We start from the raw sequence: 115,343 nt of genomic DNA on the forward strand, positions 1-115,343 counted from the left end.
TACTAAGGGTATATGTACTACCTACTGCCACAAGATCTTGAAGGAAGGCGACAAGGTCACTATCAACGGACCATACGGCGACTTCTATTATCATGATGATGATAGCGAGATAATTCTAGGAGCGGCAGGAACTGGTTTTGCTCCGATACGTTCGATACTAAATCACATGAAGGACCACGACATCAAGAGAAAGGCGAGATTTTACTTCGGCGCGAGAACGCCTGATGACTTGTTCTTACTTGATGAGCTAAAGGACTTCGAAGAGACTTTGTATGACTTCAAATTTATACCAGTCCTATCAAGAACAACGCCTGAAATGAATTGGGAGGGCGACACGGGACACGCGGACGACGCAATCAGAAAGTATTGCCAAGAGACTGGCAAGAACAGCTCTGCCTACCTATGCGGCTCGCCAAGGATGATAGAGTCATTAACGGCAGCGCTTAAGGACGTGGGTGTGCCTGAAGACAAAATTTACTATGACAATTTTTAGATAAAAACAAAATAATGACAGAGCCCCGATGCACTTAGCATTGGGGCTTGTTTGTATCTCATCCACTTTGGGTATAGGTATTATCGAGAGAGGATGATTATATGAAGAAAACAATTTTAATACTTTCCTTAGTGCTTTCACTTGCACTTGTGGGCTGCCAAAGCGGTACCGACAAAGCAAAGGACGCAGCTGAGGCTTTAAATGCGGTTACATTGTCTGCAGAAGACGCAGTAAAGATATTCACTGATAAATATGCTGGCGTGAGCGTTGATGACATTAGCTTTGAAATGGAAAAAGGAAGCTATGTTTACGAGATCAATGGCTTTGACGATGCTAATGAATATGAGCTGGAGATAAATGCAGCAGACGGAAGCATAATCAAGGACGAGAGCGAAAAGGACAGAGATCTTGACGATAAGGCGATAGACCTTGCTTTACTTGGCAATGCCAACGAGCTAATCGAAAGCGCAAAAACTGATGCAGGCGAAGGCTTTTATTTAGACTCATACAGCATAGACGTGGAAGATAGTGGCAGCAACACAAATATCGAAATCGAAGTGAAAAATGCAAATGGCAAAGACATCGAGTACGAATACAATTTAGAGACAAAAGAATTGATTAAAAAGGATAAATAGTTTAAACGCGAAAATCCCCGGTACGAATTTGTATCGGGGATTATTTTATTTGTTAATATTATTTTGTTTTTTTACTTCTTTCCAAACCTCTCTAAATCTATTTCCATCAAATTTCGCATTTTTACTCATATCATCAAATGAATCATATTCTTTAATATTATTTAGGAACCCTGCATAGGTCTTTTCCTTTCCTAAAACAACTATTGCATCCTTACCCTTATAAATAAATTCACATCCTTTTTTAAATTGTATCCAATCTTCAACAGTAATCACTTCATCTTCGACCACATCAGATATATGCCTTAAAAATGAGGCATAAAATCTGTCGTCACATAGCAAAAATATATCCTCATCTTTATTGACTTTGGCTTGCATTGCAATTTCATGTTCAAAAGTAAAGTAGCTGTGTTTGTTAGCATATATATCTAAATCTTTATCACCCTCATAAAGCAATTCAAGAGCATCTTTCCATATATCACAATATTCACCAAATATAAAATAATGTTTATAGCCAGCACTATATAATTTCTGTGCGGCTGGATAAATCCACTGCATACTTCTGTTGAGTCCAGCAACAATGAAGCATATTTTTGACTCTATAGGCTCAAAAATCAAATCTAATGTAAAGCAAAGGCAAATATTGTCGTATACCCATTCATAATTACCAAGATTATTATCCATATAAAACTTTCCTTTTGCCTAGCTAGTCTTTTAAATATATATCTATCTCTATCCTAACCCAAGCTTCGACTATTTCCTTGGTTTTGACCTTGGCGTAGAGCTCCTTGCCAGCATCCATAAGCCTTGCGAAGACGATGTTGTCTTCTCTTGGTATGTAGCCAAGCTTTTCTTCTTTCTCCGTTTCCACGCGTATGGCTAAGTCGTCGTGCTTATTGTCTTCTCTAAAGAAAGATAGCCTGTCACCTATATTGATGTTCTTTTCAATCTCGAAAATATTATCAACATGCGTTGTGCCTGCGACATGCGTTGTAAATAGATATATCTCGCGCTCGAATGGCTTTGGAACGACAAGACCACCAGTGCCAAGTAAAACACCTAAAAGGCCGCCGCCATCTTTTTTAACTAAATCACTCATTTTATCACCTTATATTATATTTTTATCTTATTCTATTTCTGGCTCATCTCTTTTACCCATTAGTTTTTGTATTTCATCAATAATATTATCTATGGCTTCTTGAAAAAGCTTTATGTCTTTACGTAGCTGCGCCTGTCTCTCTCTTTTGAGTTTCTCATCATCTAGGTAGACTTTCAAATTGTATGGGAAGCTGTGTTTTATACCTTCCATATCAAGCTCGACCTTCATGATCAAAGCTTGAAGACGCGATTTTTCTTCTGCAAGCTCAAGAACTGTCTTTGGCATATCTCCCTCTCCTGCTTCACCAGTCACTTCAAAGATAAGCTTCATGGTCTCGATATCACCAAGTTTGTACGCATTAACAGCCTTCATGAAGAGATCCATCTCTTCTTTAGAAGCATGCGAGTTAAGATCGGGATGCAGCTTTTTGACAATAGTCCTATACATGTCCTTAAGGGCCTTGCTATCATCATCTGAAAGGAATTTACCCTCGCTTCTTGCTAAAGCATCGTCGACTTCCTTGAGCCTTTCTCTTAGCTTGCGTTTGTACTCCTGAAACTCTTTTTCAAGCAGCTCCTCGATGTCTATCAAAGATATTCTTTCTTTTTTATAAAGCCTTGCCTGTATAAGCTCTTTCTTCCTCTTAAGCCTTTGATATGTAATACTTAAATTGTATAGCTTTTATTCAAGGTAGCCAATCTCTACCATGTACTTCATCTTGATATTTTCACATGTCGTATAAACAAGCTCGTCACGCTCACTTAGCCTGTGCGCAAGCTTTTTGCGTAGCTCCTTTATATCTTCACGCATGCTGCCGCTGTCTTTGAATTCAAATATATCCGCCATAGTCCACCTCTTTAACTAATTATATCACTATAATCTACAATTTTCAAGGCAAAGAAAAGCTCTCTACTTAATAAGTAAAGAGCGAATTTATTTATTCAATACTATTTAATCCATCATAAAGCTCATTGAAGGACTTAATCCTCTTCATCCTTCCGTATGAAAGCTCTTTGTTCTCGCCAAACTCGTACAAAAAGCACTTTGCGAGCTCTTCGACTGTCACTTCAAGTGTCGTGAAAACTCTTGATAAGCAAAGTTTTGCGCCTTGCTCCCTTCGTCGAACATATTTATAATCATCGATTCACAAACTTGATCGAGTGGATACATTTTTATATGCATTAGCTCATGAACTATGGTTTCTTCGATGTTCTCGTCTTTTGGATTTACTGCGTTTAGCATTAGCACCGCCTTTTTGTCTGTAGGGTCTATCTTGAAATCGCCCGTCTTCTTCCATTCGGGATCTTCGACAAATTCAAGCCTTATGTCCCACTCAGGCACTATGCGTAGCTTTTTTGTGTATTTATCAAATAATTCTTTTACTTTTTCTCTGTCCATATTTTACCTCTTTTCTATTTAATAACTATGCTAATGGTATAGCCGCCACTCTTAATCGATTCTGCTTTGATTACTTTGCCATCATCAATCACTATGCCATCATCAATTTTTTTTACGCTAATGGTCCTCGCATCTTTATAAAAGCCTTTGCCGATGTATTTTAGATAGGCTTCAAGGGCTGTGAAGCGCATAAGAAATTCTTCCTTATTATTATAAGCGCCATCATCGAAGTTCAAAAATTTTGTTCTTTTAAACTTTTCTAGATCAATATTGCGGCTATTGTCTTCTATATCAATGCCTATCGCTTCACTTGCGACTGCCACGAGTGAAATGTCTCTAGTATGTGAGATGCTAAAGTCTTTTTCCCAGCCTTCTATATATGGCTTGCCATATTCATTTAGCTTCCATATAGGCTCTGCGCCGCCATTCTCTAGTAAAAAAAGTATATTGACTAGGCCTCTCGTCTTTATAAAGCGAAGTTTATCTTCTGCGCTGCTGATCTCATCTAGCCTTGCCTTGTTTAATAAATCTAGATGCTTTAGAAAATCACTTTCCTTTCGCAAAGCCATTGGCAATTTGAAAATTACCCTCTCAGCTAAATTTACATCGCTTAAATCTTTTGGTGAAGTGACTTCCATTAGCCTAAAATTTTTACTAGTATTCACTGATATCGGTCTTTTCATCTATATTGATTCTCTTAAGCTTTTTAAGCGTCTCAGGAAGTCCCTTTACGATGTAATTTTTGCCTGGCTTAACACCTAAAGTCACTTTGTAGCCCTCTTCTTCAGCGATTAACTCGCTTAGGCCGTCTATGTCGCCCTCTGGATAAGCAAATACAAGTGGTTCGCCGTCTGCAAACTCTTTGTAAAGCGCCTTGAACTTGGCTGAGTCTTCTTTAAAGGCTTTGACGTAAGTCTCTTCGCTCTCGCCCGGAAGCCTCTTCGCAGTCCTTCTGAACGTGTATTTATCGCTCGGATAAGCTTGATGCATCCAGTATGTGTGTGAGCCAAACTCAATCACATCTGACATCTCTTTTGCCTCGGCCGCACTAAAGTGCTCGTAGATATCTTTATCTGTATCTGGATACTTATTTAGGCCCATGGTCTTGCCAACTGGGAATATTGTCGCCTTTGCGCCATATTTCTTAAGTAGTGGATAGGCTATTGTATAATTTGATCTATAACCATCGTCAAAGGTTAAGACGCAGAACTTTTCTGGGAGATATGCATCGCCATTAACATAGTCATATATATCCTTAAAGGAAACTGTCTTAATATTATTTTCTTGTAAATATTTTAAAACGCTCTCGAACTTTTCTTTCGTGATGATGTAAGCGTTTTTCGGGTCCTCGTCTATGTGATGCAGCTCGAAGATGTAAAACTCTCTCGCATCGGGCTTTGCCTCTGTATATAGCGGCGCTTCGGCCTTGTCGACGTAGCGGCCAAAGTCCTTACGACCTGCGTAAATGGTCTCGAGCATCATCTTGCCAAGGGCGTTTCTGAAATGAGCCGGGTCGTAGAAAAATCTCGGATCGTTCTCGTACTCAGTTCCTGTGAAGTCCCAGAAAGGGCTGATCTCAGCAAGTCCCTTGTAGTAGCTCTCCACCTCGGCCTTGTCGTAGCGAGCCGTCTCGTCCTTATACATTGGGCATAAAAGCATTGTAAGCTCGACTCCAGCATCGTCACAGGCTTTTTTCATGCGGCGAATTGCTTCAAGCGCATCATTTGCATGTGCCATCTCAAGCTTAGTGTAGTCCTTATTAAAGCCTTTTTCTGCCTTGTAATCGTCCTCGCTGCCGATGTACTCGATGTCCCTTTGGCTCTTGTCGTAAGAACCGTCAAGGCTGAAGACGTCGAAGCTCTCTTGAACAAGCGATCTCTTCCCCATTGCCCTAAATTTTTCAATCGCATTTCTTGGATTAGCAAAGAGGTATCTCGCATAAAACAAAATTTTGCTCTCACCAGAAACATCTGGATTCATGTAGTAGTTTAGTGAAGTCCTCTCGCCGTTGTACCTAAGCGCCGATGGTATTGAAAGTGGCAGTATCACTGACTCGACCTCATAATTTTTCAAAATATAATCTAAATTCTTCTCAACAACATAAAGGTCCGCGCCATAAGAGAAGAGGTTAAAATACTTTTTGCCAGTGTATTTCTCAAGCTCCTCTGTGGGAATGGATGAAGCGCCACTTGCTCCCAAAATGAAGTTCTTGTAATCTTTTCCCTTGATGTACTCAATCTTAGCTGTCCTTGGGTTTTGTGTAAAATCATAAGTATACCACTTAGTAAATCTATCGCCAAAGACGTTGAATGGGTCAGCCACTACATTTAAAATGGCTATGATAATGGCAATAATTAAGATGCACGCAAAAAATATTCTGATGAATTTTTTCTCTTTCATATAATCACCTAATAATTTCTATAGATAAAGTCTACTTTTGTAAAGCCACTCGCAAATACGCCGAAGTATGCGACGAAAGCCATAAATATAATTAGTCCTGTGAATAAATAGATTGGTTTTAGCTTAAGAACTTTTTCTTTCACGTCGATTTCTTTCTCTTCAGCGAGTGAAACGATGAAGACTAAGATAAGCGAGATAAGTATAACAGCGTAGTCAAGCTTACTTAAGCCAGTCGCTGCGTATCTGAAGCTCCTATCGACAAGGGTCTTCTTCATCATGTGAAGGGCTGTTCTAAGGCCAGCTGATCTCGTAAAATACCTACCTATAAAGACTATGAGTAGCGTTGAGCATATTTTTAAGACTCTATAAGTAAGTGAAGTATCTTTTAAGCCGATTTTTTCTCTGAAGGCTTTATTTCTATCTTCAAAGATAAGTCCCAAACTGATTATCGTACCGTTATATAGACCGAAGGCCAAAAAGTTTAGACCAGCGCCATGCCATATACCTATGATGAAGTAAACAACAAAGCTTGCTATACTTAGTGTTAGGTACTTACCAAACTTGCGGCCAAGGTGCTTTCTTGACTTTTTGTTGATAAAGACAAAGGCCTTTGACAAGGATAGACTGTAGAAAACGTAGTCCTTCATCCACGAGCCAAGACTTGTGTGCCAGCGTCTCCAAAAGTCTGCAAGACTTGTCGCGAAGAATGGCCTTTTGAAGTTTCGATCAAGCTTCACGCCAAATAAATAGGCTGCGCCTCTTGCGACGTCGATGCCGCCTGAAAAGTCACAGTAAATTTGAATTGAATAAAATATAATTGCAATAAAAACAAAGATGCCCGAATATAAATCTGGCTCAGTAAAAACTTTGTTCACAAAAACCGCTGCCCTATCGGCAATGACAAGCTTCTTGAAGAAGCCGTAAAGAATTAGCATAAGTCCATATGAAATGTCTGTGACACTGCTATCGTCATGATAAAGGCCATTAGAAATATCGTCGTAGCGAGAAATAGGTCCTTGCATCATTTGCGGGAAGAATGAAACGAAGAGCGAGTACTTGAAAATGTTCTTTTGCGCCTCGTACTTGCCCCTATAAACATCAATCACGTAACCAGTCGCCATGAATGTGTAGAATGAAATGCCAAGCGGAATGAAGTTCTCGAAAATATTGACCCTCGTAAACTTAACTAGACTTAGCATGCCAAAATTTAAAATGAGTGTGAGCGCCAAGACGAGTTTATTCTTATGCTTTTCTAAATAAATGGCAGAAAAATAAGTGCTTAAAATTACAAAGATTAAGTAGACAAAGGCCTTTACACTGAAGCTTGCATAATAAGCTAAAGAGATGAGTAAAAGCGCCTGCCACTTGTACTTAGCAATCTTAAACACAATAAAGGAACATAGTAAAAATACTATGAAAGTGAAGCTTGTAAAACTCATTGCAATGATTTAATTAGTTTCTCTATCGCTAAAACGTTTGCGAAATTTTCTGGCAATAGCTCGGAAACTTGTATTTTAACGCCAAAAGCGTCGTTTAATTCTATGACTAAAGTCACTATGTCGAAGGAGTCAAGTATGCCTTCTTCTATGATCTCAGTTGTGTCCTCAACCTCTTCTCCAGTGACGTCTTCGATGATTTCTTTTATTTTTTCTTTCATTGGTCTTCCCTCCAAATATATACGTAGGACTTAAGTCCGTCCTCTTTAAATCCATGTTTATGGTATAGTTTTATCGCTCTCGAGCCTTCATCTGTCCACACATTGACGCGTTTTTTCTTAGAAACGCATCCAAGATAATGGCGTAAGATCTCGCTGCCGAGTCCCTCACCCCTCTTAGCTGGGTCTATGTAGAAGTGCTCGATACTGTCCTTAAAGATATCCGTGCTAAACTCGATAAAGCCAGCGCCATCAATCCCGATGAAGAGTTTTTTCGCTATGCGCTCCTTGACCTCATCTAAGTCAAGCCTTTCGCCTGAGTACTCATCAAAGCTTTGAAGCGCTTCGTAAATGAATTCTGCGTCGTCAATATACTTAACTCGCTTTGATTCATAAGGCTCCTTATGTATTAAGCGCAGTCTTACTCTTGTCTTGTATAGCTCAAAGCCTATATTTTCAAGCGTCTCATCCATTTCCTTAGAAACGATTTCGCTCACAAAAGTGCCTTTCGCATCAAATTTTTCATTGATATCATTTATATAATAATAAAGTTTGTAATAGCCTTCTCTTTTAATTAGGACATAGAAATTCCTATCACCCTTTATGTAGTAGAGCCTAGCTATATTGGCTTCATATAGCGAAGTATTCATGTAATCGTTTGTGATTGAGCCTTCATAAGATTTTAAAATATCAAGCTCCTCTAGTGATTTAAACTTCTCCACGTTCATAAATTTCTAAAAGCCTCTTCTTATCTATCTTAGTGTTTTGCGTCTTAGGAAGGGCGTCCATATGCACAAACTTCGACGGAAGCATATACTTTGGCAGCCTTTCAAGGATAAAGTCCTTAAACTCCTTCCTCGAAAATTCCTTTCCAGAGTAAAACAAAATTATAATTTCATTTTCTTTATCAAAAACAGCACTCGCCTCGTGTATGCCCATGGCGTAGACCTGTCTTTCTATCTCGTCTAGCTCGATTCTGTGGCCAAAGACCTTGACCTGATTGTCCTTCCTCGCCAAAAATTCTATCTCGCCAAACTTATTTTTTCTAACAAAGTCGCCGCTCCTGTAGACAATCTCTCTATATGCCTTATTTAGCGGGTTTTGCACGAAAGCCTTCTCAGTTTGATCAAGTTTGTTGTAATAGCCGTAAGAAACGCCTCTACCCCTGATAACAAGCTCGCCCTCGTCAGCTTCTTTGTCGCCATCAAGTATCATGACCTCCATATTCTCACAAGCCTTGCCTATAGGGATGATCTCATCATCTTGAAAGTCCCTGTCAACTTTGTAATAGCAGCAATCGCAAGTCGCCTCAGTTGGTCCATATAGGTTAAAGTACTCAGCCTCTACAGCTTGGCGCCAGATGTTCAGCTTTTGTGCGCTCATTTGCTCGCCGGCAAAAGTAACTAGCCTTAAGTATTTTGGTTTATCTATATCAAAAACATTTGAATTTGCAAGAATATTAAGCGCCGACACCGACCATAGTATAGCCGTAATTTTATTTTCGTTTAAGTATTCGACCACCTTAACTGGAAATAAAAAGTCCTTTGGATCCATTAGGTATAAAGTTGCTCCAGTCTTGGTAAATAAGCAAAGCTCCTTAAGCGACGCATCAAAGAAGAGCGGCGTTTGATTTGCAAGCCTATCGTTTTCGTTTATCTTAAGCGTCTTATGAAGCCAATCTTGTAAGTCCACGAGCATGAAATTGCTGATAACAACGCCCTTTGGCTCACCAGTTGTGCCAGATGTGAATAAAACATAAACAGGATCTGCGTCTATCATCTTAGACCTGATCGCTTCAAGAGCCGCCTCGTCACAGCCATAATCATGGTTATAGTCATATTGAAGAGCATAATCTTCGAAAATATTCTTCGTATGATAAATGCCTAAAGTGCTCTCGAGACGCTTTTTGATAGTCTCAATCCTTTCGTGAGGCATAGCCGCATCGATGGGCACGTAAAAGTTGCCGCTGTAAAGAACCGCGAAAAATGAGATTATAGTCTCCAAAAACCTGTCAGTCTCAACCATAATGGGACGCTTAGTCTGTGGATGAATTTTATGTATCTCACTTGCAAGACTAATAGCCCTCGAGCGAAGCTCACTAAAAGTGATGGACTTCTCCTTGTCAACGATGGCTACTTTGTTTGGATATTCACTTGTTATACGGTCTAGTTGATCGATGAATAGCATATTACACCTCATAATAATATTATCACAAGATGTGTTGATTGTCAATAATTTCGCATTCAAACGGCAGCCGCGTATATAAAACAGATTCTTCAATATCTCACAAAAAGATCTTAATATTTTATAAGAATTATTATAAAAGTTTTTTATAGTGTAAGATATGTTACAGAAAGAAGACTTCCTTAAGTATAAAATATAGACAAGATAGAAGATAGAAAATGAAAAATTAAAGGAGGAAAATTATGTTTTGTTACCAATGTCAAGAAACTTTAAACAACAAAGGCTGCACTAAAGCTGGTGTCTGCGGTAAAAAGGCGGATGTTGCCAGCGTGCAAGACCTACTTGTTTATACTACTAAATTACTGTGTGATGTTTTAAATAATCTTAGAGGTGAAAACTACACTATAGATAAAAAGTACAATCACATGGTTACTTACAACATGTTCATCACCATTACCAATGCTAATTTTGACTTAGACATGATACTAGATCAAGTCGTAAAAACTATTGAAGCTAAGGATGAGCTACTAGCTAAATTAAATGATAAATCTAAGCTACGCAAGCTAAGTCTTTACTCTGATAAGGACAAAGATAAGCTTATGGCTTTGGCTGAAATAGTCGGTGTTTTAGTAACTAAAGATGAAGATCAAAGATCACTTAAGGAGCTAGCAACATACGGTATCAAGGGTATGAGTGCATATATGAAGCACGCTAACACGCTTAACTATGACGATGAAAGTATTGATATCTTTATTCAAGAAACACTTGCAAGATTCATAGATGTAGAAATTCCAATTGATGAGCTATATGAAACAGTATTAAAAACTGGTGAATACGGCGTTAAGGCCATGGCTCTGCTTGATAAGGCAAACACTGAAACTTATGGTAACCCAGAGATTACAAAAGTTAATATCGGCGTTAGTGATAAGCCTGGTATACTTATATCCGGCCACGACTTAAAGGATATTGAGATGCTGCTTGAACAAACTGAAGGCAGTGGTGTTGATGTTTACACTCACTCCGAGATGCTACCTGCGCACTACTATCCGAAGTTTAAAAAGTACAAGCACTTCATAGGTAATTATGGCAATAGCTGGTGGATGCAAAAAGAAGAGTTTGAAAAGTTTAATGGACCAGTATTATTTACGACTAACTGCATAGTGCCACCAAAAACTGATTATATAGACAGAATATATACAACAGGAGCCGCTGGCTTCCCAGGATGTAAACACATCGAAGCTGACGAGAACGGTCACAAGGACTTTACAGAAATCATTGAGCACGCTAAAAAATGCAAGGCGCCTGTTCAAATCGAAGAAGGCGAGCTAGTAGGTGGCTTTGCACACAATCAAGTTCTTGCGCTTAAAGACAAAGTTGTAGATGCAGTTAAATCAGGAGCAATCAAAAGATTTGTTGTCATGGGCGGCTGCGATGGAAGACAAAAAGGAAGAAGCTACTACACAGAATTTGCAGAAAAACTTCCAAAGGATACTGTAATACTAACTGCTGGCTGCGCAAAATATCGCTACAACAAGCTTAATCTCGGAGACATAGCAGGTATACCAAGAGTATTGGACGCAGGTCAATGTAACGACTCTTACAGCTTAGCAATGATAGCGCTAGCACTTAAGGACGCCTTTGGCCTTGATGATATCAATGACTTACCTATAGTCTACAATATCGCATGGTACGAGCAAAAAGCTGTCATAGTCTTACTTGCACTGCTTTCGCTTGGAGTAAAAAACATACACATTGGACCAACACTACCAGCTTTCTTAAGCGACAATGTAGTTAATATATTAGTAGAAAAATTTGGCATAGCTCCAAACTCAAGTGTTGATGAAGATCTAGCAAAGTTCTTCGCATAAAAATATTTAACAAAAAGAAAACCATTGTTCAGATAAACTCTGTTCAATGGTTTTTTTCTATAATAGATCTTCTAGCTTTGTTCTAGAAAAATATATTTTATTATCTCTTTCTTCGATAAGCCCCTCATCCTTCATCTGCGACAGCTCTCTTGATAGAGACGGCCTAGGTACACTTAAAAATTCTGCAAAAGCAGTCTTTGTAAATGGCATCTTAATAAAGTTTCCCTCATCATTAATCAGAAGATAATTGATAACCTTGTTACGAATAGACTTAGCCGTGCATATCATAAGCTTCTTGTTTAGGTAGTAGGCTTTGTTTGCAAGTATGCTAATGATATTATTTATTATCATCTTATAATTATCTTCTTGATTTACAATAAAATCTTTCTTTATAATAAGAAGCGAAGTGTCTTTAGTGGCGCTAGCATAGTGATGCAAAGGTTCATCTACAAAAAGATACACCTCAGCAAATACAGTACCAGGCTTGTCAAAAACATTGACTATAGTTTTTTTACCGCTCTGAGTGATGTTCTCAACATTAACCTCACCAGATAGCAAGATATAAAGCTCCTTTGCATAATCACCAGCCATGAAAACACTCTCTCCACGCTTATATTTTTTCACCCTTGCCTTTGCAAAGGACAAATAATCTTCAATTTCTTCACTTTTCATGCCTTTAAATAGAAGCGATTTTTTCAAAATATCTATCATATATCCTCCCTTGTAGTCAATATAATTCATAATATTATATTAACTATATACCCATAAATACTCTCTAACACTTAAATGCAAAATCTCCCTACAATAAACTATAAAGTCTACTATAGGGAGATTTTTAATTTTACTACATTTTTTAAAAATAGAAAAGATCTTCAAATTTCTTTTCTAAAGCAATGCAAAGTATCAAAGCTAACTTAGCACTTGGACAAAATTGACCAGTTTCAATTGAGCTAATTGTATTTCTTGAAACACCAACTTCGTCAGCTAACTGCTGCTGTGAATAGCCTTTTTCTTTTCTAACCTCTTTTAAGTTGTTTTTAAGAACTAGTTTATCATCCATTATTATCACTACTTCAATGTTATAAGCTTAGCTACAAATAAGGCAATTCCTACAATTGACATAAGCAATCCCATTAACAATTGCTTTTTCTCTTTTAATTTTGCATACATTACAAGATTTTTCGATGCCTCAATACTAAAATAAATACATAGTATTCCATAATTATAAGAATTGTAGAAAAAAGCTTCAATTCCGAATAGTATGGCAGCAACAGCCAGTCCGATTTGGCTAGAAACTTCACCTGCTTTTTTAAAAACGTCAAGCATCATCTCATCGTGATTTTTATTCTCCTCACGACTTTTTGCTAAAATTTCATCTCTGTTCATATATGTCCTCCTTTTTTCTTTTGCCAAGTTTACTTGGTATTTGTATTATAGCACATGCCAAGTAAACTTGTCAATAGTTTTTAATAAATATTTCAAATTTTATATAATAATTTTTCTCTCTAGATATTTTTAATAAACTTTTATAGTGTCAATGAGCCACAGCCAAACAGAAATGAAAAAAAGAGAGCAAAAATTATCTTTGCCCTCTAATGGTATTTTTATAAACTTTTTTTATCGTGTCAATGAGTCGCCACCATACAGAGTTTGCAGAGCAAGCGGATGGATTGGGCGAAGTGGACTGACCGAGAAGAATAAAGTTCAGTTGACTATTTAGGCTTTATTTTCAGATATCAAAAATATATGGAACGACGTTATCACAGATTTAGTTAATCTTACGAATTGCTCGCTTTTTCCTAGTGAAGTAATAGTATGTATACCTCCGTCAGTCGCTCGTAATCTTCCTCTTATCCAACATAACACAAATGTTTGAATACAATTTATTTTTGTGCAGGCTATTTTTATATATAATAAAACAAAGTAGAGTTTCTTTTCAGTTGATAAAAATAGAATAAGTTTACTAATAGTTTCTTGACAGTTTATTAAGTAAAATGATATGATATATACAAATAAAGGAGGTTTAAAAAATGACAGATATTATTAGAGAATACATGCCGATACTTATACCTATTATTATTTTAGAAATTGCACTTATGATTTATTCCTTAAGACATGTTTTAAAACACGATAGATATAAATTTGGAAGCAGAACCATGTGGATTTTAATAGTTATTATTATCCAAATTATTGGACCTATCTTATACTTAACAATAGGTAGGGAGGACGAATAATGGAAGCGCTAAAAATTGACAATCTTCATAAATCTTTTGGTAAAAATACGATTATTAATGGATTATCCATGTCGATTCCTGAAAATACAATCTTTGGGTTTTTAGGCAAAAATGGTGCCGGAAAAACTACGACAATGAAAATGATTTTAGGATTTTTGAAAAAGGATGAAGGTTCCATTGAAGTCTTTGGAGAAGAAGTAAGCTTTGGTCAGTCAAAAACCAATCGATTTATAGGGTATCTTCCAGATGTTCCTGAATTTTACGGTTATATGACAGCAAAGGAATATCTGAATCTATGTGGGGCTATAACTGGTCTTAGCAAAAATGAAATTAAAAACAAGAGTGTGGAACTTTTAGAATTGGTGGGATTAAGAGATGTCAATAAAAGAATTAGTGGCTATTCTAGAGGTATGAAACAGCGCTTGGGTATTGCCCAAGCCTTGTTAAATAGTCCCAAATTATTAATATGTGATGAACCCACATCTGCCCTAGATCCACTAGGAAGAAAAGAGATATTAGACATCATATTAAAGATAAAAGACTCTACAACTGTTATTTTTTCCACACATATTTTATCGGATGTTGAAGCAATCTGTGATCATGTTGTGGTTCTTGATAAAGGAAAAAATGTACTAGAAGGTTCGATAGATGAACTAAAAAATATAAAGAGGAAAAACACAATTAAAATCAGATTTAAGTCTGACAAAGAACTAAAGGCATTTAAGTCAATAGATTAATTTTCAAATCTGGTAACAAATGAAAAAGGAGATACTTTATACTTAACAGACGAAGAGAATCACCTAAAAGATATTGATATTTTATATGAGCTATATAAGTTAAACATATTTCCTCTAGAAATAAAAATAGAGGAACCTACATTAGAAAATATTTTTATGGAGGTGACGAAAGCATGAGAATATTTTTATCTCTATTAAAGAAAGAAGCTATTGAAGGTGCAAGGACTAAAAAAATGATTTCTACATTTATCCTGTTCTTGTTTATCGGGTTAATAAGTCCCTTAACAGCGAAATTAACTCCCATGATACTTCAATCCATAGCGACAGGAAATATAGATATTAACGTAGCACCACCAACAGAAATTGACTCTTGGACACAATTCTTTAAAAACATTAGTCAAATAGGTATGTTTGGATTAGCCATTATATTAAGTACTCAAATGGCGAATGAATCCCAAAAGGGAACCTTGATTAATTTATTATCTAAGGGACTGCCAAGGTATCAAGTCGTGCTATCGAAGATTTTTTATAATTTTATTTTGTGGTTTATTGCTTACTTTTGCTCATTTATACTAACTTATTTCTACACAAAGTACTTTTTCGGAATTTCATTTCCTATTAAAAATATACTTATGGCAGCCTTGCTTCCTTTTATATTTGGATTATTTTTAATATCGTTAGAGATATTAGCTGGAGTGATTTCAGGAAATGTTATAGGTACATTAATATTAACGACTGCTGGGATTGTGATTCAACTTATATTATCTATTCGAGATGAAATTGTTAAATACATGCCTATCGCATTAATAGGTAAGCCTGTGAACCTTATAAAAGGAATAGGATATGATGACTACTATGTACCGATTATTACGGGCAGTATTTTGCTTATACTGTGTATCGTAATTTCGATTGCTGTAATAAACAAAAAGCAAATCAGTTAGGAGGTAAAATATCATGCTAAAAATTGGAGAAAATATTCTTCAGAAGCGAAAAGAAAGAGGCATAACTCAGGAAGAATTAGCAGAATTTATGATGGTAACAAAGGCTTCCGTATCAAAATGGGAGACAGGTCAAAGCTATCCAGATATTTTACTTCTACCAAAACTTGCCACTTTTTTTAATATAAGTGTGGATGAATTAATAGGATATGATCCAGATTTATCTTCAGCTCAAATACAAAAATTTTATATAGACTTAGAGAATCGTGTTCCTGATGCAGGTATGGATAGTATCGTAGAAGATATTAAAATTAAAATTAAACAATACTATTCTTGCTTTGATCTCCTATACTATATGGCTTTGTTTATTTTGAACCATTGTGATTTAGCAACTGATTATGTAAAAAAAGAGGAATATCTAGAATACACAAATAATATACTAAGAAGAGTGTGCGATCATTCTAAAAATCCTATATTAAAAGAACAATCATTGAGCTTGAGGGCAGCCTGTTTAATTAGTTTAGGAAAACCAGAAGAAGCATTAAATATTTTGCCATCTTAGGACATGCTATCTATATCAAAAGATTGTTTAGTGGCTTCAGCTTATTTAAAAACGAAGAAGGAAAATGAAGCAGATCAAAAACTACAAATAATGATTTATAAGAACGTAATTGATTTAATCACTCTTCTTATGATGAAGAGCAGTTTGCATGATGAGGATTGGGTCGAAACCTTGGAAAGAGTGGAGGTTTTAATAGAAACTTTTAATCTTACTGAAATAAATGTTTCTATAGTTTTAAATTTTTATTTATCCTTGGCAACGCACTATATTGAAGATAATAATCTCAAACTTGCTAGTCAATATGTAGAAAAATTACTCAACCTACTAATAGAGAGTAAGGAAAAAACGTTTAAGATAAGAGGCGATGAGTATTTTAATCAAATAGATGAATGGCTTGATGAAAATTTATTATTATCTACGAATCCAAATAGAAGTGACGATATGATTGTTTGCTTTTATTTAGAAGCAATAGCTAATAATGAGAGTTTTAAAGGAATTATTTCTGAAGGAAAGGTAAAGTTCTTAGTCGATAAGGTTAGAGAAATATACTCTCTATAGTTTTTCAACTGTAAATTAATCAGAAACAAAGATACCTGTACCGTATATAATACAGGTATCTTTTAACGCCTATATCTTAGGTTTGTGCAAAAGAGAAATAATCAACCTATAAACTTAAGCATTAAATTGTAACAATAAGCAAACAGTTATAGGCCCGCTGTCAAACGTATTGATTGTACAAAGCGGACAGACACAGCAAAAGAGAGCAAAAGTCAATTTGCTCTCTAATGGTATTTTAATCAATTTTTGTGTCATATCAACGAATAGTCGCTGTACTAAATTTTTAGATAAAATGTGATGATTACGCGAAATGGAGCTTTGAGGCAAGCGGAGCGTACGTACGGGTACTCGAGCATTGCCGAACAAGCGAATGAGCGTAAGGGCGCGTTCTAGCAAAATTTTATGCTAGTGATCCCATCGGATCCCACGGTTTTAATACAACCGGTGCCTTCTTATAATCTTCTTGTTCCTTCTTAGTCAAGTACTTCTTATCAACTACGGCTTGATAAACGAAGCTATCGAACCATTCATCGCTCATAACGAAGTGGCCTTTGTAGCCAAATTCGTCGCCCCATGAGTTTTCGACTTTGAATCTAACTGGCTTAGTGCCGTCCATTTCAACGCCTGTAAATGTCATGGCGTGTGTCATTAGTGAGTAGCCGTAATCAAGACCATCTTCCTTAGAGATTTCTAGGTCGATGCCAAATAGTGTTTCGTAATCTATAACATCTTTAGCAAGTGTAGCTCTCTTATCATCTTTGCCGCCATTGAACATGTCTTTACCTACGTCGCAGCCGAACCAAACTGGCATGCCGTCTTGCAATTGCTTAACGATGGCTCTCTTTAGGTCTTCGATTTTTAGATTTAAGTGCTTAACTTCTCTGCCTTCAACGATATTGCCAAGGTACTTGATTGTGAATGTCTTGTTGAATGGCTTATCCTTTGTTGGCGCGTTTATGATTGAAACGAAGTCATCTAGGTTTAAGCCGACATATTTCTTGAAAAAGCTTTGTGGTGTTAAATTCTTTTCTTCTATAAGCTTATGGTCTTTGTCGTGTGCAATGAAGTCGAAGCTTTCTGGAAGCTCGCCAAGTGTTGCAGTTAAGACGTTAAATACATCTTGTAGAGCCGCTTCTTTAAGTGCATTTACTTCTGCTTTGCTCTTTCCTTCCTTAACTGCTTCTCTTAGAGTAACTGTATTTTTTCTAAGTATCTTTGAAAGGTACTTATTTAGCTCTCTTGTGTTTGATGAAGCGACTGTTTCTGGATAAACGTATTTTGGCACAAGACCATATTTATTAACGATGTTTACAAACATATCCCATTGGCCGCCATCACATAGTGGGTCGCCCATAAGGTATTGCATTACTCTATCTTCTATCGGCTCATCTGCCTTTTCGATAACTGTTTCGAAATAGTAGTTACTTCTTTCTAATTTATCAAAGAAGAATGGATAGCTTTGCGATAGTTCAAAATTTTCTAAGTTATATTTTTTAATTATGACATTTCTCATAAAGTTTAGTGAAGCAAACATCCAGCATCTGCCTGATGCCTTTTGGTTACATACGCAACCATTGTCAATATCGATATTAAACTTATATGGATTTGCCTTGATTTTGTTTACATCTGTCGCAACTTTTCTAATACCGCTTTGAACTGCAGCGTTCATGGCAACGATATTCTTCTTGTCTGAGAAAAATTCTTTTTCTAATTCATTTAATTTATCTGTGCTTAATTGTCTCATCTTCTACCTCCTACGATTCCCATGGCATAAGCTTGATAGGCTCTTCATCAAGGGCTGCAAGCTCTTCTGCATTTAGGTATTTCTTCTTCGGAATGATTTCGAAAGCGTAGTTATCAAACCAAGCCTCGTCCATAACTAGGTAGCCTCTGATGCCGGCCTTTTCGCCCCAAGAGTTTTCGACCTTGAACTTAAGTCCTTCATCAGTCCTGTCGTAGCCAACTAGGACCATGGCGTGAGTAGTGTTTGACTCGCAAGTTTCCATGCGTTCAACCTTAGTTTGCTTTGTATCTATGTCAAATAAACTGTCTCTATCAAGTAAATTGTATACAAGATGGCCAGTTCCGTCGCCGTCACGCGATACGAAGGAGTCTTTACCAACGTCGCAGCCGAACCATAGAGCTTCGTCGTCATCAAGCATAGCCACGATGATGTCCTTCATTCTTTGCATTGAAACGTTTAAATATCTTAGTGAACCGCCAATTCTTTGTTGAATAAAGTCTCTTTCGTAAACTTTATTTTCTTCCTTGTCCTTGCCTGGATAGTTGCCTAGTTCAACGTATTCACTTATATCGTCTGCCATAAATTCTCTGTAAAAGTCAATGGCTGTGATGTTTCTTCTCTCAATAAGTTCGTCGTCTTTGTTCTTCATAATCAAATCGAATCTCTTTGGAGGCACACCTAGGGCAATGGCTGTGATCTTGTAAACGTCTTTAAGTGCCTTGTCCTTGATCTCTTCGATTTCTGCATCTATTTTTGCATTTCTAATGTCTTTAGCAGCAATCTTTAGTCTCTTGTCAAGAACGAAGATTAAATTATCAGTCTTTTTCACGTCAGCTGTGTCTGGATAAAAGTATTCAGGGACTATGCCATATTTGCTGATTAGTCTTGAGAATGTTGTCCACCAAGCTCCGTCGTCAGCTGCGTAGAAGATAACGCCTCTATTAAGCCTATCATCAAGGTCTTTGTCTTTAAGCGCGATAACATCTTCAAGGTATTGATTAGCCCTTTCAAGCTTGTCAAAGAAGTATAGGTACTTGTGTGAAAACTCAATGTCACCTAGCTTAAACTTCTTCATCATATTTACTCTGATAACGTTAAGGCCAGCAAACATCCAGCATCTACCGGATTGTCTTTGGTTTGTCATCTTGCCTATATTTATAGTTTTCTTGAATACATCTGGGTTTTTTGTAAGCTTTGCATAATTTATGGAAGCGTCCATGATGCCTGCAGATGCAATCATATTTTGTGCTGCCTTGTTAAAGTTCTCGTCATATGACTTTTTGAACTTAGCAAGGACATCTTTTGTAATTGATTTTTGCATATTGTCCTCCTTTATATATAAATTATTTCATCTCTCGTAATAATTATAACTCTTTAAAAATATTTTTGCAAGTATATTAAAAGGGAAAGACAAAATCTTTCCCTCTATATCCAGCCGTATAAATAAAACTATTTAGATCCTAATTCTCTGTCTATAGTAATCTTTGCTGCGATGTTGCCATCAGCAAGTGTGAAGTTATCAACAATATCAAGAGCAAGCTCTTCTTCTTCGATTTGTTCATTGATAAATTGATGCATAAAGATCTCAGTTGCGTAGTCATCGTTCTTCTTAGCTATGTCATGAATCTTGTAAATTCTTTCAGTTACTTTCTTTTCATGATCTAAGATGATCTTTGCTACTTCTAGAGGTTCCTTAACTTCAAGAGCTTTCATTTCAATAGTTTTAAGTTCAGGCTTAGCGTCACGCTTTTGGATAAATTCGATGAATTGATCAGCGTGAGCTAATTCTTCTTTGTAATGATTAGCAAGCCACTTAGCGTAGCCTTTGTAGTTTTCTCTCTCCATAGCGATGGAAAGGTTTAGATAGATATAACCAGAGTATAACTCATAGTTAATTTGTTCATTCAATGCGTCTAATACTTCTTGTTTCATTGTATTTCCCTCTTTCAAATTATTTAGTTTAATATACGGCCGAATAACAAAGTTATTGCTATGAAGAAAGCCGGCGCAAACCGGCTCTTCATCAAGTGTATTTAAATTGTTATTGTTTAATCTCCATTTTTAACTAAATATGCACCTATAGCAAATGACGTTAAGCATAAAACGTTTACTATAATTGGTAATCTTCTTATAACCCCAATAAATATTCCCTCGTTAAAGTTTTCTTGTCCAATATATTCATATGAACCAAGCATTAAGAGTATTGAGTATATGAGTAGGGTGCTTACTATGATTTTAAAACCAGTATCCTTTTTCATAATTTTACTTCTTTCCTATAATTTAGCTTTATACGGTCAAATATATAATATTACTATGACGAAAGCTGGCACAAACAGGCTCTTCATATAAATTTAATTAAGCTTTTTCGTTTTTCTTCTTAAGCCACTCTTCATAGCCTTTTTGTAGTTCTTCATTATTCTTTGCGCAATCGCCGCAATGAGGGCAGCCTACGCAGCCGCCTTCTTTGACTGAGCTTCTGACCTTCTTAATACAGAAGAAAACTATAATCAAAACTGCGGCTACTATAATTATATCTGTTGGGCTCATTATGCCACCTTCTTGTATTTTTGTCTTTGCTTAAATCTTGCGTATAAAGCGCCTACGATAGCTACAACGACTAGGCCTGCTAGTACATACAGGATCAGATTGCCTTGTACATCAACTGCTTCTGAGGCTTCTTCAGCACTTGCGTAATCAAGTAAGATCTTTTCTGTAAATTTTGTGCCCTTGAAAATTAAATTTCCTACTTGGTTAACGATTAGGGCTAAGACATAGGCAAGTCCAGTTTGGAAAACTACTGTAAATAGTGTGTCCTTAGCGTTACCAAGCTCTCTTCTCATAGCTCCGATAGCTGCAAAACAAGGGGCCGCAAACATTGTAAATATAATGAATGCAAATGCACTAACGTAGCTAAAGTAGATAGGAACCTTTGATCCAACTGTCGCAAACGTAGCAACAACCACTTCTTTCGCAACAAGTCCAGTGATTGACGCAACAGCTGGCGCCCATGAGTCGCCAAAACCAAGTGGAACGAAGATGTATCTTAAAGCGCCGCCGATTTTAGCAAGCATCGACTCTTCAATCGCATCACCCAAGAAATCAAGTCTAAAGTTAAAGCTTTGTAGGAACCAAAGTGTAAGGCACGCAAGTAAGATAACAGTTCCCGCCTTGATGATAAAGCTCTTGCCCTTTTCCCACATGTGTATAACAACGTTCTTAAATGTTGGTATTCTGTATGGTGGCAGCTCCATAACGAAAGGAGCAGGGTCGCCTTTAAATCTATTGGTACGCTTCAAGATAATACCCGCTATGATTACAACGACTATAGAAATAAGGTATATCATCGGAGCGATCCAAGGGGCACCATTGAATATCAAAGTGATAAACATGGCAAATATAGGTAGTTTCGCTCCGCATGGTATAAATGGTGTTAGTAATATAGTCATACGTCTGTCCGCATCGGACTCGATAGTTCTAGTCGCCATAACGCCTGGGATAGAGCAGCCCGTACCTATAAGCATAGGGATAAAGCTCTTGCCAGATAGACCAAACTTTCTAAATAGCTTGTCCATGATGAAGGCAACTCTCGCCATATAGCCCGAATCTTCTAAAAGTGAAAGGAAGAAGAAAAGTAGCATTAGTTGCGGAACAAATGTAAATATCGAGCCTATAGGCTGAACGATACCATCATTTACAAGCGAGGTAACGACTTCAGAAGCGCCTATTTCAGGAAGCTTTGTAGTTAGGAACTCGCCAATCTTTTCAAAAACACTTTCGATAAAGCCTATGCAATAGTCGCCAAGCGTTGATATTGACACATAATATATAAACCACATGATAGCTAAGAATATAGGTATCGCTAAAAATCTATTGGTAACGACTTTGTCAATCTTGTCTGATAAAGATAGTTTCTTTTCGATCGGCTTTTTGACAATGCCCTTCATATCCTTTTGAATATTTATATATCTTTCACTTGTGATGATGGACTCACTGTCATCATCTTCTTTTTCTTCACAAGCTTTGATTATCTCTTCGACATTGATGTGTACTTTGCTCGAAAGATTTATCTTATTAAGTATCTTCTCATCGCGTTCAAATATCTTGATTATAGTGTATCTCTCACTATCATAGTCAAGACCTGTAGCCTCAGCTATTTCCTTAAGAGCTTCTTCGACATCATCTGCAAAAAGCTCTTTCTTAGGAAGCTTTTTTAAGTGGCCGACCTCTATTGCCTTAGAGATAAGATCATTAAGACCCTTGCCTCTAACAGCCGCAGTCGGCACTACATCAACACCAATCTTATCTTCAAGCGCTTTTACATCAATTTTTGTGCCGCCCTTGTCAATCATATCCATCATATTAAGGGCGATGACAGTTGGAACGTTCATCTCCAAAACTTGGCTTGTTAAGTACAGATTTCTTTCAAGGTTAGTTGCGTCAACTATGTTTATGATAACGTCTGGCGCCTCATCCTTGATATAATCTCTAGTAATGACCTCTTCCAAAGTATATGGGGATAATGAATAAATACCTGGAAGGTCGACTACTTCTATGTCTTTATGTTTTAATAATTTGCCGGTTTTCTTTTCTACGGTTACCCCAGGCCAGTTACCAACGTATTGATAAGCGCCAGTTAGGTCGTTAAACATTGTAGTTTTGCCACAGTTAGGATTACCAACTAATGCAATTCTCAAAATAATACCTCCGTTAATAAATTAATTAGCCTAAGTTAATTTATCTAGGCTAAGCTTCTATGTGAAAAATAATTACTCTATCTCTATGTCTTTTGCTTCACTAGCTCTAATAGATAGCTCGTATCCACGCACTTCAAGCTCCATAGGATCACCTAATGGCGCAACTTTAACAAGGGTAAGTTCAGTACCCTTAGTGATGCCCATATCCATGATGTGTCTCTTAACAGCCGATGTGCCGTGAAGCTTTTTGACTACGCCCTTCTCACCAATTTTTAAGTCAACTATAGTTTTCATACTACGCCTCTCTAACATCAATCTTCGAGCCAAGCTTCATGTCAATAGCAAGCCTTGACTCAAAAAGTTTTACAATAATTCCACTGTCAGTCTTTTGCAAGATAGTCAAAGGCGCGTCAGGAACAAAGCCTAAGTTCTTTAGCCTCGTCAAAACCTCTTCACTTCCTCTGATTTTGTTAATGATGTAGTCTTTGTTTTCACTAGCCATGATTAAAGGCATCGTCCTCACCCCTTTTCGACAATATGTATGTTAGCCCAAGCTAACGAATATATTATACACTGCTAACTCCACTTTGTCAATAGTTTTTGTAAAAAATATTTCTTATCACAAAGATTTATAAAATTTATTTATAATAATGGCCTTATGTATAAACTATATCAATGGAGAGAGCGTAAAAAAGAGACCCGCTAAGGTCTCTTAAAAAATTAAATTACTTTCTTAGTAAGCGCCTCCTGCAGAGTCTTAGAAAAATTAATATTCATCTCTACGGCTCTGTCATTTAACCAAGATGGTATAGTAAGCGTTTTTCTAACAGATTTATTGCCTTTGTTTAGGTTGACATCTGCTCTAATTATACTCACAAAAGAATTTTTATCAGTTTTAATTGATTTTATATCGCTTGGTGGATTAAGTTTTTCACCATCTTTAAGTATCTCAGATAAATGCAGCTCTAAAGCTAAAATAGCATCTTCAATAATTTCATCTATAGTATCGCCTTGTGCATGACAGCCTTCTACATCTGGAAATTCTCCCCAGTAGCCATCATCGTCGTGTATAAGCAATGGATAATAAAAAATCATATTTACCTCCTATTTTAAATCATACATATCAATAATTTTCTTAGCAAGTTTTGGATTAATCTCTTTGTTGTGAACAGATAGAGTTTCTCTCTTCCCATCTTTAAATAAATGGTGATGACTTCCAGTTACTCTTCTTAGCTCCCATCCATTCTTTAAAAATTTATTTAAAAGCTCCCTATCTTTCATGTGATCCTCCTTAATATATATTATACACGTATATGCGCATACTTGTCAATAGTTTTTTATCCTGAAATGACTTTCAGCTCCTTCACCATATCAATCCTTTTAATCTTCCTTCTCTCAATCCATTGACAAAGTATAAAGACTACAACTGTCATCAAATAGCTTGTTACAAAAACTCTCACTGGTACTGTTACTTCTAAATATGCGTCAAACTTTTGCATTGCTATAAAATAAAAATATTTAACGAGTTTATCTAGGATTGGAATTAGTATTATTTGAAATATTATTAGCATGGCAAAGCTTGTGTTTACATAAAATTTCGCGACTTCTTTATCTTTATATCCAAAAACTTTTAGATAGGTCATATTGAGTTTGGCTTTGTCTATGATGAGCTCTGTTACCATGAGTATCAATATAAAGAAGAATGCTACGGCAACGAGCTGAATCATGATGAAAACTGCTGAGAATGAATCTAAAAAGTGTCTCATGAATCTTGACATTTCTTTTCTGTCTATATGTGTAAGTAGATTTTCTTTAGTAATTTTTAGCTCTTTATCGCTAAGATAAGCGTTGTAATAATCACATTCTTTACCAATAATTTTATTTAAAATCTCTCTTTTTGTAAAAATTTGGAAATAATTATTGGTCTTATCTATGTCCTTGACCACAAGATATTTTTCTTCTGTATTGTATGGCTCTCTAATCTTGATTTTATCGCCTATTTCGTAGTTAAATCTCTTTGAAAGACCAAGGCTGATAACTACTTCATCAGCTTTAAGGCTTTTTACATCAATCTCATCATATTTTGTATCAGCGTCTATGCCATAAGTTTGGACTTTTTCCTCATCTCTATCAAGTAGTTCAACGCTTACTAAGCTTATCTTGCTCGCATCTAAATCATCCATATCGCTCTTGACAATGTAGGTGTGGGCGTATTTCATCTGATTTTGCATATCATCAGCATATTTTGTAAATATGGGTTTGGCCGAAACACCAAAGATGAGTAATAAATTTGCTATAAAAACGCCAAAAAGCAAGGAAACGTAGCTAAATTTATTTGCAAATATAACTCTTAATTTAAATTTATTTATAAAATTCATATTTTTTAGCTTAAATCTACTTCTTGTTTTTGCCTTTTTAAAGTTTTTTCGCAAGAAATCGACTGGTCTCATCTTAAGACTCTTTGCTATGATGATGTAGTTGATCACAAGATACAAAACTAGTGGCATAATCGATGTTATCAAGAAGGAGCGAAGTGTGATATATGGCTCAAAGACTGGTAAATCATAGGATTGATAATAAACGTTTGCATATATTTTATACACACGAAGATAACTTATCGCATTTCCCGCTATTGACGCAATTATTACTATGAATAGTGGCATTGCCATGTAATTTAAAAGAAGCTCTCTCTTTTTATAGCCTGAAGCAAGCAAAGTTCCGATAATTGGCGCTTCTTCTTCGATGATGGATTTAACTTCTGCGCTCGAAATGAAAGCGATTGCAATGAAGAGAAGTGCTGTAACTATGCTCATTGTAGGTACGTCGCCGCTCATGTCATCTGCAATGTAGGTGATGCACTTGTTGTCAAAGCGTGTGACAGCATCAACCACAAGATTATCCTTGTTAACTATCTTGACTATATCTTTTAATTTTTCTCTCGCATCTTTTTTATTTAAAGCCTCATCTGTGTGATAAGAGTAAAGATATTTCACTTTAGCGTCCTTCATACCGTCAAAGGCTTCTTCAGATATAGTCGCTATGCCGAAGTGACCTGTGTCCATAGTCAAGTCATTTCTATTTCTAAGTGCTGAGGAGTAATCAGGGAAGGATGCTAGTGAAGACACTTTAAATTTTTTATTTTGTATAGTGATTTCATCACCAATATTTATTTTATTATTTCTAGCATAATTAGCAGAGATGTTTATCTCATCATCTTTTTTGAGCAAAGCACCTTCAAAAATTTGTGCTTCGTTTATATCTTTTCTATTTTTAAAAATTCTTAAGGCTCTTTCATCATCATTTTCATATTCAAAATAATAATTTTCATAAAGTTTTACACCAATATCTTTTATCTCATCTTTTGCCTCATCGCTAAGCGCATAAATTGCTTCAAACTCGCCATCTTCAACTTTTCCATTAATGATTTGCTTATTATAAAGCTTTTCAACTGATTCTTGTGAAATAAAGAATGACGATGCGAAGACAACTATAAAAGTAAGTGCTAGCAAGATGGGTATGACTTTTAAAGGCTTGTATTTAAACTGCCTGTAAATACGTTTATTAATAGGGCATCTCATCTACCAAGTCACTTCCTTTGCAGAGATTTTCTCTGTATTTCTCTCTACGCTTTTGATGCTGCCGTTATGCAAGGATAAAATTACGTCGCTCATCTTGGCAATTTGTGTGTTGTGGCTCGCGATGATGACTGTCGCGCCGTATTTTTGATTAAGTTTTTCGATTAAACACAAAACATCTTTTGCGCTCTCATAATCAAGTGCTCCAGTTGGTTCATCGCAGATAAGTAATTTCGGGCTCTTTATCATAGCTCTTGCAATGGACGCTCTTTGCGCTTGACCGCCAGAAATTTCGTTTGGGTACTTGTACTTGTGCTCATCAAGTCCTAAGTCCTTTAGAAGCTCGTCTATATCAAGCGGCTCCTTCGATAGATACTCGCCCACTTGAACATTCTCAAGAAGATTGAGGTCGCTAATTAGATTATAGAATTGAAAAACAAAACCAAGGTATTCGCGCCTGTAATTTTCAAGTGCCTTCTTTGACATAGATTTAAGATCCTTATCAAATACACTTACATCGCCTTCGTCAATAGTTTCAATCCCGCCTAAAATATTTAATAAAGTTGACTTGCCAGAGCCAGATGGACCTAAGACGCAGATGATCTTGCCATCTTCAAGTTCAAGGTCAATCCCTTTAAGTACCTCTGCTCTGTTATCTTTTGTGCCGTAAAATTTGTGTAATTTAGAAATTTTTATCATATAAACACCTCATTTCAATATAGTATTATAATTATTGAAATAACCTTTCAAGATAATAATAGCACAATTTTTAGTTAGCGTCAACTAACTTTTTTAATATTTTTATTCTTTCCACAAAAAAGAGACCGATTAAGGTCTCTTTAATAAATTGTTTATTGTATTTTAAGTTTTAATTCATCGCAAAATCTGTTTATTCACAAATTTTAGCTATCAAGTATTTCGCAGAGCGATTTGATTTATTCGCAAAATAAATTTATTCACAATTTTGCTGGAAAAATTGATGGATAAGGCGCAGCATAACGAACGACCGACCGACATCGTACAAATGCGTACGTTGAGGGAGGTAGTGAAGTGCGCGAGCCTTAGGCGCAATTTGAAGAACCCCGTACTTTCGTACGAGAACCTTTGTGCTTCGCACGAACGCAAAATTCGCGAAATTATCTAAGAACTCTACTCGAAATCCATCCTGAATAAGGCGCTCCATCTACATCCACTGCATCAACTAAATACCAAGTTCTTCCGTCGTCTGTATGCTTTTCGTCGTTAACTGTTACTTCTGCGCCGTCTGAAAGCTTTACGATAACGTCTGCGTCTAATGAGTAGTCTTCTCTTAGATTGCCTTCGTTTTTAACGTAGAATGTTTTGCCAATGTCGTTTGTTTCTTCTTTTGCTTCATCTTGATCATCTTCATCATCTTTTTCTTCTTTATCATCTTTATCATCGTCGTCATCTTTATCGTCAGTTTTTTCTTCTTTTGGCTCTTCTTTGGCTTTCTTTTCATCTAAAAGCTGATAGCCTTTGAAGCCAAGGTTATTAACAAGTTCGTCGTAGTTACTGTAGTAACCATCGAAGTAGAACTCAGATATTACCTTGCCGTTAGCCTTTTGGAAGTTGTAGCTATCCATGATGTAGTACTGAGTCTTTCTGTGCTTAGTACCGCTCCACCAGTCGCTTTCGTTGAAGCTTGCCTTGTAAACGCCAAGTAGTCTATATCTTGACTTTGCCTCGTATGAATTGCTTACTTCGTAGATCTCTGCTTCGTCCATTGGCTTTTCCATTAGAGCAAGTCTTTCTATCTTAAGTCCATCTGGCTTATATAGTGAGTCGTAGATGCTCTTGTTAGCTCTCTTGTCAAGTCTGTCAGTGAAATCGTCTGGTAGCTCAGCAAAACTATTAACAAGTTCTGCAAGTCCTTCAACTGTCATTTCCTTTTCAATAGTATCGTTGTCAAATTTTAGCTTGAACTTTTCAGAAATAAGCTTAACTTTAGCTACAATCTTGTCGCCGTTCTTAAGGCCTTCGTTTTTGTCAAATTCGATGTCACCGTAAGTTATGCTGTCGAGAATTTCGTAGTTTTTGTCTTTTAGCTTTGTATCAGTGATCTCAGGCATGCCAGTAAGTGAGCCGCTCGCAACTGCGTGGCCATCGAAGCCCTTAATGTCGATAATTATGTCCATGTCCTTAGTGCTGATAACTGCATCTGGTTTTAATGCGTAGATAATCTTCGGAACGAAGATGATAGCTAGCACTAAAAGGATTGCAGCGATAACTCCTATGATTATAGGCTTTGTGTTAACAGGTTTTGCTCTGTAAGCTGGGCCATAGCCGTCGTCGTAGCCATCGTCATAGTCGTCGTAGCCGTCATCATAGTTGTCAGCATTGCCATAATTATCATTGTAGCTATCGTTATTATCATAGCTGTCATCATAATTATCGTCATAGCTGTCGTCATAATCATTGTCATAGCTGTCGTCATAATCATTGTCATAGCTGTCGTCATAATCATTGTCATAGCCATCATCATAATCATCGTCGTAATTATTGTCGTTATACTCATTATAGTCGTTGTAATCGTTGTATTCGTTATAATCGTCTTGAGGCGCTTTTCTCGGGCTTCTGTTTTCTCTGTACTCTCTGTTATTATCTTTATTCGTCATATTCATTACCTTGATTGTAGTCGTCGTTTTGTGATCTAGGTCTTCTTGGCGCTTCTGGTCTTTGTGCTGCGTCCGGTCTAGCTGGTCTAGCTGGTCTTTGAGGCGCGTCTGGTCTAGGTCTTCTAGGTGCTTGTGGTCTAGCTGGTCTTTCATTGTAATCATTATATTGATTATTATCATTATATTTGTTGTAATCATCGTAATCAGCGTTGTTTTGTGGTCTAGGTCTTCTAGGTGCTGGTCTTTGTGGTTCATCATATACGCCGTAGTCGTCGTCAACATATTCCCTTGGTGCTGGTCTTCTTGTGTCGTAGTCAGCAACGTTGTCAGGGTTTCTTAAGTCTTCAGCTGCGTTTTGAGCAGTTTCTTTAACAACATTTGCTGCGCCTGAAACGCCTCTGCCAACTGCATTTATTTGTCTTGATAAGTCTCTTGGTCTAACTCTCTTGTAAATCTTCTTGTATAGAAGTACGCAGCCTATAATTAGTGAAATTAGTGCTAATATGCCTATAATAAGACCAAATACAGGTGTATAATTAGGATCAAAGTCACTTGACATTCCAAGTCCCAACATACCTCCTAAAGAGTCCATTGCTTTAGCGATCATCTTTAGCATCTTTCTAAACTTCATCATTGCGAAGAAGTCTATGAAAGTAAATAGTAGTCCAAAGCCTATCATAACATTGTCAAGAGTCTTAACATTTCTTCTCTTGCCGCTTCTTAAAAGTATAGTGTAAATAAGAGCAAGTGTAGTTGTAACGAATGCTATAACTATGAAGATAAAGTAAATATTAAGTCTCTTTGACAAAGATACAACTTTGCCTACAGTGTCAAAACTGTCTGAATTACCGATTACAGCCCCGCTTATAACGTAGTCTAGAGCGTAAATCAAAGTAAATGCTAGTAGTATAAGTGCACTGAAAAATAACACTTTGTCGTACATTAATAATGACTTTTTAGGTCTTCTTCTCCCTTCCATAATAAGTCCTCCTTAAAAATTATTTCTACAACTTTATTATACAATATATTGACTTTTATTGCAATTGTATTTGCTTAGTTTATTAAATCTTCTTGCTATAGTGCTTTCAGTGTGAGTAAGTAAATTGTTTGCTTTTTCTATGAGAATAGCCTTGCCACTGCGTAAATAATTGCTCAAGAAAGAAAAATGCAGCTACTGTGTGAGTAACTGCATTTATAGGCTGTATAATATCTATTGGGGAGTAAAACCTCAATAGATATTTTTTTGATAAAATTACAAAAAAAAGTTGCACTTGCACACATTTTATCCTATACTTAAAATACCACTACAACATAGGAGGTGTGTACAAGTGCAAGAATATAATACCATAAATTTGCTAGCTTGTAAAGATGTAGTTGTTAACAATTTTAAAGAAGGTGAAAATGTAGTAGTTATAGAAGCACAGACAAAAAAGTTAAAAAGCTGCCCATACTGTGGTTCTAAACATATCTGGGTTCATGATCACAGAACTCAAAAGATAAAAGATACACAGATGCATGGTAAAAAATGCATAATAAACCTAAGAAAAACTAGGTACAACTGTAAGTGCTGCGGGAAAAGAATTGATAGCAAAACAGAACTAGTAGCAAAGAAAATGACCATGACAAAAAGACTAGTAGCATCCATAGCTAGAGAGTTTAGAGAACTTTACTCAATAAAGTCAATATCAAGAAGATACTCAGTAAGCACATCAACAGTTACAAGAGTCCTATCTTACCTATCAGTAGAGAGAAAAAGTCTTCCAAAAGTACTTTTAATAGACGAGTTTAAAGGCGACAGCGGTTCATACAAGTATCAATGCTCACTTCTAGATGGCATAACACATGAAATCATAGACATAGTTAAAAGTAGGCAAGAAAATATTTTGTTTGAATACTTTAAAAACATACCAAAAGAAGAAAGAGAAAATGTAAAGATATTTGTTAGCGATATGTCAAAAACATTTAAAAACGTTAAAAACGCATACTTTAAAAACGCAGTACACATAGCAGACAAATATCACTTCGTAAGACAAGTCTCTTGGAGCTTAGAAAACGTAAGAAAGAGAATACAAAAAGATACATCAGCAGAAATGAGAATATACCTAAAAAGAAGTAAAAGCATACTTACAAAACCAATGCCAAAACTTAATGATGATCAAAAGCGAGAAGCAGCTCTAATGCTAGAGATAAGCGAAGAGCTAAGACTAGCATATGGCTTAAAAGAATCCTTCTATCAAGAAGTTCTAGTGCAGAAAAACAAAGAACAAGCACAATACAAGGTAAACGCATGGATAGACATATGTAAAAAATCAAAACTTAAAGAGTTTAAATCATGTATAACAGCCTTTACAAACTGGTCTGATGAAATTACAAACTCATTTGACTACAAACATTCAAATGGAGCACTAGAAGGAAAACATACAAAGATAAAGACACTAAAAAGAAACAGCTTTGGTATGAGAAACTTCGAGAGGTTCAGAAAAAGAATAATGCTTTTAGACTAAAATATATATATAAAACATCATAAAAACCTAATAAGCCTATATAGGTTTATTAGTCATGCAAAAATTACATAAATTTGTGTTATTTTAAGTATATAAATTAAAAACGTGCAAATGTTAGTTTTAACATAAAAAGAGAGACTTAAATCAATAAGTCTCCCCAATATTTGACATAGAGCCAAAAAAACTAGCCTTGCTCTGAACCGGAGCAAAACTAAAGTACAAGTATCGGACTTATGCTAATCGCAAATACCGTAGCGGCACTGTGTAGGACTCTAACCTACTTCCTTGTTATATTCTATCCAAGATGATTATACTACAGAGATTAAATTTAGTCAATTGAAATATATTTATATAAACAAAAATAGATACATAGAATATTTATTTTTACAATTGTACATCGAAAATCAATTTTCTCACTAAAAAATGGATACAAAATTAATTGTATCCACTAAAATATTTATAAAATAAAATTTTTACCACGTGTCAATTAAAAATTTTAACCGCAACCTTCATTTCGCAGATAAAGAAGAACCCCGCCCACGTGAACGTGGACGTGAACCTTACTGCTACGCATCGTGATGATTGGACGAATTGAATTTTTAATAATGCTATACAAAGTCACTCAAACGCTTAGTTCGCAGAGAAGTTGAGATGATTGAAGAACCTCGCCCATAAATTGCCGAGAACCTTTGCGCTATGCGTTGTACAGAATTTTTTGGAGTGAGGTGTGCAAATGGGCACTCCACAGCGACAAAACAATTCGAAACTAGCAAAAGGGCTCAACTTAATGCGAAATAAGTCGAGTATTGCCGCCAAGGGAACGAGTTCAAGGGCGCGTTTTAGCGCGAAATCCTATCTAATATATTTTGCAAATAGGCTATAGTAACTCCATAATTAGTCATCGCAATACCCTTATCCTTCGCTTGACGTACCCTGCTCATCACATGTGCCCTGTTAAACATACACGCCCCGCAATGTATAATCATGTCGTAGCCCTCTATATCATCAAAATCGTCGGCTCTAGTAAATGTAAATTCAAGTCCATCGCCGAAGCGTTTCTTAAGCATGGCTGGTATTTTGACTGTGCCTATGTCCTCATTAAGTGGCGGATGTGTACAAGCCTCGGCAATCAAAATCTTCTCGTCGCCCTTAAAATCATCAAATTTCTTCGCGGACTCGATAAAGTAATCTATATCGCCCTTCATTTTCGAAAAAAGTACCGAAAATGAAGTCACTTTTGTAGTCTTTCCAAAAACGTCGTAGACCTTCTTAAAAACTCGTGAGTCACAGATCACAAGGTCAATGTCAGTGAATCTATCTCTCACTTCTTCAAGCCTTTCGTCGCCCACGACTATGCTTGTCATGCCCTTGTCAAGCGCTTCTCGCAAAGCTTCGACTTGCGCTTTGATCAGCCTACCTTTTGGTGCTGCTGCATCTTGCGGCATAACCATGACTATGGTCGCTTTGCCATCAACGATGCCATCTAATAAGGACTCTTCTTCTGTATTTAAAACTTTTTTAAGCTCGGTAAATATTTCATCTCGCGATGAGTGATATCTATAAACGATTGCATCGCCATAGTCATAGCTCACGTCTCTATCGATTGCCATAATAACTTTGATGACTGGCTTATTGTATTTTGCGAGCTCTGATAAAATGGCTTCATCACCATTATCAAGGGTATAAATAAAGGCGTCGGCCTTGTTAAATTCGGCGCGTGTCTTTTTTAGCCTCTCATCCGAAAGGGCTGTGTCGTCGTCAAAGCCAGCTGTGTCAATGAAAACAACTGGCCCAAGTCCTGGCACTTCGATGGATTTACGAACTGCATCTGTCGTCGTACCGCGCTCTTTGGAGACTATGGCTGCATCGGAGCCCATGATGGAGTTAAAAAGCGTTGACTTGCCTGCGTTTACTCTGCCTGCGATGACAACGTGCTTTTGTAAGGAACGCGCCATCATAGTCTGAAGTCTCTCTCGCCATTTTCAATTTTCTTAAGATTGTCTCTGACTAGCTCTTTGATGTCGTCACGCGAAATATTTTCTATCTCTTTTTCAATAAGCGCTTCGCCTTTTTTCCTTGTTTCAGGCGATGCATAATCCATAAGATATTCTTTAAGTGTCATAAGTGCGTTTGGTTGACAGATGTTGCCTATTTGTCCAGCTTTAACAAGGCTCATAAATCTATCGCCAGTTCTTCCTGCTCTGTAGCAAGCTGTGCAGAATGACGGGATGTGGCCCGTATCCATCAGCCATGAAACGACCTCGTCAAGCGTTCTTTGGTCAGATGTAAAGAACTGCTCTGTATCGGCTGCTGCAGCGACTTCCTCTGTAGCGTAGCCGCCAACTGATGTCTTCGAGCCGCCACTGATTTGACTGATGCCGAAGTCTATGACCTTAGCTCTTGTCTCAACGGACTCTCTTGTTGAGATAATCATACCTGTATATGGCACAGAAACTCTGATGCAGGCAACTATCTTCTTAAATATATCGTCACTAATTGCGTTTTCAAAAGTCTCTGGGTCTATGTCGTCAGCTGGTCTGATTCTTGGCACGCTAATGGTGTGCGGGCCAACGCCGAAGCGCGCCTCAAGGTGCTCTGCGTGCATCAATAGACCCACGAAGTCGTATTCGTAGTTATTTAGCCCGAATAAAACGCCGCAGCCAACGTCGTCGATGCCGCCCAATTGTGCCCTGTCCATGGCCTCTGTGTGATAGGCATAGTCATGCTTTGGTCCAGTTGGGTGAAGCGCTTCGTAATTTTTTCTATGATATGTCTCTTGAAACAAAATATATGTTCCTATGCCGACATCCTTTAATTTCTTGTAATTTTCAATCGTAGTCGCAGCGATATTAACATTGACCCTTCTAATGTCACCAGACTTGTGATGAACGGAGTAGATGGTCTTGATCGATTCAAGTATGTACTCGATTGGGTTATTTACAGGGTCTTCGCCAGTTTCTAGTGCAAGCCTCTTGTGACCCATGTCTTGAAGAGCGATGACTTCGTTTTTAATCTCTTCTTGAGTCAATTTTCTTCTATGAATAGTTTTGTTCTTTAGGTGATATGGGCAGTATACACAGCCATTGACACAGTAGTTTGAAAGATATAGCGGCGCGAAGAGAACTATCCTATTGCCATAAAATTTACGCTTGATATCGTTTGCAAGCTTGTAAACTTCTTCGTTTAAGTCCTCTTCTTCAGACGATAAAAGTAAAAATGCCTCTCTGTGCGAAAGTCCCTTAACTTCCTTCGCCTTCTCAATCGCGGCCTTAATCAGCTCTCTGTTGTGCTTATTTGCTCTGCCGTATTCAAGCGAAGCAAGTATCTCCTCGTGATTTATAAATTCATCTGCTTTTTCTGATTTCACATCGTATTTATACATTGTAGTCTCCTCTCGTAAATTCAATCTCGTAGCCAAATTCTTTCAAATATTCGTTCAGTTCGCGAACGCCCTCAATCGCCTCAAGGCCTGATGCCTTCTTGCCGTCATAAAGATTGTAGTTATCGCGTGCAAATTTTGGCGACACGTTTGGCATGATGACGTTTGCGCCCGATAAGATGCCTTTTATCCTACCCATCTCGCTTATGGTGTTTAGCGCAGTTGTTGATGGTATCAAGGCTTTCGGGTGTTCGATTCGTAGTATTGCGAGCAGCTTTCGCGTCAGCTCTACAGTTCCCGCTGGATAAGCTTCAAAGCGCGTTCCCTTAGACGGGATGAAGGGCCCTATGCCTATCATGGCGGGATCTATCTCTCTAATTAATTTTATGTCCTTTATATGACTTTCATGATTTGTGAATGGTGCAGCAACCATAAAACCAGTTCCGACTTGGTAGCCAAGCTCCTTTAAGTCGTAAATGGCTTTTAGTCTCCTCTCTAGGCTTTGATCCCAAGGATGAAGCTTTTGAAATATATCTACATCTGCTGTTTCGTGCCTAAGTAAAAATCTATCTGTCCCGGCATCTTTAAAGAGCTTATAAGCCTCGTAGCTCCTCACGCCTAAGGATAAGGTTATGGCAGCATCATAATTTTTCTTTAAATGAGAAATAATTTCAGCGAAGTCCTCGTCGGTGAAGTGAGTATCCTCGCCGCCTTGTAAGACGAAGGTCCTAAAACCTGCTTCATAAGCCGTCTCCGCCGCAGAATATATCTCGTCCTTAGCCAAGCGAAATCTGTGAACAGAATATTTATTTCTGTTTATGCCGCAGTAGTAGCAGCCTTCTTTGCAATAGTTTGAAAATTCTATCAAAGCCCTTATGTAAATCTTGTTCGAGAAAGTGGCTTTGGCTGTTTCACGCGCTTCTTTGTATAGTTCTTCTAAAAAATCTTGATCCTCGCTAAGAAGTATTTCCCTAAGCTCCTTATCAGAAAAAAGCATTAAACCCCCTCCAAATCAAAGCTTGGCGTGTAGTTCTTGCCATCTTGCTTGTCTTGAACGAAGGCCTTCGATATGCCAAGGTCAGCTGCGTAATCGATGAAGCTATCGTATTCTAAGTCGCTTACAGTCCTATTTATCTTCTTATAATCCTTCGCTTTGTGCATAGGTTGATATTGATTCATGAGTGAAAATATCACGCTATCGCCATATTTACCATAAAGCAAGCGAACTATCTTTTTCGCATCAAAATATAAATTTGGTAGCAAAAGTAGACGTATAATGACGCCCTTCTTCATTATCCCTTCCTCTACAATTACCTCCGGAACTTGTCTGTGCATCTCGTCGATGGCCTCAATAGCGTATTCTCTGTAGTGAGGCGCGTGTGAAAATTCATTGGCGTAGCTGTCGGAAAAGTACTTGAAGTCAGCTAGGTAGATGTCGATGAGACCATCAAGATTTTTGATTGCCTCTTTGAGCTCGTAGCTGTTTGTGTTGTAGACAAATGGCAGGTCGAAGCCCTTGTCCTTCGCCATGACGATGGCGTCCTTGATAAGGTGAGAAAAGTGCATAGGCGAGACCAAATTGATGTTGTGAACGCCCTTTGCTTTGAGCTCGAAAAATATTTCCACGAGCCTTTCTTTGCTTATGTACTTGAATACTGCGTCCTTATTTTGAGAAATTTCATAATTTTGGCAGAAGACGCAAGATAGATTGCATCCTGCGAAAAATATAGTCCCCGAGCCACGTGTGCCCGAGATTACAGGCTCTTCAAAGACATGAACTGATGCCTTTGAAACGGCAAGTTCATTCTTCATTCTGCAAAGGCCAAGTTTTTCGTCTCTATCGATGCCGCACTTGCGCGGACATAAATTACATATATACATCATATCACCAAGAATATTATATAACTAATGAAGGATTATTGTCAATAAATATGTATTGACATAAGTTTTAGAAAAAGTTATAATATAATCAGAAAGTAAGAAATTCCAACTAAGGAGGTAAGGCTATGTTAGTTGAGTTAAAAGCTAAGTCACAAGTGACTATACCTAAGGAAATAGTGAGCTTGATGAATTTAAGTCAAGGAGATAAGTTTGAAATTATCGAGGAAAATGGCAGGATAGTTTTGATCCCACTTGAAGTCTACCCAAAGAACGTGATAGATGAGCTTAAGGCCTCAGTTGAAGAGATAAAGGCAAGCATAGATAGTGGAGAAAGACCTGTCTTTGACTCGATAGATGCCTTGTTTGAAGAACTTGATAAGTAATAAGATTTAAAAATGCTAGACGTCGTGTCTAGCATTTTTTTAATTCATCAAGCTCCTTATCAAGCTTTATTATTAAATTTTCTATGCTTGTTCTAAAGCTCTTTAATTCATCTAGCTTTTCCTTAATCTCTCCAGCCACTCTTATGTCCGTGAAAATGTTATCAAAGTATATATCCATGACATTATCACTCATAGTGTCGCTAATCTCTTTTGGAAGCTTCATACCAATGTCGTCAAGTTCTTCGTTAAGACATTTTAAGTAGATGCTCGCCTCTTTTATGCTAAGATTTGCCTCTTGTATATGTTTTCTCTTAATCACGCTGAAAAAAGCGCCACCGCCAAGCATATCCCAAACACTCATGCTCGATGCATCTTTAAGCGACTTAAGAGCTTCATCAAGTCTTAGTAAAACTTCGACCGCTGCAGCCTTTGCCTCTTTTATTTCTTTTTCCTTGTCCATGGTTTTCACCTCTATATATATTTACCCAAATTATTTCTTCTCTTTAAATAAAGATACGCTGTTGATAATAATCGATCCAGCTGAGCAAACGAAAAGGCCATTTATCAATGTTGGGGCTGTGTCTTCAAGTGCAGCGAAGTCCTTGATAAAGAATAGATTAAGCTCCTCTTTAAGAGCCACCCACAAAGTAAGTATAGTTAGAGCCATACTCATAAACCTAAAATATTTTGCCTCTTTCCCTTTAAATGCGAAAACCAAATTTAATATGGCAAATATTACTGCCAAAATACCAAATGCGAACCACATATCTAATCCCTCTTTTCTTATCTTAAATCAAAATTTTATTTATTTAGTACATCCTTTATAAAGTAACTAGTAAACTTCTTAGCTCCTTCACTATTAAGATGTGACGCGTCATAATAATCATCAAAGCCTAGCTCCTCATCCATAGCCTTAGTAAAGTCGATAAAATCCGCGCCTATACTATTCAAATATTCTTCAAGTGCTGCGATGTTCTCATCGTAGACGTCCTTTGTGTAAACCGGTGTCTTTATAAAATGCACCTCAACGCCATTGTTCTTAGCAAGATCATTTATCCTCTTTATTGCGGCGTACTTTTTCTCTCTAAAGTCCTTATCGCGTGCGTTTACGATATTATCAAGGTTTTCCTTGCTTAGCTCGGCACTTTTTACAAATTCTTTGCTCTGACGCTCGAGCTTCACAAAACCATTCAAATCGTCGTGGTATTCCTTCCACTTGGCCTCGTAATCCTTCTCCTCAAGCGCTCTCCATCTTGTGTGGTACTTGATTAGCGGCATCACATTCTCCGCCCATTCCTCAGGAGGAAGGCTGTCCTTAATCATCATCGCCTTATTTATACCCATGGGGAAGTAGTCGGTGTAGGTGTGGACGCTGCCGTCGTCGATCTCATTCATCGCCAAGGCGTCGAGCACATCAACGTAGATGGCCTTTGGCTTTGACCTCTTAATCGCTTCTTTGATGTAGTAGTAAGTTGCCTCAAGTGGCTGCTTTTGGCTCGCTAAGATATACGAAGTAACCCCAGCATCCGCCAAATCCTCTGTATCGAAGGAGCAATACGCGTGCGACGTGCCAAAGAAGATGACGTCGTAAGGCTTATCCTCGTTGAAGTAGCCAGCAATCTTGTTAATCATGTCCCAAGGCTTCACGTCAGATTTTCTAATGAAGATGATATTTAATTTTGCAAGCGCAAGGCTCAGTATAATGACAAAGCCCGCGATTTTTAAAATTCTCTTAATGTATTTCATCTCTCTCACCCTTTAGAATTGGAAGTAAATGAACTGCGCTTCGCTGTAGCCCGGTCCGTAAATCCCAAAAATCAATGTCGCTATCAATAAAAATATATATATTGGCCATCTTATAACTAGGCTTCGTCTCTCGATATTGTCCGCAAGTTTCACATTATTGTAAATTAATATATCGATTACCACGAGTATGGCAATCGCAATGAGTAAAATGACTGTATCTTCGTAAGGAAAAGCGATGGACGCATCCATCGTTCCCGCCTGTCTCTTAAGTATGCCAAGTAAATAGGCTTTTGCTGCGCCAATATTTTTGCTTCTAAAGATGACAAAACTCAAAACTGCAACGACAAAAGTTATAAGACGGCGAATATTTTTATAAATAAAATTATCTCTGATACCCTTTGTGATGCCTTTAAAACTATCTTCCAAGATGTTGAAAACGCCATGAATAAGGCCCCATAGAACGAAGGTGTAGTTCGCTCCATGCCATAGGCCGCTCACCAAAAAGACGATTAAAACGTTTAAGTGCTTTCTAAAAGCGCCCTTCCTGTTTCCGCCCAAAGGGATGTAAAGGTAGTCCTTAAACCAGGTAGATAGCGAGATGTGCCAGCGTCTCCAAAATTCTGTAATTGACGCCGATAGGTATGGCGCTTTAAAATTGTCCATAAGATCATAGCCCAAGACCTTTGCCGAGCCCTTTGCAATTATTGAATATGAATAAAAATCGCAATAGATTTGCACGACGAATAATAAGGCCCCGTAGCATAAAAAGACGTATGAGTAGCCTTGGTAGCTGTCAAAGACTTGGTTTACGAAGATCGCTGCCCTATCTGCAATGACTAGCTTTAGGAAAAAGCCCCAAAGTATGTAAAGAAGCCCTTTCGATAGGTTTTCGTAACGTCTGTGGCCTAGTGTATCTATTTGCGTAAGAAGGTTTTTTGACCTCTCTATAGGTCCAGCGACTAATTGTGGGAAGAACGAGACGAAGAGAGCGTAATTAATAAAGTTCCTCTCAGCCTTGATCTCGCCTCTGTAAACATCTACGATGTAGCCAAGCGCTTGAAATGTGTAAAATGAAATGCCGACTGGAAGCAAAACGTCTATGACAGGCATGTCAATACTTAAAGCCGCTATGCCGAGTATTTTATTTATAAAATTAACTGTAAAACTGTAGTACTTAAAAACGAAGAGTATCGCCAAATTGACAAAGAAGCAAAGTCCGAGATAGAGCTTTTTCTTTTTTTTCGCTTCCACCATATCCATGGCGATGGCCGTGCCATAAGTCGCTACTGTGCTAAAGAGCATCAAAAGAGAGTACTTAAGGTTCCAGCACGAGTAAAAGAAATAGCTTGCCATGAGCAAAAAGACTCTCTTAAGCTTCTTTGGTAGTATGAAATAAACTAGGCAAACGATTGTGAAGAACACAATGTAGCCAGCTGAGTTAAATAGCATATAAAATCTCCTATGTATCTAAAATGGACAAAGAGCTGATTTTGCGCGCCTTTGTCCAAGTTCATCATATAGTTTTGTCTGAAAGTTTTTTAATATCGTTAATAATAATCTTGCTGCGTTCGAGCGTGATGATGCCCTCGTCTTGGAATTGGCTAAGCTTTCTCGATATAGTCTCGCGCGTAAGTCCCGTGAAAGATCCCATCTCCTCGCGATTGATCTTTAGGTCGACCGTGATGACGCCGTCATTGATCGAGCCCGATATTTTTATAAGGTTAATAAGGGCCTTGGCGACCTTCATGTCCGCGTTTATGACTGAAAGCCTGTCGATAAGCTCTTCTGACTTTCTGATTCTGTAGTAAGCTTCTTCCAGAACCTTCAAAACGAAGTCGCGGTTCTTAAGCATGATGTTTTCAAAATCGTATTTATTTATGACTATGATCTTTGCATTCGTTGTGGCAGCTGCATTGTAGACGTACTTGTCTTGATAAAGTATGTTGAAGCCGCCAACGAAGTCGTCCTTTTTGTAGATGTAGAGGATTTGTTCCCTGCCATCCGAAAGGTACATCGATATCTTCATAAAGCCTTCGTAGACGATAAACATCCTGTCCGCGCTGTCCCCTGATGAGAATATGGCGTCGCCACGCTTAAAAGTCTCGAGCTTAAGACCTTTTTTGATCTCCATCAGCTCATCATCGGAAAAGTATGAAAAAAGTGGTATCTTCTTTAAATCAATATTATCTGGGAATTTATTATTCATCTTATTCTTTATTTACTAAGACTACAAGGCTTTCACTGTCATCCATCGCCACCGCGCTTATGGTATTAGTGCCATCAAAGTTAAGCGCTTCGCCCGCCTTAACGACATGCTTTTCCACTTCGCCAATGGTGATTTCGAAAGAACCCTTCATTACAGCGAAAACTATCTCCTTATCAGGATGATTGTGTTTTTCAATAGTCTCGCCTTTTTTCAAAATTTTGTGAACGAAATTTACTCCGTTTATGCTTTTTAGTAAACCTTCTTCTTTTAAAACTTTTGCTAACATCTTATCCCTCCTCTAATATATTTCTAATTTTTTCCTTGTAAACTTCAACGCCCGGCTGGCCATAAGGCTCAACCATGTCCATAGCTGCGTTGTATACGCAGGCTGCCATGTAGAAGATGGCAAGCTTTGCAAGGCTCTCCTCATTTATCTCATTTAATTTAATTACGCAAGTCGGCACGCCGCCCATGTGATGCGCCTTAACAGTCGCTTTGAAGGCAATTTCATTTATCTTATTTAAATTGTTTATAGCTTTGTCACTAGATTTTTTCGCCTCTGCAAATATATGGGTCTCGGTTATATTGCGCCTGCCCTCTTGCAAGAGCTGACCCATAGAGTGAAGGTCCTGAGTGTATTTAAGATTCGAAACAATCAGTCCCTTGCCGTCCTTGGCAAGCGATTCGCAAAGAAGCTGCTTGATCCACTCAGTAAATGACGCGAGCCTTTCCTCGTAAACGCTGATAAACTCAAGCGCATAAGACTCTCCAGCAAGGTGTCTGTAGTAAGCGTAATCAAGTGCTGTGTTATTTTCACTGCCATTATCAAAATACTCTTCCTTAGCATTTTTTATACCCAAAACGAGTCTATCTATATCAAACCCACTGGCAGCCATTGGCAAAATGCCAACTGCAGTAAAAACGCTGTAGCGACCGCCGATGTCCTCAGGTATTGTAAGTGTCTTTATATTATGTACCCTAGCGAACTTTGCTAATTCACTTGCTTCTGAGCTCGTCACTATAACACCATTTGCAAGGTCAACGCCCTTCTTCTTCATATCCTCAAGGAAGATTTCGAAGACAAGTTTCGTCTCCATCGTAGTTCCTGACTTACTTATCACGTTTATGGCGTAGCGCTTGTCACGTAATTCGTGAAGAAGCTTAGTAATGCAGCCGCTGTCAAGCATATTGCCCGTAAAATATATAGGAAAATCACTTCCTAAAGCGTCGATGAAAGCCTTGGCACCGATAAATGATCCGCCGATCCCGATAACGACAAGAGCGTCAAAGTCCTTGCGAATGCGCTCAGCAGTGTTTTTGACGTCACTAATAAAGGCCTCGCTTAAGTAGTCAAGCCTAATCCAGTCCGACGCATATTTCGTATGAAATTGTTTAAACGCATCAAGCTTTTTCTCTGAAGCGTTCGCCTCGTATTGAAGCGGCTCCTTGAATATATCAAGCTGCATTTGATTCACCTCGCTTATAAGTATCTATATTATAACACGAAAGAGCATAAATTTCCAGATATTAATGTGGTCTTTGTGATATAATGTCTTTGGTGATGAAAATGATTTTAGATGAATTTTTAGAAGAGCTTGAAGACATGGCTCTAGCTGAGAAAAGACTCGCTTCTATAAAAAAGAATAAAGAAAAACATATAAGCATGGAAGAATTTGAAAAAGAATTCAATATAGACTTTGACAAGATTGAGCCAATAGATGATGAAGAAATTAAATAAAGCGTTTAAAAATTTTCATTTAGGGTAAATAAATTACACTAGGGGGTAATAAATATGAACGAAAGAAAAGGTATAATTACATTTGGCGGAGATCCAGTTACATTAATTGGCGAAGAAACAAAAGTAGGCAGCAAGGCGCCTGAATTTAAGGCACTTAAGAATGACTTATCAGAGTTTTCTCTTGACGAAGTGAAAGGCAAAGTTGTTATCATCAGCTCAGTTCCTTCCATCGACACACCTGTTTGTGAAATGCAAACAAAGAGATTCAACGAAGAAGCTGCTAAGCTAGGCGATGCAGTTGTTTTGACACTTAGCTGCGACCTACCATTTGCCCAATCAAGATTTTGCGCTGCAGACGGCATAGACAAGGTTATAGTTTTGTCAGACCACAGAGACCTTGATTTTGGTACAAAATACGGTCTTGTGATCAAAGAGCTTCGTCTACTTGCAAGAACCATCACTATCATTGACAAGGACGGCACTATCAAGTACCAAGAAATTGTTAGCGAAGTAACTAATCATCCTGATTACGACAAAGCTTTAGAAGAAGCAAAGAAACTTATTTAAGTAAATATCTTTTTATATGACAATAGCTGGGCCACGAGGTCCAGCTATTATTTTTGAAAATAGTTTTTGCAAACAAAAAAAACGCTCGGCCAATGAACGTTTTTTTAGGTGGTGTAAATTATGTGTCTAAGATTATTCTTACAATTTAATTATACTATAGTCCATAATCTTAAATATGTCAATGGATTTCGCATAAATCGCCACTTGTATAATAAATTACAATATATGGCCCTCTTAGTATAGATAAAATTTATAAATACACCTAGCTAATTAAATTTTTTCACTGCGCATAAATGAACTGTACCCGGACCTGTGTGAGCGCCTATGCTCACGGCGAATGGATTTAGTTCTATCGTTTTATCAGGATACTTTTCTACAAGTGCGTCCCTAGCCTTAGTCGCAAGCTCAATGCAATCTGCGTGGCAAACCATGATCCTGTCATCATAAAGCTCGTGTCCGACCTCTTCCTCAAATATGTCTACGGTCTTAGCTATGGCTCTGTTAGTGCCTCTAACCTTGTCCCTTGTGTAAATTACTCCATCTGCATGAAGGTGAAGAATGACCTTCATATTGATTAAATTGCCGATAGTTGCCTTAAGCTTCGAGACTCTGCCGCCTCTTTGCAAGTACTCAAGCGAATCGACGAAGAAAACATATCTCGTGTTCTTCACAAAATTATCCGCATACACCTTTAGCTCCTCAAAGCTCTTTCCTTCGCTCGCAAGCTTTGCAAGATTTATAGCCATCATACCTTGGCCCATGGATGCGCCGCGCGAGTCAACTAGTAAAAGCCTGTCATCACCTATACCTAAGGAGTTCTTCGCAAGAACTGCGTTGTTAAAAGTTGACGACATGCCAGTAGAAAGCGATACGTATATCGCCTTATCATATTTATTTAAAACTTCCTCAAATTTCACTTCGTATTCGTGTGGAGTGATCGCTCCAGTCTTGTAAACAGCGCCATTTCTCATGTCATCGTAGATCTCTTTGCCGCTGATGTCGACGCCATCTAAGTAAGTTTTGTCATCCTTCATTATGGCGATTGGCATAATGTCTATAGAAAAGTCCTTAGCTAAGTCTTTGCCTATATCTGAAGCCGAATCTGTTATAATCTTAATACTCATAATTTCCTCCTCATATATACTTATTATATGATAAATTTACTCTTTTTTCAAGTCCAGAATTATTTTTTTCACTATGCTCATGGCACAGCGGATCTCGTCCTCATCCATAGCCCCGTAACCAAGTAGTAGCGCGTCCTTCGCCATAGCCTCCTCTTTTAGATAATAGTCTTTGAGTCTTGAGGCTTTTATGCCACTCATTTGAAGCGCCTTGACAATGTCTTCATAATCATCTACGCCACTCACATAAACTTTAAGATGCATACCGGCCATGGAGTCGATGGCGTGAACACCCGGGATGTCCTCGAGCTCATCAAGTAGCACGAGCCGCTTCTTATTGTAAATGCCTTTCATTCTGTTGAGCTGCCTTTCGAAGTGGCCGCCCTTCATAAAGTCCTTGACAAGTATCTGAACTATGTTTGACACGGTCGAGTTGATCTGCGGCTTGACCTCGTAGTACCTTTTGAGTAGCTCGTTCGGCAAAACCATGTAGCTAAGTCTTAACAAGGGACTGATGGATTTTGAAAAATTCGCGATGTAGATGACCTTGTCCATCTCGTCGAGGCTCTTTAAGGGTGAGAGCGCCCTAGATGAGTACCTAAACTCGCTGTCGTAGTCGTCTTCAATGATGTAGCGGCCGCTTGCCCCATAAGCCCAGTTCAAAAACTCGAAACGCCTCTTAATCGGCATGACGGTCGCCGTCGGAAATTGATTTGACGGGGTAAGTAGCGCAGCCGTAAGGTTTGCACGCTTAAAGTGCTCGAAGTTCATCCCGCTATTATCCAAGCTGATGGGCTCGTAGTCAATATTATTGAGCTTCAAAAGCGTTTTGAGCTCCTTGTAGCCTGGGTTTTCGAGGCCAAGGCGAAGCTTTTTATCCAAAATAATGAAGACTATAGTCAAAAGCTGCTCAAGACCCGAACTGATGATGATGTTATCCTCGCTAGTCTTGATGCCGCGCGCCTTGAAGAGGTAATTCTTGATTTCGTGACGCAGGCCAAAAAGGCCTTGGTAGTCCCTCTCGTAAAATTCCTCGTCGTAAATGACTTCTTGTGTGAAAATCTTTTTAAATTTGTCTATTGGGTAGCTTTCTTTATCCCCTTCGGTTATGGCAAAGGAGTATTTGTAGCTCTCCTTCTCTGGTCTAGCCGCGTTTATGGACTCCGCCTTAAAATTATACAAAGAGCCGATTTCGCTAACGAAGTAGCCGCGCTTCTCGACGCTCTCTATGTAGCCTTCGCAGCTAAGAGCGTCGTATGCCGCTCTAACAGTATTCACAGCGACAGACATCTCTTTAGCTAGTGCCCTCTTAGATGGCAGCCTCTCGCCTTTCTTGAAGCGCCCCTCAAGTATTGCGTCCTTAAAATATTCATATATCTCTTCATAAATGGGCCTATCGCCTTTCAAATCTATTTGCATAGCTCCTCCTATCTGGTACCATCAAAATAATCATAATTGGTACTTTTAATTATACCATAATCAAAGTATAATAGCTATAAAAGAGGAGGAATATTATGAATAAAAAATTTTTAGACTTTACAAATACACTTAAGGGCGGCGTCATCATGGACGTTACTAATCCTGAGGAAGCGAAGATTGCTGAAAGTGCTGGCGCATGCGCTGTCATGGCGCTTGAGAGGGTACCTGCGGACATCAGACGCGAAGGCGGCGTTGCTAGGATGAGCGACCCAGAAATGATTCTTGAGATCAAAAACGCTGTCAAAATCCCTGTTATGGCGAAGTGTAGAATCGGTCACTTTGTTGAGGCAGGCGTTTTGGAAGCACTTGGCGTTGACTACGTCGATGAATCGGAAGTTTTGTCTAAGGCTGATAACGACAATCACATAGACAAATACAAGTTCGACGTGCCTTTCGTTTGCGGGGCGAGAGACCTTGGTGAAGCGCTTAGAAGGATTGAAGAAGGTGCATCGATGATTAGAAGCAAGGGCGAAGCAGGTACTGGCGACGTCGTACAAGCTGTGAGTCACTTAAGACAAATACTTGGCGGCATCTCGCTACTTGTGTCGAAGAGAGAGGACGAGCTTTATACTTTTGCTAAGGAATATAGAGTTAGCTATGATATAGTGAAATACGTTCATGACAATAAGAGACTACCTGTATTAAACTTCTCAGCTGGCGGTGTCGCAACACCTCAAGACGCAGCACTTATGAGAAGACTTGGTGCTGAAGGCGTCTTCGTTGGCAGCGGTATATTTAAGAGTGAAGATCCAGAGAGAAGAGCTAAGGCAATAGTTAAGGCAGTGGAAAATTATGAAGATAACAAGATTATAGCTGAGGTGGCGACTGGATTGGGTAAGGCTATGTTTGGGATTAACGAGGATGAGTTAGCCATTCACATGGCCGACAGATAAAATTTCACGCCAAAATTGTGTGATCAGATTTGCTGACATAATAATTGTATGAAATATAAATTTAGACATAAAAGAAGGACAGAGAAAAATAAATCTCTGTCCTTGTTTTTATTTGTGTGTAACAGTATTTGGCTATGATTTTTTATAATAATAAATCACTTTTCTTTTACAGCAAATGTTATTGGATCAAAATAATAATTATTTAATAAATCAGTGGCTGTTATAATTTTTATCAATCCTCTTCTTGTGCTCTTATCAAAATTGTATACCCTATATATAACTGCGCCATCATTCTCATATTCCTCAAAGAATTTTTTCTCATTTCTGCTCATGTAAAAAACACCATTAGCTGGTCCAGAACTTGTTTTTACTTCTATTCTTAATATATTTCCATTATTATCTATTGAACTAATGTCATATCCTAATCCATCACCTTGCAATTTACTTAAATGCTGCACCCTATCAACATCACTTGGACTAAATTCAGAAACCCTATCCCTTTCATATTGACAAACAAATTCTTCCCCCATATTTCCAATTTCTTTATTTTCTTCATATTTATTTGCCCAGTCAACATCTCTTCCAACAAATTTTTTAGATCTTCTTTTTCTGTTTTTTATTTCAGTTTTAGATATTGCAGATAAGTTTATGTTCGCAATGCCATCTACAGCTGTAAAAGTAGCCTCTGCACCGCTCTTGTCTAGTTCAAATCCCTCATCGTATATCTTTTTTGTCACTGTTTGATGTGAAACTATATTACCTATTCTTTGTATTATTTTAATTTCATTTCTCGAATCAGATGGTTCTTTGTCTTCATCATCAAAATTTAAAACTTCGTTTAATTTTTGCTTAACTTCAGAAGTAGTCAGTTGGCCATACTTATCTAATAAAGGCTTAATTGCTCTCCTAATTTCAGCTTCTGAGTGCATGATTTTTCCTCCTCTAATTTGTAATTTGTTATCATTAAATGCTCTGCTTTTTTGTCGTTTCTATTTTTAAAGCTAACAAGATATTTTTTATCAAAACTCTTTATGTTAAAATCTTTATATAGTTCATAAATAAAATCAGTATTTTTTATTACCAACATAAAGTTTGCTTGAATATTTTTGCAAAAATTCGATAATCTAATTTGATCTGAAGCATCAAATGAGTTGTTAGCATATGTTGAAAACGAGCTATCGTATGGCGGATCTAAAAATATAAAATCTCCTTTTGACGGCCCATAAACTTCCATAAAATTTTCAAAATCTAAAGAACTAATATTTGTTTTTCTTAATCTTGATATAATTTCTTTACTTTCAATATATTCTATTTTTTTTGTTAAGTATTTTCTATTATAACTTATGCCTCCATATGGAACATTAAAACAATTATTTTTATTATATCTAAACATAGACGAATAACAATACTCTCTTATAAAATAAAAAATAGCACTTTTGAAATTGCTGTCTATATTTTCCGAATGATTATATAAATATCTAAAATGTGTATAAAGACCACTTTTAAACCCTGTTTCTATATTTATTTTTACATCTTCAGTTGTTAAGTCGCCCATTCTTTGCTCTAAAACTCTCATTCTTTTTAATCTCTGAAAAACACCTTTATATAGTTCTTTTAAAACTCTTTTCCCGTCAAGTATAAACTGATCATTTAACATACCGTTAAAATCGTCCGAATTAGTTATAATAAAATCTTTTATATACAATGAAAGTTCCTTATCTGTAATCAGGTAATTTTTATATCTTTCATATAAATCCACAAACTCAACAACATGTTCTTCAGTTATATCTTCTAGAAGTTTCCAACATTTATCTATTTCTTTTATTGCGTAAAAAAAAGTCTCATCTTGTTCTTTTATCGCTTTGTACAATCCCATCAATTCGTTAGACTTATCATTAATATAATACCTGTTAAGATTATCCAAGCCTAAATACACTGCACCACCGCCAACAAAAGGTTCATAATAGTTATTTATTTCCAAGGGTAAATTATTAAGAATTATTTTTAACTCATCACTTTTTCCGCCAGGCCACTTTATAAAAGGTTTCATCTATATCCTCCCTAATGCTCACATCAAAATCTTAAAATTTTTTTAACATCTTAAATAGTAACTACAACCTATAATAACTACTTTATTAAAAAAATATTTACAAATAAATATGTCTAACTTTATTTTACTAGTATTTACTTAAATTATAACACATATATGGTCCAAAATCACTATAATACTTGTTAAATTTAATCAATTGTCTATTTTTAATAATTAGATTAGATTAAATTATATATTATCTACTTATGATATGCCTCTCCGTTAATAATTTTGAAGCAGCGGAATATTTGCTCCATCAACACCACTCTCATCAGTTTATGGTTCATGGTCATTCTACCGAAGCTTAGCTTTAAGTCTGCCTTATCTGAGACTTTCTTATTAAATCCATTGGACCCGCCTATAATCAAGGTGATCTTGGAGTAACCATTGACGCCTGCGTTTTTAATCGCGTCTGCGAATTCTTCACTCGTTAGAAGCTTTCCTCCTATTTCCAAAGTGATGACGAAGCTCTCTTCGTCAAGCTTCGTAAGTATTTCTTCTGACTCTTCATCTATAATCTTTTCAAGCTCGGCGTCTGAGAGCTTATCGGGCTTATCTCTATCTTTGAGTTCTATAATATTAAGTGAGGCGAAGCGCGAGATGCGTTTTTTGTACTCGTCTATGGCCTCGTTTAAGTACTTTTCCTTGATTTTACCAAGTACTATCAGATCTATCTTTAGCATCTAATCCACCTCGTATACAAGTGTTCTTTTTAGTCTGTGTGTGACTCTTAGCCTAAAGTCTTCGGCTCTTCGTCCGGACCCAATGAGTTCTTTATAAACTGTCATGTAAGCGAGTTTCTCTGTGTTGTTCTCGTGCGATAGATGGGCTAGAAAAACTAATTCGTTCTTGTCCTTGAGTGACTTTTTAATCAAGTCCGCGGCTTGAAGATTTGACAGATGTCCCTCCGATGAACGCACTCTTCTCTTTAGGTAGTAGCTATATGGGCCCTTCTCAAGCATCTCCTCGTCGTGATTGCTCTCGATATAGTAGATGTCGGACTCCTTAATCGCATCTGCTATATCACCATCAACAAGGCCTGTATCTGTCAAGATGCTGAGCTTTTTATTCCCCGCGTATATAGCAAGGCCAACCGGGTCGTAGGCATCGTGGTAAACCTTAAACGGCTTTATCACTAGATCCTTTAATTCAAAAGCGCCGTCAAAGATATGAACGTGACTCTCTTTAACTGAGCCGATGCGTGGCAGCGACGCAAGATAGGTCTTTTCATTGGCATATAGTTTTGCGCCGTACTTCCTTGAGAGTATTCCTGCGCCTTGAACGTGGTCTCTGTGCTCATGCGTTAAAATCACTGCGTCTAGGTCCTTTATGTCTGTACCTATCTCCTTGAGTGCATTTTCTGTTGTCACGCCATTGAGCCCAGCATCTATCAAGACTTTGGTGTCTTTGTACTCGATGTAGTTTGCGTTTCCGCAGCTACCAGAGCTCAATGAGCAAAATTTTAATATGTCTTTCATATATTTCCCTTCGTTATAATATCATCTTGTAACCGTCTGAGAAAGTGATTCTCCAGTGCGGTTTGGCTCTAAGCCTTGTAATCTTAAGTTCTTCTGCTTGGTCCATGGTCACTTGGTCGAGGTAGTAGCAAAGCTCGACTCTGTCTATGGTCTTGCCCTTTACTTCGGGCTTATCGATTATCGAAAGTATCTTGTCCTTCACATCATTCAAGGCAAAGACTTCGTCCTCCGTGTTGATGTATTCAAGGCACATTGCATCGACTCTCCTCACACCTCTTTTGTCAATGGTGAAGTTTATAAAGCTATTCTCCAGGTAGATGTCATCGTGCTTTACCGCGTAATGCACTTGGTAGCTCCCTTCGTCCATGTAGGCACCGTCAAAGACCATGCCTCTGATTAAAATTTCCTTCTCTTTCAAAAATTCGTTCGCTAGCTCTATCGCCTTGTCCATGTCGATATCTGGGTACTTAACTTCCTCACTTGCATCCACGTAGCTAAATAGCGTTCCTTGCGATAGTGATACGCTTTTATCGTCCTTAGTAAGTATCTTTAGATCGTATCTGTCATCGATTTCTCCTTCGCCATTAAAAAAGTTCTCGTTAATTTTCTCAAGATCAAAGTCGTAGTACTTTAGGATGTAGCCCTTGTACTCGCCACCTGTCTTGAGCTCTTTTTCGTCTATATCTATATCTTGCGCTTTAAGTATCTCAATCGCATCATTTTTGCTAATGGATAGACTGCCATCGTCCTTAGTTTTTTTCATATACATAGTTAATAGAACGACGTCTATAATCAAAAAGCATACTAGGAGTATGGATTTAGCTTTGTTCCAGTTCATAATCTCTCTCCTTTATCAGCTCAAATGTCTTCGCGTCGAAGATGAAGTAGCCCTTCTTCGTGTCAATACGTATCTTTGGCGCAACGGACTCCGCTTCGTCCTTCTTCACTAGATAGACGATACTAATCTTGTCAATGGACTTAAGCGGATTCTCCTCAGCCTTAGCCCTTAGTAAAACAGCGTTCTTCTCAATCAGTTCGAGTATGTTCTTCGTATAAAAAGCTTCTTGTGAGTCCTTATTGAAGCTGGCCTTATTAACTGAGGCAAAGCGCACTTCGTCCATGAAGACGTCGACGTATGCGTAGTAATCTGCGTCTTTCTCGTAGCTTAGTTTTATCCCGTCTAGGTAGTAGTCGAAGCTTATCCTATATCCCACGCTCTCTTCGCTTGTAATCTCTTCTATCTTGGAGACTTTTAGAGGCTTTTCTTCCTTGATGCCCTCTTGCAGAAAGCCTATAGCCGTCTCTATCGACTTAAGCAAATTTCTTTCCTTGTAATTTTTCTTCAGTGGGTCAAAGTACTCGATTGAGCCGTCGTACTTAAGCTTGATAACTTCTGAATCGTAGCTATATATCTTGGAGAAGTCTTTTTCCTCAAGCTCCTTTAAATACTTTAGCTCCTTATTGAAAAACCTTTGCGCAAAACTCCTCGCATTCTCCCTGTCAAGTATGTCGAAATCGTGTGCAACTGTGTATTTATCGAAGATGTAGCTCGCGTACTCGTCTTGATACGGTATGTATAGTGGGCTCTTCTCCCCAAGTATGCTCGATGCGTTATAGTAGTACGCTAAATTCGGCTTTAACTCAAGATTATTTACTATAGTGTTTGGTATTGAAAGAGATGTATTAAGCTCAGTAATCTTGTATATGGAAGCGTCCGTCTTAAACATCGCCTCTCCGCTATATAGAAGGATGGCAATCTCCTTAATATTTTTATCATCATCTATAAAATTATTTTTCTCCATAATATTAAAAGTTCTCGCGATTAATCTAAGAGGGAAATTATCGATGAAAGTGAAAACAACTGATCTAGAGCTCTCTATAGCCTTTTCGTACTCCTCTTCGCCAATAAGGCTCACTCTGTAATTATTTTTCGTAAAGACATCAGAAAAAAACCCTTTGAAACTTTGGAAGAGTCCTTGCTCCCCAGGGTTGTCTAAAACAGTGTGCTTGTCCTTTGAAAAGTTGACGATGGCAGTCTCGGCGCTAATGTAGTCCTTTAGCTCCACCTTCTCTTTCTCCTTTGCCTCGATACCGACTCTTCTCTCACTAGAAAAGTCCAGCCATAGCTTTGAACTTAAGAATATGGCAAAAATAATCAAGAAAAAAAGAAGGGCTGTCTTGATTCTTTCTCTCAATCTAGCTCCTCCTATCTCAAATTTTTTATTAGATCAATAGTTTTCATTAGTGTAATGCTTTCTGATAACTTATCTGTGTCAGTTAAGTATATATAGAAAACCTTCTCCGACTTCGCTGTGCTTACGACTATCTTGTTAAGCCCATTCATAAGGCTAAGCTTTTTGGAGAATATACCTAGAGATCCAACACTTATACTTGTATTTGATAGCTCTTCATATCCATCGTCCTTAATCACTTCTTCCTCAAAGTGCTTCTTAAAGTCATCAAGCTTAGGATACTTGTCCTTGTAGCTTTCAAAGTCCTTAAAGCTAATGTCCTTTAGGTAGTGTTTTATCTCAACATTCGCATTCTTCGGTGCACTGCCATTGATAAATAAAGCTTCGTCAATGGTAGAGTATATATCTTGATCAGGTTTTGTAACCTTAAATACATATGCATCTTTCGCAAAAGAAGATGATCCAATTGTGAATATGAAAAGGCATAAAATAAAGATTAAGACTTTCTTTTTCATACCTTCCCTCCTTATCTACATCTATTATAACATAGATGGGAGGGCTTTTATATTACAGTTGTATTAAATTGTTATTACGAATTTGTTTCTTTATATTCATCGATTAAGAAGGTAAATGTCGTGCCTATACCAAACTTCGAAGTGAAGACTATGTCTGCTTTGTAGGCGTTCGCCATCTCCTTGGCGATGGATAGACCAAGACCCGTTCCACCCATCTTTCTCGAGCGACCCTTTTCGACTCTGTAAAACCTCTCGAAGATTCTCTTTTGGTCCTTCTCTGGTATGCCTATACCATTGTCAATAACATCGATATGGATCTTACCTAAAACTGAATATAGTTTTACCTCGATGGTGCCTTCTTCATTCGTATACTTAATCGCGTTCGATATAAGATTTGTGATGATCTGTTCAAATGAGTCAGCGTCAATCAGCGCCTTAAGCGGCTCGCCCGCAATAGAGTAGATAAGCTTTTGCTTCTTTTCGTCCGCAAGTATCTTTAATTTATCAATCGCGTCCTTAACCTTATCATTAAGCACAGTGACCTTGACGTCCTCCCCGCCCTTGTAATCGATATTCGATAGAAGAAGTAGGTCAAGAACAAGTCTGTTCATCCTGTCCGCTTCCTTCTCGATAACGCCTAGGAACTTGTTTTGCATCTCCTCTGGCACTCCGCCCTCAAGTAGCGTCTCCGAGTAAGACCTTATGGCCGTGATAGGTGTCTTTAGCTCGTGCGAAACATTGGCAACGAACTCCTTACGCATATTGTCAAGCCTGTGCTCCTTAGTTATGTCTTGGAACATGATGATGATGCCGCCAAGACTATAGTCCTCGTTTTCGAATGGCGCATAAGTCATCTTGTAGACACCGCCCTTAAGCTCAATCTCCTCTTCGCCTTCAAGGGTAAATGGATTATCGAAATTAATCGATGAAAGCCCAATCTTGTCAAGGTTAAAGTACCTTTGCGTGTCCCTCTTTATGTCAATGTCAATAAGTTTTTGCGCAACAGAATTCGCGTGAATAAGCTCACCCTCGCTATTTAAGGCAATGATGGCCTCAGTCATATTTGTAAATATGGTCTCGAGCTTCTTTTGCTCAAGGTCCTTCTCGCTAATGGTCTTGTTTAATTCATTTGTAAGCGTGTTAAACATAGACGCCAGCTTACCTATCTCGTCCTTGCTCCTTACCTCAACCTTTTGAGTGAAATCACCCTCAGCAAGTCTCTTGGCCTTCGCAGTCAAGCTACTGATAGGTGAAACTATTGACGAAGCGAGTAAGTAAGCGATGAGTATCGTTACGAAAATCGCCGCCAAACTGATCATAGTAAGCAGCTGTCTCGCCTTCTTTACAGTCGCCTCAACCATCCTTGTAGAGCTGATTACGTAGACAACGCCCTTGACCTTGCCCTTCTCCGATACGACAGGGTAGCTTAGATGTACTTCGGCGTCTATTCCTTCGCCGATAATCTTTTCGCTTAAGTTACCCTTTAGAGCCTCAAGTAGCATCGCTTGATTGATCGTGTCAACATCATAAGCGTTTTTGCCCACTATTAGTCTAGTGCCTTCGTCGTTACCCGCAATAACCGATGGGTAGCTGTCGTTACTTATAACGTAGACAAGTTCGTCCGCGTTAAACCTATTCTCATCGATAACAGTCTGTATGTGAGTGACAGCGTCTTCGTCCGACCAGTTCTCCTTCGTAAAGTATCTTGAGGTCGAGGTCATGGTCTCAACCTGCTTTTTGATATCGTCCTTTAGGCCCTTCATTAGCTCAGTTTCAAGCCCTGTAACAATGAAGGCAGCAACGCTCACTAGGACAAATAGTACTAGCGACGCGTAGATGATGACAAACCTAAACTTTATCGAATTAAACTTCATTTGAGATGTAATAACCCATGTTTCTTCTTGTCTTGATGTATTTGTAGTCGTCTGTTAATTTCTCGTCAACTTTTTCGCGCACACGTCTGATAGTTACGTCGACAGTCCTTACGTCGCCGATGTAGTCGTAGCCCCAAACGTCCTTAAGTAGATCCGCCCTTGAGAATACTTCGTTAGGGTGCTGCATCAGATACTTTAGCACTTCAAACTCACGAAGAGTTAGCTCAACTGGTTTTTCCTTCTTAAATACTTGTAGTAGAGTCATATCCATCCTTATATCGCCTATGGTAATGGAGTTTTCAGTCGATTTACTCTTAGGCGCGCGTCTAAGATTCGCCTCAACCCTTGCAATTAACTCTCTTATGCCAAATGGCTTAGTGATGTAGTCATCCGCGCCAAGCTCTAGACCCTTGACTTTATCAGCTTCCTCTTCCTTCGCAGTCAGCATAAGTATAGGGAACTTATACTTTTGTCTTAAAAGCTCAAGCGTCTTAAAACCGTCCATCTCAGGCATCATGACGTCAAGTAGCATTAGGTCCGGCTCGTATTCATTCACCGCAAGCAGCGCTTCTTTGCCGTCGTGAACCGCCTTTGTCTCAAAACCTTCCTTTTGTAAATTGAACTCGATGATATCAGTTATCGTCGTTTCGTCGTCAACAATTAGTATATAACCCATGTCTCCTACTCCTTATTTTTATATATTACTATCCTCTTCTACGATTATGGCCTTGCCACTATCGTCATTTTTCTCATCTTGAGTATTTTCGTCTTCTTTAGTAGAATCGCTATCAATAGTAGCCTCACTATCTTTTGTAGAATCACTATCTTTAGTAGAATCGCTATCTTTAGTAGAATCACTTTCAATAGTAGATTCACTTTCTTTAGCATTTTCACTATCATTAGTGTTTTTACTATCTATACTAGCATCGCTATCATTAGTTTTTTCGCTTACTTCGCCATTTGCACCATTATCACCATTGCCATCACTATTAGCATTGTCTTCATTAAAGATCTTCATAAACTCTTCTCCGCTGATGGTTTCTTTCTCGATAAGGTATTTTGAAATCTTATCAAGCTTAGTCCTATTCTCACGAAGTATGCGTTTTGCTTCTTCATAAGCCTCTGCAATAAGGTTTTTGACGATATCGTCGACCTTGGCAAAGGTGTCTTGGCTCGCTGTAAGCTCGCCTGCGCCGCCTAGGTAGCGGTTTCCCTCGCTCATTAGGCTCATCATAGGGAAGTCGTCGCTCATGCCGTAGCGCATAACCATGTTTCTAGCGATGTTTGTAATTTGCTCTATATCATTGCTTGCGCCAGTCGTAATTACGCCGAAGACTATATCCTCAGCGGCTCTACCGCCTGATGCAGTAACCATCATATTGAAGAGCTCTTCCTTGTCCATAAGGAACTTTTCTTCTGTATCGGACTGTAGTGTGTAGCCGAGTGCACCCGATGTCCTTGGTATGATAGTGATCTTCTCAACTGGAGCGCTCTTCTTTTGAACAGCTGCGACTATCGCGTGACCAACTTCGTGGTAACTGATCATTTCACGCTCTTTTTTTGAGATAATCATAGTTTTTCTTTGGTATCCGACTATAACTACTTCAACTGACTCTTGTAAATCCTCTTGTATTACATAATCTCTTTTGTTTCTAACCGCTCTAAGTGCCGCTTCGTTCACGATATTTGCAAGGTCCGCGCCTGATGCGCCTGCTGTAAGTAGACCTATCTTTTTGAAGTCTACATCGTCTGACATCTTGATATTTCTTGAATGTACCTTTAATACGGCTATTCTACCATTAAGATCAGGTAATTCAACTGGTATACGCCTGTCGAAACGACCTGGACGTAGTAAGGCTGGGTCAAGTACTTCTGGTCTATTTGTTGCCGCAAGTACCACTATACCTTTTTTAGAGTCGAAGCCGTCCATCTCAGTAAGTAATTGGTTTAGAGCTTGCTCTCTCTCGTCGTTTGAGGAGAAAGATCCTTCACGTGACTTACCTATGGCGTCGATCTCGTCTATAAATATGATGCATGGCGCCTTCTCTTGCGCTTCTTTGAATAACTCTCTAACTCTCTTGGCCGCAAGTCCCACGAACATCTCTACGAAGGATGAACCCGATATGGAGATGAATGGCACGTCTGCTTCGCCCGCAACTGCTTGTGCTAGAAGCGTTTTACCTGTGCCCGGAGGCCCTACAAGTAAGGCTCCTTTAGGAAGGTTGGCGCCTATCTTGGCGTACCTCTCTGGGTAGTGAAGGAAGTCGACTATCTCTAGAAGCATCTCCTTCGCTTCTTCTTGGCCCGCAACGTCTTCGAATGTCTTCTTTTGCTGTCCCTTTACATAAACTTTGGCGCCCGATTTGCCGAAGCCAAATTTATCAAGGCCGCCACCCATATCCTTGAATAAAATTCTGGATAGAACGAGACCCATAATCAAAAATGTCGCTATCGGTAGTAGGAAGCCCAAGATTTTTACTAAGATCGATGGCTCTTCGATGATCTCGCTACCGAAGTGAACGCCCTTTGCCTCAAGCTTTTCTGTAAGGCCGTCGTAGTCCCACTCGCCTGTGATAAAGACTCTAAGCTCTTCGTCTTCACTCTTGCTTATGGCCTTGCCATCCTTATCTAATTTTGCTTTTTCAAATTTTAATTTCTTGCTATTGTCTTTGTCGCGAACGGCCACATAATCAGGCTTAAGCTGAAATACTATGTTGCCGCCCATCTTTTGTACCTTGTCAACAACGCCTTCGTCAATCGCTTCCAAAAAGGCATCGTAAGTGACCTTCTCAACATTCGGCTTCATGATGTCCTTCATGAAGAAGACGTTGAAGAAGTAGGCAATGATTAGTATAACTATATAGTAATAGACGAGAGACTTCTTAGGTCCCTTCTTGTCTTTATTGTTCTTATCCATGTTCTCACTCCTTTATTAAGTATATATACCCATTCGGCCATATACTTAGCTATTTTAATTTTAACACAAAAATTGTTTTTTTTCAATAAAGCAAGGCACAAAAAAAGTGACTAAGACTTGCTTAATCACTTATATAAATTAATTAAAATATTTTGCTTGCGCACTCCACATCTCTTTGTACTTTTCATTTCGTTTCAATAATTCTTCATGCGGTGCGCTATCTATAATCTTGCCGTCGTGGAATAAAATAACTCTGTCTGCAAATTTACAAGCGCTCATCCTGTGAGAAATGAATATGACTGTCTTGCCCTTCGCTGCCTCATTGAAGCTCTCGAAAATTTTCATCTCAGACTTTGGATCAAGCTTTGATGTCGGCTCGTCAAATATCAAGATATCCTTATCATTGTAAAGAGCTCTTGCTAGTGCAATTTTTTGGCTTTCACCGCCAGAGATATCCACACCATCTTCGTCAATGTCTGTGTATATATATTGTTCTAAGTCATAAGCTTTTTCAAAATTAGCGAGTTTTAAAACTCTTTCGCACTCATCAGCATTATAATTTTCACTTGTGGCAATATTTTCTCCAAGCTTAAATGAAAATAGATAAAAGTCTTGACTCACTACTCCAATATTTTTCGCAGTAAAATCAAGCGAAGGTACTTCGCCATCAATAAGAAGGATACCTTCATTTGCTTTGTATAAAGCTGTTAGCAAATTTACAAAAGTCGTTTTACCTGAACCATTTTCTCCAACTATTGCAATTTTTTCGCCTCGCCTTATTTCAAGATCAAGATTTTTTAGCTGAGTAATTTTTGAATCTGGATAGGAAAAGCTTAAATCCCTTACACTAATCAAAGTCTCTGTAAAATCTTTTTTCTTTACTTCAAATTTTTTATCAGATTTCAAATTAAGTATATCATACAAAATTGCTATTTTAGGCTCAAGTGCTTTTTCTTCGCCAATAGTTTTGATAAGCTCCTTTGCTGCTTCACAAAGTGCTTTAAAAGCACCATAGTATATTATAAGCTTGTCTACGCCAAAGAGACCGCCTTTTGCCTTAATGGCAAGCATAATTAAGAACAAGATTCCAAGCGTCGATAGCAAAAGATCATCCATACCTTCGCTAAAACCTGTTCTTCTTGCAATTTTCTTTCTTAATCCAAGACCACTCTTTACAAAATTCTCGTTTATATCGTCAAGTATAAAAGCCTTCTCATCATAAATTTTAATCTGCTTTAACGACTCGTAATCAGAGAGTAATCTCATGTAATAATCGTAAATCTTATATTTTTTCGCATAGGTCTCTCTATCGATTTCGTTCTTTTCTTCTGCCCTCTTCCTAAAATTGATTAAAGCATAAATAATTACTAGCATTAAAAATATTATTAATAAAGGAAAATATTTTGAGCCAAAAACTCTAATATCTACAGATTTTGATAGTGCTGGATAAAAGCTAATTAATGATACTATTGCTATAATAATGCTGATTATATTTACAGTAAAATTATAAAATTGATACATCGCTTCCATGTAAATGGTGCTCATGCCATCACTTTCCTCTTTGTGTCTTAAAATTTTGTCCTTTGTATCTTTAGCTTCAAGGTCCTTAAAATCTAGCAAAAACAATTTTTTTATAAGAATATTTTTTTCATTTGTATTTAAATAGTCGCCGTACTCTAACTTATAGTTTTCAGTGATGTTTTTAATATAGTGAAGTGCAAAGGATATTCCCGCTGCTGCCACAGAAAATTTTATTATAAAGCTAATTTCTCTAGCTTCGATTATAAATTTTAGTAAGTAGCCAGAGATGTAGACAAAGATAAAGGGCTCAGCTGCACATAATAAAGCATTTAGAAAAACTATTGGCAATATACTTTTTTTAATTTTGTAGATGTCTTTATAAACTTGCTTCTTCATTTTCATTCTCCTTATAATACTTAGCTTGCATATCAAACATAGCTTTGTATTTTCCGCCTAAGTTCATAAGCTCATCATAAGTTCCAAGTTCTGCAATGCTTTTGTCATCTAAGTAAATAATTCTGTCACAGAACCTCGTTGAAGTAATTCTGTGTGAGATAAATATCGCCATCTTATCCTTAGTAAAGTCTTTGTACTTTAGATAAAGTTTTTCTTCAGCAATCGGATCTAAAGCTGATGTTGGCTCATCAAGTATCAATAAGTCGCTATCTTTCATAAGAGATTTGATGAATAAAAGCTTTTGTGTTTCGCCGCCAGAAAAACCTTCTACCTTATTATCTTCGATATTTATTAGCTCAGTATCCAAGCCGTTTTCTAGTGAATTAAATCTATTACTTAAATCCATCTCATCAATAAGCGTTTTTGCTTTAGACCTATCTTGCTGCTTATCGTCCAAATTATTAATAAGCGTAGTTGGCATCAAGAAGTAGTCTTGGAATAAAGCACTTATCCTCTTGTAAATGGACTTTTTATCGTAAAGATCAATATCGATGCCATTGATTAAAATCCTGCCGCTGCTAGCATCAAAAAGCTTTGTAATAAGCTTAATAAGAGTTGTTTTGCCAGCGCCATTCTCCCCAACTACGGCGATTGACTCACCTTTTTTGATAGTAAGATTAATATTCTTTAAAATTTCGTTATCCTCATCATATGCAAAAGAAACATCTTCTAGTTTTATCTCATCTATTGACTTTAAAATAATTTTTTCAGTATTAAGATCTGCCTTGTCATGAACAAAAGTCCTGTACTTGTCGCAAACAAGAGAAATTCTCCTAAGCGACCTTATATGACCTGAGAAATTATTTAGCCACTCTGAAAAACCAACTACTAAGCTTAGATAAAAGATAAAATTCGCTGCACTTATCTCTCCATTAAGAACGCTCTTTGTAAGTAAAACGTAGGTAAATAAGTCTCTGATAAAGCCAAAGATGCCTTCGACTAAAGAGACTCTATTAGCTTTTTTAGTCCATCCGCGAAGAAGCGTGTAATATGCTTTTGATATCTTATCTAGGTGATAGACTAGCCATGAAAGAGCATTGTTTAAGCGAATCTCTTTTTGTGCGCCATCATCTAAAGAAACTTTATACATATAATAGTGCCTTGACTCTTCCTGAGCCATATCGTCAGTGATTTTGTCTCCATAAAGCATAAGCCTATCTTGGAAATAGGCTGTGACAAGTGCTGAAATTAAAATAATTATGACGGAAGATTGTATAATTAACTTAGCCACCAAATAAAAAAATCATGTGTACATATGGTATAGTATTAGTAACAAACAAAAAAACAACTATACGGAGGTACACATGACTCATATAAATTATACCATAGAATTTACAGAACGCAAGAAAAATTCACATCTATCACTACATGAAATGTCATTAATACAGGCATGGAAAATAGATGGACATAGCAACAGAGAGATAGCAAGAAGGCTAAATAGAGCCCCGCAGACAATAAACAACGCAATAAAGAAAGGCACAGTAAAGCAAAAGAGAATAATAAAAAGTAATAACAAAACATATACTTACTACGATGAAAAATACTTTGCCTTAACTAATTATGAGGTATATATAAACAATAGATCTTCTTGCGGAAGAAGACCAAAATATATAGATATAGTCGAATTTCTTAAATGGGCAGACAATAAAATGTTAAAAGATAAATGGTCTCCAGATGTATGTGTTGGATACGCAAAAGCAAATAGACTCTTTCCATCATCAGAAATACCATCAACAAAAAGCCTCTACAACTGGATAAATAAGTCACTAATGAAAACAAAAAATATAGATCTACTAGAAAAAGTAAAGAGAAAAAACAAAAATAGCACAAGAAGAACAAGACAAAACAAGAAAAAGCTTGGCATATCCATAGAAGAAAGACCAGATAAAATACAAACAAGAGAAGAATTCGGCCACTGGGAAATAGATACAGTTATAGGTAAAAAGAAAAAGACAGATCCAGTACTACTTACATTAGTAGAAAGAAAAACAAGATATGAAAAGCTGATAAAAATACATGGAAAAACACCCGATGCAGTAGACATTGGACTTAAATTCTTAAAAGATAATGCGCAGTTAAACAAAGAAATATTTAAAAGTATAACATCAGATAATGGTTCAGAATTTTCAAGCTTATCAGAATTAGCAGAATATGTAGATATATATTTTTGTCATCCATATACATCATGGGAAAGAGGAACTAGTGAATGTCAACATAAATTAATACGAAGATTTATACAAAAAGGCACATCAATAGAAGAAGTATCAAAAGAAAAAATATACAGAATAAACGAGTGGATGAATAATTTGCCAAGAAAAATCTTTAATTACAAAACTGCAAAAGAAGAGTTCATAAAGGAAATAAAACAGCTTAAAAGTATCTAGTTTAATAAAAATAAATACTTTTAAGCTATACTATACATTTAGTCTATATGATGTCTGGGTGGCTAACTTATTGTTGCAATTTATAAAATAATTATGACTAATTTATAGCTAAGAAAAGAAAAAATAATTGCATAAGCGAAAAAGCCTAAAAAAGATGTGATAAGCTTAGAAAGTCTAATCGCAGACCAAGCACCATCAGCTTGTTCTCCTTCAAAAGCAAAGGACTTCGACCTTTCAAACAAAGCTTTTTGCTCTGCTGTTTTAAAATCAAGTAGATCCTTATCCATAAGAGCAGAGATAAGGTCTACACCGTAGAGCATACTAACCTTAGTTTGGAAAAAATCATTTCTAGTATCCATCCAGGTGTTTAAAATTTTTAATAAAATGTAAAAAATAAATAAACTGATTAAACTTAATATAAATTGTTCAGCGTCAAGACCTTCGATAATCGCTGCTGTTATCGTTTTAAGTATATATGCATCAAAAAGCGGTATTATTATTGTAACAATAGCCGACAAAAATACAAGGATAGTTCCAAAACTATCTTTCTTAAACCAATTTTTAATTAAAAACTTAATATTGCTAGAAAAACTATAATTCATTTTTATCCTCTATAAGTAGTTCATTGTCTATTAAATATTTAAGCAATGAGCAAACATCATTATGAACTTCTTCTTGTGAACAGCAATCATATGTATCTGCTATAGCTTTTTGAGATACTGCAATCAAATCTTCTAAATTATCTGATTTATTATAATCTTTATATAATTAATCATAATATATTAACTATAATATGTCAAGCTATTACTTTTTTATATTTTCTTTAATTTTCAAGACATATCTTATGCTACGCAAAACATATTCCCACAAAAAAAAGAACTGCTCTCACAGTTCTTTTCATCTATGTCTATACTAAATTAATGGTCTCTATACCATATTAATAGTTAGCGATAGTGTATGCACTTGCGTTTGGATTGAAAGTGAATTGCACGTAGCTCCTCTTAACTAGGTCGGCCTTTGTCTTGATAGGCTTGTTGAAGACGTTAATGTATCTAACCTTGTCAAGCACTTTGACTGACGCTTCGTTTGAGCCGGCAACGACGTAGACGTTTTTACCCATGTCGGCAAGCTCTTTAAGCTTCGCGTGAAGTAATTCTGCTTCCTTCTTGTCAGTGAAGCCGCCCTTGCCAAAGACAGGGCTAGTCATAGTCACAACAACGTTCTTTTGCGTGATGTTCTTAAGGCTGCCTGTGATGTAGGACCACTCTTTTGCGTCGGAAAGCCTTAGCGACCTCTTAGAAGTATTTAAATTTAGTATAAAGGCGTTTGTCGTAGCGCTTGTCGAGAAAACGTTTCCATTCTTAAGAAGGTTCTTCGAAACTGCCTTCTTCAAGACGCTGTCGTAGTTATTAAGCGTAATGCCTGTGTCAACTTTATTCATCTTATTGATTATGGCAGTCTTGGTGCCTGCAAAATTTTTGTCTTGATTAGCATCGTAGCCTGTAACCACTAGGTATTCGCCGCCACGAGCCTTTGCTAAGAAGCCTTTTTGACTATCTGCCAAGACGGATGAATTGTCGATGGCGTTTTCAAATTTGTGTTCATATAATAAATCGATTACGTCGACCAAGATCTTTGACTTGACCATGGCAGAGTTATTGGAGCTGCCAATGTAGATGTTTAGTAGGGTATATGGATACGCCTCGTTGTCAGGAATTTCTGCTTCAAGGTATCTGTAGTCACTAAAGTTAATCTTTTCAGTGAAAGTGATTTGTTCAGCAAAGCCTTCGCTGTCCTTGATAGTCGCCTTAAGCATGGCGCCCTTCGCATCTCCCTTGACCCAGATGCCAAGCCTCTTTGGTTTACCTTCTAAAACAGGAGCCTTCTTGAAGCTTATATACGCAGCTCTCGAGTCATCAAGCTTTGAAAAGTCGTAGTTAAGCTCAACCGCTCCGCTTCCTTGCTTAGCGTCCTTAGAAATTTTTAGGCTAGCAGCCACTTTGTCAGCTGGGAAGCTCGACGCCTTAATATTGTCAAGGCTCTCAAAATCAAGTAGCGGCTTTGTATTGAAGCCAATAGTTACTGGGATGTTCTTATAAGTATTTTTATAGCCCATAGTGATGTAGCCGTAGCCAATATTATTTGATGCAGTGAAAACATTTCCGCTCATCGCACCAACCTTGCCCCAGATGGAGAAATTAATGTTCGAAGTCGGTATCTTCGCGCTGCGGCCTTGATTATCAAGACCAATAATATCTTTTATAGTAAATTTATCGCCAGGTTTTGCGTTTATCTTCTCAGTAGAACTCCTTAGCTCAACCGGCTCTGAGTATACTTCGATGTTTTTCGTATCGCTTGCACCTTGGTAAGTGACCGTGATTTGTGAAACGCCTTGACTAGCGCCAATGAAACTACCTCCTGCACAAGATGCACCATTCGTAGCGCTTGCACTTACTGCATTTGCATCGACTCTAACAGGATTGTTGCTTGCGTCGTAAGCTTTAATACTGTAGCCTACTGGTACGCCAGGGAAAGCCTTATCAGTATCAAGCTCAAGCTCAATTCTTGCTGCAGCGCCTGGATTGTCATTTGAGAAAACGCCAACGCCCGATACAACCGCTCTTGGAGTGCCGCCCGATGGCTTGTTGATGATCTCAGCCGAGTCCATCGCCTTAGTCTTTTTGACCATGGTAGTCGATCCGCCGCCATCAAGGTTCATCGCGTTGTAGCAGCCGAAGCTCTTGAAGAGTTCGCCGAATTCCTTTTGAGTAAGACCTGCATAACCATTCCTTCCGTCAACAGTGATGATGACTATCTTTGAGCCGTCTTGAGTGACGCCGATACCAGTTCTTGGGTGCCTGCCTTTATTAACAATATTAGTTTGCATTGCTACGCCATCTTTTAAGATGATCGAGCCGCCGCCCATAGCGAATTTTAGACCATTGTGGTCAACATTTGAAGTCACTTGTAGTTCAAGCGGAGTGCCTAGCGTTAGACTTGCTAGAGGCGAATCATTTTGGCTAAGTACGTAGCCATCTTGAGGGATATCAAAAGGCTCGCCGTTCGTTCTAATGTCGGCAACAACGCCATTAACCACAAGGATTTCAGTCATGTTCGCAGCCTTTGCGCCGAAGCTCTTCTTGCCCCAGTCCCTTGTTAATAGAGAAAGGTACTTGTAGCCGCCGTAAGCCTTGTTGTAGCCGCTAACGTGGTACTTTGCGCCAGTTAGCTGATTTAAGATGTCAACAGACTGAGTGATGTAGCCCACATGCGAGTCGCCAGCACTGCTTTGGTAGAAGACAGGCAGATTGTTCTTGCCCTCTTGAGCCGAGCTGATAAGTTTGCCGTCATTGACAATAACGCCAAGCGTCGATGGATGCGGTTGGTAGTTGAAGTAGTCGCCGTTAACACCAGCAACAGCGCCACTTACAGAGACCATGTCCTTAACATTCGACCTGTGAGATACACCTTCAGTGTTAAACATCGCCTTGATCTCGTTCATGCCGCTTGTCGCGTCAATCGTCAAGACATTTAAGTTTTGCCAGCCCTCAGAGGTAAACCTCTCGATATTCGCGCGATGCACGCCGCTCGCCAAATACTCTTCCTTTCTTTCTTCGTTAATTATATAAGCTAAAGAACTTTGACTTAAAATCGAAAATGCAAGCGTTGCGCTCAAAGCGATACTTGCTATGCGTTTAAATTTCATTTTATCCTTCCTTTCTATCATACGTCTCCATTATATAACAAAAACGATTAACTTTGTTAATATTCATGCAATTGTAACTATTTTGAAATATTGAGAATGGTTTTGTCAGACGCCTATTAAGATAAAATAAAAATATTGTAAATTCGTAAGATAATAGAAGAAAAACTATAATAATAGTAGTTTTAATGAGAAAATAAGATTTATCTTCACTTGCAAGAATGGATAGAGAACGGTATAATAGGTGAGTAATATTTCGGCGGGGTGTAGCGCAGTTTGGTAGCGCACGTGGTTTGGGACCATGGGGCCGGGAGTTCGAACCTTCTCACCCCGACCAAAGAAAAAAACGACTAAGCAATTGTTTAGTCGTTTTTTTCTTTCACATTAAAGGGCTCGTTTCATCGCAAAATCGTTTTCTTCCCTTGTAAGATTTTTATTAAAGTAGTTTAATTGAGTTATATAATTGCCACGATACTTATTTTAATCAAAATACATATTTTATATCTATTCAATATACATTTACGTGAGCAATGGACATCGAAAATTGTTTTCGTCGCTTGCTGGTCTACATAAATTGTTAATTTCTAAGCTTACTCACCTGTGGTCTCATATTCGTTCGCTACGCTCAACTAGATGAGACCACGGGCGGTTCGTTGCGCAAAGAAATTAATTCAATTTATTCCGAATGCTGCGCTCGTGAAAATCAATTTTCTCTTTATTAAGTGGCGTAAGCTTAATATTTAGTTTTAATCGTATTAGTTCAAACATCTTTCCAATTTAGATCAAATTAAATATCTTGTATCGGATGACACAAATCTTGCGATGAAAAAGAAGAACCTCATCCTAACGGACAAGAACCTTTACGCTATGATGGATTGTGCAAGGCGCCAGTGCGAAGCACCAAGGTTCTCGGGACCCATTCAAAGCGAAGCTTTGTAAATGGGTGAGGTTCTTCTTTTAACAAGAAACACTATGACATAAAAATAACACTCTGCAAAAGCAGAGTGTTATTTTTATGTAAGTGCACCCGACTTTGTTCGGCTCCCCCAAGTGTTACCACAACAGACAGCTCCCGAACGGCACCCTCGCGGCACACACAAATACATACTTATCGCTGCTTCCGCCAGGACCTGACGAGGTTCGTAAGATTTATGTTGCGCAAGAACCCTTCGTTCAACACCTCTTATTGTGGGCAAGCCCCACAGAAGACGCCCTCGGTCGGGAATTCATTCCAAATATAGCGGATTTATGGTTACAGGATGCCGCTACCTTCCCAACTAGCACGTGGCGGAGAGAAGGGGATTCGAACCCCTGATACGCTTAATCACGTATACCCGCTTTCCAGGCGAGCGCCTTCAACCAACTCAACCATCTCTCCATGCCGATTGTTTTACAAAGTTTTTAACTTGACTTAACCATTATAGTATAAATAGCTGTTCTTGTCAAGATATATTATTTAAGCAAAAAAGATCCGCCCAAATCAATGAGCGGACCCCTTAGGACTTTATAAATTATTTGCTTATAACTCTTCTTGTTAATTTAACTTGCTTCATAACTGGATCCCAGATGATGTCAGAACCATCTATTAGACCAAGTGCTCTTGCAATGTTAGCGATTGGAAGCATTGTTCTACTGTTTTTGATTTCAGGCTTAACATCACTTGTGTAAGTTACGCCATTTACAATCATCTTATTAGACTTTATAGGTATTTCAACTTTTTGAGTTAAATCCCAGATAATAACAGTCTTAGTTTGAGGAACCCAAGATACTTGTAAACCAAGAGCTTCAGCAACATATCTTAGTGGAAGCATTACTCTGCCATTTTTAACGTATGCAGCAACATCCATTTGATGAGTAGTTGTAACGTTCTTGTTCACCTTAGTAAATACGTTAGAGCCAACGTTTATAGTTGCGCTTGCTTCGTAAACTTGTGGAGTTTTTTCTTCAGCTGGCTTCTTTTCTTCTTCAGCCTTTTCTTCTTTTTCTTTGTCCTTCTTGTCTCTATGATATCTATAATAATAGTAGTCATCATAGTAATATCCATAGTATGACCAATCAGTAAATTCTACATAAACTGTAACGTTACTTGCTGGCATTTCAAATGTATCAGTTGTAGTGTAGTTATAGTATCTGTAGTCATATTTGTCATAGTATCTGTAGTCTCTGTAGTGACTGTAGTGTTTATCATATAGGTAGTCTTCATAGCTACTATATCTTCTGTAGTAGTTATCTACATAGTCGTCATAGTATCTATAATAATCGTCATAATATCTATCGTAATATCTGTTATTGTATCTGTAGTCGTCATAATCCCCGTATCTGTAGTTGTTCTTCCAGAAGCTATAGTGTCTATCTTTTAGATAATCTTCATAAGTAGCGTAATCATTGTAATAATAGTTTCTGTAGTCACTGTAATAGTAGTTGTAGTCGTTGTAATATCTTCCGTTGTATCCATAGTAATAGTAGTCGTTGTAAGCATAATTCTTAATACTATGTTTAATATTATTGTTATCTATATAGTAAACGTTTTTAACTGCATAGCTACTGTATGGTTTAGCTGTTACAGTGATAGTTTCACCTGCTTTAGCTTTTGATTTACTTACTGTGAATGATCCGTGATTTGTGTATGCTTTAGATATTGTATATTCTTTTGTTTCTGGCTTTGGTTCTGGTTTTACTTCTTCTTTTTCAAATGTTGCGCTAACTTCTACATCTGCAGCTGGCATTTTAAATTTGTTGTCTTTAACCTCAATTTTAGTTTCTCCAGCCATAACCTTAAGTTCTTTAAGTTTATAATCTTTATCTGGAGTGATAGTTAATGTAACTTCAACATCTTTTTTAGCTGCTTTCTTATCTGCTTCAACTTTACCATTTGTAGCATCTTTTATTGTTATATTATGTTCTTTTTCAACTTCTTCTTTTTCTATAGCAGCTTCTTCTTTCGCTTTTGCATCATTTACTGCTTTTGTTACATCTTCTTTCTTTGCCGCATCCTCTATAGCTTTCTTTGCAGCTTCTTTTTCTTCTTCTGTTAGATGAGTTAATTTTTCAAGTTCAGCCAAAGCTTCTTCTTTAGCTTTTTTAAGTTCATTAGCTTTTTTAGCTTCGTCGTCTTTTGCTGTTGCTTCAGCTACCGCTTCATTTATAGCTTCTTTAGTTTTAGCCTCTTCGATAGCTTTTATTGCAGCTGCTTTGTCTTCTTTAGATATGTTTTCTAAAGCATTAACAGTTGCCTTAGCAGCTGTCTTGTCTTCGTCTGTTGCAGGTGTGCCTTCTCCATCAACTGGTTTTTCTGGATCAACTGGTTGTTCTTTTTCACCTGGTTGTTCTGTTCCTGTTGTTTCCCCTTCAGCAAATACATTCATTGGCATAACTGCTACTAGCATCACGAATACCATTAGCATAGCCAAAATATTTCTAAACTTTTTCATACTACTACCTCCTTAGTGTAGAATAATTTTGAAAGTCCTAAATAATTCTTTCTTATCTATATTATACTTCTTAAGTAAACCATTTGCAATAGCTAAAGTAAATATTTAACCAAAATGTAATATAATATTATACTATACTAAAGGCTTTGAATATAAATTTTTTCAATAATAATTTTTGACGCAGTGGCAAGACCATCACCATAATCATAAAGATAATACAAAACGATTGCCATAAATATGAATAAGTGGTATAATACTCTTTGGGTGATAATATGGATTTAAAAAGCACTATAAGGGTGATTGAAGGCTTCCCGAAGGAAGGGATTTCTTTTAAGGACATAACTACGCTTCTTAAGGACAAGGACGCTTTCAAGTATGCTGTAGATGAATTAGAAAAGAATATCGAGGGCCTTGGCGCTGAATACATCGTTGGACCTGAGGCGAGGGGCTTCATGCTTGGCTGCGCGCTTAGCTACAAGATGGGTCTTGGCTTTATTCCTGTTAGAAAGAAGGGCAAGCTACCTGCTGAGACTGTGTCGTACTCTTATGAAAAGGAATATGGCACTGATACTATCGAGATTCACAAGGACGCGATCAAGCCTGGCACTAAGGTTGTTGTTATTGATGACCTTCTTGCGACTGGAGGAACTGTTGAAGCTGTTAAGGACCTTCTTGTGAAGATGGGTGCTGAGATTGTTGCTTTTGAGTTTTTGATTGAACTAACTGACCTTAAGGGCCGCGACAAGCTTAAGGGCTACAAGGTAGACTCTTTAATCACATATAATGTATAGTATAGAAAAAAAAGAGATTGAGCGCTTCATCATCAAGAGCTACAGAAAGGAACTTTGGAAGAAATTTCTTAAGGCGATAAACGATTTTAATCTGATTGAGGAGGGTGACAAGGTCTTGGTCGCTATCAGTGGCGGCAAGGACTCGATCCTTCTTGCGAAGATGTTTGAGGAGCTGAAGAAGCACTCGATTTTTAAATTTGATGTCTGCTATGTGAGCATGGACCCCGGCTTTACTAAGGAGAACAGGGACAAGCTTGAGGAGCTATGCAAATTTTTGGGCATAGACATACAAATATTTGAGACGGACATATTTCAAGTGGCTGAGAAGCTTGCGGGTGACTACCCATGCTACATGTGTGCTCGTATGCGCCGCGGCGCCCTTTATGGCAAGGCGAAGGAGCTTGGCTGCAACAAGGTCGCTTTGGGTCATCATATGAATGATGTAGTTGAGACGACGCTTATGAACATGCTCTACGCCGGCACTTTCAAGACGATGCGCCCGATACTCGATAGCCAAAACTTTGAAGGACTCAAGCTGATTAGGCCTATGTACTACATAAGGGAAGATGACATTAAGAGATGGCTTAAGAGAAGTGATCTCAAGGCTTTGGACTGCGCCTGCTCTGTTACGAAGAAGAGAAGTGGCAATATACGCTACGAGATCAAGGACCTTGTCGCCGAGCTTATGGAGAAGAATAATATGGCGGAGAGAAATATTTTGAATAGTGCGATGAATATTAATTTGGACTCTTGTGTGGCTTGGGAAAAGGATGGGAAGAAGTATCTTCTGGGGGAAGAAATTCAAAAGTAAGGTTCGCGTTCAAGCGAGCCCTTGAACTCGTTCCCTCCTCAGCAATGCTCGAGTACTTTTGTACACTCCGCTTGCTTCGTCAGTCCACATCGTCCAATCATCTCGCTTGCTCCGCGAAGTCCCATGGTCGATGGTAGTGCCAGAGTAATTATAAAAAGATAGTGAAGAAAAAGAAATAGATCTAAATAATAAATTAAATAATACACAGAAAAAATGGTCGGATCGCTCCGGCCATTTGCATTTACACTTGCTTTCACTTGTTTATATTATTTCAACTTGCGAAAAAATTATATTGACAACTTTTTCTAATATATCATCTGGGCATTTCTCAATAAATACATGTTCTCTTGCGTTAAGATCTAGCGACTTAAGATGCTCACAAAGTATCACGCCTGTTGTTTCTGTTCTTGAATCAAGTGGAACATGTAAGGGAAAGTCATTGTTTGTATTAGTGATTGGGCATAAAATTGCTAATTTTGCATTTTTATTGAAAACGTCATTGCTGACAACTACTGCCGGCCTAAAGCCAGCTTGCTCATATCCCCTTTGGGGGTTAAAGCTTAGATTTACAATATCTCCTTGTCTTACCATATTTCCTTACCCTTTGTTTCGCCCCAGTCAATTTCTTCTGGCTTATAGTCTCCATTGTATCCATCAAAAAGCTCTACTATGCTTTTTCTTTTATTGTGCTTTTTTATGATAATCTTGTCATCATCCTTGCTTATTGAAAGCTCATCGTTTTCGCTCCAACCAAGTTCATCTATTAAAACTTTAGGGAGCCTTATGCCTTTGCTGTTGCCCCACTTTTGTAAAGTAATCATAATATACACCTCCACAATATATATGTATATATATAGTATATACTTTTTATTTTGATTTGTCAATATTTTTACATAAAAAAGGAGCAATTAAGCTCCATATTTAATCTTTTATCATATTCATGAATTTAAATGCAATCACTTTTTATATTTTTTTTTTAGATCTCTTTTCTTTATTCACAAACACTAATCTTTTTACCCTGGATCCTACTCCGACCATGGGACTTCGCAGAGCAAACGAGATGATTGGACGATGTGGACTGACGAAGCAAGCGGAGTGTACAAATGTACTCGAGCATTGCTGAGGAAGGAACGAGTTCAAGGGCTCGTTTGAATGCGAACTGTATTTATTCTTTGTTAATAACAAAAGTTTTATCTAGAACTCTAATCTTATTCCTAGTAAGCTCCTCTAAAGCTACTTCCCTCATTAGCCTTTCAATCCTCCATTGCTCACCCGGTATCGTCTTCGCCGCAGCACTAATCACCACACCATTGCTATTAAAATCAGTGATGCCCCAGACATTAACCCCTTCAATAACGGCGTGGTCCTCATCAACTTTTTTCAGCGCCTTCGTCAAGATGTCGATCGCCATTTGCGCGTCGGCATCATAAGCTATAGGCACTGTAATCAGCGCTCTTTGAACGTTTTTGTTCCTGTTAGTCACGACTCTGATCTCGCCATTAGGAATGACGTGCAGCTCACCCGTATAATCACGGATAGTCGTTGTACGCAGACTGATCTTCTCAACAGTACCAGTCTTGCCCGCTACAGTGATGTCGTCGCCAAGCACAAAGCTATCTTCAAGCATCAAAAATATACCGCTGATGATGTCTTCAACAAGGCTCTTCGCTCCAAAGGAGATCGCGATACCCCCTATCCCAGCAGTTGTCACGATCGCCGAGGTATTGACACCGAATATCCTTAGCGCCGACAAAAACCATGTGAACATGATAATGATTGTCGCGAAGCTCTTCAAAACGCTCAGAACCGTCTTAAGCCTCTTCGCGTCGATGGTTCTGAGCTTACTATACTTTTTCTTCGCAAGCCTACCTATGATGAAGCTTATGATCTTCACTATAATCAAGGCGATGACGAAGTATAAAAGCACGAGCGCAATCTTGCCCAAAGTGTTCAGCGTGCCCGCCTCAGTCAAAAAACGTAATTTTATTTTATCAAACATATGATTCTCCCCTCTCTACCTATTTATTTTATCACAAGACGCCGCCATTATCAAGCAGGATAGCTTTGATGATGGCTGTGATGTGAAGACCATATTTATATATAATAAGAAGAAAATTATATTGACAAATCAAGATAAAAAGTATATACTATATATATACATATAAATGGAGGTGTACTTATGATTACTTTACAAAAGTGGGGTAACAGCCAAGGAATAAGACTTCCAAAGTTCTTACTTAATGAGCTTGGATGGAGTGAAGATGAAGAACTATCTGTAATAAAAGAAGATGATAAGCTTATAATAAAAAAACACAATAAAAGAAAGAACATAGTTGAACTTTTTGATGGATATGATGGAGACTACAGACCCGAAGAAATAGATTGGGGCGAAGCCAAGGGTAAAGAACTATGGTAGAACAAGGCGACATCATAAAACTAAGTTTCAATCCTCAAAAGGGGCACGAGCAAGCCGGATTTAGGCCAGCTCTAGTTATTAGTAACAATGTTTTTAACAAAAACACAAATTTGGCAATACTATGTCCAATCACTAATACTGATAATAAATTCCCTTTACACGTTGCACTGGACACTAGGACTCAAACTACTGGCGTCATTTTATGTGAACACATTAAATCACTAGACCTTAATGCAAGAGAGAATGTTTTTGTCGAAAAATGCCCAAAAGACATCTTAGATCAAGTAATAAATATTGTCTATTCGCAAGTAGAAAGATTATAAATTATATACGCAAAATAAGTACGTTTTATGTACTTATTTTTTTATTTTAAAATACTTTACATTTCCCTTACATTTTTTGGGTAAAATAATAATGAAAAAATATAAAAGGAGGAAAGATTATGTTTATAATAATTTTAGCAGCGATAGTAGTAGTTTTAATCTCTTACTACATAGGCCAACAAAGGCGTTTCGTATTTTTGGAGGAGAACGTTGACAACTCTCTTGCCAACATCTCTGTCAATCTTAACTCGCGTTGGGACGCTCTAAAGGCGCTTGCTAGTGCGGTTAAGGCTTACTCGGCTCACGAGTACGAATCCCTTGTAGGCATCATCGAAAAGCGTAGACCAGTTCTTAAAACTGCTGGTGATGTCAATGGCGATGAGGCTCTACTTGAAGGTGCTCTATCTAGGATAAATGCAGTTGCAGAGAGCTATCCAGAGCTAAAAGCGTCCGAGCTTTACATGAAGTCCATGGACTCGATTAACGACTACGAAAACAAAGTTAGAATGAGCCGTATGGTTTACAACGACTCAGTTACAAAGCTTAACAGAGACGTTAAGATGTTCCCATCATCAGTGGTTGCCTCGATGCTAAACGTGCATCCAAGAGAGTATCTGACTGTTGATGACAACAAAAAGGACATGCCTGATTTGGAGTTTAGATAATGAAAAAATTACTCGCGACTATCCTCGCAGCTATAATTATAGTTTTTTCTGTAAATATCTATGCTGCCTCGGATAGTATCGACTCGATTGATATAAAAACTACGCTTATGGATGACGGCGCGCTTATGGTAAGTGAGGTCTGGAAAGCTAGGCCCGGCACTGGCACTGAGTTTTACATCCCAAAGACTAATATGCGTGACATAGTGACCACTGATTTTAAAGTTTCGGATGAAAATGGTCCTTATGAGACCATTAATAATTGGGACGTCGATGCGTCCTTCGATGAAAAGGCTCGCAAGTGCGGTATTAATGAGACTTCTGACGGCATCGAGCTCTGCTTTGGCAAGAGCGATCTTCACAAGAACAAAACTTATACTTTGACTTACACCATGAGAAACGCGGCTCAAAGCTTTGACGATATGGACGGCTTCAACATCCGCTTTGTGAATGACCAGATGGACCCTGCTCCAAAAAAGGTTTCTTTCGAATTAAGCCTTGCTAATGGCGAGATAAATGAGGACAACGCTCGTGTTTGGGGTTTTGGCTCAAGTGCAGACATCGTTTTCGAAGACGGCAAGGTCATAGTCCACGAGATAAATGACTTTGGCCCCGCAAATCACCTAACAGTTTTATTTGGCTTAAATAAGGGCGTAATCAATCCCATTAGCATAGGTAGTGGCAGCTTTGAAGAGATGAAGGAAAGAGCTATGCAAGGCTCCGACTATTACGATCGTGAAGAAGATATTCAGGTAGAAGATAATAATGAAGATAATGAAGATGATTTTTATTATCCAGACTATAATACTGGTAATAATTTTAATAATGTATTCTTTGTCAGAAACCCCATTGTCATACCGATAATTTTCATTTTTATCGCATCAATCATTTCCATGATAGTATCTGGAGTGAAAAAATCAATGATAAGCTCTGAGAATAGCCTGCCAAAAGATGTAAACTATTGGCGTGATTTGCCGATGAAGGGAAATATCTTGCTTAACAGCGGCATTTATTCAGTGAATGAAAGTTTATCTGTGACAAATGTGGTCGCCGCCTACTTTCTAAAATGGATTAAGGACGGCAATATAGAGCTTGTTAAGGAAAAGTTCACTAAGGGACTGATTTTCAAGAAGGATGTTCTTGAGGACTGCTTTAAAATTATTAAAGCGCCCGAAACAGAGGACGTGATGGAAGAGCAGCTATATAAGCTGATTACAGCTGCGTCGGGCGATGACCTCGTGCTTAGAAACGATGAGCTTGTGAGGGCCTTTAACAGAGGAAGCGTTGCCGAAAATTTCGTTAAGAACTACAATAAAAATGCGATTAGCACTGCGGAAAGATTGGATTTAGTATATAAGAAGCCGGGATTTTTGCTATCAAGCTACGATGTTTTCACTGAGCGTGGCCGTGAAGAGGCCATTAAGCAAAAGGGCTTTATAAAGTTTTTAAAGGACTTCACTTTGATTAACGAGCGTGAAGCGGTAGAAGTCGCTCTATGGGACGAATATTTAGTGCTTGCGGCTTTGTTTGGACTTGGAGAAAAGGTACTAAATAAGTTTAAGATGATAGACCCTAACTACACTTACGCTGGATATAGCGGCATGGATCCACTTGTGATGTACCACGTCGTTAATCATTTGGGAACAGCTATGAATCGCGTGTATGAGAATCATGCATCTTCGTCATCGTCGTCAAGCGGCGGTGGCGGAGGAGGGATGTCGTTTGGAGGCGGCGGAGGATTTTCTGCCGGCGGCAGTGGCGGCGGAGGACGGTAATTTCTTGCCTAATTTGCGGCTTTTGCTAGTTTCGAATTGTTTTGTCGCTGCGGAGTGCGTTTAGCACACCTCACTCCAAAAAATTCTGTACAACGCAAAATCCATCAAATTATTACAAGAACTTACGGTTTTGGATAAATTATTTATAAAGATATTATAGGTAATTTACATTCTGCTGCGCCTTATCCATCATAGCGCAAAGGTTCTAGTACATTTTAATGTACTAGGTTCTTCTTCTTCCGGCAAAAGTGTGAATAAATATAGTTTGATCAAGTTCCTTGCTCCGTATAGCGCAAAGGTTCACGTCCATTTATGGACGGGGGTTCTTCAAATTAGTGTGATGCCTGTTCATTGACATTAATAAGCTTTTTCAAAAATTATAAATTTAGACAAAAAAGAAGGATAGAGATTCTATTTTCGGCTCTATGTCAAATATTGAGGAGACTTATTGATTTAAGTCTCTCTTTTTACGTTTAAACTAAGATATACATATATTTTTTGGAAGATTGTATAATTAACTTAGCCACTAAATAAAAAAAAGAGAGCCCAACGCCCTCTTTAAAATAATTCTTCATCAAATTCTACCGTCTCGCCATTTTTATACTCATTCAAAACATCACTCTTTAGTTTATCAACAGCCATTGGCAAGTTATTTTTAATTCTTCTAAACTCTCTTAATAGCTCTTCGCCTTCAAGACCATCCTCAATAAGGTCTTTCATAATTAAATCGTCAAACATCTCGTCGACGCTCTCATAAGTCTTGCCTATGGATGGATCCTTCTTCATCGCCTCTACCTCTTTTATAGCCTCGATAGTCTCAGCATTTGGAACTTCGTTTTGGGTTTTATCTTTTTTGTTCATAGCGATACTCCTCTTTTGATCATCAGAATATTATAATTTTGCTAGTCTATTCTATTGAATATTTAATTCTCTTTTTAGTCCCTCTTGCAGTACCTGTGAAAAATTAATGTCCTCCTCCCTCGCCTTTATATCAAGCCATTGAGGTATAGTTAGTGTTTTCTTTATAGCCTTATTCATTATAGCCTTTCTAACAAGAGGCATCCAAACATCAATCAGTACAGCTCTTTGATTATCTTCGAGCTTTATATCCAGTAAAGAGCTTGCCTTTGGTATATCTTCATTGTCAATTTCAAGATTCTTCATCCAAAGACCTAAAACTTCCTTTGCCATCAACAAAGCCTCTTCCTCAGTGTCTCCAAAAGTTAAGCAACCTTGCAAATCTGGGAACTCTACAGTTATTCCATCGTCAGCATAATTAAATATCGCTGGATAGATATACTTATCCTTATACTTTTTATACTCTTTCATAAGACTACCTCCCATATATATTATACGTATTATTACACATATTGTCAATACTTTTCTAAAATTTTTTCAGTTGGTTACAAAATGTAACCGACTCACTTTTCACTCACAAAAAAGACAAAAAAATCCCTTGGTTCCGGCGCACCTCGTATGGTGAGGGTCCTACTCCCAAGGAATATCATACATCTATATTATACTACAGATTTAAAATTTTTTCAAGCACTAAAGATAAAAAAGACTAGAGGGAACACTTCTTAATAAAGCATTCCCCCTAGTTGGCTATTAACACTACCTCTATCTGTAAGATAATAATAACAGATTTTTAGCTCTTTGTCAATCTTAATACTATTTAATATCCAATTCCTTCTTCAAACCCTCAGTCAAAACCCTCGAGAAATTTATGTTCTTATTCTTAGCAAGCGCCTCAAGCCAAGTTGGTAAGGTCACCATCTTATTTTTGTATACTTCCTTAACCAAAGAGAATTGATAAGGCAAGTAAACATTGACATAAACAGCTAAGTCGCCTTCTTCAAGATCAAGCTCATCCATATCAATATCGTCTGGGTACTCAGTTTTTTCATTCTCTTCATCGTATAGACAAAGACCTATGACCTCTTGTGCATATCTTACACCTTCTTCAAAAGTGTCCGAGCATGTATAAGCGCCGTCAATTGCAGGCACGTCAATAGAGTAGCCACCATCACTTTCCTTGCTAAAAATAGCTAAATAACTTACACTATCTTGTTTTTTCATGTAAACACTCCTTTAACAAGTGATAATATTTACAAGACTATTATAACATATGTTAAACATTTGTCAATAGTTTTCATTCGCTTACAAAATGTAACCATCTCACTTCCCCCCCCCACACATAAAAAAACAATCGCATATCAATTTGATATGCGACATAGTCATTAATTCTGTGTATTGCAACTTGCTGCAAGTTAAATTTTCTATTTTGACTTCATAAAAAGCTCTATTTCACTGGGTTTACATCGTAAATCTATCCAAATAAACTATTCATGTACAACTTGCTGCAACTTAAAACAAGCTCAAAAAGGAATATACTTCATATATCTCGGTGCTGTATTTTTATCAACACACAAATCAATTGCAATAATTAATCAGCATTTTTATCATCCTTATCAGAAATTTCTTTGCTTACATCGCTAATAACGTTTCCAAAATCTAGAGCATTTTTACGTGTAATTACAGCCTTGCCAGTTTCTTCTTCAATCTCTTTTCTTGCATTACCAGCGATACTTCCACCCCTTCTACAAACTTCCTTATTTTCTTCAAGTCCCTCAGGGTTACTTGAATTTGCTATATCTTTTGTAGCAGTCTCAGCAAGCATATTTAAGATAAGTTCAGTAGTCGTCATATTGTCTCTAAGATTTTGCTTTTTAAGTCCTTTATAGTTCTTATATTCTCTAGTTGACATACCTGACCAAGCTCTAGAAATTTCATTAGTTAAATTTGCATATTCTTTCCCTTCCTTAACGCCATGCTCTTGCCAAGCATCTGTTAATTCTTTTCTTACTTGAATAGCTTGAAGCCTTTGATTTACCCATTCCTTGCTATATCCTTTTCTAAGATATGTCTCTAATGCCCTTTCAATGCTAAGCTCTGGATCAATAATTTCGTCTATTCTTTCCTTGCCTACTTCTGAAAGCCATCTTTTAAATGGTTCAGCCTTTGGTGATGGGATTGATTGTATGATACGCAATATACCCTGTATATCAGCAGCATCAGTTTTATACATTTTTCCATCTTTTTCTGACCTCATTTTCAGTTGGTTACAAAATGTAACCAACTGACTTCCCTCTTGATTTAAACGATTCTTCAGAACTTTCCAATAATTATTTGGATTTTCACTTCCGCTCAACGCTCCTACTACATCTACAACCGAGAAATACCATTCCTCTTTTTCTTCATCCCACACAGAACGAATTTTGTTTCCCTCAAATAATTTAATTTCGTTTTCCATCTTAGTCCTCCATATATATAAATTATACATTAAACGTCATATTTTGTCAATAAAAAAAGAGAGCCCCTATCTCTCGATACAAGCCCTCTCCTTAATTACCTGCACTATTTTATTTTATCGACATGAGTATCAACTAAAATAGAGTTTCAGTAGAAGTCGTAATTACTTTAGCAGACTCTAAAGCGTTAACCTCGCTGCCATCCTTATTCACAATAAGTTTCTTCTCAACGATACCAGCAAACGCGCCCTTTACAGCATCAGCGTCAAGACCCTCAGCAGGGTTTTGTAAACTCATGTTGTACGGCTTACCATTCGCGCATTTGAACTTCATTTGTAATCTCTTCATCATCTCACCCCCTTTCTAAAAAATCCTCCATCACTATAATTCAGTTACAGTGATTCTCTCAAGCTTAGTAATCTCCTTAGCTAAAAGCGTTCCAAACGCAGTTTTGAACACGCCAAGCTCCGCGTTGTTCGCATCCTCTCTGATGTAGTTTACAGTTCTAGAGAAATTTCTCTTAGATCCGTCACTGCCTTCACCAGTAAAGTAAAGCTTAACACTATTCTTAGTCATCATCTCACCCCCTTCCCTAGGTCCCTGCCTACACTTAATATATACAAAATCCTAGGATTATTTCCCACACGCACCCCCACCATAATTATGGAAATGGTGCAGCAATCCGTCCAATTGTCCACGCAGATGTCCAAAATTTGCCGCGTCTTCCAAAATTTACGCATGAGTCTGCATTTGCCTTGCGAATGGTCTTAAAGCTATAATCATCTTAACAATAGAGAAAGGAGTAAGACAGATGCAAATCAATTACGACAAAGTTGCGGCAGACTACCAAGCCAGTGGACACGTCAATCCCGTGGCAATGGAAAGGCTAAAACCCCTCATGATCACGTTGATTAAGCGCTACTACCCAAACTTCAAAGAGTGGGACGACCTCATGCAAGAGCTTAGAGTCATAACACTCGAAGCCCTCCTAGACTTCGACCCCGCCCATGGCGCACACGCACTCGCATACATCGAGTCACGCATGAAATACCATTTGCTCGGTAAGTATAAAAAACAAGTCGTCACCACCCCACTAGACGATGCATTTTTAATAGAGGACGAGACCAGCATGGACGACTTCGAAGCCCTGTTTTATAACGACACACTCGGCGAAGTCTTCAAGGAGCTCACATACGAAGAAGAAAAGCTCATCTATTTACGTTACTATACCGAGATGAATTACGAAGACATCGGCCGCGCACTAGGCTTTTCAAGAAACACCGCAGCAAGAAAGATAAACGCCCTCTTGAAAAAGCTAAGGCGCCTATATAAAAAGCAAAATAAAAATACGTCTAAAGTATGATTTTTAAGAAATTTCCATGAAAATGGTAAAAATTAGAACAAATCTATTGACATAGCATGTATAAAAGACTATAATAGACTTAGAAATAAGGAGGATAATATTATGAAAAATAAGGCACTGGCAGCCTTAATCCCAGCTTATGATAAAGATGGAATGAACACGACGGTTGCCATATACGAGGACATGAGCGCAGAAAATTTGCGCGTATCAATCAGAACAGCCATCTCGAGACTGTTTCAGGAGAAATTAGCAGACGAAAAAGGCTACAGAAAGTGGGCCAAGACCATCGCCAAGAAAAAGACCGGCCTCGCGCTTATGATCAAAGACACAAAGCTAGTCGGCATCAGGTGTAGAGAGGTGCGCTCCAAAGGCGACGGATCCATGATCTACCTAAACAGAGACCTAATCTACGACACAGAAGACGGCTACATACACATAAGAGGCCTAACAAGGATACCAGTTTTGGCAAAGAAAAGGACAATCAGAGACAGGATCAAGGACTGCGACAGAATCAGTAAAGCATACGACGAGAAGATGCAAGGGTGAGTACAAAGGTGCCACCCCTTTTTTATGCCTTGAGATGATGATTATGGTAATGGTAATGGTAATAGCTTAGCGCCGATAAACTTGAGGTCACAATTTGTGACCTCAAAATACTTGTAAAAAAAAATTAAAACTTGAGGTGTAAAAATTGCACCTCAAAATCAATTTGAAAAGAGATTTAAAACTTGAGGTCGAAAAATTCGTCCTCAAGATAAATTGAAAGAAAAAAAAGAAAAATGGACTCCTTGTTTCAAAAAAAGACGAGTTTCTGAAACAATGGGTGGAATAATGGATTCTTGTTTCAAAAAGATATAGAAAGGAAAAATAAATCGCCTAAACAAAAATAAATCGCCTAAAATAGTGTAAATATTAGGCGATAGACCCAAGACATAATAAAAGACCCGTAGCACCCTTTTGTAATGAAAGGAGTACTATGGGTCTAATTTTATAAATAAAACGCGTAGAAAGAGATTTGAAGCGTGGGTTAATTGTGATTCTTGTTATTATTTTTACTTACACGTCGAGTATATCGTAAAGCATCTTCTCCCGATTTATTGTACTTATTAGATAGATATCTAATCCTGTTTTCAAAATCTGGAAACATTTCTTCTTTAGTATAACAATACTCATTCAATTTATTTTCTAAATCTTCTAAAATATCTTTTAAAGCATTTACTTTGTATTTTTCAATTGAATCAAGCTGTTTATTTAACTCAGTTAAATCATTTTCTAAAAATTTTTCTAGATCTCTGTGTCCCTGATCCTTGATATATTTTTTAAGCTCGGTATAAGCATCTATCTCTTTGTTTAACACTTCCTTGTAAACAGTATCATCAAAGCGTAATACTATCTTGATATAGGGTATTTTCTTGTAATTTTTGTTTTTAAGTAAAGTTTTCTCATAATTTAGAAAAGCACCTTTTTGAGCTAATATACGTTCATTTGTTTGATTCTTTCTTACTTCTGTAAATAACGTCTCATCTTTTTCTAATTGTTCATTAATATTAAATAAATACAAAGTAGGTTCTATATATTCACGAATGTTTTCCTTAATCATAAAAAGCATAGCTATATAAGGATTTCTTGTTATATCTAAAAGAGCTGTTTTTAGGCCATAGTGTTGCAGTAAAGACAAGTCACGTTCCCTGCTTGTGATGCAGTCATCTCCATTGAATTCAGTATAATTAATTTTTTCAGGAAATTCATAAGATAGCTTGCGATATATTCTTTCGAAATTGTTGATGTAGCTTTTATCCACTTCGTCTCGCATTATTCCAGGTAACAATGGTTTATTAACTGATTGTCCTCTAAAATAATTAAATCCAAATTCGTTGCTTGTAAATCTTTGTAGTAGCTCCTTATACAAGTAAAATAATTGCCAACCGTTAGCTTGAGACTTATTTTTAATATCAAAATCACATTTCTCTACAATACTTCTTAGGCTACTTTTTATCTCATCACTATTAGACGCCAACACATTGACATGTGTTAGTAAATATTTTCTTTTATCATCAGTTTTTGCTAATGTGTTTCCAATATATCCAATTTCAATCGTATTTCTCTCAAAAAATAAATCTTCTTTATAATTTAACAAATTTTTAGCGTAATCATTTGTCACTTCTTTATTATCCGTATCAAAATTATTAAAGAAAAACATTTTCTGCTACCTAAATATATTCAAATTTTTTAATCTGTACTTAAGCGATTCAACTGATACCATCATTTTCTTAGCAGTATTTTCTGCTAAATAGTCAATATCATTATCAGAAAACTTTTGTGTTGTATCATAATTAAGCTCAAACATTGTCTTTTCTAACGCTTTCCTTAATAACCTTTCAGGCATCAATAATTCAGCAGCAAAAGCGTTAGCACTTACTTCATTCATCCTTTCAATAAGATCTTTGTAAATCGTATAGCTCGTATCTCTATATGATATACCTTCATGGCTTAATAATATATGGCCTATTTCGTGTGCTATAGTAAAACGTTGTCTAACTAAAGGTTCATACTTATTAATTCTTATCTCTTTTTTTCCTGTATTAGTAGAATATTCACTTGATTCATCATTAGCTGCAGAGTGAAAATTCATACAAAATCCAGATACATCAAGCTCTTCTTCAATAACTTTTATCTTACAAAGGTCTGCAATTTTTTTAACATCTACTTCAAACTCTTTTTCTAATTCTGCTTCTTCTACATCATCTCTGTATACGCCAAACTTTTCTAAAAACTCTTTATCATAAATTTCGCCGTAAGTCATTAATTCTCCCATAACACTTTCACCTTCTTTTAATTATATGTTATACTAATTTATTCATTACTTGTATACATATTATACCACAAAACACGCTAAATTTAAACACTTAATGAGCAATATTTAAAATTTTAATACTTTGTGCATAGAACTAATTTAAAGAATTTCTTATTTCTGCAAGTAGAAAATCATTTGTAATTAATTCACCTTTTTTTATTAAAACTGTTTTATAAATTGCAACAATAAGTTAGCCACCCAGACATCATATAGACTAAATGTATAGTATAGCTTAAAAGTATTTATTTTTATTAAACTAGATACTTTTAAGCTGTTTTATTTCCTTTATGAACTCTTCTTTTGCAGTTTTGTAATTAAAGATTTTTCTTGGCAAATTATTCATCCACTCGTTTATTCTGTATATTTTTTCTTTTGATACTTCTTCTATTGATGTGCCTTTTTGTATAAATCTTCGTATTAATTTATGTTGACATTCACTAGTTCCTCTTTCCCATGATGTATATGGATGACAAAAATATATATCTACATATTCTGCTAATTCTGATAAGCTTGAAAATTCTGAACCATTATCTGATGTTATACTTTTAAATATTTCTTTGTTTAACTGCGCATTATCTTTTAAGAATTTAAGTCCAATGTCTACTGCATCGGGTGTTTTTCCATGTATTTTTATCAGCTTTTCATATCTTGTTTTTCTTTCTACTAATGTAAGTAGTACTGGATCTGTCTTTTTCTTTTTACCTATAACTGTATCTATTTCCCAGTGGCCGAATTCTTCTCTTGTTTGTATTTTATCTGGTCTTTCTTCTATGGATATGCCAAGCTTTTTCTTGTTTTGTCTTGTTCTTCTTGTGCTATTTTTGTTTTTTCTCTTTACTTTTTCTAGTAGATCTATATTTTTTGTTTTCATTAGTGACTTATTTATCCAGTTGTAGAGGCTTTTTGTTGATGGTATTTCTGATGATGGAAAGAGTCTATTTGCTTTTGCGTATCCAACACATACATCTGGAGACCATTTATCTTTTAACATTTTATTGTCTGCCCATTTAAGAAATTCGACTATATCTATATATTTTGGTCTTCTTCCGCAAGAAGATCTATTGTTTATATATACCTCATAATTAGTTAAGGCAAAGTATTTTTCATCGTAGTAAGTATATGTTTTGTTATTACTTTTTATTATTCTCTTTTGCTTTACTGTGCCTTTCTTTATTGCGTTGTTTATTGTCTGCGGGGCTCTATTTAGCCTTCTTGCTATCTCTCTGTTGCTATGTCCATCTATTTTCCATGCCTGTATTAATGACATTTCATGTAGTGATAGATGTGAATTTTTCTTGCGTTCTGTAAATTCTATGGTATAATTTATATGAGTCATGTGTACCTCCGTATAGTTGTTTTTTTGTTTGTTACTAATACTATACCATATGTACACATGATTTTTTTATTTGGTGGCTAAGTTAATTATACAATCTTCCATTAAAACTGTTTTCAAACATAATTATATATTAGGCAATAACGCCTCTTTTTTATGTCTATGGAGGTGAAATCGTGGTAAATAAGTTAATTTCTTTACTAGGCATGACTCTAAAATTTGTGTTCAAAGATAGCGCTAAAGACAAGGCAGCGCTTGTGATGGCAGTTGCAGCCTAGTACGTAAGATCAAAGATTTAGTCAAAGCATTGCGTAAGCAATATTAGATTAAAACCTAAGACTAAATGAAAGAAGACCCATAGCGCTCTCTTCTATGGAAAGAGGTACTATGGGTCTTCTTTTATAAATAAATTGCGTATGAGGGATTTTGAAGCGTGGGTTTTGGGTAATGATAATCTACTTTTGTAATCTTAAAAATTTTTTTATATTTTTCTCTATATAACCAATCTTAATATATTTCTTAAATTCTTTATTAAACAAAAACATACTATACAATAATAAAAATGCAGTAAAAATAATCACTTCAAATTGCCTTTTTGAAACCTTTACTACCTCTTTCTTATTATAGTCATTAACTATCAATTTAATCTCAGCTTGAAGCGAGTTAAAATAATCAACAATAAAATCTTTAGTATTAAACAGCATATTATATATTGTATCAAAGTCATTCTCTATAAAGTTATAAGATAATTGACCATAAAAGTATATAAAATTCATATGTTGTAAACAAAAGTTTGAAAAATAATCAAAATTGACATCAATTAGTAAATCATATATTATCTTAACAATAGTTTTTGATTCTTGTATTTCATAAAATTCTAAATTATATAGATTATTTATTTTTACGTCATTTTGTACTCCGTCAAAAGTCTCATCAATAACAGCGTATTTATTAATAAAATTACTAATATTATAAGATAAATTGTTGTATGAGGTATCCAAATTTCTGCAGAATTTATTAAGTTTCAATAATAGTTTTTCTTCATTTTTATAGTTATATTTGTTTATAATATCCTTAGAGTTATTTCTTTCTCCTAAAAAAAGTGTAATAATCAATAAATTAGTTATTAGCGATAAAAATACAGTTGTAAGATTATTTGGTATTGTTATTAATGTATCGTTTATAAAATTTTTAATTAAAATTAGTAAATTAGTAAAAAAATCAGTCTTTTTATAAATAATGTAAATCAGACATACAATAAAATTTGGAAGATTGTATAATTAACTTAGCCACCAAATAAAAAAATCATGTGTACATATGGTATAGTATTAGTAACAAACAAAAAAACAACTATACGGAGGTACACATGACTCATATAAATTATACCATAGAATTTACAGAACGCAAGAAAAATTCACATCTATCACTACATGAAATGTCATTAATACAGGCATGGAAAATAGATGGACATAGCAACAGAGAGATAGCAAGAAGGCTAAATAGAGCCCCGCAGACAATAAACAACGCAATAAAGAAAGGCACAGTAAAGCAAAAGAGAATAATAAAAAGTAATAACAAAACATATACTTACTACGATGAAAAATACTTTGCCTTAACTAATTATGAGGTATATATAAACAATAGATCTTCTTGCGGAAGAAGACCAAAATATATAGATATAGTCGAATTTCTTAAATGGGCAGACAATAAAATGTTAAAAGATAAATGGTCTCCAGATGTATGTGTTGGATACGCAAAAGCAAATAGACTCTTTCCATCATCAGAAATACCATCAACAAAAAGCCTCTACAACTGGATAAATAAGTCACTAATGAAAACAAAAAATATAGATCTACTAGAAAAAGTAAAGAGAAAAAACAAAAATAGCACAAGAAGAACAAGACAAAACAAGAAAAAGCTTGGCATATCCATAGAAGAAAGACCAGATAAAATACAAACAAGAGAAGAATTCGGCCACTGGGAAATAGATACAGTTATAGGTAAAAAGAAAAAGACAGATCCAGTACTACTTACATTAGTAGAAAGAAAAACAAGATATGAAAAGCTGATAAAAATACATGGAAAAACACCCGATGCAGTAGACATTGGACTTAAATTCTTAAAAGATAATGCGCAGTTAAACAAAGAAATATTTAAAAGTATAACATCAGATAATGGTTCAGAATTTTCAAGCTTATCAGAATTAGCAGAATATGTAGATATATATTTTTGTCATCCATATACATCATGGGAAAGAGGAACTAGTGAATGTCAACATAAATTAATACGAAGATTTATACAAAAAGGCACATCAATAGAAGAAGTATCAAAAGAAAAAATATACAGAATAAACGAGTGGATGAATAATTTGCCAAGAAAAATCTTTAATTACAAAACTGCAAAAGAAGAGTTCATAAAGGAAATAAAACAGCTTAAAAGTATCTAGTTTAATAAAAATAAATACTTTTAAGCTATACTATACATTTAGTCTATATGATGTCTGGGTGGCTAACTTATTGTTGCAATTTATATACAATAAAATTTTGATCTAAAGAAAAAATAAAAAAATCTCTAATTTTGTTTAATTTTGTATTCTCAAATAAATTCTTAGTTTTAATTCTAAAAACTTCATCTTCTTCATATAACTCTTTATTCGTAATAAAAATATTGGGCGATAAATAAACATTTAGCTTGCACATCTGGAAATTGAATTTTAACCAATTTTCAGCACATGTTTGATTGCCTTTTTTTATATTTTTAAGAAACTTTTTTTTAGTGACAATAAGTATTATCTTATATAGAAAAGTTAAAAACACTTTTATAACTAATAGACAAGCCAGTGAAAATATATATAAAATTAATATACTATATATTACTCCTAAGTTACTAAAGATTTTTAATGTATTATTTAGGTAAATCAATAAATATATTATAATACAACTTTCTACTAAATTGAAAACTTTCATTAGATTTTTTAACATAAATAACACCCTCATTTATAAATTCTATGTACAAAAAAGGAAGGTCATACGACCCTCCTCTTTTATTTTAGTTAATTGTTAACTATTTAATAACTACTACAAATTTTTCTGTTTCATTTGTATCTTCATGAGATATAACTACTTCGTATTCATCCATAGTTGATCCTGCTTTTGGAGTTACTGAATTAACTTTAACACCTTTATCTTTAGCGTAAGCTAATTTATCGATGTTTGCTGTGATAACTGCTTTAGCTACTGCTTCATCATAAGCTTGACCTAATTTAACAGTCTTACCTTCTAATTCTCTTGCTAATCTCTTTAGTAGGTTTTCAGCTGCCGCTGCTTTTTTAGCTTTTTCTTCTTTTTCTTCATCTGCTGTTAATTTTTTGAATTCATTTCTAGCATATTCAACTTTAGTTGTTGCAGGATTTGTAAGTTCAACTACTAATTTATTATCTTCTATTCTAATTCTGCTAATAACATCATCATATTTTAATAATATAGATGCTATTCTAGTTCTATATTCTGAAGTAATATCAGTTACAGTTGAAGCAAATTCTTGTTTTCCTAAAGCTTCGATTTCTTCTTTGGCTTTTGCTAAATCTGCTTCTGCTTTTGCTGCTGCAACTTGTGCAGGAGTCTTTAATCCTGTAACCTTAAGAGCTGTCTTACCGTTGTAGTTAGTTCTTTCATCATATTCAACTTTAACTTCACCATTAGTATATGCAGCTGCAAAGTTTCTTAAACCAGTTTCACCATAACCGTAGTCAACACCATTATTACCTACGAACCAAGTTCTAGCATTAACTGTATAAACAACGTTGTTTTTACCGTCTGCATCAAATAATTCGAATTGTAGTGGGTTAGTATCAAAGTTCTTAAAGATGTTAACTGCTTTTCTAGTTGGAGCAACGTTTCTTTCAAAGTATCTGATAACTCTTACGAAGTTTCCGTCATCTTCATCGTAGTATACTTGTACCCAGTCACCTAATTGTCTGTTAAAGATTTGAGTGTCTCTGTCAAAGTATTTTTCAACTCCGTTGATGTCATAAGCATCTCTGTATTTAAGATCTTTAATGCTTACTAATTCTTGGTCATGTTTAATAACAACTTGTTTTACATAACCTTTCTTAACATCTGCGTCTTTAGTTTCGTCAGTGATGTGTAGTTCAACGATGTCGCCTGCTGTGTACATAGTGTCTTTGATTCCACCAGGGATTAGGTCTACATCGTAGTAAACGCCTTGAGCATCTCTAAATCTAGCTGATGTAGTTGTATTGTATTTATCTAAAACTTCAGCGTATACAGTATTTGTCTTTGTAACTGATTTAGCGTTAGCGAATACAACTATGTTAGCAATACCTTCTGCATTTGTTAAGAAGTTGTAGTAAGGTATTTCTAGATGTTCAAATCTTTCTCTTAATGCATTTTCAGAAACTACATAAGCCTTAAGGTCTATGTTGTTCTTGTTGTCTGCAATGAATTTATCCATGTCAGCGATTTGAGTTAAACCACTCTTTGTTATAGCGTAAGCGTGTAGATTGTCAAAGTATCTGTAGTTTTTGTTACCTACTGTGATGTATCTGTAGTTCATTGATGCCCAATCTAAACCTGCATTGTAAGTTTTTGCTGAAACAATACGAGCCATTAAGCCGATTTCTTCTTTTTCAGCAGCGCTTAAATAAACGATGTCTTCTTCTGCGAATCCGTTGTGTAGTCTTAGGTTGTTAGAATCTCCAAATACATCTAGATATTCAGTTCCTCTTCCTTCTTTAGCCCAGAAAGCTTCTCCCTTTGAAGGTAAGAATCTTACATCACCGTAAGTAGTGATTTGCTTAATAGCTTGGATTCCGTCGCTCCATGCTAGGTCAGAGTCAATGTATTGAACTGATCCGTCTAAAGCGATTAATAATTTAACGTTTCTACCAAGAATTGGTTTTAATTGTTCTCTTGCTGTGATAACGTTGAATTGTTTTCCTTCATAGCTGTAAACAGCTCTGAATGGTCTTGTGTAATTTAACCAATATTCGTCGTTGTTTTCTTTTCCTTCGATAACTACATATTCGTCACCGAATCTGTCTAAGTGTGTCTTTACTAACTTAGCTTCAAGCTTAGCGTCTTTTCTAACGATAGCGTTCTTGTAGTCGTTGTAGAAGTGGATAACGTCATCTTTAACGATTGCTTTTCTTTCAGCTACTTCGTAACCTTTAGAAGTCTTAGTGATGATTCTGTTTGATAGCTTACCAGCTTTAACAACTCTACCATCTCTTAAGTCGTCATAGTACCAAACGTCTCCGTCTTTAACTTCTGCAACTGGAGCGATGTCGTCAAATTTGTAAGCATCGATAAATACAACTTTACCGTTCTTAACTGTTACTCTTGCAAAATCATATTTGCCTTCTTTGTAGTCTTTAGCAAAGTCTTCATATTTGTAGTCTTTGCTGTTTAGATATGTTCTGTAGATTCTTTCATCTTCTCTGTCATATCTTTCATCAAATAATGCAGTGTATTTAGTGTTGTCTAGACCAAATTTCTTGTAGTCAACGCTAGTGATTTGACCTTCTTTGTAATCATATGTTTTATCAACTGTAACGTCAACAATCTTGTCGTCTTTGTTAACTGTGATATCAACAACTTTACCAATTAATTCTTCAGCGTCTAACTTAAGGTCTTTGTCAAGTACGTATTTGTGTTGGTCGCCTCTCTTATCTCTGTTAGCTCCAACCCAGTTAGCTTCTTGAACAACTTTGATAACTTCAACAACGATTTCGTCGTCGTTCATCTTTTCAACTCTAGAGTTTTCTAGAACGATAGCTTTAACAATCTTTCTTTGACCAAATTCTTTGCTTGTAATCATGTTGTAAAGCATCTTGAAAACGTTTCCTCTAGTAGCCATGTCAGTGTAAGCTGGAACGTTTACGTTGTTAAATAAACCTAGTTGTTGAGCTTTTACAATGTATCCTGCTGGATATACTGTACCAACTTCTGCTTGACCAAGAGCGATTGTAAGCATTGTAGCCATGTCTTGGTAAGAGATTTGTCTGTCTGGTCTGAATGTTCCGTCTGTGTAACCGTTTACAAAGCCTTGTTGTTTAGCAACTGCGATGTAACCGTTTGCCCAGTGGTTTGTAGGAACGTCTTTGAATCCTGTAGGGATTGTAGCTAAAGCTTTAGCTGAAGCTTCAAGACCCATAGCTCTAACGATCATAGAAGCAAATTCTGATCTCTTAACGTTCTTTTCTACTTTGAAGTCGTCTGAATCTGCTGAATAACCAGTGATGAAACCAGCCTTCTTAAGAACTTCGATAGCTTTGTCTAAAGCTTCGTCCTTAACAGGTTCTTCTTCCTTCTTTTCTTCTGTCTTTTCTTCAGTTTTTTCTTCGGATTTTTCTTCCTTCTTTTCTTCTGTCTTTACTTCTTCTGCTTTTTTATCGTCAGCAGGAGTAGTAGTTTCAGCTAGAACTGAAGTAAATGAGCCTACTATCATGACTAATGCAAGTAGTAGTGCAAGTAATTTTTTACTCATGTCTAATGACCTCCTTTTGTATTTGTGTAGGATAAGCCTACACTCTTAATGTATTATACCACCTAAATATGAATATTGCAAGAACAAATCAACTTCTGTAATATAACTGTAACAAATGGTTAAATTATCTAATGAAGAAATAATAGCTTATGTGTTCTTTCTTTAGAAATATTCATAAGATACTAATCCATTTGTTGCGAGCTTGTAAGCGAGTGCCTTGGGTAAGGCCGCTCTAAATATAATTTGCAATAATTATTTCAGTTGATTGCGAGCTTGTTAGCCAGTTTCTTTGGCGAATCTGCTCTAAATACAGTTATTACAAATGTTATAAAGTTTGTTCTTGATCAAATACAAATCTAGTGGTACTTTATTTACAATTACATTATAACACAGAAAAAGCGTTTTGTTTGTTAAGAGTGTGTTACAAAAGTCGATTCGCGTGTAAAACGACTTTTGCGTTTTGCCTTTTACGCGCGCTATATATAGTTCGGGCGTATGACATATGCCGCGCGTAATACAAGTGCCGCGCTATAGGTATAAGCCCAGCTATTGATATATGCCGGGCGATTGATATATGCGCTTAGGCGACCATTATCAGGGAGGGTCTATATAAAAGAAGACTTTTGAAAAAAAGTCTTCTTGCGATTCAAAATACTTATGTATTTTAAATCTAAAAATAGAAGATATATATTTGAATGTTTGGTATTAATAATTCAAATATTAGCCAAGTATGTGTATATTGCTTATGTCTACGTAGTGGCAAAACTATTCTCAAAGACAATTTACTTTATGGGGCTTGACAATGTCTTCCTTATATTGTATAATACGCTCCGTAGTTCGAAGTAGTTGCTAGTACACTGAACTACACGGAAAGTAATCTAGGGGGTTCTCCTTCGTAGGCTGCATTGAGGTCTTGATCGGTTTATGACTCTCATGTGGCTACCCAAGTCTCGCATCACGAACTTTTTACTTAAATCGAGGCTCTCGGGCATGGGCTAGGCTCGAGTTTGGGTTTTTAAAGAAATCCTCCTTCATTAATAGATTTCTTTGCCCCTGAAATGGACTTTGGGGTCCTTGATTGCTTTCTTGTTTACTATTACCATCCCCAAAAGCAGTACGCCGTGTGTGTGCTGCTTTTTTTATGTGTATGGGTGGGGTGTGTTTGAGAGAATGGTCTACGAAGTGGCAAGGACCATTCTCAAAGAAAAAAACGCCTCGTGTGAAGCGTCTTGTTTATGGTTTTGATTGTATTATATATATATATATATATATATATGGAAGATAGTTTTAGATAATTTACTCGTTTAGTTCCCAGTGGCCATGTCTTCCTACTCCTACGTATTTAATTTCTGGAATGTCTTTTATTAGTCTTTCAATAGTTTTCTTGCTAACTTTTGCTCTGTCTGCTATTTCTTGTCTTGATATTGTATTATCTTTTTTTATCTCGAGTTTTATTAAATCAATTAAATCTTTACTTGTTTTTGTGTCATTTTGTAGAGCGACATTTGATTTTCCTAGAGCGACATTTTTATCATCTTTTTCTTCTGATTCAGTCATATGCTCATTTCGTAGAGCGACATCGTTTTTCTGTAGAGCGACATTTTCTTTATCACTTTTCTCGGATTCAGTGATAGTCTCATTTCGTAGAGCGACATTTTCTTTATCATTTTCCTTAGATTCAGTGATAGTCTCATTTCGTAGAGCGACATTTACATTTCCATCACCATTATCCTCTTCTTCTGAACCAACTTTTTCTGTAGCTATCCTTTTAAGCGGAACTATGGTTCTAAAGACATCGCCTTCCTCGAATATCGGGTCTGTGGCGGAATATAGTCTTGTGTACTTATATGTGTTACGCATGCCTGAACCAAGCTCGTCTGCTAGGCCTATCTCTCTAAAGACTTTTGATATTGGCGGATTTTTGGGGAATGGCTCGAACTTTTTAATATCTAAAGCGCCGATGCCATGTGCAAGGTTACTGTTCTCAACAACTATTTTCTCGTCATCTATAATCATTTTAGCTGGAAAACCGCTTGAGTAATCTCTGTGAGCGAGTGTATTTGAGACTATCTCTCTAAGTATTCTGTCTCTGGCACTAACATTGACGATGCCATCTAGCACAAAGAGGTCATTTAGGTGTTTTTGTCCGAAGGCTATGAGTCTATCGTATGAATCGATAAGGTTTGTGGTGATGACGTCTCTGTCGTCGTAGCGGTCTTTATTAACTACTCTGAAGATTGCGTCTGTCTTGTGCTGTGGGAGTACTGACATGATGGCGTTGTCTTTGCCAAAAAGCAGTATGGCTGCTAGTGTAAGGCCGTCTCTGCCTGTTTGTGGGTCGATGAGTATCAGATTGGCACTTCTAAGTAGTTCCTCGTCTGTCATGTCTTTCCACGAGTGATTTTGATTTCTAATTGACGCTCTCTTTCTGACTCTGGCAATGATTGAGCTGTCTAGACAATCAAGTGTCAGATTGGGGAAGACTTTATTAACGAAGTAGCTGCCTTGTTTACGAGCGTACATCTTATAAACTAGCTCGGAGCTGTCTGTGATGTTAACGTCGCCCTCGTATGACCTATCGAATATCTTCGAGCCGTGTCTACAAACTTGGTAGCCTTCGGGCACTTGTATGTGGATTATGTCTTTGCCATCGATTACCATGTGTTCTGGTGTTAGGTATAGCGGCGGATAAATCTTTTTAGGATTATTTATGGCTGTCGTGAAGTCTTTGATCATCTTATCTACTTTTGCTGGATTAACGCCGACTATCTCTCTTTTGTCATTAACGCCTAAGATTATATGGCCACCTGTCCTATTATTAAATGAAGCAACTGTATCGTAGATGTCTTTATTGAGTGCATTTCTCGACTCTTTTAGCTCGACGTCTATCTTCTCTCCTGTTGCAATAAGCTTTTTTATCTCTTCTATTGTCATTTTGACCTCCTTTCTTTAATATTGTCTTAATGTTTTGAAAATTGACGCTCCACAAGTGAAGCGCCATAAAATTTTAGTTTTAGATTAAAAATGCGTGAGCATTTGTAATCGCAAGAAAATTTACACTAGTAAATTTTCTTACTTAGTCAATCTATCATATACTATGCCAAGTGTTTCTTCCTTATATTTTTTGGAAGCGGCAAGCATGTCGTCGACTTTTTTCTTTGTTTCTGCTCTGAAGGCTTCGTCTTTAAGTGATTTTAGGTTGATTGTAACGTTTAGTAGTGCGCCTTCAACGCCTGTTTGTAATAGTAGGCAGCCTACGCCAACGTCTGTGATAGCGTTGATGTTGCCGTTTTGTGCGAAGATCTTTTGCATCTTCATGGCTTCTAGGCCTAGTTCTGCGCATCTGAATGGTATTTCAAGTGCTACTTTATATCCTTCTTGGATCTTTTCTGATCTGATTTTCTTTTCTTCGTCTGTTTCTTTTGGCATCTTAAGCGCTTTGATTACGTCGTTGAACGCTGTTGAGTCTGTGTCAACGATTTCTTCTAGTTCGGCTGAGATTTCTACTAGCTTTGCTGAGTAGTCTTTCATTGTGTTTTGGTCTGCTTCGGATAGTTCTGCGAAGGCTTTTTTGCCTTCTGTAAGCGCCATGACCATGTTTGTTAGGGATGCGCCTAGTGCTGATGAATAGGCTGCAACTGATCCACCGCCTGGTGCTGGTGAGTCTGATTTAACTTCTTTTAAATAATCTCTTAGTGATTTTTCGATTAACATAATTTTCCTCCTTGATATTGTTTTGTTTGTGGAATGGCTGGGCCACGATTATGGCTGAGCCACTGTGTATATAATTTTGTTTTATAAAAAGTTATCTTCCTTTAATATATATTAGATATTCAAGATACCATCCAAAGAAATACGTGCTGTCCCCATAACCGTAATAAACGCCGAATCCTTATCCTCTAAGTAGCGCGTTTGCACTCTTGACGGCCTATTCATGGTCTCGCCTTGATGCATCCTAGCTTTGAGCTTTGTCGTTAGCTTGTTCTTTATCAAATAGTATTGCAGCGCCGCATTAGCGTATGCGGAGGAGCTGTCCTCTTCAAAAGCGAGGTCTTTTGTGTAATTCCTTACGTAGTAAAATCCATCTTCGGCTTCATTAAACAGGTGAACGTTGTCCACGCCTATGGTCTTGGCTGCATCTTTGAACTTAAATTCATCTATACTGTAGCCATAAAGTGCCTGTCTTGTCTTTATTGGTATGATGAGTGTCTTTTCTTCTGCTTCGACAACCATGGCCCTCGCGTCAAGACCATTCTCAATGCCGATATCGGCTGTTGAAAGGCTCATGGCGCTGAGCATATTTGTTATGTCGGGTGAGCTATTGACAATTTCTGGACGGCTGACCTCTATCTCCAAATTCTCTATCTTGTAGTCTTTATAATAGATGTATACTTTTTTCTTTGAATTTTTGTTCACTTCGTAGACGAGCTTGACACCATTCTCAATGGCTTTGATATAACCAAGGTTTGTAAGCACGTAGAATAGCGCAAGTGAGCCTTGTCCGGAGCCCGCTAGCTCGTTTTTGCTCGTGAAGTATCTGGTTCTGAAGACGTCTTGACTGGCTGGCTCTGCAAAGGCTGTAAGTCCGGCTCTGAGCTCGTTTGCGATGATTTGGTAGTCTTCTTCTTTGAGGCCTTCTGCGTCGGCAACTACGCCGATGGGTGTTCCGCCGAAGCGGCATGTTGCGAAGGCGTCGACGATGTATACGTGTAGATCCATACTAATCCTCCGTGATTAAGTCTGTAAGCCTTGTTAGGTCGTCGTCTGTGTAATAATCGATGGTAATGGAGCCGCCGCGCTTTGTGTGCTTGATGGAAACTTTTGTTGATAAAAATTCCTCAAGTCTCTCGCGAATGTCTTTAATGTAGATGTCTTCTGGCTTTGCCTTCTTTGGCTTACGTGTTCTTTCCTCTGTGTGCCTAACTGTTAGGCCTGCGTCTTTTATTTTATGAGCAAGTTTTAAGCGCTCTTCTTTTGTATCAACTGATAGTATAAGTTTCGCGTGTGATACGGTGATCTCGCCATTCTTAAGCATTTCAAGTATCTCGTCTTCTAGGGATAATAGTCTTGTCATGTTCGAGATATATGGGCGTGATTTGCCAACTGCTTTGGCGATGTCTTCTTGCCTTAGTCCGTACTTTTCCTTTAATTTTAAATAAGCAATGGCCTCGTCGTATGGGTTTAGGTCCTCTCTTTGAACGTTTTCAACGAGTTGAAGCTTATCGACTTCTTCGTCTTCATAGTCTCTGACGATGGCTGGGATCATGGTCCTGCCAAGCTTTTTAAAGGCTCTGTAACGTCTTTCACCGGCTATGATCTGATATTTGCCTTTCTCCATTGGCCTGACTACTATTGGCTGAAGTAGGCCATTCTTCTCTATGGACTCTGCCAGCTCTTTGATGGTATCTTCCTTAAAGGACTGACGTGGCTGTGCTTCTGTTGGCACGACCATTGCCATTTCCAAATCCATAAGCTCGTTTTTGGACTTTTCCGTGATTTCTGTGATGCTTTCAACGCCTAGGAGGCTGCCTAGGCCCTTGCCAAGTTTCTTCGCCATATAATCACCTTCCTTGCTTTTGTAAAAATTCTTCGGCTAGATTCATGTAATTTTCGGCTCCTTTTGAGGCTTTGTCGTACTCGAATATGCTCATCGAGTAGCTAGGCGCCTCTGCAAGACGTATGTTGCGGTTAATGACCGCTGTGTAGAGCTTCGCGCCAAAGAAGTTTTGAACTTCGGAGAAGACTTCGGTGTGAAGATTATTTCTCGCGTCGAACATGGTGATCAGAACGCCTTCGATTGTAAGGGTCTGATTGTAATTTTCTTTGACTAGCTCTATGGTCCTAATGAGTTTCGAAACGCCTTCAAGTGCGTAGTACTCGGCCTGTATCGGGATGATGACTGAGTTTGCGGCTGCGAGGCTCATGATTGAAAGGATGCCAAGTGACGGCGGCGAGTCGATGAAGATGAAGTCATAATCACCTTTGATCTCGTCCAAACGGCGCTTTAAGATCTCTTTCCAATCGCCTTTTTGTGCAAGCTCTATCTCAAGGCCTGCGATGTCTGTCGATGAGTCGATGACGTGGAGCTTATCTAGCTTAGTCGGCTTTATTAGTGATCTGATGTCTTTTTTATCGTCTGTAAGAAGCGTGTATGTGGACGAAGCCGCCTCACTGTAGTCCTCAAGCAGACCACTCGATAGGTTTGACTGAGCATCCATATCGACGCACAAGACCCTCTGACCAAGCTTTGCAAGCGCATAGCTTAGGTTGATGGCTGTCGTTGTTTTGCCGACGCCGCCTTTTTGATTAAATATGACAATAGTTTTGGACATGAAATCACCTCTAAGTTAATAATAGCACATTTGTGAAGAAATATCAATAGTGGTTTTGGACAAGTCAATTCTGTGAAAATTTCGCCTAGAACTCGAACGCCCTCGTCACAGCTCCAATGTACTACTTGTACTATTTCGCTGTGAGCTCGTTCTTATCTTCGTCCTATGCATAAATTTTTCCGACGAATTGATCTTGTCTTATGGGGTGCGGTGAGTTTTTAAGAGAAATGTTCCACGTGAAACATTTTTGTGTAAATGGTTTTGTGACGATAGATGTTCCACGTGGAACATATTTAGAGTCGAAACAAAAAAAGAGACCCGCAGGTCTCAATTTGCACATGTAATTAACTACTTTATAGTAATATCTCCATTACTAGTCCCTATTTCACCAATTAGCGTGTGCTCAGAATCATTATTAGCTTCAATTTTACTTAATTCACCACTTGCTTCGTCAAGTTTATATTTGCCCTCATTAATATTAGCTTTGCAATTAATACTGTCAAGGCCTAATAAGTTCAGCTTTATATCATTTTCTACGTTTGATAAGTCAATATTTATTGGGCCATTACTATTGCCCAAAATCATTTTCTCAGCAAAGTTAGAAACATCATTTACTTCTATAGAACCATTGCTTGTATTGCCTTCTAAATTAACGAATTCTGTGTTATTCAAGGCAATCTCTGAGTTTGATGTATTTATAACTATGTCAGTAAAATTCGAATCTTTTAAATCAACCGAGCCATTACTTATATTAATATCAGAATTAGCAATCTTAGACTCTTTCATATTTAATGTGCCATTGCGTGTATCTAAGTAAAACTCATCGCAATTGAAAGAGTTAATAACAATCTCATCATTACTTGTGTCTATATTAACTTTTGCAAAATCTTGCTCAGGCACTAAAACTTTTAGATTGACAATAAAGTCGTTAGTTTTGTATTTTTCACGATTTGCTTTGATACTTGCAAGTTTATCATCCACATGGCATTTTATAAATTCATAGTTTTCTGATATATCTTTTTTGTCAGTATAATGTACTTCACCATAGACTTCAAGTTGATCTGAGTTTGATGGAAGCACCTCTACATTTCCACAATCATTGCTAATTTCTAAATCATACTTTGTATTCTTGTCTAAATCAAACTTAAACGTCACTGACTTTTTATTCTTAAACTTACTGTAATCACTTTTAGTAAAGCCTGTGTCTATGTCGCCTCTTTTAATAGTTATTTGAGCACATCCTACGCTAAAAGTCATCAATAAACAAAGTATAAGAACTATGTAAAATTTCTTTTTCATAACAAATCCTCCCATATATATATTTGCTATTTATTATTTTTAATATTGTACCCAATTAAAGTAGTTTTTAAACGTTTTTTGTATTCTTTTTATTTATACTAAAAGGGCTTAAGATAGTATAATATCTATATTAAAAGAAGGGAAGATAGATTTTGACGGCTGTGCTAGTAAATCAGGTTTCGTAAAAAAAGAGACCATATCAAATATGATCTCTTATATAATCATTCTCTTGACTACTTAGTAGGTCCGCTTCTAACAACACATATAGAACCATCTGGGTAGGTAGTCTTTTCATAATGTTCAGTCTTTATTTGTGGTTCTAGGTCTCTGTACTTAGGGTTAATTGAATCCCATAGCTCGCCATTTTGTAATTTTAGTATTAGTTTATCTGCTGTTTCTTCATCAACATCGTTCTTTAGTAGATTCTCTTTTACTTGGTCTAGTTCTTCTTGCGGTATATCTTGTGGGCCAGCACTAAAATTATCTAAGTCTGCTAAATCAAACTCACTTGCTTCTTCTGCTTCTTCAGTTGTCTTTGCGCATCCTACGCTAAACGGCATTACTAAACAAAGCGCAAGTACTAAAAATAATCTCTTTTTCATAATTACATCTCCTTCATATTGTTCATAAGTCTTCATTATTAATATACTCAAATAAAGCAGTTCTTATTCAGCTTTGGTATTTCAATTATTTATACTAAGGCACTACATTTATAAAATAATGAATACTATCTTTCTTCTTTTTATATGATCGGCTTTGTTTTAGGAAGATTTTTACCCCTTGGGTATTTCTTTGGAGTCGGTTTTATTTTTTTCACAATCACTATTGATCTATCAAACTCATCAAATAATCTATATTTGTGCACATCCACAATTTCTCCACCCATTGCTGCTATAGCCTTTTTCGCCTCGGCTGCTTCTTCATCTATATCGCCACTCTTCATTGAAAGCATATAGCCGCCGACCTTAACAAAACCGAGCATATACTCTGTAAGTGTAGCTAGGCGAGCGACTGCTCTTGATATGGCAACGTCATAGGTCTCTCTATGCGCTGCGACGTGAGCAAGGTCTTCGCTCCTTGCGTGAACTGTCTCTATGTCCTTTAAGCCCAAATCCATAATCACTTCGTCCAAAAATTTTAATCTCTTCAATAAACTGTCGTTGAGTAAAATTTCTTTCTCTGGAGCGAGTATCTTCAGAACTACGCCAGGGAAGCCGGCGCCAGTGCCGACGTCTATGATCTTCTTTGCATCTCTTAGCTCAGGCAGTGTAAGAGGGTAGGCGCTGTCGGTGAAATGGAGCCTGTCGACCTCGTCTGACTCGGTGATGCCGGTTAGGTTCATTACTTTATTTTTCTCCACGAGCAAGTCCTTGAAGCGTTCAAGCTCAGCAATTTGCTTCTCCGTAGCATTTATATTAATCTCGTTCAAATAATCTTTCAGCATATTTATCCTTTCAAATGTTCCACGTGGAACATTATTTTCTTAAGTGTAGTAAAACTATCTCGGGCGGGTTGTTTAGCCGCGGCACGAGCTTTAGTCCGCGCGCGAGGCCTCTCGAAACGACCTCGTATCTGCCGTTCACCTCATATACGCCGCCAGCGTACTTTGGAAATATTCCTTGGTTTGGCGCAAAAACTCCGTTATTTATAGGAGGTAGGCGCCACTGACCGCCATGTGCGTGGCCTGCGATAATCAAATCAGCATTTAAGCCCTTAAACTGATCCTTCGTAAGTGGCTTGTGCGAGAGAACGATGCGATAATCATTAAAATCCGTATCCGCATCGAGCCTCTTAGCCACGTGCGCCGCGTAATCCTTCATGCGCCAAGGGTGCCTGTCTCTGAAGCCCCAAATTTCTATTTGCTTATCGTCTGCTTTGTAAATGGCCTTGCCATCGTCCAAGACTGTGATTCCCATGGAAGTGAGCTTATTCATGTGCTGCTCAGCCTTGCCGGATATGATCTCGTTATTGCCTAGGATGTAGTAGCACTTATATTTCGTGATGCCATCCACAAACTCATAGCCTTTTTTGTCGTCGACCTTGTCATCAAATATATCGCCCGGCATTAGGATCTCGTCAAAGGGGAGTGCGTCCACTATATCAAGTAGCTCTCTTTGTCCTTCGCCGAAGTCCATCGAGTGCAAATCCGATAATATAAGGAGATCCATATCCATGGGCGCTTTTACTGTGTACTCGCTCACCACTAATTTTTTCTTCCACATGAGTAGGGCGAGTGCCATTAGCGCGGCGATGCCAATTATTACATAAATCATTTGCGTTTATTTACTTCCATATATATGATGATGTTGTTTATGTCAGCTGGGGTAACGCCGCTTATTCTCGAGGCTTGGCCAAGGTTTGACGGTCTAAACTTTTCGAGCTTTTCCTTGGCTTCGGTCTTTAGGCCCTTAACTAGGCTATAATCAAAGTCCTTAAGAGAGCGTTCCTCCATCTTTAAAAAGTTCTCTATCTCTTTATTTTGCTTCTTGATGTAGCCGTCGTACTTGACAATAGTCTCGAGCTCAAGTATTTCGTCCGGCTTATCCATTGATAAATCCATAAACTTAGCGAGATCGCTATAATGTATCTCTGGGCGGCGAAGGAGCTCCTCTAGTGTGACAGCTGTCTTTAGTCCAGTCGTTCCAAGGCCTTCAAGGTAAGCATTTGTCTCTTCCTTTGGGCCAATGGACTTCGATTTCAATTTTTCAAGCTCGCCCTCGATGCGATTCTTCTTCTCAAGCATGCGATTATAACGCTCTTCGCTCGCAAGACCTATCCTATAAGCATAGTCAGTGAGCCTCATATCAGCGTTGTCCTGACGTAGGCTTAGTCTATATTCACAGCGGCTCGTCATCATACGATACGGTTCGTTTGTGCCTTTCGTAACAAGGTCATCGATCAGAACGCCGATGTAGCCCTCGCTACGCTTGATAATGAAAGGCTCCTTGCCCTCAAGCTTTAAGTAGCAGTTGATGCCTGCCATAATGCCTTGCGCAGCGGCCTCTTCGTAGCCCGATGAACCATTGATTTGGCCTGCGAAAAATAAATTCTCATGCTTTTTGGACTCAAGGCTAAGCTTTAGGGAAGTGGGATCGATCGCGTCATACTCAATCGCGTAGGCGCTCCTCATAATCTCGGAGTGCTCCAAACCCTCTATCATCCTATACATCTCGACTTGCATCTCCTCAGGAAGCGCCGTCGAAACGCCTTGGATGTACATTTCATCAGTATCCGTGCCCTCTGGCTCGATGAAAACTTGGTGCTGATCCTTGTCCTTGAAACGCAAGACTTTATCCTCTATACTTGGGCAATAGCGCGGTCCTTCGCCAGTTATGTCGCCAAGCGTCCTCGCCGAACGATCTATGTGCGCCAAAATGTATTCGTGCATTGGCTTGGTAGTGTAAGTTAGGTAGCAAACAGCCTGATCTTTGCGAATGGCTTCCGCCTCATTCATAAATGAGAAGGGAACTATGCTTTTGTCACCCTCTTGTACATCCATCTTTGACGTGTCGATGCTGCGGCGATGGACTCTAGCTGGCGTTCCTGTCTTCATTCTTCTTAGCTCAATGCCATGCTCATTTAAGGAAGCCGATAGATAGCGAGCAGGGAAGCGGCCATCGGGGCCCGATTCGTAATTTAGCTCGCCCTCAAATATTCTTCCTTTAAGGTAGGTGCCTGTCGCCAAAATGACCGCCTTCGCCTCAAGTACAGCGCCTGTAGTCATGCGGACGCCAGTGGCTCTACCATTATCATCAAAAATGACTTCGTCTACTTCGCCCTGAATTATGGTAAGGTTCGGCTCGTTTTCAAGTGTCTTCTTCATCTCGCGGTGGTAGGCCTGCTTATCTGCCTGAACGCGCAAAGAGTGCACAGCTGGGCCTTTTGAGGTGTTCAGCATACGCGACTGAATGTAAGTTTTGTCGATGTTTTTCGCCATCTCGCCACCAAGCGCGTCGACCTCACGAACGAGATGACCCTTGCCAGTGCCGCCAATGTTAGGATTGCAGCTCATCGCAGCGATTGCGTCTAAGCTGATGGTGATGACAGCAGTTTTCTTGCCAAGGCGGGCAAGTGCTAGTGCCGCCTCGCAGCCAGCGTGTCCAGCGCCTACTACGACTGCATCAAACGTACCTCTAATATATGTTTTTTCTCTTCTTTGCATAAAATCACTTCCTTTAGTCTATTTGCCGATGCAAAAGTTTTGGAATATCTTATCAAGTATCTCACTGTCGAGCTTCTCGCCAAGTATTTCAAGAAGGCTATCGAGAGCGGCTCTGATGTTGACTATGAGTAGATCGTAGACTTGTTTGTGCTCTGCATCGTTTAGTGCCTCGCTTATGGCTGAGTGCGCCTTATTAAGTAGATCCATCTCTCTGATATTGGCGTAAACAAGATCATCTTGGCTAATATCGCCCGCTAAGAACATATCCTTAATCATGTCCTTCAGCGCTTCGAAGCCTTCGCCCGTCTTTAGGCTCGTTAAAATGTATTTTGCGCCTTGCTCGAAATGGTCTAGGTACTCGCCATTCTCGCCTTCGTCTACCTTATTTAATATATATATATGTTTTTTATCTTGAACCATGTTAATGATCTCTTTATCGCCGTCCGTCATTGGCTTTGAATAATCAAAAACCGCTAGAACGAGGTCTGCATCCTTGATTGCCTTCTTCGATATGGCGACGCCCATGCGCTCAATCTCGTCCGATGCCTCACGAATGCCAGCCGTATCCATAAGTTTAAGGCTGATGCCCTCAAGATCGATGTACTCGGTGATCATGTCACGAGTAGTACCCTCGATATTTGAGACGATGGCAGTTTCTTCGCGGGTAAATGTGTTTAGAAGCGAGGATTTACCTACGTTTGGTACGCCGACGATTGACGTTTTGATGCCGTCCTTAATAAGCGTCGATGTCGATGCGCGCCTAATGTGCTCAGCTAAGCTATTTTTCACATCTGTCAATGTATTCGTAATGCGTTCGTAGCTAATTTCTTCTATGTCTTCTTCTGGATAGTCGATAGAGACCTCGATATTTGCAATGAGCATCTTAAGGCTATCTGCAAGGCCATTAATAAAGTCACGAACTGATCCATCAAAGGCTTTTAGAGACAGATTGTAACTCATATCGGTCTTGGCGTTGATCATGTCAGCGACGGCCTCAGCCTGTGTGATGTCGATTCTGCCGCCAATAAAGGCCTTCTTCGTAAATTCGCCGCGCTCAGCAAGTTCCGCGCCATTTTTTAGTAAGAGGTTAAGTATCCTTCTTTGACTAATTACACTGCCGTGCGAATAAATCTCGACCATATCCTCTGTAGTGTAGGTATTTGGCGCCTTCATAAAGCATATTAGGACTTCGTCGACAAAGTCATCCCCGTCGTAGATCCTTCCGAAGTACATGTATTTATTTTTAAAATCATCTTTGCCGCTTGCCGAGCGAAAAATTTTCTTCGCAATAGCAAAACTATTTGCCCCGCTCATCCTGATGATGGCGATGGCACCCGGCTGCATAGCAGTTGATATTGCACAAATCGTTCTCATTTCTTCTCCTTTGTATACTATCTTTACTTTATTATGTATTTTCAATTAGGCTAGCATCTTTGCCATGTCTAGCAAAATCAATATCTGTAGTAATTTGCCTTCTCTAGTAAAATCACTTTCTTAAGCAATTTCACTTCCTCTAGCATTTTCAGTCATCGTGGCTAAGCCATTCACATGGCCATTGCCATTACCATAATCATAAAGATAAATAAAAAAGAGGCTATAAAAGCCTCCTAATTACTTCGCTATGATACAAACTCTTCTGTGAGGCTCGTTGCCCTCAGAAAATGTTTTTACGCCTTCAATACCTGCTAAGGTTTCGTGAACGATACGTCTGTCATAGCTAGTCATGTACTCTAATGAAACCTTAGTACCATACTTTCTAGCCCTTTCACAACCTTGTATAGCAAGCTCTCTAACTTTCTCTTGTCTTTTCTTTCTGTAGTCGCCAACGTCGATGTAAAGCCTCTTAAACTCAGCAAGCGACTTGTTTAGCTGAATTTGCGCTATCGTGTTCATAGAATCAAGCACAGCACCCTTCTTACCGATCAATTTCGACGTGTCATCAGATGAGTCCCCATCAATCAAAACCTTGATCATATCGTCAGACTCATCAATCTTGTACGAAGCCTTTACCTCAAATAGCCTAAAGAACTCGTCCAAGAAATTTTTAAGTATAATTATATGCTCAGCGTCACTGCCATTGCCATCGTTATGGTCTTCATGATTTTCACAGCCATGTTCATGGTCCTCATCGCTGCAATCACAGCTATTTACATCATCATAAGTAACCTCAATCACAGCGTCCTTTGCGCCGATACCTAAAAAACCTTTACTATCTTCATTTATTACATCAACAGTGAAGGCGTCTCTACTCATGCCAAGTTCAGTCTCAGCCTTGATTATAGCGTCTTCAATAGTCTTCGCTTCAAATCTACTTTTCACTTACAATTACCTCCTCTTTCTTAATGATCCTATTTTGTACAAATTGCTGAATAGCAGCAAATAGGCTTGATACAGCACAGTACAAAGCTAGGCCAGCTGGATATTTAACTGTAAAGAAAAATGTCATTAACGGCATAAAATACTGCATCATATTCATAGACTTGGCTTGCTGCTCGTCAGTCATACCGACCCTTGGCGTAGTAACACTCATTAGAAGCGTTACAAGCGTTGCAATCAGTGGAAGACCGTACCAATATGGGTCAGCAAGAGATAAATCCTTAATCCAGAAAAATGTTTTTGACATAGCAGCGTATTTTGCTTCACCGAATGCGTTGATAGCTGGATTTTGGCACACTTGCAAGAACGCAATCAAGATAGGGAACTGAATAAGCAGAGGCAAGCAGCCGCCAGTGATTGACGCGCCCTCTTGTCTGTAAAGCTCCATAACCTTTTGAGAGGCAATCTGTTGATCGTAGCCGTACTTCTCTTGAATTTCCTTAACCTTAGGCTGTAAGTCCGCAGTCTTCTTCATCTTCTTAGTAGAAGAAATTTGCAAGGGCAAAACCAGTAATTTCACGATAATAGTCGAGATAATGATAGTCATTGCCAAAAACGAGAAGTTTGCAGGCTCAGCGCCCATGCTAGCAAGCTGATCATATATGAAATTAAAAAGGTAACCTAAAATTTTACCTAACATATAAATCCTCCTTACGATAAATAAAGCCTAAAGGAAAACTATACAAGCGGGTCATAGCCGCCCTTTGACCATGGATTGCAGCGAAGCACACGCTTCACAGATAAATACAAGCCTTTGAAAAAACCATATTTCTCAAAAGCTTCAATCGCATACTCAGAGCAAGTTGGCGTGAAAATACAGCTGGGCCTCTTGTGAAAAATCTTATGTGCCACAAAGCGGTATATTTGCACAAACATTACCATAATCCTACTCATAAGCTTTATCCTTTAAAACATTTATTTTTCTTAACAAAGAAAGAAATCTTTTTCTAATCTTGTAGAAATCGTAGTCAATAACCGTAGGTTTAACCGAAATCACAATATCATAAGGCTTATCAAAATCCCCTGCGTGCGCCTCGATGATGGCCTTGAGCCTTCTCTTTAGTAAATTCCTCTTATTCGCCTTGCCGTACTTTTTACTAATAGCAAAACAAAACCTAGGGTGATCTAGGTTATTATAGCGGTAATATACCGTAAACGACTCGTTAAAGGCCTTCTTCTTCGACAAGAAAACCCTGTTAATATCTACTTTCTTTCTTAAACTCAAATACCTTTGCATAAATTATGCAGATAATCTCTTTCTTCCTTTTAATCTTCTTCTCTTTAAGACATTTCTACCAGACTTAGTTGACATTCTTTTTCTGAAACCATGTTCAACTTTTCTTTGTCTTTTCTTAGGTTGATAAGTTCTCTTCATTTATATACACCTCCTATAGTACATAAACTCCTATAGTAATTATAATTAATTAATAGGTCTTTGTCAAGAGAAAATTATGAAAATATTAATATAATAGATAAATTAGTACTTTTACTATGTTTATAGAGTAGTTTTGTGGATAAAAAAGAACCTCACACATAAATGGTAAGATTCTTTAAGCTACATATTATGTAGAATTTTTTAGAGTGGCCGCAAATTTAATAAAATCGACGTTCACTTCGTTAATTTGCAAAGAAATTTAGATGATTGAAGAACCTCGCCATTAAATTGGCGAGAACCTTTACGCTACGCTTTTGTACAGAATTTTTTGGAGTGGCCGCAAATTTAATAAAATCGACGTTCACTTCGTTAATTTGCAAAGAAATTTAGATAATTTCGCGTTGTACAGAATTTTTTGGAGTGGCCGCAAATTTAATAAAATCGACGTTCACTTCGTTAATTTGCAAAGAAATTTAGATAATTTCGCGTTGTACAGAATTTTTTGGAGTGAGGTGTGCTAAACGCACTCCGCAGCGACAAAATAATTCGAAACTAGCGAAAGGGCTAAATTTAATGCGAATTAACATTAATCTCTTTTTTGAGATACTTTGTAAATGGCGTCGAAAACTTGACTCATAGTGAATATACTCATAAGTAGAGCAGCGCCTCTGCAGATGATTAAAGCGTCTGGATAAGTTTCAACACCAGGGATTTTAAAAGCAGCCGGCTTCAAATATAAGAAAAAGAAAGTCCCAGCCACGATGATCTTTAGTATAAAGTAATCCAAAAACGTCATCTTCTTCTTGTTGTTCATGATAAACCTCCTTTGATTATAACTTTATTATAACATAGCAGGGGACGTGGTGCAAGATGATTTTAGTTGGGATTATGGTTGGGCGCTTTTAGTTAATTCGCTTAAATTAAAAATTCCAGACAGCGTCTGGAAAATTACTTATAGTTTTGATTTTAATAACGAAAAGTGATTATAATTGCGATGGATAACGAAAAGTGTTTTCATAGCTCACTGCGTCTACGAAAACTGATAATTTCTAAGCTTGTTCACCTGTGGTCTCATATTCGTTCGCTTCGCTCAGCTAGATGAGCCCACGGGCGGCTCACTTCGCTAAGAAATTAAAACAGTTTTCTCCGAAGGCTTCGCTCTGTAAAAGCACTTTTCTTTCATTTGATAGTTAAAACAAAATATTGATCTTAATCTAAAATTTAATTAATAAAAATCACTTTTCTTAATTTGATCGAAAAATTTATTTTGCTATGATTATTTTTTCATCTTAAGCGGAAATTATTTTAAGGTAAATCTGTTTTACAAAACGCGTCATATAATAATTCGAAACTAGCGAAAGGGCTTGATTCAATGCAAATTTTTTATATTTCATCCAAAAACTGTGTATAATACACCGGCAAATACACTATATCTCTCTCTTTAAGATAATCTTTTGTGTATATAACAAAGCTCTTTCCTATTCTTGACCTATATTTGTCGATAAATACATCCAAGGATTTATGCGCCTTGTAGCCAGATGACTTCACTTCTATAGGGTAGATTTTATTGCCACTTGATATAAGAAAGTCAAGTTCATACGATTTTTTAATATCTTCGTCGTAGCAAGTGTTGAAGTAAAGGTCGTATCCTAAGGCTCTAAGCGCTGTTGCCACAGCATTTTTGTAGAGCATGCCAAGATTTAGCTCTGATTTATTAGATAGCAATTTTTTATAAATTTCATTCTTTGTAAATGGCTTATCCATAAACATTAGCGTAACAAAGAGGCCAGTATCAGACAAATAAAGCTTGAACTTGTTTATATCTTTAGTCAAGGCAAGCGAGGCGCTTGGATCATTGCAATTGTATGATGCTAAAACTGTTTTCGATTCGACAAGCTCCCTGATCTCGTCTTGAACCGTGCTTGGTCTTTCATATTTCAAAACTGATGAAATTTTGTATGAGCTTGTGTGCCTTGACAATTCTGAAGGGATGTTTCTATATAGATCAGATGTAAAGCCCCTCATATCAAGTTTGTAAAAATCGTCTAGGTACAAAGTAATTATATTTCTCTTCACCATATCAACTTCTTCAAGATTATTGCTTTCAATGTATTTAGCTACTGCTTGAGGCATGCCGCCAACAAGCATATAAAGCCTAAATTTTAAAAGCATCTTGCGGCTTGCAGCTTCACCTAGACTAGTGCCATTCAAAAAGCACTCCCTTAAAATATCGTTGCTAGCCGTATCGCCCGTAGCCCAAAGAAATTCTTCAAAATCCATAGGATACATGCTTAATTTTTCTTCCTCACTCGGTATTAGGATGTTCTCAACATTCTTCCTGATTGATATAAGCGAACCCGTCTCGATGTAATCGTACTTACCGTCTTCAACCAATAGCTTAATAGCTTGTCTAGCCTTTGGACAAAACTGAACCTCGTCAAATATAATTAACGATTTTCTCTCAATAAGCTTAGTATTGAACAATAGTTGGAGCTGCATGAATAGATAATCAGTACTACTTAAGTCATCAAATAAATCTTTCAAGTCTTTTCCAGCTCGTGAAAAATCTATAAGGATATAGCTTTCATATTCATTCTTTGCAAATTCTTCCACTATAGTTGATTTTCCGATACGTCTTGCACCCTCGATAAGTAGAGCAGTACTGCCTTTGGACCTTCTTTTCCACTCAAGCATCTTAGCATAAATTTTTCTTTTAAACATAGTCTCACCTCAAACCCGCCAATTGTTTTTGGCACTTTTACCACAAACCCGACAATTCTTTTTCGTACTTTTTCTGCAAACCCGCCAATTGTTTTTCTTAATTATACCACAAACCCGACAATTGTTCAAGAAATTTTACTGGGATTATGGTGGGGCGGGGATTATGGAGGGATCAGATTAGTCGATTTTCTCAAATCGTTTTAAGCGCGAATCAATTTTAGTAATTTTCGTTTTGCATTTAGATTGATTTTTTTACTTATTATATGACGGGCATATGGTCTATGCCGCGCACTTATAGTCCGCCGCGCGAACAGTATATGACGAGCATTTGATAAAACAGATTCACTTTCAAAAGTAAAATAGCTATACATAGTAAAATTTATTATCGTAGCAAAACCATTAACAAGATATCAACAGAAATAAAAAATAAATGTTGATAATTTTTTTATTTGTTGATATAATATAAAAGACATAGAAAATAGCGAAGATATTATCCTAGTATTTGTTAATAAGCTGTGGATATCCTGTGGAAATGTGGATAAATCTATCGACTTATCCACAGAAAAGAGCTATTATTCTATGCACAATGCGATTCTAGTAAATATACATATATAGACAGATGCCTGTGGATAAACTATCCACATAGGACGGAGGTAAAATTATGAACAACGCAAAGTCTCTATTTGCATCGTGTGTGGAGGCGCTTAAGGAAGACATTCCTATCAATAATATCGACTTGTGGATCAGTGTTTTAGAGCCGGTCGGCTTGGAGGATGGTGTTTTGGTACTTTTGGCTCCAAATATATTCATAAAGAGTATAGTTGAGTTCAATTACAAGGACACTATCAAGAAAAAACTTGTGTCGATGGACGAGGATGTCCATGATGTCAAGGTTTTGGACCCTTCTCAAGGCTACGATTACAAGCAAAGTGTTGAGGAGACGTCGAAAAAAACTGGGGATATAATTCCGAATTTGAATCCATATTTCACGTTTAACAGGTTTATTCCGGGGGATGCGAACCTTTATGTTTTTGAGAATTCGAAGAGAATAGCGGAAAATCCTGGACTTTTATACAATCCATTCTTCCTTTTTGGTAAGACTGGTCTTGGAAAGACGCATTTGATTAATGCGATAGGCAATAAGATGCTAAAGGATCACAAGGATTTTAGGCTTTTATATATCACGAGTGAGGACTTCACAAATGAGCTTATTAGCTGCTTACAGAACAGAACGATGCGCGAATTTAAGGAGAAGTATCGCTCTTTGGACTGCTTGATTATTGACGATATTCAGTTTTTGTCGTACAAAGATCAAACGCAAGAGGAGTTTTTCCACACTTTTAACGCGCTTTACTCTATGAACAAGCAGATAATTATAGCGTCTGATAGGTCACCTAGTGACATTAAAAATATTCAAGACAGGATTATTAGCCGTTTTGAAAGTGGCTTAACTATTGAGGTTAAGCAGCCGCCTTTGGAAACGCGTATTGCCATCTTAAAGGCGAAGGCGGATGAAGAGAACTTGGATGTCTCTGATGATGTGCTTGAGTACATCGCGAAACGTGCTAAGCAAAATATTCGTCAGCTTGAGGGGGCTCTTATGGGTGTCAAAGCTGCTTCGGAGCAAGAAGATGGTACAAAGCTTGAAATTACTGTACCTTTGGCGAAGAGCGCGCTTGATTTTATGAGTCAAAGTGAGGAAAAGGAGATCACTATCGACTCGATTAAGGAAGCGGTTGCGAAGTATTTTAATATTTCGATTGAGGATATAAATTCGAAGAGGAAACACTCTGATATAGCAATTCCAAGGCAAATAGCGATGTATTTCGCGCGCGTTAATACTGATTTATCCTACCCTAAGATTGGGGAAGCTTTTGGTGGACGCGATCACTCTACTGTGATATATGCCTACGAAAAGATTTTGAAGGAAAAGAAGACTAAGGCGAATATTAGGGACGCAGTTGAGGCTTTGGAAAAGATCATCTGTGGATAAGTCCTCTTTACTGAACATTTAATTCAGAAGACCTGTGGATAAATATTGATGATAAATATGGATTTGATAAACTAATCCACAATTATACAGGACCTACTACTATTACTCTTTATTAAGATTATTATAGGGGAAATATAGTTCTAGTAAAAAAGATATTCAAGAAAAAACATATAGATTTATAAATAGTAGAGTGGCAAAACTATTATTCTAGTAAAAAAAATAATAGAGTATATATTTATATAAGGAAGAAATAAGAGGTGAAATAATAATATGAAGTTCGTTATTGATAGGGATCAATTTTTAAAACATATTACAATCGCTCAAAGGGCTATCTCTCAAAGAAGTCCTCTAGAAATTCTTGAAGCGATTAAGATAACTGCAGCAAATAACAGAATTAGGCTCGTTTCGACTGACACTGAATTAACTATCATCAGTGAATGTGAATGCACTGTAGTCGAAGAGGGCACTTGCTGCTTCTCAAACAAACTTCTTTCTGATATAGTTAGAAAGGTGCCATCTGGCGAGATCAGCTTTACATCAAACGGCGATGACGTTGAGATCAAGGCGAAGTTCTCGAAATTCAATCTAAAGAGCATGCCGCACGACGATTATCCAGAGATTGACACGCACTACAGCTTGGATAAGTCTGTGAAATTAACTATGAAAGAGCTTAATAAGATTATCAAGAAAACACTATTCTCAACTAGCCAAGATCAAGCGAGACCAACGCTTTGCGGCGTTTACTTCAAGTTTGAAGATGGCCTTTTAAGCGCGGCAAGTCTTGACGGCTACAGAATTAGCTCTTTAAAGTTCAAGGCGGCAGTTGAGGAGAATAGCTCATTTATAGTGCCTTACAGAACTTTAGCTGAAATACAAAAGATGCTTGACGACACAGACGATATCGTGGAAATATCTTATGCAAGGGACAAGGCTGTCTTTAAAATAGACAGTGCACTTCTATATACAAGGTTAATAGAAGGCGACTTCTTTAACTACGAAGAGGTCTTTGCAAGCGAGGACTACACTACTGTTGAGATAAATAGGATGGATCTAGTGAATGCCATCGAAAGAGTTTCCTTAATAGGTTTTGAAGACAGAATAAGTCTTATTGTCATGGACTTTAAGGACAATAACCTAAATATTGCCGCGTCAAACGAGCTTGGCAATGCGACTGACGACATCATGGTAGAAAAAACTGGTGACGACATCAAGATCGGCTTCAACGGCCGCTACGTTCTTGAAGGTCTCAAGGCCATGAGCGCGGATAAGCTTACACTAAAGCTTTCTGAAAGCATCAGACCGATGAAGATTTACGAGGGCGAGGAATATCGCTACCTTGTTTTACCTGTAAAAATGCAAGCATAAGTGAGTATATATAATAATAGTAGAGATTAGGTGAGAATTATGAAGTTTAAGCTAGAAGACGAATACATTCAGCTGCAAAATGTTTTAAAAGTTTGCGCGATTGTTGATAGCGGTGCCATGGCTAAAAACATCATTCAAGATGGCTTAGTCAAGGTCAATGGCGAGGTAGAGACTCGCAGGGGCAAAAAGATTAGGCAAGGCGACGTGGTCACTGTATTTGACGAAAGTATCGAGATATGTTAAAGAGTTTAAAGCTTGTAAATTACAGAAGCTTCTCAAAGTTATATTTGAAGTTTCATCCAAAAAAGAACATAATTTTGGCGAACAATGCCAAGGGCAAATCGAATGTGATTGAATCGATATATATGCTCAGCTTTTTGAAGAGCTTTAGAACTGAGCGAAATGCGGAGCTGATCAAGTTTGGCAATGCATCTGCCTATGCCTCTTTCGAGTACCTTTACAAGGATATTTTAAATCGTGTTGAGATCACGATTGAGCCCAAGGGCAAGCTCGTCAAGCAAAATGACAAGATGATCAAGAATGCCAAGGAGTACAATCAACGCTTTGAGGCGGTTCTCTTTGAGCCCTTCGACTTAAACATCTTAAAAGGCGCTCCAGGACATAGGCGTAAGTACATTGACAGCATATTAACAAGGCTGTCGCCGTCGTATCGAGACGAACTACTTAGCTACAATAAAGTGCTTATGAACAGAAATAAGGCTTTAAAAATGTACAAGGATAAAAATTCTTTAAAGGCAGTACTAAAGTCCTACGATACACAGCTCATCACGCTTGGCGCGGCTCTCGTAGAGAAGAGAAAAACATTTACGGAGAACTTTAACGCCATTTGCAAGGCCATACATATGGACTTAAGCGGCGGAGACGAATTACTGATCGAGTACAAGACTAACATTGACATAGATAATGATATAAAAATGGCTTATGAAAATGCTTTTAATGCCAATCTTGACAAGGATATTGAGAGAAAGACGACTGCGCTTGGCCCTCATAGAGATGATTATCCCATAAGCATAGGGGGCAATGAGGCGAGGAAATTCGCTTCGCAAGGCCAATTAAGAACTGTGATGCTCGCTATGAAGATAGCTGAACTTAAGATGATTAGAAGCTTTAATAAGGATGTGACGCTTTTACTTGACGATGTTTTTTCAGAGCTTGACAAAAAAAGAAAGAAATACCTTCTTGATGCGGTTGGTGATATGCAAGTAATATTCACGCTTCAAGACATGGATGATATAAAAGATTTAATTGACGATGATTATTTACTTATAAAGTTAGAAACGAATGAAATGATTTACGGAGGAAGAAATGGAAGATAAAAATTATAATGCGGGTAGTATTCAGGTCCTTGAGGGACTAGAACCCGTTAGAAAAAGACCGGGTATGTACATCGGCTCAACTGGCACAAAGGGTCTACACCACTGCGTTATGGAGGTTATGGACAACTCCATCGACGAAGTTTTGGCCGGCAGAGCAGATACGATAAATGTGAGGATTTACAAAGACGGAAGCATCTCTGTTGAGGACAACGGCTCGGGTATACCGGTTGAAGTGCATCCTAAGACTGGCAAATCGACTTTGGAGACAGTTCTTACTGTTTTGCATGCGGGCGGTAAGTTCAATAACGACGCATACAAGGTATCAGGCGGTCTTCACGGTGTTGGTGTTTCATGCGTTAACGCTCTTAGCGAAT

Annotated in this window: 117 protein-coding genes, 2 tRNA genes, 1 other RNA gene, 1 pseudogene and 1 riboswitch (2 of these 122 cut by a window edge); of the genes and pseudogenes, 29 read left to right on the forward strand and 92 right to left on the reverse strand. The window is 37.6% G+C overall.

Annotated features, from left to right (window positions below):
* Together BN3004_RS01630 and BN3004_RS01635 are read left to right on the forward strand one after the other, a co-directional pair.
* On the forward strand, positions 1–493 hold the 3' portion of the coding sequence (locus BN3004_RS01630) for an NADH:ubiquinone reductase (Na(+)-transporting) subunit F (RefSeq protein ID WP_058259539.1). Its footprint begins 623 nt before the window's first position; 493 of the gene's 1,116 nt are visible here — the last part of the coding sequence; its start codon lies off the left edge, out of view; the stop codon is at positions 491–493.
* A 101-nt stretch (positions 494–594) separates the two neighbouring features.
* Positions 595–1,128, forward strand: a complete 534-nt coding sequence (locus BN3004_RS01635) for a PepSY domain-containing protein (RefSeq protein ID WP_058259540.1) — start codon at positions 595–597, stop codon at positions 1,126–1,128.
* A gap of 45 nt (positions 1,129–1,173) precedes the next feature.
* Here the strand turns inward: BN3004_RS01635 and BN3004_RS01640 are convergent, their stop codons facing one another.
* From BN3004_RS01640 to BN3004_RS01685, 12 genes are all read right to left on the reverse strand, one after another.
* A complete protein-coding gene (locus tag BN3004_RS01640; protein ID WP_058259541.1) occupies positions 1,174–1,809 on the reverse strand; it encodes a hypothetical protein in 636 nt (211 codons plus the stop codon).
* A 22-nt stretch (positions 1,810–1,831) separates the two neighbouring features.
* Positions 1,832–2,224, reverse strand: a complete 393-nt coding sequence (locus tag BN3004_RS01645) for an HIRAN domain-containing protein (RefSeq protein ID WP_058259542.1) — start codon at positions 2,222–2,224, stop codon at positions 1,832–1,834.
* A gap of 27 nt (positions 2,225–2,251) precedes the next feature.
* Positions 2,252–2,815, reverse strand: a complete 564-nt coding sequence (locus tag BN3004_RS01650; RefSeq protein ID WP_058259543.1) for a J domain-containing protein — start codon at positions 2,813–2,815, stop codon at positions 2,252–2,254.
* Between the two features lie 90 nt (positions 2,816–2,905).
* A complete protein-coding gene (locus tag BN3004_RS08310; RefSeq protein ID WP_155995272.1) occupies positions 2,906–3,070 on the reverse strand; it encodes a hypothetical protein in 165 nt (54 codons plus the stop codon).
* A 91-nt stretch (positions 3,071–3,161) separates the two neighbouring features.
* Positions 3,162–3,290 carry a hypothetical protein gene (locus tag BN3004_RS08590; protein ID WP_278315518.1) on the reverse strand — a complete coding sequence of 43 codons (129 nt, stop codon included), beginning with the start codon at positions 3,288–3,290 and terminating at the stop codon, positions 3,162–3,164.
* The gene (locus BN3004_RS01655) at positions 3,287–3,622 is read right to left on the reverse strand and encodes a hypothetical protein (RefSeq protein WP_242854176.1); all 336 of its coding nucleotides are present in this window, start codon (positions 3,620–3,622) and stop codon (positions 3,287–3,289) included. Before BN3004_RS01655 ends, BN3004_RS08590 begins: the two co-directional genes overlap by 4 nt.
* Before the next feature lie 14 nt (positions 3,623–3,636).
* On the reverse strand, positions 3,637–4,287 hold the full coding sequence (locus BN3004_RS01660; RefSeq protein WP_196792454.1) for a 4'-phosphopantetheinyl transferase family protein: 651 nt from the start codon (positions 4,285–4,287) through the stop codon (positions 3,637–3,639).
* Positions 4,277–6,022 carry a polysaccharide deacetylase family protein gene (locus BN3004_RS01665; protein ID WP_058259545.1) on the reverse strand — a complete coding sequence of 582 codons (1,746 nt, stop codon included), beginning with the start codon at positions 6,020–6,022 and terminating at the stop codon, positions 4,277–4,279. Before BN3004_RS01665 ends, BN3004_RS01660 begins: the two co-directional genes overlap by 11 nt.
* Positions 6,023–6,030: 8 nt before the next feature.
* Positions 6,031–7,410, reverse strand: a complete 1,380-nt coding sequence (locus tag BN3004_RS01670) for an MBOAT family O-acyltransferase (RefSeq protein ID WP_242854177.1) — start codon at positions 7,408–7,410, stop codon at positions 6,031–6,033.
* 47 nt (positions 7,411–7,457) lie between these two features.
* Positions 7,458–7,679, reverse strand: coding sequence for an acyl carrier protein (locus BN3004_RS01675; protein ID WP_058259547.1), 222 nt, complete (start codon positions 7,677–7,679; stop codon positions 7,458–7,460).
* Positions 7,676–8,404: a GNAT family N-acetyltransferase gene (locus BN3004_RS01680; RefSeq protein WP_058259548.1), complete on the reverse strand. Its 729-nt coding sequence runs from the start codon at positions 8,402–8,404 to the stop codon at positions 7,676–7,678. Before BN3004_RS01680 ends, BN3004_RS01675 begins: the two co-directional genes overlap by 4 nt.
* Positions 8,385–9,863, reverse strand: coding sequence for an amino acid adenylation domain-containing protein (locus BN3004_RS01685; protein ID WP_058259549.1), 1,479 nt, complete (start codon positions 9,861–9,863; stop codon positions 8,385–8,387). Before BN3004_RS01685 ends, BN3004_RS01680 begins: the two co-directional genes overlap by 20 nt.
* 239 nt (positions 9,864–10,102) lie before the next feature.
* Between BN3004_RS01685 and hcp the strand changes: the two genes are divergently transcribed.
* Complete coding sequence (gene hcp, locus BN3004_RS01690; RefSeq protein WP_058259550.1) at positions 10,103–11,728, forward strand: hydroxylamine reductase; 1,626 nt, start codon at positions 10,103–10,105, stop codon at positions 11,726–11,728.
* Positions 11,729–11,785: 57 nt separating this feature from the next.
* Here the strand turns inward: hcp and BN3004_RS01695 are convergent, their stop codons facing one another.
* From BN3004_RS01695 to BN3004_RS01705, 3 genes are all read right to left on the reverse strand, one after another.
* Positions 11,786–12,439, reverse strand: a complete 654-nt coding sequence (locus BN3004_RS01695; RefSeq protein WP_058259551.1) for a Crp/Fnr family transcriptional regulator — start codon at positions 12,437–12,439, stop codon at positions 11,786–11,788.
* 142 nt (positions 12,440–12,581) lie between these two features.
* Positions 12,582–12,788, reverse strand: coding sequence for a helix-turn-helix transcriptional regulator (locus BN3004_RS01700; RefSeq protein WP_058259552.1), 207 nt, complete (start codon positions 12,786–12,788; stop codon positions 12,582–12,584).
* Between the two features lie 8 nt (positions 12,789–12,796).
* On the reverse strand, positions 12,797–13,114 hold the full coding sequence (locus BN3004_RS01705) for a DUF6442 family protein (protein ID WP_058259553.1): 318 nt from the start codon (positions 13,112–13,114) through the stop codon (positions 12,797–12,799).
* Positions 13,115–13,758: 644 nt separating this feature from the next.
* Here BN3004_RS01705 and BN3004_RS01710 point away from each other — a divergent pair.
* From BN3004_RS01710 to BN3004_RS08495, 5 genes and pseudogenes are all read left to right on the forward strand, one after another.
* A complete protein-coding gene (locus BN3004_RS01710) occupies positions 13,759–13,962 on the forward strand; it encodes a PLDc N-terminal domain-containing protein (protein WP_058259554.1) in 204 nt (67 codons plus the stop codon).
* Positions 13,962–14,876 (forward strand): annotated as a pseudogene (locus BN3004_RS01715) (ABC transporter ATP-binding protein). Before BN3004_RS01710 ends, BN3004_RS01715 begins: the two are co-directional and overlap by 1 nt.
* Positions 14,873–15,640: an ABC transporter permease gene (locus tag BN3004_RS01720; protein WP_058259555.1), complete on the forward strand. Its 768-nt coding sequence runs from the start codon at positions 14,873–14,875 to the stop codon at positions 15,638–15,640. Before BN3004_RS01715 ends, BN3004_RS01720 begins: the two are co-directional and overlap by 4 nt.
* Before the next feature lie 13 nt (positions 15,641–15,653).
* On the forward strand, positions 15,654–16,199 hold the full coding sequence (locus BN3004_RS08490) for a helix-turn-helix domain-containing protein (RefSeq protein ID WP_242854178.1): 546 nt from the start codon (positions 15,654–15,656) through the stop codon (positions 16,197–16,199).
* A 3-nt stretch (positions 16,200–16,202) separates the two neighbouring features.
* Complete coding sequence (locus BN3004_RS08495; RefSeq protein ID WP_242854179.1) at positions 16,203–16,757, forward strand: hypothetical protein; 555 nt, start codon at positions 16,203–16,205, stop codon at positions 16,755–16,757.
* Positions 16,758–17,157: 400 nt separating this feature from the next.
* On the opposite strand, the gene BN3004_RS01730 is transcribed toward BN3004_RS08495, so the two are convergent.
* The 14 genes from BN3004_RS01730 to BN3004_RS01795 all read right to left on the reverse strand — a co-directional run bounded on the left by BN3004_RS01730 (position 17,158) and on the right by BN3004_RS01795 (position 30,385).
* Complete coding sequence (locus BN3004_RS01730) at positions 17,158–18,501, reverse strand: C1 family peptidase (protein WP_058259556.1); 1,344 nt, start codon at positions 18,499–18,501, stop codon at positions 17,158–17,160.
* 10 nt (positions 18,502–18,511) lie between these two features.
* The gene (locus BN3004_RS01735) at positions 18,512–19,822 is read right to left on the reverse strand and encodes a C1 family peptidase (protein WP_058259557.1); all 1,311 of its coding nucleotides are present in this window, start codon (positions 19,820–19,822) and stop codon (positions 18,512–18,514) included.
* Between the two features lie 128 nt (positions 19,823–19,950).
* Positions 19,951–20,433: a ferritin gene (locus BN3004_RS01740; protein ID WP_058259558.1), complete on the reverse strand. Its 483-nt coding sequence runs from the start codon at positions 20,431–20,433 to the stop codon at positions 19,951–19,953.
* 116 nt (positions 20,434–20,549) lie between these two features.
* Complete coding sequence (locus BN3004_RS01745) at positions 20,550–20,759, reverse strand: hypothetical protein (protein WP_058259559.1); 210 nt, start codon at positions 20,757–20,759, stop codon at positions 20,550–20,552.
* A 97-nt stretch (positions 20,760–20,856) separates the two neighbouring features.
* Positions 20,857–21,048 (reverse strand): FeoB-associated Cys-rich membrane protein, encoded by a 192-nt coding sequence (locus BN3004_RS01750; protein WP_058259560.1) that lies wholly within the window; start codon positions 21,046–21,048, stop codon positions 20,857–20,859.
* Positions 21,048–23,195 carry a ferrous iron transport protein B gene (gene feoB / locus BN3004_RS01755; protein WP_196792455.1) on the reverse strand — a complete coding sequence of 716 codons (2,148 nt, stop codon included), beginning with the start codon at positions 23,193–23,195 and terminating at the stop codon, positions 21,048–21,050. The genes BN3004_RS01750 and feoB overlap by 1 nt, the downstream gene beginning before the upstream one ends.
* Before the next feature lie 72 nt (positions 23,196–23,267).
* A complete protein-coding gene (locus BN3004_RS01760) occupies positions 23,268–23,489 on the reverse strand; it encodes a FeoA family protein (protein WP_058259561.1) in 222 nt (73 codons plus the stop codon).
* Between the two features lies 1 nt (position 23,490).
* A complete protein-coding gene (locus BN3004_RS01765; RefSeq protein WP_058259562.1) occupies positions 23,491–23,709 on the reverse strand; it encodes a FeoA family protein in 219 nt (72 codons plus the stop codon).
* A gap of 206 nt (positions 23,710–23,915) precedes the next feature.
* Entirely contained in the window at positions 23,916–24,290 is a 375-nt protein-coding gene (locus tag BN3004_RS01770; protein ID WP_058259563.1) for a type II toxin-antitoxin system HicB family antitoxin, read from the reverse strand.
* 9 nt (positions 24,291–24,299) lie between these two features.
* Positions 24,300–24,476 carry a type II toxin-antitoxin system HicA family toxin gene (locus BN3004_RS01775; protein ID WP_058259564.1) on the reverse strand — a complete coding sequence of 59 codons (177 nt, stop codon included), beginning with the start codon at positions 24,474–24,476 and terminating at the stop codon, positions 24,300–24,302.
* Between the two features lie 56 nt (positions 24,477–24,532).
* The gene (locus BN3004_RS01780; protein WP_058259565.1) at positions 24,533–26,773 is read right to left on the reverse strand and encodes an FtsX-like permease family protein; all 2,241 of its coding nucleotides are present in this window, start codon (positions 26,771–26,773) and stop codon (positions 24,533–24,535) included.
* Positions 26,774–27,469, reverse strand: coding sequence for an ABC transporter ATP-binding protein (locus BN3004_RS01785; protein WP_058259566.1), 696 nt, complete (start codon positions 27,467–27,469; stop codon positions 26,774–26,776).
* Positions 27,470–27,906: 437 nt separating this feature from the next.
* Positions 27,907–29,406, reverse strand: coding sequence for an SH3 domain-containing protein (locus BN3004_RS01790; RefSeq protein WP_058259567.1), 1,500 nt, complete (start codon positions 29,404–29,406; stop codon positions 27,907–27,909).
* A complete protein-coding gene (locus tag BN3004_RS01795) occupies positions 29,396–30,385 on the reverse strand; it encodes an SUR7/PalI family protein (RefSeq protein ID WP_058259568.1) in 990 nt (329 codons plus the stop codon). The genes BN3004_RS01790 and BN3004_RS01795 overlap by 11 nt, the downstream gene beginning before the upstream one ends.
* A gap of 349 nt (positions 30,386–30,734) precedes the next feature.
* Between BN3004_RS01795 and BN3004_RS01800 the strand changes: the two genes are divergently transcribed.
* Positions 30,735–31,910 carry an ISL3 family transposase gene (locus tag BN3004_RS01800; protein WP_058259271.1) on the forward strand — a complete coding sequence of 392 codons (1,176 nt, stop codon included), beginning with the start codon at positions 30,735–30,737 and terminating at the stop codon, positions 31,908–31,910.
* A gap of 180 nt (positions 31,911–32,090) precedes the next feature.
* Positions 32,091–32,210, reverse strand: a riboswitch (adenosylcobalamin (AdoCbl) riboswitch).
* Positions 32,211–32,749: 539 nt separating this feature from the next.
* Here the strand turns inward: BN3004_RS01800 and hydF are convergent.
* From hydF to BN3004_RS01820, 4 genes are read right to left on the reverse strand one after another with little or no spacing between them, the layout of a single operon-like run.
* Complete coding sequence (gene hydF / locus BN3004_RS01805) at positions 32,750–33,868, reverse strand: [FeFe] hydrogenase H-cluster maturation GTPase HydF (protein ID WP_058259569.1); 1,119 nt, start codon at positions 33,866–33,868, stop codon at positions 32,750–32,752.
* Positions 33,865–35,292, reverse strand: a complete 1,428-nt coding sequence (gene hydG / locus BN3004_RS01810; RefSeq protein WP_058259570.1) for a [FeFe] hydrogenase H-cluster radical SAM maturase HydG — start codon at positions 35,290–35,292, stop codon at positions 33,865–33,867. The genes hydF and hydG overlap by 4 nt, the downstream gene beginning before the upstream one ends.
* Positions 35,285–36,286, reverse strand: coding sequence for a [FeFe] hydrogenase H-cluster radical SAM maturase HydE (gene hydE, locus BN3004_RS01815; RefSeq protein ID WP_058259571.1), 1,002 nt, complete (start codon positions 36,284–36,286; stop codon positions 35,285–35,287). The genes hydG and hydE overlap by 8 nt, the downstream gene beginning before the upstream one ends.
* A complete protein-coding gene (locus BN3004_RS01820; RefSeq protein WP_432416301.1) occupies positions 36,286–37,170 on the reverse strand; it encodes a radical SAM protein in 885 nt (294 codons plus the stop codon). The genes hydE and BN3004_RS01820 overlap by 1 nt, the downstream gene beginning before the upstream one ends.
* Positions 37,171–37,295: 125 nt before the next feature.
* Here BN3004_RS01820 and BN3004_RS01825 point away from each other — a divergent pair, with 125 nt between their 5' ends.
* On the forward strand, positions 37,296–37,553 hold the full coding sequence (locus BN3004_RS01825; RefSeq protein ID WP_058259573.1) for an AbrB/MazE/SpoVT family DNA-binding domain-containing protein: 258 nt from the start codon (positions 37,296–37,298) through the stop codon (positions 37,551–37,553).
* Between the two features lie 28 nt (positions 37,554–37,581).
* Here the strand turns inward: BN3004_RS01825 and BN3004_RS01830 are convergent, their stop codons facing one another.
* From BN3004_RS01830 to BN3004_RS01860, 7 genes are all read right to left on the reverse strand, one after another.
* The gene (locus BN3004_RS01830; RefSeq protein WP_058259574.1) at positions 37,582–38,013 is read right to left on the reverse strand and encodes a hypothetical protein; all 432 of its coding nucleotides are present in this window, start codon (positions 38,011–38,013) and stop codon (positions 37,582–37,584) included.
* Positions 38,014–38,043: 30 nt separating this feature from the next.
* Positions 38,044–38,226 (reverse strand): hypothetical protein, encoded by a 183-nt coding sequence (locus BN3004_RS01835; RefSeq protein WP_148344893.1) that lies wholly within the window; start codon positions 38,224–38,226, stop codon positions 38,044–38,046.
* A gap of 128 nt (positions 38,227–38,354) precedes the next feature.
* Complete coding sequence (locus BN3004_RS01840) at positions 38,355–39,299, reverse strand: hypothetical protein (RefSeq protein ID WP_058259576.1); 945 nt, start codon at positions 39,297–39,299, stop codon at positions 38,355–38,357.
* A 12-nt stretch (positions 39,300–39,311) separates the two neighbouring features.
* A complete protein-coding gene (locus tag BN3004_RS01845; RefSeq protein ID WP_058259577.1) occupies positions 39,312–40,748 on the reverse strand; it encodes an MBOAT family O-acyltransferase in 1,437 nt (478 codons plus the stop codon).
* A gap of 64 nt (positions 40,749–40,812) precedes the next feature.
* A complete protein-coding gene (locus BN3004_RS01850; RefSeq protein WP_058259578.1) occupies positions 40,813–41,505 on the reverse strand; it encodes a Crp/Fnr family transcriptional regulator in 693 nt (230 codons plus the stop codon).
* 1 nt (position 41,506) lies between these two features.
* On the reverse strand, positions 41,507–41,791 hold the full coding sequence (locus BN3004_RS01855; RefSeq protein ID WP_058259579.1) for a cupin domain-containing protein: 285 nt from the start codon (positions 41,789–41,791) through the stop codon (positions 41,507–41,509).
* Between the two features lies 1 nt (position 41,792).
* Entirely contained in the window at positions 41,793–42,971 is a 1,179-nt protein-coding gene (locus BN3004_RS01860) for a glucose-6-phosphate isomerase (RefSeq protein ID WP_058259580.1), read from the reverse strand.
* 101 nt (positions 42,972–43,072) lie between these two features.
* On the opposite strand from BN3004_RS01860, the gene BN3004_RS08315 reads away from it, so the two are divergent.
* Positions 43,073–43,243, forward strand: a complete 171-nt coding sequence (locus tag BN3004_RS08315; protein ID WP_196792456.1) for a hypothetical protein — start codon at positions 43,073–43,075, stop codon at positions 43,241–43,243.
* 54 nt (positions 43,244–43,297) lie between these two features.
* A complete protein-coding gene (gene tpx / locus BN3004_RS01865) occupies positions 43,298–43,810 on the forward strand; it encodes a thiol peroxidase (RefSeq protein ID WP_058259581.1) in 513 nt (170 codons plus the stop codon).
* Positions 43,811–44,076: 266 nt separating this feature from the next.
* Here the strand turns inward: tpx and BN3004_RS01870 are convergent, their stop codons facing one another.
* Together BN3004_RS01870 and pdxR are read right to left on the reverse strand one after the other, a co-directional pair.
* On the reverse strand, positions 44,077–44,934 hold the full coding sequence (locus BN3004_RS01870) for a DegV family protein (protein WP_058259582.1): 858 nt from the start codon (positions 44,932–44,934) through the stop codon (positions 44,077–44,079).
* Positions 44,935–44,970: 36 nt separating this feature from the next.
* Positions 44,971–46,350, reverse strand: coding sequence for a MocR-like pyridoxine biosynthesis transcription factor PdxR (gene pdxR, locus BN3004_RS01875; RefSeq protein ID WP_058259583.1), 1,380 nt, complete (start codon positions 46,348–46,350; stop codon positions 44,971–44,973).
* A gap of 95 nt (positions 46,351–46,445) precedes the next feature.
* Between pdxR and pdxS the strand changes: the two genes are divergently transcribed.
* Positions 46,446–47,303: a pyridoxal 5'-phosphate synthase lyase subunit PdxS gene (gene pdxS / locus BN3004_RS01880; RefSeq protein WP_058259584.1), complete on the forward strand. Its 858-nt coding sequence runs from the start codon at positions 46,446–46,448 to the stop codon at positions 47,301–47,303.
* Between the two features lie 155 nt (positions 47,304–47,458).
* Here pdxS and BN3004_RS01885 read toward each other — a convergent pair whose 3' ends face one another.
* From BN3004_RS01885 to BN3004_RS01940, 12 genes are all read right to left on the reverse strand, one after another.
* On the reverse strand, positions 47,459–48,232 hold the full coding sequence (locus BN3004_RS01885) for a protein NO VEIN domain-containing protein (protein WP_058259585.1): 774 nt from the start codon (positions 48,230–48,232) through the stop codon (positions 47,459–47,461).
* Complete coding sequence (locus tag BN3004_RS01890) at positions 48,187–49,353, reverse strand: DNA adenine methylase (RefSeq protein ID WP_058259586.1); 1,167 nt, start codon at positions 49,351–49,353, stop codon at positions 48,187–48,189. Before BN3004_RS01890 ends, BN3004_RS01885 begins: the two co-directional genes overlap by 46 nt.
* A 239-nt stretch (positions 49,354–49,592) precedes the next feature.
* On the reverse strand, positions 49,593–50,075 hold the full coding sequence (gene rlmH / locus BN3004_RS01895) for a 23S rRNA (pseudouridine(1915)-N(3))-methyltransferase RlmH (RefSeq protein ID WP_058259587.1): 483 nt from the start codon (positions 50,073–50,075) through the stop codon (positions 49,593–49,595).
* Positions 50,076–50,870 (reverse strand): MBL fold metallo-hydrolase, encoded by a 795-nt coding sequence (locus BN3004_RS01900; protein WP_058259588.1) that lies wholly within the window; start codon positions 50,868–50,870, stop codon positions 50,076–50,078. It lies immediately after the preceding gene.
* A 13-nt stretch (positions 50,871–50,883) separates the two neighbouring features.
* Positions 50,884–51,708, reverse strand: a complete 825-nt coding sequence (locus tag BN3004_RS01905) for a two-component system regulatory protein YycI (protein WP_058259589.1) — start codon at positions 51,706–51,708, stop codon at positions 50,884–50,886.
* Positions 51,689–53,065: a hypothetical protein gene (locus BN3004_RS01910; protein WP_058259590.1), complete on the reverse strand. Its 1,377-nt coding sequence runs from the start codon at positions 53,063–53,065 to the stop codon at positions 51,689–51,691. Before BN3004_RS01910 ends, BN3004_RS01905 begins: the two co-directional genes overlap by 20 nt.
* Positions 53,066–53,076: 11 nt before the next feature.
* Positions 53,077–53,577: a hypothetical protein gene (locus BN3004_RS01915; protein ID WP_058259591.1), complete on the reverse strand. Its 501-nt coding sequence runs from the start codon at positions 53,575–53,577 to the stop codon at positions 53,077–53,079.
* A gap of 74 nt (positions 53,578–53,651) precedes the next feature.
* Positions 53,652–55,451, reverse strand: coding sequence for a sensor histidine kinase (locus BN3004_RS01920; RefSeq protein WP_058259592.1), 1,800 nt, complete (start codon positions 55,449–55,451; stop codon positions 53,652–53,654).
* Positions 55,441–56,127 (reverse strand): response regulator, encoded by a 687-nt coding sequence (locus tag BN3004_RS01925; protein WP_058259593.1) that lies wholly within the window; start codon positions 56,125–56,127, stop codon positions 55,441–55,443. The genes BN3004_RS01920 and BN3004_RS01925 overlap by 11 nt, the downstream gene beginning before the upstream one ends.
* Positions 56,128–56,145: 18 nt before the next feature.
* Positions 56,146–58,368, reverse strand: coding sequence for an ATP-dependent zinc metalloprotease FtsH (gene ftsH / locus BN3004_RS01930; RefSeq protein WP_082244042.1), 2,223 nt, complete (start codon positions 58,366–58,368; stop codon positions 56,146–56,148).
* Positions 58,369–58,506: 138 nt separating this feature from the next.
* Complete coding sequence (locus BN3004_RS01935) at positions 58,507–60,291, reverse strand: ATP-binding cassette domain-containing protein (RefSeq protein WP_082244043.1); 1,785 nt, start codon at positions 60,289–60,291, stop codon at positions 58,507–58,509.
* Positions 60,266–61,576, reverse strand: coding sequence for an ATP-binding cassette domain-containing protein (locus BN3004_RS01940; RefSeq protein ID WP_148344894.1), 1,311 nt, complete (start codon positions 61,574–61,576; stop codon positions 60,266–60,268). The genes BN3004_RS01935 and BN3004_RS01940 overlap by 26 nt, the downstream gene beginning before the upstream one ends.
* A gap of 73 nt (positions 61,577–61,649) precedes the next feature.
* Here BN3004_RS01940 and BN3004_RS01945 point away from each other — a divergent pair, with 73 nt between their 5' ends.
* Positions 61,650–62,729: an IS30 family transposase gene (locus tag BN3004_RS01945; protein ID WP_058259272.1), complete on the forward strand. Its 1,080-nt coding sequence runs from the start codon at positions 61,650–61,652 to the stop codon at positions 62,727–62,729.
* 80 nt (positions 62,730–62,809) lie between these two features.
* On the opposite strand, the gene BN3004_RS01950 is transcribed toward BN3004_RS01945, so the two are convergent.
* Together BN3004_RS01950 and BN3004_RS01955 are read right to left on the reverse strand one after the other, a co-directional pair.
* Positions 62,810–63,331 (reverse strand): hypothetical protein, encoded by a 522-nt coding sequence (locus BN3004_RS01950; protein ID WP_058259596.1) that lies wholly within the window; start codon positions 63,329–63,331, stop codon positions 62,810–62,812.
* A 335-nt stretch (positions 63,332–63,666) separates the two neighbouring features.
* Complete coding sequence (locus BN3004_RS01955) at positions 63,667–66,435, reverse strand: phosphodiester glycosidase family protein (RefSeq protein ID WP_196792457.1); 2,769 nt, start codon at positions 66,433–66,435, stop codon at positions 63,667–63,669.
* A gap of 257 nt (positions 66,436–66,692) precedes the next feature.
* Between BN3004_RS01955 and BN3004_RS01960 the strand changes: the two genes are divergently transcribed.
* A tRNA-Pro gene (locus BN3004_RS01960) sits at positions 66,693–66,769 on the forward strand.
* 682 nt (positions 66,770–67,451) lie between these two features.
* On the opposite strand, the gene ffs is transcribed toward BN3004_RS01960, so the two are convergent.
* From ffs to BN3004_RS01970, 3 genes are all read right to left on the reverse strand, one after another.
* An RNA gene (gene ffs, locus BN3004_RS08190) (signal recognition particle sRNA large type) lies at positions 67,452–67,718 on the reverse strand.
* Positions 67,718–67,810, reverse strand: a tRNA-Ser gene (locus BN3004_RS01965). Before BN3004_RS01965 ends, ffs begins: the two co-directional genes overlap by 1 nt.
* A 133-nt stretch (positions 67,811–67,943) precedes the next feature.
* Positions 67,944–69,863, reverse strand: a complete 1,920-nt coding sequence (locus BN3004_RS01970; protein WP_058259598.1) for a stalk domain-containing protein — start codon at positions 69,861–69,863, stop codon at positions 67,944–67,946.
* 272 nt (positions 69,864–70,135) lie between these two features.
* On the opposite strand from BN3004_RS01970, the gene BN3004_RS01975 reads away from it, so the two are divergent.
* Together BN3004_RS01975 and BN3004_RS01980 are read left to right on the forward strand one after the other, a co-directional pair.
* Entirely contained in the window at positions 70,136–70,654 is a 519-nt protein-coding gene (locus BN3004_RS01975; protein ID WP_058259599.1) for an adenine phosphoribosyltransferase, read from the forward strand.
* Positions 70,647–71,465, forward strand: a complete 819-nt coding sequence (locus BN3004_RS01980) for a tRNA 2-thiocytidine biosynthesis TtcA family protein (protein ID WP_196792458.1) — start codon at positions 70,647–70,649, stop codon at positions 71,463–71,465. The genes BN3004_RS01975 and BN3004_RS01980 overlap by 8 nt, the downstream gene beginning before the upstream one ends.
* A 261-nt stretch (positions 71,466–71,726) precedes the next feature.
* Here BN3004_RS01980 and BN3004_RS01985 read toward each other — a convergent pair whose 3' ends face one another.
* From BN3004_RS01985 to BN3004_RS01995, 3 genes are all read right to left on the reverse strand, one after another.
* Positions 71,727–72,056: a type II toxin-antitoxin system PemK/MazF family toxin gene (locus tag BN3004_RS01985; RefSeq protein WP_058259600.1), complete on the reverse strand. Its 330-nt coding sequence runs from the start codon at positions 72,054–72,056 to the stop codon at positions 71,727–71,729.
* Positions 72,050–72,286, reverse strand: a complete 237-nt coding sequence (locus tag BN3004_RS01990; RefSeq protein ID WP_082244044.1) for an AbrB/MazE/SpoVT family DNA-binding domain-containing protein — start codon at positions 72,284–72,286, stop codon at positions 72,050–72,052. The genes BN3004_RS01985 and BN3004_RS01990 overlap by 7 nt, the downstream gene beginning before the upstream one ends.
* 344 nt (positions 72,287–72,630) lie before the next feature.
* A complete protein-coding gene (locus BN3004_RS01995) occupies positions 72,631–73,464 on the reverse strand; it encodes a mechanosensitive ion channel family protein (RefSeq protein WP_058259601.1) in 834 nt (277 codons plus the stop codon).
* A 180-nt stretch (positions 73,465–73,644) separates the two neighbouring features.
* On the opposite strand from BN3004_RS01995, the gene BN3004_RS02000 reads away from it, so the two are divergent.
* The 4 genes from BN3004_RS02000 to BN3004_RS02015 all read left to right on the forward strand — a co-directional run bounded on the left by BN3004_RS02000 (position 73,645) and on the right by BN3004_RS02015 (position 76,641).
* Positions 73,645–73,881, forward strand: a complete 237-nt coding sequence (locus BN3004_RS02000; RefSeq protein ID WP_058259602.1) for an AbrB/MazE/SpoVT family DNA-binding domain-containing protein — start codon at positions 73,645–73,647, stop codon at positions 73,879–73,881.
* Complete coding sequence (locus BN3004_RS02005; protein WP_058259603.1) at positions 73,875–74,204, forward strand: type II toxin-antitoxin system PemK/MazF family toxin; 330 nt, start codon at positions 73,875–73,877, stop codon at positions 74,202–74,204. The genes BN3004_RS02000 and BN3004_RS02005 overlap by 7 nt, the downstream gene beginning before the upstream one ends.
* A 119-nt stretch (positions 74,205–74,323) precedes the next feature.
* On the forward strand, positions 74,324–74,869 hold the full coding sequence (locus BN3004_RS02010; protein WP_058259604.1) for a LemA family protein: 546 nt from the start codon (positions 74,324–74,326) through the stop codon (positions 74,867–74,869).
* A complete protein-coding gene (locus tag BN3004_RS02015; protein WP_058259605.1) occupies positions 74,869–76,641 on the forward strand; it encodes a DUF2207 family protein in 1,773 nt (590 codons plus the stop codon). Before BN3004_RS02010 ends, BN3004_RS02015 begins: the two co-directional genes overlap by 1 nt.
* A gap of 558 nt (positions 76,642–77,199) precedes the next feature.
* Here the strand turns inward: BN3004_RS02015 and BN3004_RS02020 are convergent.
* The 6 genes from BN3004_RS02020 to BN3004_RS02045 form a co-directional block, all read right to left on the reverse strand.
* A complete protein-coding gene (locus tag BN3004_RS02020; protein ID WP_058259606.1) occupies positions 77,200–77,502 on the reverse strand; it encodes a hypothetical protein in 303 nt (100 codons plus the stop codon).
* Between the two features lie 51 nt (positions 77,503–77,553).
* Positions 77,554–77,970 carry a type II toxin-antitoxin system HicB family antitoxin gene (locus BN3004_RS02025; RefSeq protein WP_058259607.1) on the reverse strand — a complete coding sequence of 139 codons (417 nt, stop codon included), beginning with the start codon at positions 77,968–77,970 and terminating at the stop codon, positions 77,554–77,556.
* Positions 77,971–78,312: 342 nt separating this feature from the next.
* On the reverse strand, positions 78,313–78,720 hold the full coding sequence (locus tag BN3004_RS02030; protein WP_058259608.1) for a type II toxin-antitoxin system HicB family antitoxin: 408 nt from the start codon (positions 78,718–78,720) through the stop codon (positions 78,313–78,315).
* Between the two features lie 367 nt (positions 78,721–79,087).
* On the reverse strand, positions 79,088–79,954 hold the full coding sequence (locus BN3004_RS02035; RefSeq protein ID WP_058259609.1) for a BRO family protein: 867 nt from the start codon (positions 79,952–79,954) through the stop codon (positions 79,088–79,090).
* Positions 79,955–80,087: 133 nt separating this feature from the next.
* On the reverse strand, positions 80,088–80,303 hold the full coding sequence (locus tag BN3004_RS02040; protein ID WP_082244045.1) for a DUF2922 domain-containing protein: 216 nt from the start codon (positions 80,301–80,303) through the stop codon (positions 80,088–80,090).
* Between the two features lie 30 nt (positions 80,304–80,333).
* Positions 80,334–80,528 carry a DUF1659 domain-containing protein gene (locus tag BN3004_RS02045; protein ID WP_058259611.1) on the reverse strand — a complete coding sequence of 65 codons (195 nt, stop codon included), beginning with the start codon at positions 80,526–80,528 and terminating at the stop codon, positions 80,334–80,336.
* A 235-nt stretch (positions 80,529–80,763) separates the two neighbouring features.
* On the opposite strand from BN3004_RS02045, the gene BN3004_RS02050 reads away from it, so the two are divergent.
* Complete coding sequence (locus BN3004_RS02050; RefSeq protein ID WP_058259612.1) at positions 80,764–81,315, forward strand: sigma-70 family RNA polymerase sigma factor; 552 nt, start codon at positions 80,764–80,766, stop codon at positions 81,313–81,315.
* Between the two features lie 102 nt (positions 81,316–81,417).
* The gene (locus BN3004_RS02055; RefSeq protein ID WP_058259613.1) at positions 81,418–81,861 is read left to right on the forward strand and encodes a hypothetical protein; all 444 of its coding nucleotides are present in this window, start codon (positions 81,418–81,420) and stop codon (positions 81,859–81,861) included.
* A gap of 481 nt (positions 81,862–82,342) precedes the next feature.
* Here the strand turns inward: BN3004_RS02055 and BN3004_RS02060 are convergent, their stop codons facing one another.
* From BN3004_RS02060 to BN3004_RS02075, 4 genes are all read right to left on the reverse strand, one after another.
* A complete protein-coding gene (locus BN3004_RS02060) occupies positions 82,343–83,515 on the reverse strand; it encodes an FRG domain-containing protein (protein ID WP_196792459.1) in 1,173 nt (390 codons plus the stop codon).
* A 6-nt stretch (positions 83,516–83,521) separates the two neighbouring features.
* Entirely contained in the window at positions 83,522–84,130 is a 609-nt protein-coding gene (locus BN3004_RS02065) for an ImmA/IrrE family metallo-endopeptidase (protein WP_058259614.1), read from the reverse strand.
* Between the two features lie 295 nt (positions 84,131–84,425).
* Positions 84,426–85,505: an IS30 family transposase gene (locus BN3004_RS02070; protein WP_058259272.1), complete on the reverse strand. Its 1,080-nt coding sequence runs from the start codon at positions 85,503–85,505 to the stop codon at positions 84,426–84,428.
* Between the two features lie 452 nt (positions 85,506–85,957).
* Positions 85,958–86,617, reverse strand: a complete 660-nt coding sequence (locus BN3004_RS02075; RefSeq protein WP_058259615.1) for a hypothetical protein — start codon at positions 86,615–86,617, stop codon at positions 85,958–85,960.
* A gap of 251 nt (positions 86,618–86,868) precedes the next feature.
* Here BN3004_RS02075 and BN3004_RS02080 point away from each other — a divergent pair, with 251 nt between their 5' ends.
* On the forward strand, positions 86,869–87,948 hold the full coding sequence (locus tag BN3004_RS02080; protein WP_058259272.1) for an IS30 family transposase: 1,080 nt from the start codon (positions 86,869–86,871) through the stop codon (positions 87,946–87,948).
* 67 nt (positions 87,949–88,015) lie between these two features.
* Here the strand turns inward: BN3004_RS02080 and BN3004_RS02085 are convergent, their stop codons facing one another.
* The 20 genes from BN3004_RS02085 to BN3004_RS02175 all read right to left on the reverse strand — a co-directional run bounded on the left by BN3004_RS02085 (position 88,016) and on the right by BN3004_RS02175 (position 110,274).
* Entirely contained in the window at positions 88,016–88,483 is a 468-nt protein-coding gene (locus tag BN3004_RS02085) for a hypothetical protein (RefSeq protein ID WP_058259616.1), read from the reverse strand.
* Between the two features lie 82 nt (positions 88,484–88,565).
* Entirely contained in the window at positions 88,566–92,009 is a 3,444-nt protein-coding gene (locus tag BN3004_RS02090) for an S-layer homology domain-containing protein (RefSeq protein WP_058259617.1), read from the reverse strand.
* A 1,296-nt stretch (positions 92,010–93,305) separates the two neighbouring features.
* On the reverse strand, positions 93,306–94,943 hold the full coding sequence (locus tag BN3004_RS02095; RefSeq protein WP_058259618.1) for an AlbA family DNA-binding domain-containing protein: 1,638 nt from the start codon (positions 94,941–94,943) through the stop codon (positions 93,306–93,308).
* Between the two features lie 138 nt (positions 94,944–95,081).
* Positions 95,082–95,723, reverse strand: a complete 642-nt coding sequence (locus tag BN3004_RS02100) for a cyclodeaminase/cyclohydrolase family protein (RefSeq protein ID WP_058259619.1) — start codon at positions 95,721–95,723, stop codon at positions 95,082–95,084.
* Positions 95,724–95,834: 111 nt separating this feature from the next.
* Positions 95,835–96,728 (reverse strand): PhzF family phenazine biosynthesis protein, encoded by an 894-nt coding sequence (locus BN3004_RS02105; protein WP_058259620.1) that lies wholly within the window; start codon positions 96,726–96,728, stop codon positions 95,835–95,837.
* 1 nt (position 96,729) lies between these two features.
* On the reverse strand, positions 96,730–97,566 hold the full coding sequence (locus tag BN3004_RS02110) for a ParB/RepB/Spo0J family partition protein (RefSeq protein ID WP_058259621.1): 837 nt from the start codon (positions 97,564–97,566) through the stop codon (positions 96,730–96,732).
* A 4-nt stretch (positions 97,567–97,570) separates the two neighbouring features.
* On the reverse strand, positions 97,571–98,341 hold the full coding sequence (locus BN3004_RS02115) for a ParA family protein (RefSeq protein ID WP_058259622.1): 771 nt from the start codon (positions 98,339–98,341) through the stop codon (positions 97,571–97,573).
* Positions 98,342–98,689: 348 nt separating this feature from the next.
* Entirely contained in the window at positions 98,690–99,640 is a 951-nt protein-coding gene (locus tag BN3004_RS02120; RefSeq protein ID WP_058259623.1) for a DUF4097 family beta strand repeat-containing protein, read from the reverse strand.
* Positions 99,641–99,873: 233 nt separating this feature from the next.
* Positions 99,874–100,242 (reverse strand): hypothetical protein, encoded by a 369-nt coding sequence (locus BN3004_RS02125; protein ID WP_058259624.1) that lies wholly within the window; start codon positions 100,240–100,242, stop codon positions 99,874–99,876.
* Positions 100,243–100,382: 140 nt separating this feature from the next.
* On the reverse strand, positions 100,383–101,069 hold the full coding sequence (rsmG, locus tag BN3004_RS02130; RefSeq protein WP_242854180.1) for a 16S rRNA (guanine(527)-N(7))-methyltransferase RsmG: 687 nt from the start codon (positions 101,067–101,069) through the stop codon (positions 100,383–100,385).
* Between the two features lie 46 nt (positions 101,070–101,115).
* Positions 101,116–101,913 (reverse strand): metallophosphoesterase, encoded by a 798-nt coding sequence (locus tag BN3004_RS02135; RefSeq protein WP_058259626.1) that lies wholly within the window; start codon positions 101,911–101,913, stop codon positions 101,116–101,118.
* Positions 101,910–103,802 carry a tRNA uridine-5-carboxymethylaminomethyl(34) synthesis enzyme MnmG gene (gene mnmG / locus BN3004_RS02140; RefSeq protein WP_058259627.1) on the reverse strand — a complete coding sequence of 631 codons (1,893 nt, stop codon included), beginning with the start codon at positions 103,800–103,802 and terminating at the stop codon, positions 101,910–101,912. Before mnmG ends, BN3004_RS02135 begins: the two co-directional genes overlap by 4 nt.
* Positions 103,803–103,820: 18 nt before the next feature.
* Positions 103,821–105,176, reverse strand: a complete 1,356-nt coding sequence (gene mnmE, locus BN3004_RS02145) for a tRNA uridine-5-carboxymethylaminomethyl(34) synthesis GTPase MnmE (protein ID WP_058259628.1) — start codon at positions 105,174–105,176, stop codon at positions 103,821–103,823.
* A gap of 237 nt (positions 105,177–105,413) precedes the next feature.
* Positions 105,414–106,121 (reverse strand): RNA-binding cell elongation regulator Jag/EloR, encoded by a 708-nt coding sequence (gene jag / locus BN3004_RS02150; protein WP_058259629.1) that lies wholly within the window; start codon positions 106,119–106,121, stop codon positions 105,414–105,416.
* Complete coding sequence (locus BN3004_RS02155) at positions 106,111–106,818, reverse strand: YidC/Oxa1 family membrane protein insertase (protein ID WP_058259630.1); 708 nt, start codon at positions 106,816–106,818, stop codon at positions 106,111–106,113. Before BN3004_RS02155 ends, jag begins: the two co-directional genes overlap by 11 nt.
* Positions 106,819–106,856: 38 nt before the next feature.
* A complete protein-coding gene (gene yidD / locus BN3004_RS08195) occupies positions 106,857–107,060 on the reverse strand; it encodes a membrane protein insertion efficiency factor YidD (protein ID WP_082244062.1) in 204 nt (67 codons plus the stop codon).
* 4 nt (positions 107,061–107,064) lie between these two features.
* On the reverse strand, positions 107,065–107,415 hold the full coding sequence (gene rnpA / locus BN3004_RS02160) for a ribonuclease P protein component (protein WP_058259631.1): 351 nt from the start codon (positions 107,413–107,415) through the stop codon (positions 107,065–107,067).
* Between the two features lie 3 nt (positions 107,416–107,418).
* Positions 107,419–107,553 carry a 50S ribosomal protein L34 gene (gene rpmH / locus BN3004_RS02165; protein ID WP_058259632.1) on the reverse strand — a complete coding sequence of 45 codons (135 nt, stop codon included), beginning with the start codon at positions 107,551–107,553 and terminating at the stop codon, positions 107,419–107,421.
* Between the two features lie 586 nt (positions 107,554–108,139).
* Positions 108,140–108,367, reverse strand: a complete 228-nt coding sequence (locus BN3004_RS02170) for a hypothetical protein (RefSeq protein ID WP_058259633.1) — start codon at positions 108,365–108,367, stop codon at positions 108,140–108,142.
* Between the two features lie 569 nt (positions 108,368–108,936).
* Entirely contained in the window at positions 108,937–110,274 is a 1,338-nt protein-coding gene (locus tag BN3004_RS02175; protein ID WP_058259634.1) for an ATP-binding protein, read from the reverse strand.
* 661 nt (positions 110,275–110,935) lie between these two features.
* On the opposite strand from BN3004_RS02175, the gene dnaA reads away from it, so the two are divergent.
* From dnaA to gyrB, 5 genes are all read left to right on the forward strand, one after another.
* Entirely contained in the window at positions 110,936–112,267 is a 1,332-nt protein-coding gene (dnaA, locus tag BN3004_RS02180) for a chromosomal replication initiator protein DnaA (RefSeq protein WP_058259635.1), read from the forward strand.
* Between the two features lie 270 nt (positions 112,268–112,537).
* Positions 112,538–113,632, forward strand: a complete 1,095-nt coding sequence (gene dnaN / locus BN3004_RS02185; protein WP_058259636.1) for a DNA polymerase III subunit beta — start codon at positions 112,538–112,540, stop codon at positions 113,630–113,632.
* Positions 113,633–113,671: 39 nt separating this feature from the next.
* The gene (locus BN3004_RS02190) at positions 113,672–113,875 is read left to right on the forward strand and encodes an RNA-binding S4 domain-containing protein (protein ID WP_058259637.1); all 204 of its coding nucleotides are present in this window, start codon (positions 113,672–113,674) and stop codon (positions 113,873–113,875) included.
* On the forward strand, positions 113,869–114,969 hold the full coding sequence (recF, locus tag BN3004_RS02195; RefSeq protein WP_058259638.1) for a DNA replication/repair protein RecF: 1,101 nt from the start codon (positions 113,869–113,871) through the stop codon (positions 114,967–114,969). The genes BN3004_RS02190 and recF overlap by 7 nt, the downstream gene beginning before the upstream one ends.
* On the forward strand, positions 114,959–115,343 hold the beginning of the coding sequence (gene gyrB / locus BN3004_RS02200) for a DNA topoisomerase (ATP-hydrolyzing) subunit B (RefSeq protein ID WP_058259639.1). It continues 1,523 nt past the right edge of the window; only the first 385 of its 1,908 coding nucleotides appear in the window; it begins with the start codon at positions 114,959–114,961; its stop codon lies beyond the right edge, outside the window. Before recF ends, gyrB begins: the two co-directional genes overlap by 11 nt.

This window comes from Fenollaria timonensis (genome assembly GCF_001457835.1).
In the GTDB taxonomy this organism is placed as follows: Bacteria; Bacillota; Clostridia; order Tissierellales; family Peptoniphilaceae; genus Fenollaria; species Fenollaria timonensis.

Excerpts from the sequence above, each read along its gene's own strand:
- BN3004_RS01750 (WP_058259560.1), bottom strand. The coding sequence starts at position 21,048 with ATGAGCCCAACAGATATAATTATAGTAGCCGCAGTTTTGATTATAGTT.
- BN3004_RS01780 (WP_058259565.1), bottom strand. The coding sequence starts at position 26,773 with ATGAGATGCCCTATTAATAAACGTATTTACAGGCAGTTTAAATACAAG.
- BN3004_RS01920 (WP_058259592.1), bottom strand. The coding sequence starts at position 55,451 with ATGAAGTTTAATTCGATAAAGTTTAGGTTTGTCATCATCTACGCGTCG.
- BN3004_RS02125 (WP_058259624.1), bottom strand. The coding sequence starts at position 100,242 with ATGAAAAAGAGATTATTTTTAGTACTTGCGCTTTGTTTAGTAATGCCG.
- BN3004_RS01685 (WP_058259549.1), bottom strand. The coding sequence starts at position 9,863 with ATGCTATTCATCGATCAACTAGACCGTATAACAAGTGAATATCCAAAC.
- BN3004_RS01770 (WP_058259563.1), bottom strand. The coding sequence starts at position 24,290 with ATGATTTTTTATTATCCATTGCTTATACACGACGATGATGGCTACTGG.
- BN3004_RS02005 (WP_058259603.1), top strand. The coding sequence starts at position 73,875 with ATGGTAGAACAAGGCGACATCATAAAACTAAGTTTCAATCCTCAAAAG.
- BN3004_RS01775 (WP_058259564.1), bottom strand. The coding sequence starts at position 24,476 with ATGAAAGATAGGGAGCTTTTAAATAAATTTTTAAAGAATGGATGGGAG.
- BN3004_RS02105 (WP_058259620.1), bottom strand. The coding sequence starts at position 96,728 with ATGGATCTACACGTATACATCGTCGACGCCTTCGCAACATGCCGCTTC.
- BN3004_RS01665 (WP_058259545.1), bottom strand. The coding sequence starts at position 6,022 with ATGAAAGAGAAAAAATTCATCAGAATATTTTTTGCGTGCATCTTAATT.
- BN3004_RS01720 (WP_058259555.1), top strand. The coding sequence starts at position 14,873 with ATGAGAATATTTTTATCTCTATTAAAGAAAGAAGCTATTGAAGGTGCA.
- BN3004_RS01695 (WP_058259551.1), bottom strand. The coding sequence starts at position 12,439 with ATGATAGATATTTTGAAAAAATCGCTTCTATTTAAAGGCATGAAAAGT.
- BN3004_RS01710 (WP_058259554.1), top strand. The coding sequence starts at position 13,759 with ATGACAGATATTATTAGAGAATACATGCCGATACTTATACCTATTATT.
- BN3004_RS02065 (WP_058259614.1), bottom strand. The coding sequence starts at position 84,130 with ATGGGAGAATTAATGACTTACGGCGAAATTTATGATAAAGAGTTTTTA.
- BN3004_RS01680 (WP_058259548.1), bottom strand. The coding sequence starts at position 8,404 with ATGAACGTGGAGAAGTTTAAATCACTAGAGGAGCTTGATATTTTAAAA.
- BN3004_RS02115 (WP_058259622.1), bottom strand. The coding sequence starts at position 98,341 with ATGTCCAAAACTATTGTCATATTTAATCAAAAAGGCGGCGTCGGCAAA.
- BN3004_RS01840 (WP_058259576.1), bottom strand. The coding sequence starts at position 39,299 with ATGAAATACATTAAGAGAATTTTAAAAATCGCGGGCTTTGTCATTATA.
- BN3004_RS01790 (WP_058259567.1), bottom strand. The coding sequence starts at position 29,406 with ATGACGAATAAAGATAATAACAGAGAGTACAGAGAAAACAGAAGCCCG.
- BN3004_RS01980 (WP_196792458.1), top strand. The coding sequence starts at position 70,647 with ATGTATAGTATAGAAAAAAAAGAGATTGAGCGCTTCATCATCAAGAGC.
- pdxR (WP_058259583.1), bottom strand. The coding sequence starts at position 46,350 with ATGCAAATAGATTTGAAAGGCGATAGGCCCATTTATGAAGAGATATAT.
- BN3004_RS02015 (WP_058259605.1), top strand. The coding sequence starts at position 74,869 with ATGAAAAAATTACTCGCGACTATCCTCGCAGCTATAATTATAGTTTTT.
- BN3004_RS01915 (WP_058259591.1), bottom strand. The coding sequence starts at position 53,577 with ATGAAAAAGAAAGTCTTAATCTTTATTTTATGCCTTTTCATATTCACA.
- BN3004_RS01845 (WP_058259577.1), bottom strand. The coding sequence starts at position 40,748 with ATGCTATTTAACTCAGCTGGCTACATTGTGTTCTTCACAATCGTTTGC.
- BN3004_RS02100 (WP_058259619.1), bottom strand. The coding sequence starts at position 95,723 with ATGTTAATCGAAAAATCACTAAGAGATTATTTAAAAGAAGTTAAATCA.
- BN3004_RS01855 (WP_058259579.1), bottom strand. The coding sequence starts at position 41,791 with ATGTTAGCAAAAGTTTTAAAAGAAGAAGGTTTACTAAAAAGCATAAAC.
- BN3004_RS01795 (WP_058259568.1), bottom strand. The coding sequence starts at position 30,385 with ATGGAAGGGAGAAGAAGACCTAAAAAGTCATTATTAATGTACGACAAA.
- BN3004_RS08315 (WP_196792456.1), top strand. The coding sequence starts at position 43,073 with ATGATTTTAGATGAATTTTTAGAAGAGCTTGAAGACATGGCTCTAGCT.
- BN3004_RS02155 (WP_058259630.1), bottom strand. The coding sequence starts at position 106,818 with ATGTTAGGTAAAATTTTAGGTTACCTTTTTAATTTCATATATGATCAG.
- BN3004_RS02060 (WP_196792459.1), bottom strand. The coding sequence starts at position 83,515 with ATGTTTTTCTTTAATAATTTTGATACGGATAATAAAGAAGTGACAAAT.
- BN3004_RS01655 (WP_242854176.1), bottom strand. The coding sequence starts at position 3,622 with ATGGACAGAGAAAAAGTAAAAGAATTATTTGATAAATACACAAAAAAG.
- BN3004_RS01975 (WP_058259599.1), top strand. The coding sequence starts at position 70,136 with ATGGATTTAAAAAGCACTATAAGGGTGATTGAAGGCTTCCCGAAGGAA.
- rlmH (WP_058259587.1), bottom strand. The coding sequence starts at position 50,075 with ATGCTAAAGATAGATCTGATAGTACTTGGTAAAATCAAGGAAAAGTAC.
- BN3004_RS01870 (WP_058259582.1), bottom strand. The coding sequence starts at position 44,934 with ATGAGTATTAAGATTATAACAGATTCGGCTTCAGATATAGGCAAAGAC.
- yidD (WP_082244062.1), bottom strand. The coding sequence starts at position 107,060 with ATGGTAATGTTTGTGCAAATATACCGCTTTGTGGCACATAAGATTTTT.
- BN3004_RS01925 (WP_058259593.1), bottom strand. The coding sequence starts at position 56,127 with ATGGGTTATATACTAATTGTTGACGACGAAACGACGATAACTGATATC.
- BN3004_RS01645 (WP_058259542.1), bottom strand. The coding sequence starts at position 2,224 with ATGAGTGATTTAGTTAAAAAAGATGGCGGCGGCCTTTTAGGTGTTTTA.
- BN3004_RS02070 (WP_058259272.1), bottom strand. The coding sequence starts at position 85,505 with ATGACTCATATAAATTATACCATAGAATTTACAGAACGCAAGAAAAAT.
- BN3004_RS02090 (WP_058259617.1), bottom strand. The coding sequence starts at position 92,009 with ATGAGTAAAAAATTACTTGCACTACTACTTGCATTAGTCATGATAGTA.
- dnaN (WP_058259636.1), top strand. The coding sequence starts at position 112,538 with ATGAAGTTCGTTATTGATAGGGATCAATTTTTAAAACATATTACAATC.
- BN3004_RS02170 (WP_058259633.1), bottom strand. The coding sequence starts at position 108,367 with ATGAACAACAAGAAGAAGATGACGTTTTTGGATTACTTTATACTAAAG.
- BN3004_RS01860 (WP_058259580.1), bottom strand. The coding sequence starts at position 42,971 with ATGCAGCTTGATATATTCAAGGAGCCGCTTCAATACGAGGCGAACGCT.
- BN3004_RS01950 (WP_058259596.1), bottom strand. The coding sequence starts at position 63,331 with ATGAATTATAGTTTTTCTAGCAATATTAAGTTTTTAATTAAAAATTGG.
- rnpA (WP_058259631.1), bottom strand. The coding sequence starts at position 107,415 with ATGCAAAGGTATTTGAGTTTAAGAAAGAAAGTAGATATTAACAGGGTT.
- BN3004_RS01760 (WP_058259561.1), bottom strand. The coding sequence starts at position 23,489 with ATGAAAACTATAGTTGACTTAAAAATTGGTGAGAAGGGCGTAGTCAAA.
- BN3004_RS01890 (WP_058259586.1), bottom strand. The coding sequence starts at position 49,353 with ATGAAACCTTTTATAAAGTGGCCTGGCGGAAAAAGTGATGAGTTAAAA.
- BN3004_RS02190 (WP_058259637.1), top strand. The coding sequence starts at position 113,672 with ATGAAGTTTAAGCTAGAAGACGAATACATTCAGCTGCAAAATGTTTTA.
- BN3004_RS01995 (WP_058259601.1), bottom strand. The coding sequence starts at position 73,464 with ATGTTTGATAAAATAAAATTACGTTTTTTGACTGAGGCGGGCACGCTG.
- BN3004_RS01640 (WP_058259541.1), bottom strand. The coding sequence starts at position 1,809 with ATGGATAATAATCTTGGTAATTATGAATGGGTATACGACAATATTTGC.
- BN3004_RS01705 (WP_058259553.1), bottom strand. The coding sequence starts at position 13,114 with ATGAACAGAGATGAAATTTTAGCAAAAAGTCGTGAGGAGAATAAAAAT.
- BN3004_RS02020 (WP_058259606.1), bottom strand. The coding sequence starts at position 77,502 with ATGAACAAAAAAGATAAAACCCAAAACGAAGTTCCAAATGCTGAGACT.
- BN3004_RS01900 (WP_058259588.1), bottom strand. The coding sequence starts at position 50,870 with ATGAAAGACATATTAAAATTTTGCTCATTGAGCTCTGGTAGCTGCGGA.
- BN3004_RS08495 (WP_242854179.1), top strand. The coding sequence starts at position 16,203 with ATGCTATCTATATCAAAAGATTGTTTAGTGGCTTCAGCTTATTTAAAA.
- pdxS (WP_058259584.1), top strand. The coding sequence starts at position 46,446 with ATGAATAAAAAATTTTTAGACTTTACAAATACACTTAAGGGCGGCGTC.
- BN3004_RS01700 (WP_058259552.1), bottom strand. The coding sequence starts at position 12,788 with ATGGATGATAAACTAGTTCTTAAAAACAACTTAAAAGAGGTTAGAAAA.
- BN3004_RS01730 (WP_058259556.1), bottom strand. The coding sequence starts at position 18,501 with ATGAGACAATTAAGCACAGATAAATTAAATGAATTAGAAAAAGAATTT.
- BN3004_RS01985 (WP_058259600.1), bottom strand. The coding sequence starts at position 72,056 with ATGGTAAGACAAGGAGATATTGTAAATCTAAGCTTTAACCCCCAAAGG.
- BN3004_RS02010 (WP_058259604.1), top strand. The coding sequence starts at position 74,324 with ATGTTTATAATAATTTTAGCAGCGATAGTAGTAGTTTTAATCTCTTAC.
- BN3004_RS01635 (WP_058259540.1), top strand. The coding sequence starts at position 595 with ATGAAGAAAACAATTTTAATACTTTCCTTAGTGCTTTCACTTGCACTT.
- BN3004_RS02080 (WP_058259272.1), top strand. The coding sequence starts at position 86,869 with ATGACTCATATAAATTATACCATAGAATTTACAGAACGCAAGAAAAAT.
- BN3004_RS01885 (WP_058259585.1), bottom strand. The coding sequence starts at position 48,232 with ATGCACTCAGAAGCTGAAATTAGGAGAGCAATTAAGCCTTTATTAGAT.
- BN3004_RS01825 (WP_058259573.1), top strand. The coding sequence starts at position 37,296 with ATGTTAGTTGAGTTAAAAGCTAAGTCACAAGTGACTATACCTAAGGAA.
- BN3004_RS01945 (WP_058259272.1), top strand. The coding sequence starts at position 61,650 with ATGACTCATATAAATTATACCATAGAATTTACAGAACGCAAGAAAAAT.
- BN3004_RS02030 (WP_058259608.1), bottom strand. The coding sequence starts at position 78,720 with ATGAAAAAACAAGATAGTGTAAGTTATTTAGCTATTTTTAGCAAGGAA.
- BN3004_RS01955 (WP_196792457.1), bottom strand. The coding sequence starts at position 66,435 with ATGAAATTTAAACGCATAGCAAGTATCGCTTTGAGCGCAACGCTTGCA.
- BN3004_RS02085 (WP_058259616.1), bottom strand. The coding sequence starts at position 88,483 with ATGTTAAAAAATCTAATGAAAGTTTTCAATTTAGTAGAAAGTTGTATT.
- BN3004_RS02050 (WP_058259612.1), top strand. The coding sequence starts at position 80,764 with ATGCAAATCAATTACGACAAAGTTGCGGCAGACTACCAAGCCAGTGGA.
- BN3004_RS01905 (WP_058259589.1), bottom strand. The coding sequence starts at position 51,708 with ATGAACTGGAACAAAGCTAAATCCATACTCCTAGTATGCTTTTTGATT.
- dnaA (WP_058259635.1), top strand. The coding sequence starts at position 110,936 with ATGAACAACGCAAAGTCTCTATTTGCATCGTGTGTGGAGGCGCTTAAG.
- hydE (WP_058259571.1), bottom strand. The coding sequence starts at position 36,286 with ATGCTTTTTTCTGATAAGGAGCTTAGGGAAATACTTCTTAGCGAGGAT.
- BN3004_RS01990 (WP_082244044.1), bottom strand. The coding sequence starts at position 72,286 with ATGATTACTTTACAAAAGTGGGGCAACAGCAAAGGCATAAGGCTCCCT.
- BN3004_RS02175 (WP_058259634.1), bottom strand. The coding sequence starts at position 110,274 with ATGTTTAAAAGAAAAATTTATGCTAAGATGCTTGAGTGGAAAAGAAGG.
- BN3004_RS01970 (WP_058259598.1), bottom strand. The coding sequence starts at position 69,863 with ATGAAAAAGTTTAGAAATATTTTGGCTATGCTAATGGTATTCGTGATG.
- BN3004_RS02035 (WP_058259609.1), bottom strand. The coding sequence starts at position 79,954 with ATGGAAAACGAAATTAAATTATTTGAGGGAAACAAAATTCGTTCTGTG.
- BN3004_RS08490 (WP_242854178.1), top strand. The coding sequence starts at position 15,654 with ATGCTAAAAATTGGAGAAAATATTCTTCAGAAGCGAAAAGAAAGAGGC.
- recF (WP_058259638.1), top strand. The coding sequence starts at position 113,869 with ATGTTAAAGAGTTTAAAGCTTGTAAATTACAGAAGCTTCTCAAAGTTA.
- BN3004_RS02110 (WP_058259621.1), bottom strand. The coding sequence starts at position 97,566 with ATGGCGAAGAAACTTGGCAAGGGCCTAGGCAGCCTCCTAGGCGTTGAA.
- BN3004_RS01830 (WP_058259574.1), bottom strand. The coding sequence starts at position 38,013 with ATGGACAAGGAAAAAGAAATAAAAGAGGCAAAGGCTGCAGCGGTCGAA.
- BN3004_RS02040 (WP_082244045.1), bottom strand. The coding sequence starts at position 80,303 with ATGATGAAGAGATTACAAATGAAGTTCAAATGCGCGAATGGTAAGCCG.
- BN3004_RS01835 (WP_148344893.1), bottom strand. The coding sequence starts at position 38,226 with ATGAGTATGGCTCTAACTATACTTACTTTGTGGGTGGCTCTTAAAGAG.
- BN3004_RS01820 (WP_432416301.1), bottom strand. The coding sequence starts at position 37,170 with ATGTATATATGTAATTTATGTCCGCGCAAGTGCGGCATCGATAGAGAC.
- BN3004_RS08310 (WP_155995272.1), bottom strand. The coding sequence starts at position 3,070 with ATGGCGGATATATTTGAATTCAAAGACAGCGGCAGCATGCGTGAAGAT.
- BN3004_RS01735 (WP_058259557.1), bottom strand. The coding sequence starts at position 19,822 with ATGCAAAAATCAATTACAAAAGATGTCCTTGCTAAGTTCAAAAAGTCA.
- hydG (WP_058259570.1), bottom strand. The coding sequence starts at position 35,292 with ATGTATAAATACGATGTGAAATCAGAAAAAGCAGATGAATTTATAAAT.
- BN3004_RS01935 (WP_082244043.1), bottom strand. The coding sequence starts at position 60,291 with ATGAAAATGAAGAAGCAAGTTTATAAAGACATCTACAAAATTAAAAAA.
- BN3004_RS02095 (WP_058259618.1), bottom strand. The coding sequence starts at position 94,943 with ATGACAATAGAAGAGATAAAAAAGCTTATTGCAACAGGAGAGAAGATA.
- tpx (WP_058259581.1), top strand. The coding sequence starts at position 43,298 with ATGAACGAAAGAAAAGGTATAATTACATTTGGCGGAGATCCAGTTACA.
- BN3004_RS02120 (WP_058259623.1), bottom strand. The coding sequence starts at position 99,640 with ATGAAAAAGAAATTTTACATAGTTCTTATACTTTGTTTATTGATGACT.
- BN3004_RS02045 (WP_058259611.1), bottom strand. The coding sequence starts at position 80,528 with ATGACTAAGAATAGTGTTAAGCTTTACTTTACTGGTGAAGGCAGTGAC.
- rpmH (WP_058259632.1), bottom strand. The coding sequence starts at position 107,553 with ATGAAGAGAACTTATCAACCTAAGAAAAGACAAAGAAAAGTTGAACAT.
- BN3004_RS01675 (WP_058259547.1), bottom strand. The coding sequence starts at position 7,679 with ATGAAAGAAAAAATAAAAGAAATCATCGAAGACGTCACTGGAGAAGAG.
- BN3004_RS02000 (WP_058259602.1), top strand. The coding sequence starts at position 73,645 with ATGATTACTTTACAAAAGTGGGGTAACAGCCAAGGAATAAGACTTCCA.
- hydF (WP_058259569.1), bottom strand. The coding sequence starts at position 33,868 with ATGATGGCGCGTTCCTTACAAAAGCACGTTGTCATCGCAGGCAGAGTA.
- BN3004_RS02055 (WP_058259613.1), top strand. The coding sequence starts at position 81,418 with ATGAAAAATAAGGCACTGGCAGCCTTAATCCCAGCTTATGATAAAGAT.
- BN3004_RS02135 (WP_058259626.1), bottom strand. The coding sequence starts at position 101,913 with ATGATTTATGTAATAATTGGCATCGCCGCGCTAATGGCACTCGCCCTA.
- BN3004_RS01850 (WP_058259578.1), bottom strand. The coding sequence starts at position 41,505 with ATGAATAATAAATTCCCAGATAATATTGATTTAAAGAAGATACCACTT.
- mnmE (WP_058259628.1), bottom strand. The coding sequence starts at position 105,176 with ATGAGAACGATTTGTGCAATATCAACTGCTATGCAGCCGGGTGCCATC.
- BN3004_RS01740 (WP_058259558.1), bottom strand. The coding sequence starts at position 20,433 with ATGAAACAAGAAGTATTAGACGCATTGAATGAACAAATTAACTATGAG.
- BN3004_RS01785 (WP_058259566.1), bottom strand. The coding sequence starts at position 27,469 with ATGATAAAAATTTCTAAATTACACAAATTTTACGGCACAAAAGATAAC.
- ftsH (WP_082244042.1), bottom strand. The coding sequence starts at position 58,368 with ATGGATAAGAACAATAAAGACAAGAAGGGACCTAAGAAGTCTCTCGTC.
- mnmG (WP_058259627.1), bottom strand. The coding sequence starts at position 103,802 with ATGCAAAGAAGAGAAAAAACATATATTAGAGGTACGTTTGATGCAGTC.
- BN3004_RS01745 (WP_058259559.1), bottom strand. The coding sequence starts at position 20,759 with ATGAAAAAGGATACTGGTTTTAAAATCATAGTAAGCACCCTACTCATA.
- BN3004_RS01765 (WP_058259562.1), bottom strand. The coding sequence starts at position 23,709 with ATGCCTTTAATCATGGCTAGTGAAAACAAAGACTACATCATTAACAAA.
- hcp (WP_058259550.1), top strand. The coding sequence starts at position 10,103 with ATGTTTTGTTACCAATGTCAAGAAACTTTAAACAACAAAGGCTGCACT.
- BN3004_RS02025 (WP_058259607.1), bottom strand. The coding sequence starts at position 77,970 with ATGAAAGAGTATAAAAAGTATAAGGATAAGTATATCTATCCAGCGATA.